We start from the raw sequence: 115,343 nt of genomic DNA, 5'->3' as shown, positions 1-115,343 counted from the left end.
TAATTATCAGATAGCGTCATTGCAAGGGTTGTCGGCAGTTCAGCAAGCGATGGCTAAAGCCCAAAAACCATTTTCAGGTGTGTCGGTAAATGCGTTAGCAAAAGTAGTAAACGATGTTGATTTATCAAAGCCTTTGGCTGACTTTCCAGCGGTGCTTGAAGAGCTAAAAGGCGTGTATTTAGATCATGCTGTGTATTTTCATCATCCGCGTTATATGGCCCATTTAAACTGTCCTGTAACCTACCCTGCTGTTGTGGCCGAACATATTATTGCTGCTATTAATACCTCGGTAGATACGTGGGATCAAAGCGCAGGTGCGACGTTAATTGAGCAAAAGCTGATTGATTGGACATGTCAAAAAGCAGCATTGCCAAGCACTGCCGATGGAGTATTTACTAGTGGCGGCACACAATCAAACTTAATGGCAATGTTAGTTGCTCGTGAAGTGGCTGTTAGCCGCTATGCGCCAGAACATCAGGTAAAACTTCAGGGCTTACCAGCTGTTGCCTCGCGCTTTAAAATTTACTGCTCTGAGGTGGCGCACTTTAGTATTCAAAAAGCAGCAGCGTTACTGGGCTTAGGTTACAACGCCGTGGTGCCGGTGGCTATAAACAGCAAAATGCAAATGGATATGCAGGCACTTAAAACCGCCATAGCAACAAGCAAAGCGCAAGGTGATTTACCCATTGCAGTGGTTATTACCGCAGGCACAACCGATTTTGGCTCAATCGATCCAATCCATAATATTGCCATGCTGGCTAAAGAAGAGCAGCTATGGTGCCACGTAGATGGCGCTTATGGTGGCGGTTTGTTGGTGAGTGAGCACCATCGCAATGCGCTTAATGGCATTGAGTTGGTTGATTCAATAACGATTGATTATCACAAATCATTTATGCAACCGGTTAGTTGTAGTGCCTTTTTATTAAGCGACAAACGCCATTTTAGCCACATTACTTTATATGCCGATTATTTAAACCCATTAGCAGAGGCCGGTAATGGCACGCCTAATTTGGTAGATAAAAGTCTGCAAACCACTCGCCGTTTTGATGCCTTAAAATTATGGCTAACACTGCGCACCACTGGAGAAGCACCACTTGGCCGCGCGTTCGATAAAGTTATTGGTCTTGCGCGCCAAACTCATATTGTACTTAACGATCACCCCGACTTTGAAGTAGTTAACTACCCCGAGCTTAGTGCCTTAGTATTTAGATTTGCCCCTGATGATTTAAAACATGACCTTGATTTACTCGACTCTTTAAACCTGCATGTACGACAAACGTTTTTAAAAACTGGTGAAGCCATGATTGCCCGTACAAAAATAAATGGTCGTCATTATCTTAAATTTACATTGCTTAATGCGCAGTGCCAATTATCTGATGTACGCGCTGTTATTGAGCAAATTAGCCACATTGCATGGCAAACTTATAGGGAAATTGCATAATGGATAATCAACCTTACGATTTTATAGCTATTGGCCTTGGCCCATTTAACTTATCTTTAGCGTGTTTAAGTGAACCGCTCGAAGATGTAAAAAGCCTGTTTTTGGAACAGCGCAGTGAGTTTGATTGGCACCCTGGAATGATGCTTGAGGGCGTTACATTACAAACTCCGTTTATGTCGGATTTAGTAACCATGGCAGATCCAACCAGCCAATATAGCTTTTTAAATTATGCCAAATTGAATAATCGGTTATACCCGTTTTATATTCGCGAAAGCTTTTTTTTATTGCGCCGTGAATACAACTTATATTGCCAATGGGTTTGCTCGCAGCTTTCAAATGTTAACTTTGAACAAACAGTCACTCAAGTTGAATTTTGCCCGCAAAGTGAGTGTTATACCGTTAGCTGTAACACCCCTAATGGCATGCAACATTATGTGACTCGCCATATTGTTTTGGGCACAGGGCCTGCACCGTATATTCCTGATTGCGCTGTGCAAAGTAACTCAAATAACGTAATGCACAGTAGCGATTTTTGTCATCGGCTTGATGAATTAAAAGCGGCTAAACGAGTTACCGTGGTAGGGGCTGGGCAAAGTGCAGCAGAAATTTACCACACCTTATTGCAGCAAGCAGTACCGCAAGGTTTGCAGTTAGATTGGATAGCACGCTCACCGCGCTATTTCCCGCTTGAGTATACTAAGCTCACCCTTGAAATGACCTCTCCTGAGTATGTTGATTACTTTTATAATTTAAAAACTGAGCAGCGAGATTGGCTCAATCAAAACCAAAAAAATCTATTTAAGGGCATTAACGGCGATTTAATTAACGACATTTTCGACACCCTCTACGCGCAAAGCCTTGATGGGCCAATTTCTACTACATTTAAAACTAACAGCAGGCTAACAGGCACTCAAAAAGTAGGTAAGCGTTTACTGACTGAGTTTTATCATCAGGAGCTTGAGCAGCCCTTTTCAATAGAAACCGACTTTTTAATTTGTGCCACGGGCTTTAAATATCAGCGCCCTGCTTTTTTAAATAATATTGCCCACCAATTACCCCAAGATGAGCAAGGTCGTTATTTAGTGAGTCGTGAATATGCGGTAGATAGCGAACAAAAACGTATTTTTGTACAAAATGCCGAGCAGCATACTCATGGTTTTGTAACTCCAGATTTAGGTATGGCTTGCTACCGTAATAGTATTATTTTACGTGAAATTTTAGGTTATTCGCCTTATCAGGTTGAGCAAAAAATTGCTTTTCAAAACTTTGATTTAAGTGATGTAACCCTATCAGCACAACAGCAGAGTAGCGCCGCATGAGTCTTCGTTTAGCGCTAATTTTGCTGACGGTTATTTCGGTGGTATGCGATACCTTGTTGCTACCGTTTTATCCGCAATTTTTTGCTAGTGAATTTGCTATTAGTAACGCCACGTTAATCGGCCTCTTTGTGGCTAACTGTTGTATTACTGTAATGCTGGCTTTACCACTATGGGCTAAGGTCGCTAAAAAATACAATGAGTTGGCTTTGTGGTTAGTAACCCAAGTAGTAGCCGCTGGTTTTGGTCTGCTTTGCTACTTTGCGACCAATGTGTGGGAGTTTTGGATTTACTACCAACTTATGTTGGTGCTAAAGGCAAGCTACCTACTTATATACCCATTTGCACTGCGATTAGAGCAACAAACTAAGCATTTATCTATTATTGGTTTGTTTTCTGTATTGATGCATTTTGGTGCGATTGGTGGTGCTTTAATTGGTGGTTACTTCTTTAGTTTAGCAGAGCCACGCTATGCGTTATTACTCAGTAGTGCCGGTGACCTAGTTCAGGTTTTATTATGCGCCTACTTAATGTATTCATTAAAAACAGGTATTTATCAGCAAGCAATAGCGACTGAAAAACCGCGAGAACGTATTCCCTATTTTATTTGGCAATTTTGCTTTTTAAGTGTGGTGGTTTATTTTAGCGCGTTTTTAATTCGCCCCTTCTTTACTACTCATTGGCAAGCATTAAACGCACAAAGCAGCACCTTGCAAAGCGCTGTTGTATACGCCATTCCTGCCTTTGCCGCGCTTGTTATGCTGGTTTTTAACCATTTCAGGCAGCATTTACCACTGCCAACATTAAGCCGCACTAGCACTTTGTTATGTGCACTTATTTTAGGGGCGCTTGGGCTTTATTTACAAGCGCAGGAGTCGGTTGGGTTAGTGATTTTATCACGTGTTTTATATGGTTTTGCGCTATTTCAAGTGATGGTACTGCTAGAAGTAATGCTATTTGCCAAAAGTGAGCCTGCACATTACGGCAGCGACTTTGCCAAAGTGCACATTGCTCAAAACATCGGGGTTATTTTAGCGTCGTTACTAGTGGGTATGAGCGTAGAGCATCTTTCAACAACGGTTGTGTTTTACTTTGCTGCTATTGGCTTTGCAAGCCTTGCCTTTATTTTGCTTTGGCGGGTTAAGGCTGTTGCTCGAACTGCGCGTTCAGCGTCTTAGTTTTTAAGATTTATTGGAGTTTTTATGTATTTTTCATCTTTTGTAACCACCCTACAGCATACCGGTAAAGTGACGATGCGGTTATTACAACAAACAGATATGCCAACTGTTTGCGATTGGCTTAAGCAACCGTATGCGCACTTTTGGGGGATGCAGCAGCAAACCGAGCAACAAATAACTAAAGCGTATCAAGATATTTTTGTTACGCCTCATCATCAGGCATACGTGATCGAGCAAAATAATAACCTATTGGCTTTAGTTGAGCTTTATAGCCCTGAGCACGAAAGCTTAATGAAAGCGGCGTACGAGGTTGAACCTAATGATGTGGGTATGCATATTTTATTAGCGCCTAACACGGCACCTAAGCGCCATTTTAGTTTTGAAATGATGCAGTGCGTGCTGCAAAGTATTTTTGCTCAAAACAGTGCCGCCCGTGTTGTGGTTGAGCCCGACATTGCTAATAGTAAAATTCATACGTTAAATAAGCGTTTGGGATTTGTGCACACCCAGCAAATTCAACTAGGCGAAAAAGCCGCTTATTTAGGCTTTTGTGACAAAGCAGCCTTTGATAGGCACAGCCAGTTATTTACTGATTCGTTAGCGCCTTTGCAAACTGACTACGTGATACAGCCACATTGGCAATGGGCAAACCGGCATTTACAAGCTAAAGCACTCACCGAGCTAGTGCACGAGCGTTTATTGGCTGCAGAGACAACAAAGCAAGGCTTTAAAGTAAACGTTGAAGGCGGTTATTTTATTTTTAATGGCCGTGCTATGGCACTGAATCATATAGATATAGACGAGCCAAGCCTATGCTTTTACAACCTTAACGAAGAGCTGCAGCCGCTAGATGTGTTGCACTTTTTTAGTATGCAAGGGCCTGCGCTAGGTTTAACGGGTAAGCGCCTTGCCACCTACCTTGAAGAGCTAAATGCTACTTTAGCCAGTGCGTGCTTTAAACGTGAAAATAACACTTTAACAGCGGCGCAGTTAGCTAATTTAGGGCTGCAAAAAATAGAAGCCGCAATGAGCGAAGGTCACCCTGCCTTTGTTGCTAATAATGGCCGCATTGGTTTTAGTAAAGCTGACTTTTTACGTTATGCGCCAGAAGTAGGCAAACCGTTTAAAGTACTGTGGTTAGCAGCGCATAAAACGGTATGCGACTTTGCCCATAGTGAATACTTTGCCGATTACCCAAGCCATATAAGTGATGAACTAGATTTAACCACCCGAGATACGTTCAACAAAGCGCTAAAAGCTCAAAACCTAAACCCCGATGATTACTTACTCATTCCTGCTCACCCTTGGCAGTACCAACACAAATTGAGTGTGGTATTTGCAAATGAGTTGGCAAATCAGCGATTAGTGTATTTAGGTGAAGGTGACGATTTATATCAAGCGCAACAATCAATTCGGACCTTATATAATTGCTCGCACCCGCATAAGCCGTATTTAAAAGTGGCGTTGTCGATTTTAAATATGGGATTTATGCGTGGCCTATCGCGTGCTTACATGGCGGTGACTCCTGCCATTAACGATTGGGTATTTGCTAAGGTTAGCCAAGATCAACAACTCGCAGGCGCTAATTTTACAGCGCTTAGAGAATACGCCACCTTAGGTTATGCCCATCATACGTTTGAGCAAAGCGCGCTAGGTGATACACCCTATCGTAAAATGTTTGCCTGCTTATGGCGAGAAAACCCAAACCATAATTTAAATAGCGATGAACAACTGACCACTATGGCAGCATTATTACACTTAGATAACAATGGCCAAAGTTTAGTGGGCGAATGGATAGCACAAAGTGGTTTGAGCACGCAGCAGTGGTTACATGCGTACTTTAATGCTTATTTAATTCCGCTAGTACATTGTTTTTACGCGCATAAATTAGTGTTTATGCCTCACGGCGAAAACCTCATTTTAAAGCTTAAAAACTCGGTGCCTGTGGGCGCATATATGAAAGACATCGGTGAAGAGGTTGCCTTACTTAATAGCACTGAAGTATTGCCTGCAGGGGTTGAACGTATTCATGTTTCTATGCCTAAAGAGCTTGAGCTGTTAAGTATATTTACCGATGTATTTGACTGCTTCTTTAGATACTTAGTAGCAATTTTAGTGCGAGAAGAGCGTATTACAGAGCATGACTTTTGGCAGTGTGTTACGCAAAGTGTTAAAGCGTATCAACATGCTAACCCTGCTTTAAATGAGCGATTTAAAGAGTATGACTTTTTTAGTGATGAGTTTGCACACTCTTGTTTAAACCGCTTACAGTTAGGTAATAATGAGCAAATGGTTGATTTAACGGATCCGGCAGGTAGTTTGCAGTTTGCTGGTAACTTAAACAACCCCGTATCGGCAAAGCTGTATGGCTAAACCGATTACCCTTGCGCAGTTTTTATATTGCCAACAACCCGTGCAACGAACTTTTAAACCGAGCTTATTATTAGTGCGCGCTTTAACAGTTCGTTGTAAGGCGCAGTACCCTACTGCGCCTAAGCAATTTATTAGTCGGCATTTGTATTTACAGCTTTGCTGGCAAGCTATTTACGCTTATTGCTATTGGTTTGCTTGCAAGCAAAGTACGGCTGATCCCATTAACATGCCGTTAGCGGTAAATGGCGCTTATTGTCGTGGGTTTAACCTGAATAATGGCGTGTTAGTAAGTAAAACTGAGCAAACCAAAGCGTTTACTCATTTTATAAGCCAAGTTGGTGAATGGGTAAATACCGACTATGCACTTGGTAAAAAAGAACAAGCTCGGTTATTACTCGATTCATTAAGTAGCGCCATTGAGCGAGCTCATAGCTTAGACCTTGCTACTACTTTACATATCAACAATTGCCATCGTCAGCTGCACACCCTTATTTGTGAACACTTTAATCTTGATACGCCATTTACTGAAAAACCCCAGCGTTTAACCTGTTGCCGCTATTATTTAGCCGGTTATAGCAAATGCCAAACCTGCCCTAAAAAGGATATTAAAACCAATGAACCAACGTCTTAAAACGATTGATCTTGCGCGTGGTGCGAGCGTTTTTATTATGATTATTGTGCATACCTTATGGATGTATGCCTCCACGACGCTTCAAAGTGAAAGCGCATTTGGTACGGTTGTGCATATACTTGGCAAAGGCACCGCCTCGTTTTTGGTGGCAATGGGGCTATCTATGGCGCTTTCGCGCAGGCAAACACCTTTGCTATTAATTAAGCGTGGCATACAGCTTTTACTGCTTGCCTATTTAATGAATGTGGCCAAGTTTTGGCTACCTATTGAAGTATTTAATACCATGCCTGAGGCATTTATAAATGCTTATGGCTGGCAAAGTCCGCTCAGTGCTGGGCAGTTACAATTTATGGTGTTAACAGGTGATATTTTACAACTGGCTGGAATTAGCTTATTGCTGTTTGGGGCACTTAATATTGCCCGTTGGAAAACAACATGGATTGCGGTTTTAGCCATTGCAATTGCAGTTATGAGCCAGTTTGTAAGGGGGCAGCAATTTACGCTTTCACCTTATATCAGTGATTTGTTTTTTGCTAATAACTATCAGGTGTATTTTCCGGTATTTCCTTGGATAAGTGCGATATTAACGGGATATGTACTTGGTCGTTTATACCTTAGTAACCAACAAAATGCCGATTACTTATATAAAGTATGTGCACAACTTGGTGCTGCTTTACTGGTTATTGGCGGCATATGGTTAGCCATTGATTTTAAAGGACAGTTTGGCAACTTTTTCCATTTAAATGGCGGCGGTATTAGCTATTTAATTGGCTTAAATTTATGTGCACTAGCGGCTATACAGTTTATTTTTGCTGATAAATATAATGGCCCTATTACACGTGCTCTTTTATATGCCAGTAAACATGTAACCGCGCTCTATGTTATTCAATGGGTACTTATTTGCTGGTTTATGGGGGCGCTTGGTTATCATACCCTCAGCCTTTGGCCGACACTATGTATGATGGTACTGATGACTTTACTGACTTTTGCTGTGCACAAGGTTTATTTAAAAAGCAAACAAAGCCTCACAGACATTACGCAAAAAGCTAAACGTACAGCTTAAGCTGTAAAGGGGCTTTACGGGCGCTGATTAAGGTGCCCTAGCCTGCTTTTATTGCGTCAATAACGCAATGCATACGCTTTGCTAACGGCCTATTTCGGTGATGGCACACATAAATATTTTCGCTAATTGGTTTGGTTAAATGATGCGTTTTAATAAGCGCAGGTTTATTAAAAGCACTTACTGCGTGTGCGGGTAAAACCGTAAAACCCAGCCCTAAACTTACCGGCTCCAGTATTAAACTTATTTGGTTAGAAAACCCCGTTTGCTTAATTTGATCAACATGTTCAAATTCACTGTAGTTTTCGCTAAGTAAAAGCTGCGCATGATGTTTTGCATCGGGGTGGCCAATAAAGCCAAGCTCACATAAAACCTCCCACGTTGGGTTTTCTATATGTGCGGGCGTTACTAATAATAGGGATTCTTTACCAATTTTGTGGCTGGTAACTTCACTAAGGGTAGGCGCTTGAGTTAAAAAGCCAATATCGGCACTATGATTGGCCACCGCTTGTTCAACATTGGTATTTGGAGCAAAGCGGTAATCTATAATTAGCTTCTTGTGCTCTACTTGCAGTGCTAATAGTTGATTGTAAAACTTTAGCCCGCAACTGCCTGGCGACTGTATTTTTACTAAACCGCTGTAAGGTGAATCATCTTTTAATTGCTGCTCTAAAAACTGCCATTCTTTTAATAATAAGCTGCCTTGCTGATACAAGTTTTGCCCATGTACGGTAAGCGTAAATTGTTTACCGTGGCGCTCAAGCAAGGCGCAATCTACTTGCTGCTCTAACTTTTTTATATGTTGGCTTACGCCTGACTGGGTCATATAAAGGCGCTCGGCGGTTTGGGTAAAATGGTTTACCTCAACTAAAGTACAAAACGTGTTTAACCATGTAGGATTTATCATTACAAAATATACTCAAAATGATGATTAATGATAATTTTACTTAATGTTGGTCAATTCGTAAACTAACTCCATCAACTAAACATAGTTAAGTAGGAGTATTTATTATGAGTCATACATATCCACGTAGTTTTTCGCACATTGGTATTTCAGTACCGGATGTTGAAAAAGCCGTAGAGTTTTACACTAAGGTGATGGGCTGGTACACCATAATGGAGCCTACCGTGATCACTGAAGATAACAGCCCAATTGGCGAAATGTGTACCGATGTATTTGGTCCAAATTGGGAAAAATTCAAAATAGCGCATCTTTCAACAGGCGACCGTATTGGTGTCGAAATTTTCGAATTTAAAGACCAAGAAAACCCTAAAGACAACTTTGAATACTGGAAAACCGGTATCTTCCACTTCTGTGTACAAGACCCAGATGTAGAAGGGTTAGCGGATCGTATTGTTGCTGCAGGTGGTAAAAAGCGTATGCCAGAGCCACGTTACTACTACCCTGGCGAAAAGCCGTACCGCATGATCTACATGGAAGACCCGTTTGGTAACATCCTTGAGATTTACAGCCACAGTTACGAGCTTATATACAGCGCTGGTGCTTATTAAAAGCATTTAGCTTAAAGTATTTAGTAAAAACAAAGGCCGCAGTATTTATTACTGCGGCTTTTTGTGCCTAAAAAGAATACATTGCCTAGGTGAATTAGTGCTGATAACGTGATAAAACAAAACTACTTATAACTCCATGTTTTAAATTAAGGACAATAATGAACATTTCATTGGAAGATGTCACCTCTGCTAATTACGAAGAGGTATGCGATTTAGACGTTACCAAAGCGCAACAAGATTACGTAGCGAGTAATATGTGGTCGTTAGTTGAGTCTCATTATAATGTTGGGCATACCTGTAAAGCTATTTACCAAAATAATAAGCCTGTAGGCTTTTTTATGTGGGTGCAAGAAACCCCTACAAAAGTTTCTATTTGGCGTTTTATGGTAGATGAACATCATCAAAATAAAGGTATTGGCCGCCAAGCACTATTCATGGCAATTGCAGAGATTAAAACGACCTCTAAGCTTGAACAAATCGAGATTTGTTATAACCCGCAAAACCCTGTAGCTAAGGATTTTTATTCTAGTTTTGGGTTTGAAGAAGTTGGCCTAGATGAAGACGAAGAAGATATGTTAGCCATTATTAATATAAAAAGTTAACCCAATTTTGTTTAGCGCGTTGCTTATTGCCATAAAAATTAGTGCTTAGTAAGGTGTGGAGGATGTTGCAGTGCTAATTTTTTTAGCTGTGTAATGCATGAAAGCACTAAGTCATGATATTCATCATCGCTATACAATATCTCGTTTAGCAGATTAATAGATTGTATGAGTGCATTGTGCGCAGCACTTTGTTCGTCTAAAAAGTGAAGTGTGGAATAAAGGCGCTCTGTAAGTGAGGTAATTTGTATGATTTGCTGTTTATTCGCACAGTTATACATTTGAGCTAATAAGGACGCACTTTCAAGTGCACACCCCAAATACGGCAATGCTTGTGCAAATTTGTATCGTTTAAACAGCGCTTCGCCACTTAGCTGCGCATTTTGAATATCTATAATTGCTTGCTCTGGTTGACATAAAACATGTTGTTTGTGTCGAGCACATAAAAAAGGTAATGCCATGTTACGTTCCATATCTGTTTATTTTTTAAGACTGTAAAACAGAAACTCCAAAACATCAAATGATAATTGTTTTTATTTGTATTTGTAGGTTTAAAGCAGTTTGTTGTGTATACTAACTTCATTGTTTTGATTCTTATTTTTATAAAAACCGATATGAAAAACCCATTTTTAGCACTTGTTTTACTCAGTGGATTATCAGGCTGCAGTATAAACACAGTATCAGTATCTCAAAGTTCATCCTTGTATAATTACGGGCTTTATAATGCAAATGGCCAGCGAGTTAATTCAATATTGTCAGAATCCACGCTTTTGAATGCCGATGTTGTTTTAGTCGGTGAATGGCATACACACCCCGGTGTGCACTTATTTCAGGCTGAGCTGTTTCAGCAATTAAGCACGCAAAATAAGCCTATTGCTCTATCGCTTGAGCAATTTAGTCGCGCTGATCAGCAAACACTAAACCTATACCTTGAGAGTAAAATTGGCGAACAATACTTAATTGATAACACTAAGGCTTGGCCTAATTATAAGAGCGATTATCGTGCGTTAGTGGAATTGGCGAAGATACAAAATAGCGATGTAATAGCTGCAAATGCGCCTAAACACATTGTTACCTGTATTGGTCGCCAAGGTATTAATTATATTAATAAACTCGACCCACAACAGCGTAGTTTTATTGCAAAAGAGATAGATACTTCTCCAAGCCTTTATAAAGAACGCTTTATGCAATCCATGCATCATGGAACGGCGAGTAAAAACGAAAAACTTTACGCCGCGCAAGTTACTTGGGACGAAACCATGGCTGAGTCTATCGTTAACTATATTAGTCAAAATAAGGGCAAGCAGGTTATACATTTAGCCGGTGATTTTCATGTGAGAAATGGTGAAGGCATAGCGCGGGTAATTAAGCGAATTGCCCCAGAGCTTAATGTTGTATGGGTTTCGCCAGTATCAAAAGTACAATCTGAGCAAAGTGGTTATCAATTAGAAGTTAACGCTTTGCCTGCTCGCTATGTGCAAAAAGCACATCAACAAGCTGCATTTAAAGCTTTAGCCAAACGAGGGGAGAAAACACAGTGCCAATAATAGGTTGGTACTGTGTTTGTGTAATACACTTTTTAATATTTACTTAAGCGTAAATGTGCCTTTCATCATGGCGTAATGGCCAGGAAAAGAGCAAAAGAAAGTGTAATCGGTTCCGGCGGTTAAGCCGCTGGTTTTAAAAGTAACTTCGGTTGTTTTACCGCCGCCAATAATGTCTGTAGCACCAATCACGCGACTATCATTAGGCTTTATGTAGTGGTTGCTAAGCCCTGCAGCGTTGCCATCTGTGATGATACCTTGCATGTTTTGCTCAGTAGATAGCACCCAGTTATGGCCCATTACATTAGCAGGTAATTTACCGGTGTGACTAAGTTGAACGGTCACTTGCTTACAGCTTTTAGGGGCGCTTAGTGTTTTAGTTGAAAACTGCATCATATCGTTTGCATCTATATTTAGTGTGCATTCGTCTGCATATGCTGTATTGGCACTCAGTAGCAGTGTAGTGCTTAGTAAGGCTATTAATTTTTTCATACTGTCTCCGCTAGTTGATTTGAGCTGTTTCGAGCTTGGTTTGTTAAGGCTACAAGTGCTTTTCGCACGGCTAATGGGCTATCGCACTCGTTCGCAAAATTAATAAAGTAATTACGCTTGTGGCTTTGTATATAAAAGCCTGTGGGTAGTAGGCCGCTCATTATTGGAGTGTTATCGGCTACGTTATAGTGCTGCATTAATATCAGCGACATAGCATCTTGATGATCTTCATTCATATGAGTGATCATGCTTTGCTGCTGGCTTTCATCCCACTTTTTAGGCTGAGCTTGCCACTCGTTTTGCTCAAGCCAAAATATTTTTCCAAAACCGCCAATATAACGCACCCGTACTACATCTAATTGCCAAAGCTGAAAATCATGCGCATTGCGATAGCTTGCAGCCTCAGGGTACAAAGCTATATATTTATCAAGTAGCACTTCGCTTTGCTCTTTTGCCACAATAGAGCCATCACCTACGAGTGTTACTCGCCCATGTTCGTTTTGATCGCCATAATCGGCGGCATCAAAAATAGTCAGACTCATGCGTGAGTCCTGTTTTAAATTTTTGGTATGCTGAGCTATGTCACTAATAAAAAAGTAGATGCGACCTTGTTCGTCACACATATAAGGTGTAACAGAGCCAAACGGATAGCCGCGTAAATTATTTGAAATGGTCGACATTACGCCGGCATGGGTTTTAAAAACGAGCGTACGTGCGTCGTTTAATGCTTGCTCTCTCATGAAAACTCCTGACGTTGAGAAAAAACCATGGGCGCATCGTTATAAGGATGAGGGTTAACGTGCAATTTCATGGCGTACATTTGTTGTAAGTTTTGTGCTGTTAAAACGGTATTTATAGACCCGCTTTGCAGCACTTTTTGGTTGTGTAATAAAATAGCGTTGGTTGCATAAAGGCTTGCTAAATTAAGATCGTGTATAGCAATAATGGCGCTGTTTCCTTGCTCTACAAAGGTTCTAACACAGCTAAGTAAAGTATGTTGATGACGCATATCTAGCGCTGATGTTGGCTCATCGAGCAACATTAATTTAGGCTCAGTTTGCGCAGTAAAAGCATCTAACTGGGCTAATGTGCGTGCCATATGAACACGTTGTTGTTCACCGCCCGAAAGCGCACTCATTCGACGTGTTAGGTAATGGGTTAAATCCATAATTGAGGCATATTTTTGAACTTTATTGGCTTGTGTTTTAAGAGACTCTGTATAGGGATAGCGACCCATAGCAATGAGTTCAAATACACTAAAATCAAAGCCAACATGGTTACTTTGCATCATTACAGCGCGCTTGCTAGCTAATTGCTCTTTAGAAAATGAATGCAAAGGTTTGGTATTAAATAGTATATCTCCCTCAAAGGGATGCATGCCTGCCAAAGTATGCAGTAAGGTCGATTTACCTGCGCCATTTTCGCCTATCAGTGCGACAAGTTGTCCTGCTTGGATATTGCCGCTAATACCCTCTAAAACACGATGGGTGTTAAAGCCTATATTGAGGTTGTTAAACGTGATCATGACCAATCTCGCTTATTTTTAATGATCAAATATATAAATAGTGGAGCGCCAAGTAACGCCGTTATAATGCCAATTGGCAGCTCCGCAGGCATAACAACCAAGCGTGCCAACCAATCTGAAAGTAGCAACACAATCACACCTAAAAGCATACAAAGTGGCAGCATATTCCGTAAATGTGGCCCAACCATGAGGCGTGCGATATGAGGGACAACTAAACCAACAAAGCCAATTAAACCTGTTAGCGCAACTACCGCACCTACGCCCAATGCCACTAATATAATGACGTATAATTTAAGCTTGCTGGTATCTACCCCTAAGTATTGAGCTTGTGATTCACCAATAAGAAGTAAATTCATTGGCTCTTTTAATCGCCATAGCCCGATAAGGCTCAGTAAAAGCAAAGGACTCGCTTGTTTTATATTATCCCAACTCGCACCGCCTAATGAGCCCATGGTCCAATAGTTAATTAACCGCAGTGCGCTGTCATCAGCATAAAAACTTAATAACCCAATAACAGCAAATGCCAATGCATTAATAGCGACACCGACTAATATAAGCGTATTTATATTAATTTGTTTTTGTTGTTTTGAGACTAAATATACCAGCGACGTTACTGATAGTGCGCCCAAAAATGAGGCATAAGGTAAGTAGTGTTGGGCGTTAAAATTAAATTGTGCACTAAGGGCGATAAAAGCAACCGCGACCATTGCAGCGCCTGCGCTTATACCAATAATAGAGGGATCAGCAAGCGGGTTACGACACAGCGCTTGGGTTGCAGCTCCTGTTTGTGCAAGTACTAAACCCACCATCACTGCAAGGACAAAACGAGGCAGGCGTATTTGTGTAACCACATTGATTTGTAGCGCATCAAATTGACTAAAATGTTCAGGAGCTAGCCATGCAATAGCTAAACGCCAATCCCATCCTGCGGCTCCATAGCCTATGCTAAGTAATGTTAAAGCAAAAATACAGCCATAACTTAATAGCATCCACTTATGCGGATTACTCAGTGTTATGGCGTTAAAACGATTCAAAGTTAACGTGCTCATAAGCGTGTTTTATACTCATGCAATGCTTGAATCGCAGTTGCAATACGCGGCGACATGCCCAGTGAAAGTAAGCTGTCCATGACCAGTAACTGACACTCTTGCGCTGCTTTTAATAAACGAAGTGTAGGCTGTTTACAAAAGGCTTGTTTCCCACCAAGGCTTTGCACAACATGCGCTGGCGCCACTAAAAAATCGGGCTGACTTACTGCCAGTACTTCACTGTTAATTGCTTTAAAGCCTGTATGCGTAGCAGCTATATTGGTAATGCCTGCATAGTTAAACAGTAAGTTGGGCACCGTTTCTTGTCCTGCTGCGACGAGCCCACGCTCATTAGCTGAAAGTAAAAACAAAGCGTTGTGGGTCTGTGTTTTTGCTTTAGTAGGTAACGATTTTTTTATTTTAGTAATTAGGTTTTGAGCTTTTAGGTTTGCATCTAAATCACTACCAAGGTGCTTAATTAGCTCAAGTAGTTCATTTACAGATGTCGGCTTTTTATAGTGAATAACCTTCACTCCGGTCGCTTCTATTTGCTTGAGCGCCTGCTCTCTTCCTGCACCTTCAAGTGCAAGTAACGTAGTTGGGCGCATTGAAAGCACTCCCTCAGCGGCTAGGTCTCGATAGTAACCTACCTGTGGCAACTGTGTTGCTTGTTGCGGATACATACTTGATTGGTCAACCGCGACTAAACTATTTTGTTTTTCTAGTGCGTAGATTATTTCAGTTAATGTGCCGCCAGCACTGATCACACGCTCTTTCGCGAGTGCTGATTGAGTGGCTAAAGCCAGAAAAAAAATTAGGTACTTCATAACAAACTCCGATTTTATTTTTTAGTATTATAACCACTTTAATCTAAATGAAAATGATTATCATAATCAATTGATCTTATTTTGGGTTAGTTGTACCATTTAAAAGTAAATAATAACTATTATCATTTGGAGTGGAGATGAATCCCTTTTCTTTTAAATTTACAGCATTAGCCTCTTTGTTAATTAGCTCTGGTAGCACACTGGCCGAAAATGTTATTGACGATCATATTGTGGTTAGTGGCTCTCGTTTTGAACAAAAGCTTGAAGATGTGACTGGCTCAGTAACGGTTATTACCGAACAAGATATTGAGCGTCAGCTCGCTGTAGATTTACAAACTATGTTTAAATACGATCCAAGTATCTCAAGTACTGGCAGTGGCGCAGGCGCGCAAACATTAACTGTACGAGGTGTTGGTGGCAACAGAGTTGTTTTTATTAAAGATGGAAGACGCACAAACGATGGCTACGCTGGCGGCGGCGGTTATTTAGTGGGTCGAAACTACTTTGATGTTGCGGGTGTTAAACAAGTTGAAGTTGCAAAAGGGGCGGCATCATCGCTATACGGTTCTGATGCACTAGGGGGAATTGTAGTAATAACAACTAAAGACCCGAGTGATTATTTAGTGGATCAACAAAGCTTAGTAAAAGTAGCGTTAGGTTATCAAGGCCAAAGCAATCAGGTTGCTGCTGATATTACAGCAGCAAAAGATTTAGGTGACTTTGCTATTAGCGCTGTTTATAGCCATCGCGATAGTGAAGAAGTACAAAACTACGTTGAAGATTTACCAGGTTACGATTCCCGCTCTGATGCTTTACTGCTTAAAGTTGAGCAAAAACTTGATGAAAAGCGGACCCTTAAATATACCTTAGATTACTTTAATCAAACAACAGAGCAAGTAATCACTCCATCCATTCAAGAAACCGAAGACGAAGACACAAATATCTCATTTGCACTCGATTATGATTCAGATATGGCAACAGCTATATTTGATAAATGGTATGGGCAACTATCTTATAGTCGATACGAGCAACAAAGTGACCAAATAAGCGCAGCTAGAAATTACATCGATTATAATGACTACGGGTTTGAGCAAGATATTTTAGGCTTAAAAGCGGTATTTAGTAAGGAAGTTAAAGGAGAAAATACCGAGCATGAATTTGTCTATGGAGTAGATATTGATTTATATGATACTACTCGACCACGCTTAAAAACCCGTGTATTAAATGATGGTACTGTTGATTTTACGAATGAAAAACAAAAAGCATTTCCCGGCGCCGATACTTCTTTAGTTGGTGTATATATGCAAGACAGTATTAAATTTAACGAGACTGATTGGTCGTTAGTTGCGGGTATTCGTTACGATCATTATGCACTTGAAGCCAAAAAAGATGCGTTATACGCTGACGCCGAGCTTGATGATATTACCGAGTCTGCGTTTTCACCAAAGCTGGGTGTGATTTATCAGGTAGACGATAATTTATCTTGGTATGGGCAATATGTTCGAGGCTTTAAAATACCGCCACACGACCAAGCCTATCAAAGCCATGGTGTTGAGCCATTTTATCAAATATTACCAAACGCAGATTTAGACCCTGAAAGCAGTGACTCATTCGAGATCGGATTAAGATACGCAAGTAGCGATATTAGTGTAAATCTAAGTACTTTTTATGCTGCCTATGATGACTTTATCGAAACAACAATCGCGGGTGTTGAGCCAACTTATATTTCTAATGTAAATAAAACATTTTACCAATACCAAAATATTAGCGAAACCCAGATCAGCGGTGTAGAAGCTGGTATTGCTATGTATGTCACCGACGATATTTTATTAGAAGCCAATGTTGCTTACGTAGATGGTGAAAACAAAGACTCTGATCAGCCACTTACTAGTATTAGCCCGTTAAATGGTTCTATATTAGTAAGCACTGAGTTTGGCAATGTTAATTGGACCGCTGCTTGGCGTTTAGCCAAGTCACAGTCTGATGTAGTACTTGATACTAATGGTAATAAAACAACACAAGGTAACGGTTATGGTGTTGTTGATTTATATGCAAATTATCAGTGGCAAGCATGGCAAATGAATGTAGGTTTACTTAACCTACTCGATAAAGAGTACGTACCGTTTGAACTCATTGCCGGTCAATCCAAAGGTACTGATTTTAGCCAATATAGCCAACCAGGACGTAATGTTTCGGCTCGGATAAGCTATCAGTTTTAATTAAAAACAAAAGCCGTATATAAATTATACGGCTTTTTTAATTGCCTTCATATCAATTGAAGAATAACTGTAAAGGGGGTTAACAGCTGCTATGTATTATACAAAACAATAAAAAAAGCGCCTTAACCACTACATTAAGACGCTTTGGATGAAAAGCTAAATAACCAAAGTCGGGTTGAAATAGCTAATCGGGACTATGAAATTGTTAGAATTGATATGCCAATGACATCTTAAATTGAGTAGGCGCACCGGGGTAAACCCATAATGCGTTGTAGCTACTTTGAGCATATTCTTCATCAAAAATATTGTTAACACTGATATTTAACTTGGTGCGCTCGGTTAAGTTTACCTGCCCAAAAATACCAACTAGTTGATAGCTCGGTAAGTTAAATGTTAAATCGGCGGCATCGCCTAATCGCTCACTGGTGTACTGATAACTGGCACCTAGTTCTAGCTCTTTGCCAAGAACGGCCATTTGATGGCTAAGCGTTAGATTTAAGTTATTTTTAGGCACATTGACTAATGGGCTGCCTTTTTTGATTGGCACGCCCCAATCAGCATTTATTATGTCGTTTGCCGTACTGGCATCTATATAAGCGTAAGATAAATTAAACTTTGTATCATCAGTAATATAAGTACTTAAATCGAGTTCAGCACCTTTACTATTTGCTTTACCAATAGGCGCTGAAAAACCAACGTTTACAGGATCGGCTACTAACATATTACTTTTAGTGGCATCAAATAATGCTAGGGTTCCCGTTATGCCTTGGTAGCTAAATTTAGCGCCTACTTCAAATGAGTCACTGTATTCAAAGCCAAATGGGTCGCCATTTGCATCTGTACCACTTAATGGTAAAAAGCCTTCGGAGTAGCTGCTGTATAAGGTTACAGCGTTGTTTAGTTCATATACTAAGCCTACTCGTGGACTTACCTGGCTTTGTGAACTGCTTGAAAGCACACCACTTTTGGTTTCTAAAATGTCTTGATCTACGCTATCGAATCTAAGGCCAACTAATAGCTTAATTTTATCAGTCAGATCCATTTGATCTTGAACGTATATACCATAAGCATCTTGTTGTTCGTTGTTTTCGTAGAGCAAACCTACCTCAGGACGAGCAACGTTATAATTCGGTTGATAAATATCAACTGTGTAAGTGCCATTACCGCCGCGATAACGATAAAGTCCAGTTCGTAAGTCGTATTTGTATGCGTCTGCTCCTATTAATAAGTGATGGGTAATGCCTGCGGTATCAAAATGCCCACTTAGCTCAAATTTAAGGCTAGTATCATCAACTTCATAATCGCGGTAGCGCTGTTGGCGGGTAAGTGTGCGGCCATCATCGAATAATGATTGGCGCGAGGGTGCAAGTTCAGCATCAGACGAAAACCCAGTTAGTGTAGAGCTGCGGTAGTTTGCGCCTACAACGAGTGACCATTCATTGTTTATATCGTGATTTAAAGTTACTTGGTGACCGCGAGAATATACTTGCGTGTCACCATCGTTTGGATTGCCTAAATAGCGTGAGCTAGGAACAGTATTAAAATTATCATTAAGTACAACAACACCACGGTCAAATAGCTGGGCTAAATCAACGTATTCAAATTCATAAGTGATACTGGTTGAAGCGTTTATTTGATGATAAATAGATGGCGTAACCACCTTTTTATGGGTGTACACCTCATCGCGGTAGCTATCGCTATCTTGCCATGCGCCATTTATTCTAAATGCTGTGTTATCGTTAATGCCGTTTGTATAGTCACCTTCAACGCGATTAAAGTTATCACTACCTAAGCTAAGTTTTAGCTCACCCTGTTGCTCAAATTGAGGTTTTTTGGTTACGATATTTACTGTACCGCCGGGTTCTGAGCGCCCGTATAGTGCAGAACCTGGACCTTTTAATACTTCAATGTACTCAATGTTTGATACATCACGAGGGCCGCTGAATCCGCGTCCACCGCTAAAACCATTAATTAAGTAACCCGATGGCATGTTTTCGTTACCCGATAATCCACGAATCGAAAAGCTATCCCATAATGCGCCACTGTTATTTTTACGTGAAATACTGGCAGAAAAATCCAGCGCATCTTGTAATTGAGTTATTCCTTTTTGATCAAGTACCGCGTTATCGAGGGTTTCGATTGATTGTGGCATTTGCTTTTGAGGAATATCGCCTCGGTAAGCTTGTTTATATGTAACCGCAATTTTCTCTATTGGTTGGCTTTGGGCAATGCTTTGTGCGCTTGCACTTAAGCAGGCTAAGTAAATTAATGAGTACTTCATAAAATGCTTTTTGGTAACGTTATATTATAACCAAAACTATAGCATGTGTTACTTTATAACAAAATGTTTTTTTGCGCTCTATGTGTGCGTCTAATTTTTACACTAGCGGCTATACAGCTATCACGTTAAGATGGATGAAAATAACACAATAAGAATAATATAATGTTAACAAAAACAAATGCATTAATTTACTTTTTAGCCTTTAGCAGTGGCTTTAGTATTATGGGAATAGAGCTGTTAGGTGGGCGCATTTTAGCGCCTTACTTTGGCAGTAGCGTACATATCTGGGGCAGTATTATTACGGTATTTATGCTTAGCTTATCATTCGGGTATTTACTGGGAGGGAAGCTGTCTATTCGTCATCCTTCGTTGACCAAATATGGGTTAATCTTTTTAGTTGCCAGTATTATGGTGGTGCCCATTGCTTTGTTTGCTGAGCCAATTATGGCATTTATTTTTTCGCATATTGAAGACAGTCGCTATGGCTCGTTACTCGCCTCAACCGCGTTATTTTTTATACCCACCATTATTTTAGGCATGATCTCGCCCTACTCCGTACGTTTGCTGGTTACCAATAGTGAGCGCAGCGGCCAAGTGGCTGGCGGCCTTTATTTTGTAAGTACCTTAGGCAGTGCGCTGGGCACCATTATTACCTCTTTTTATATGGTACTGGCGTTTGATGTTAACACCATTATTTTAGGTTTTGCTGGTGTGTTGGGCACGCTTGGGCTAATTGCTATTAGCTTTGATAAACTTAAAGTGCGAGAGGCCGTTTATGCACAAGCTTAAATTATTGTTTATTAGTATAATGGCGCTGCTATTTTCAGCTCACAGTATGAGTAATGTTGTGCATAAAGAGCGCTCTTTATACCGAAATCTACTCGTTGAAGAAACTGGCGATTTACGCTGTTTAAAGTTTGATGAAAAAACTCGACAAAGCAGCCAAAGTTGCATGTACATTAGCGACCCTAAAAAACTGGTATTTAATTATACTAAGCTGGCTTTTTCTAGTTTATTACTGATTGATAACCCTAAAAATGTGCTCATTATTGGTTTAGGTGGCGGTACGCTTTCTAATATGATTCATGAGCTATACCCAAAGGCACGCATTGAAAATGTTGAAATAGATCCTTCGGTAATTAAAGTGGCGCGCGATTATTTTAACTTTATAGAAACCGATAACGTAACTGCTAAAGTACAAGATGGGCGTATTTTTATTAAACGTGCGGCGCTTAAAAGCCAGCAATTTGATTGGATTATTTTAGATGCGTTTAATGGCGATTACATTCCTGAGCACCTACTCACAAAAGAGTTTTTTGAAGAAATAAAAAGCGTATTAGCCGAAGGCGGAATTGTTGCTGCTAACACGTTTTCATCAAGTAAACTTTATGAACATGAGTCGGCAACTTATCATGCGGTATTTGGCGATTTTATTAATGTAACAGCCAATAATAATAGTAATCGTATTATTTTAGCCGGTTATAGCAATATCCCTACAGAGCAACAAATAGCGCAGCGGGTGACGCAGCTAGCTCCGTTACTTGCCCCTTATGACGTAGATATAAAGGCAATTAGCCAGCGTATGTTTTTCACCAAAGATGGTAAAGATTGGCCAAGTGATACTAAGGTGCTGACTGATCAATACTCTCCAGCTAATTTACTTAACTTTTAGCGGCTGATATCACATGGTCACTTATATCCGGTGACCCTAGGGTATTATTAAACAGATAATATTTTAAGGAAACGGCAATGCACATTCACTTTATTATTCATGAACATTTTGAAGCGCCAGGCGCTTATGAAGCTTGGGCTAAAATGAATGGCCATACGTTGTCTTATACCCGTATTTATTTAGCTGAACCCTTACCAAAACACACCGATAATATAGACTTTTTAATCGTAATGGGTGGGCCACAATCGCCCGCTACATCGTTTGCAGAATGCCCTTATTTTGATAGTAAAAAAGAACAAGCCTTTATTGCCAGCGCGATCACGGCAAACAAAGTGGTGTTAGGCGTTTGTTTGGGGTCGCAATTAATTGGTGAAGCGTTAGGCGCGACTTATCAACCTAGTCCAGAAAAGGAAATTGGTAAGTTTGCTATTACCCTCACCGATGCAGGCTTGAATCATCCGTTATTTAGCCATTTTGGCAGTGAGCTTAATGTGGGGCATTGGCATAACGATATGCCCGGGCTGACTGCTACGGCCAGTATTATTGCCTATAGCGAAGGTTGTCCAAGGCAAATAGTCGCTTATAGCGATTTAGTATTTGGTTTTCAATGCCACATGGAATTGACCACCGAGGTGGTTACCCTCCTCATTGCCAACGATGATTTAACCAATGCCCATAATTACCGCTTTGTTGAACAGCCCGAAAAGCTCTTAAGTCACGATTATGATGAGATGAACAATAAGCTTTATACTTTCTTAGATAAGCTTGCCGTACACTATTTATCTAAATAATACTTATTTACGTGAAGTTAAAATGCCAATTATTTACTTAGCCTGCTAACTAATGCTAAAATTTGCTGATATTCACAAGTAAGAGTTCCTATGAGTAGCAATATTCCTTTTCATGAAACACTCGATTTAACTTTATGCGGCAATATGGGTCGAGTGCACCGCTTATGTCGAGAAGCGGTAACATTAGCGGTTGAGCCGCTAGGTTTAACTCAGTCGCGCTGGACGGCGATGATTCACTTACATCATTTACCTTTAGGGGCTACGCAGCAAGCGCTGGCGACTAGCTTAGGTATTGAAATGCCCTCATTAACGCGCACCATTAAGCAATTAGAGCTGCAAAATCTAGTTATTCGACAAGTTGATGAACACGATAAACGCAGTAAAAAATTGTACTTTACCGATGAGGGTATAAAGTTATTAGAACACTTAAAAGAGTTAACAAGCGATATTAAACAGCGTTTATATGCAGGTTTAAGCACGGAGCAGCTTGATGGTATGGCGCATAGTTTAGTGCAAATGGAAGAAAACGCGCGGCGTTGTATTGTAAGCTTATCTGGAGATAAATAAGTATGACACCCGATCAAAAATTTGCTCGCTACGTTAAAGTATCGCTCGTTGGTTTTATTGTTGTATTTTTCTATTATATTGTTGCCGATGTATGGCTACCGGTTACGCCACAAGCACGGGTTTACCATCCGGTTGTGCAAATATCGCCGCAAATAAACGGCCGTGTTACCGATGTATTGGTTAGTAATAACCAAACGGTTAAAGCGGGTGATGTATTATTTGAAATAGACAAAAATACTTACCAACTAGCACTTGAGCAAGCGCAGCTCGCGCTTGATGATGCCAAACTGCAAAATAAACGACTTGATACCAACGTAAAAGCGCTGGAGGCACAAATAAGTGCAGCTAACGCTAAATTGCATGAGCAGCAGCTATTAAAAAAGCGTGGCGAAACACTCTACAAACAAAACTCTATTTCGGAGCAAGAGCTTGAAAGCATTCGTGCAAATTTTGCAGCAAGCGAATCTAATTTAGCTGCCTTTGAAGCACAGTTGGCAGAAGCTGTTTTAGCGCGTGGCGATTCAGGGCAAGATAACTTAGCACTGCGCCATGCAGCAAACCAGTTAGCACAAGCTGAGCTTAATTTATCTTATACGCAAGTGCGTGCTTTAAGTGATGGCGTTGTAGCTAATTTACAGTTACTTGAGGGCTCCTATGCGGTTGCGGGTAAGCCATTACTCGCGGTTGTAGCAAAAAAAGCAGATTTGGTAGCCGATTTTCGTGAAAAGTCACTATTAAACATGCAGCCAGGCAGTTTAGCAAAAGTGGTATTTGATAGCCGACCTGGTGAAGTATTCGACGCAAAAATTGAAATATTTGAGGCCGGTGTCAGTGACGGACAACTTAGTGCGAATGGATTGCTTAGCACCACCGAAACCAGCAATCGCTGGGTTCGGGATGCGCAGCGTCAGCGTATTCACTTAGTGCTGCCAAATAACAATCAGCTTATAAATAATATGCCCAGTGGTGCGCGTGCCACTGTGCAGTTACTTCCACAATCGGCTATAGGTCAATGGTTGGGATCAGTACAGATCCGCTTTATTAGTTGGTTACATTACATTTATTAGTGGGGCGAGTAATGACACAACATGTTAGCCAAGCGCCACAACTCGATTCAAATGGTTTACGCCAAGCGCTACGGATTGCTGGCGGCTGCACTATTGGTTTTACTTTGTGCAAGTTAATGAATTGGCCCAATGGAATATTTTTTACAGTTTACCCTATGTTATTACTCGGTTTAGTGCCAAGTATTAACAAAGGCGTGATCCGTCAATTTGTTGCCAGTGCTGCCTACAGTGCGTTTATAGTGCTTATTTTACAGGGCTTACTTTCACACTTGCCGGTGTTAATGACGCTCATTATTTTTGCTAGTTTTTGCGTGTTATTTTACTTAATGAGCTCTGGTGGTGCGTTTTTATTTGGTGCGTTAGGTGCGGTGAGTTTATCGATTCAGTTACATTTTGCCAGTCATGTTGATCAAGCTAGTAGCATTTACCCGCTTATTTTAAGTAATGGTGTGGCTATTTTTATTACTATTATTATTGCGCTCTTGATGCATGGCTTGTTTCCTGACGTGACAGCGCGACCCATGCGCGCTGTATCGCACAAGGATAAAGAAAGTATTCGTCACGAGGTGTTGTTATGTGCCACGGTTGCGACTTTGTCGTTTGTGGTTTTTCAGGTGCTTGATTTGCAAGATTCAATTTCGGCGCAAGCGGCATCTATTTTAATTTTATTTTCGCTGTGTTTTAAAGCGGCGGGCACCGCAAGTTGGCAACGTATTATTGGTACACTGATAGGTTGTAATGCTGCTTTAGTTGCGCAATTGTTTTTGTATAACCATACCGACGTTTTACTTTTTCCGGTGGCTATATTATGGATTTTATCTTTTATATTCAGTCGTTTTCATATTTTAGGTGGTGGTCCACCGGGGGTTGGGTTTGGGGTATTGACCACTTTTGGGATTTTATTTGGTCAGTCGTTAGGCCCTGGGCAAGATTTAATATACAGCGCCATGTATCGATTTAGCTCGGTGGCTGTTGCAGTAACAGTAAGCTTAAGCGCAGTGTATGTAGTGCATCGAATCCTAAACCGATTTAGCGTCACCCGCCATCATACTTATGATTAAATTAAAGGCTGCATTCGCAGTCTTTTTTATGTGCTTAACCAGAGTCAGGTTACTTAAGTTACAGCTTAATATTACCGCGGAGAGCTTTGGTTTGGCCGTGTTTGGTTTTTTTATCCATACGTTTACGCTGTGAGTTACGGCTAGGTTTGGTAGCACGACGTGCCTTATTAACCTTTGTGGCGCTTAAAATTAGATCTTTTAGCCGTTTAAGCGCATCTTCCCTGTTGAGCTCTTGAGTGCGGTGGCTCTGGGCTTTAATTATCAATACCCCTTCTTTGGTGATCCTTGAATCTTTTAAAGCAAGTAATCGTTCTTTATAAAATTCGGGCAATTTAGAGCGGTTTATATCAAAGCGTAAGTGTATAGCACTGGCTACCTTATTAACATTTTGTCCGCCAGCGCCTTGCGAGCGAATAGCGCTTAGCTCTACTTCCCATTCATCAATGGTTACGCTGTTTGAAATAGTTAACATAGTGCCCCGCTCTTTTTGCAAAAAAATGTATTATAACATCAGTACATTGACTTGTGGTGATTCAACTAATTAGATAGGCGGCCATTGCTATTTTCAATCTAATAATTGCTAAATAAACACATAAAAAAGAATTTACTCTACACTTACTATATTGTTTTTTAATTCGCTTTAATTATATGAAACAAATATCTATTTTAATGTCTTTGGTATGTATGCTCGCTATTTCGTATGCTGTTTATGCCAAATCATCTCAAACGTTTAGTGCTGGTGTAATTGCACAAGAACAAGTTTATCCAATTAAAGTGTTACCTTTGGGTAATTTTCAACGCTGTTTTGTTGTTGCTGCGCAAAAAGAAGATGCGCTGTATTCTGCGTGTTATATTAAAAAGAGCGCGCAATCGATTTGGGTTGCCGAATCCGCGGGAGCGCGTTGTGAAATAAAATGTGAGTCGCATTTAAACAGTGATGGCAAAACACAGGTGCAGTACTTTACTACTGATTTATAGCAAAAATGCTGTGCCAAGGTTTCTTTATCGCGGTGGTGAGCCCTTCTATTTGTTTAACCACTTGCTTATCACACGCTGTTTGCTTTGCATTATGCGGCCCTGACAGCATCAAATAATGGGCTTCACCTTTTATTGCTTGCTTTGCTACGAACAGTGATGGATTTTCCCTTAGCAGTTTTTTATTAACTGATTTTTCAGAGGTATATGCACCATACTGGCAAAAGTAAGTCTCAGTTTTTTGGGTTTGCATATCGCCCCACTCCCCTATTTTTCGCCACTGTGGTGAGGCATATCGCCTTACATCAACCATAAAGCTGCCATGAAGCGCCGGTATTGAATAAACATCATTAATGGTTTGCTGTGCTTTAGCTGCATTATTATATGGGCCTGCAACGAGGTAATAGCTATCACGGTTTTCATGTTTATATAACTGCAAAGCATAGGCTGCTTTATCAATTTTATTCGCCACAATAAGTGCCGATTGAAACTTTTTGAATACGCCTAATTGCACAAAATAAGGCGTGTTTTGGTTTGCTTTAGCTGCTGTTGTTGGTTGCTTATTTAAGGTATTAGCGTTATTTGTGTATACAATGATGTCTTGCAGTATTATGGTATCGCCGCTTTTTTCAGTGATGATCTGCTCGGGAAGGTTTTTTATGGTTATGTTTTCTGATAGCTGCTCATTTTTTTCTATTTCAAGAATATAACTTCCTTGAGAAACATTAGAAAAATAATAATAACCATCATATTCAGTGACCGTTGAATAATGTTTTTCGCCGCCCTTTTCTTTAAGTACAACCGTCAGTCCTGCGATAGGTTTACTCTTTTCATTGCTCGATAGATAAATAGTCCCCTCAACCTCGTTGTAGACCACTAAAGGAATATTTACTTTGGTTTGTCCGCCTCTATGAGCTAATGTTTTAATTTTCCCTAAAGAGGGCTGCAAGTAAGGATTAGACAACGAGCGTAAATTAACATCTAAAACCTGGCCACCGTAACTGCTTGGCAGCAAGACCTTTCCGTCATTATTGGTGTATTTATCTCGCCATAGATAGTTGCCAGTAAAATTAACGTCTTGAATTGGCTCATCGCCTTGGTCAAAGATTTCATTTTCATTCCAGTCTATGAACGAACTAACTTCTATTTGCCCGGAATTTAATGAGCGAGGAGTGTCAAAGTTAAAGTCTGCTTCTAAATGATCAAAACTAAATGTGCCATTTAAACCTAAAGATAAGCGCCAATCTCCTTGATTATCAACTTGCCCTGATACTTGTATATTAAATATCTCATGGCGGTATGTATACTGATGACTTAAAAGCGTATTTGCTGCAGAGTTAGACTGATAAGTCAGCTGTGTTTGATTGAAGGTGCTTTGTGTTTGTGGCCAACGTAAACTACTTCTCAAACGAGTAAGTTCTGCGCCATTATTAGTCTGCCAATCTAAGGTGTTGGTCCATTTCCAAGAGGCAATATCCATTGAAGAATAAAGCCGGTTTATTAGGTTATTCGTATCGTCATCATAAAATAGTTGGCTTGACCATGTTCCTCCGATATAACTTTTATTGATACCTAATGAGAGTCGGTTTTTAGTGTTGGTATTTTCACGTACTTCATTGCTCCATCTCATATTCCAGTTAAGGGAGTTAAAGAAATCAGTCCGACCATTTAGGCTCAATAACAGCCTATTTTTGAGTGAGTTCTCTTGTGCTACAAATAAAGCGCTAGAAAAGTCATTAAGGGCACTGTATTCAACATTAACACTGATGTCGTTAAAAAGTGTATCAGAAAGTAGGCCTCTAAAGCCGGCAAAATAAGCATAGCCAGCATCGAGTTGTTTTGTGGCTAGAAAACGGTAACTGCCGTGATCTGTAAGTGTATTTAGCCCCGATGATAGGTAGCTGCTGTTATCTTGGTCAGTTTGCAAATGAGTAACTTGAGCGTCATAAGTGATAAATTCACTAATGCCATATGATAGATTGCTTTTAAAGGAATTGCTCATCGCTGTTGAAGCGTTATTAGATTGATTAAAAACGCTTTTATCTGCTTCTAAAAACTCTACTTGATAGCTTATTTTTCCGGGCGATAGAGCGTCTTGTCCTATTGTATATTTTTGAGTGCGTGTAACTTGCTCGCCTTGTGAGCCAAAAAGTTTAATTTCAAAAATATTGTTGCCGTAAAACGTTTCAACATCGGTAAATCGAACCAAATTTTCGTCGTTAGCTTGAGTAGTGGCAATAAATTGACCATTTCGATACAGCTCCGCTTGCCAGCCCGGTAATGCGGGTTCTTCAATGGTAATGGTTGAAAAGTTTTGTGCCGAATGTGGGTTAGCATTTGAAATATAAAATCCCCGACCTTGATTTGAGCTAGTAATAAGCTGATCTGATTGAGATTGAATATCTCCCAATTGGTAGTGAATGCGTGCCAGTGAGTGATCTTGTTCACTTAAATTAAAGTCTTTAGTTACTTTTAAAAAGGTATTAGCGGTGTTTTCGTTTTTGTTGAATCGTAGTTCAGCTCGATGATGAAATAAGTCAAAGTAGCTATTAAGCCTGAGCAGCCCCTTATAACGATTATTAGACGATTTATAGCTTGCTGATAATGAATATTCAGATACCGGATAGGTCAGCGTTTGGTATTGGTCGTCTATAAAGTGGTCGTATTGCAGTGCTTTGGACTTAATTTGTTTTGTAATACCACTCGTTACTTGGTTGTTATTATAAGTAAGCAAGCTACTAGAAAATGAAACCTGCATCAGTGAGTAATCAAAGCGCGAGTCGGTATTTAAAAGTGTATTTATGACGGATAAATCAACATAGTGGTCGTAGTCATCGACAGCCCACAATGAAACATTTTCTGAGGGGGCTAAAGTTGAGGAAAGCTCAGCATTGAGAACCAGCTCACTTGCGTCAACTTTAGCAGCCAGTGTATTTTGTGACACATTTAAGCTAATTCCCATAGTCGATTTCAGGGCGCTTATGGGCAATAGCAATTTATTTGATTTTGAATAGTAAGCTTCTAAATCAGAGACAACTGAGCGCCCATTTACCCTGACATTTATAATCACAAAAGACTCCTCATCAATAGGCCATTGATAAAGAGTCGGTAACTGCTTTGCGATGATTGCTTTGGGTGCAATTAACAGTAATGTACAAAGTAACAAGCGAGCCGTTATACCGTAGTATAAGGCATTAATGTGTAGCATTTTTATTTGATATTAATGGGAATCGCTAACTCTATTTTACCGCCATAAAGTTCGTTTTCTTTGTAGTTGAGTGTCAAAGGCCCAGTTACTGGGGCTTGTAAAGTGATGTATACCTTGCGACGAGATAGAGGGGTATAAACGGCCACATTGGCTATTTCACCAACCATTACATTATTCTCATCAACTAATTCAAAGTTTCCATACACAGAGCGATTCCCTGTGAGTGTTTGCCAAAATGTTAGAGTCGGGCGCCCATTTTGAGTAATTAATTGCGGGTTTATTAATTCTGAGTCAGCCTCTAATTGGCCATGACGAACAATAACAGGCACGCTGTAAGCAACTTTAGGCCTAATACTTATTCCATCAGCGTCAAGGTTTTGTGATTCAGAGGCTATGATTTTAAGCACCGCTCTGTATTCGCCAACAGCAAGCTCGGCTTTTTTGCGAACGGTCATTCTGATAGCTTGCATCCCTTTGGGTGCAATAGTACCGCGACGTGGTGAAAACCTTAGCATGTTTTTGGCAGAGCGCCCTTCAACTTGTTGTGGGGTAACATCTATAAGCGCTCCTTCTTCGGTCATATCTTTATGGGTAACAACAAGTTTAAAATCGAGATTTTTATTAGAGGTATTGCGGATAAGTAGTGAATTATTTTTAGTACGCCCATCAAAGTATAAACGGTATTCAGACAACGCAAGGTTGGCATTACAAATTTCAGGTAGTAAAAGAGTTAGGCAAAGGGTAGCCCAACAAAAAAGTTTAAGAATCATGGGACAACTCAACAACATGATAATAAAAAGTGGAGCGCGATGCTCCACACATTTTATTTTTAATGCGCAATTACGCAAAAAAAAATAAACTGAGGCTAACTTAGTAAGTTAGCCTCAGCTTTCATAGTCTTATTGGAAAGACACATCTACAGTATAATCTACAGTGTAAGCAGCGCCCGCTGTCAGTGTAGAATCAACCGTCATATCACCATATACACTAACAGTAATATCTGTTGCACTTGCATCAGTAGTGAAAGCAGACGCAACATTGTCAGCAGTTGTTACACTGGTTGTGCCATCTGTAGCCGTTGTTACTGGAGCAAAAGTTAAGTTAGTGCCTGTGCTTCCAGATACAGTAATATTCATTGCTGAATTTGGCGCTAAACCAGATACAGTAATTCCACCTAATTGAATGTTTGCATCTGACGCATCACAGTCACCCGATACAACGCCTGCATTATTCATCGTACAGGTTGAGCTTGTAGATAAACGAATTTTACCAAAGTGAAGTGCGCTATCCTCTGCAAAAGTAGGCTCAGTCCAACCATTTACACTTGCTTGAAATGTTTGGTTAGATGCAAGTAAAGAAGTTGATGAGATTGCTAGTAAAGCGGAAGCTGCAAAGATTTTTTTATTCATAGTTTTTCCATTTTTAAAAATTATTATTTTTTTACTTCCATGCAAGTTAGTTTAGAGGAGAACCCCAATCCATTGTTTCGGATTTAAACACAGTTGTTATCAAAAAGGAATTTTTTGTTAACGCTGTTGCTGTTTTTAGGGTGTTTATGATACAAAATCATTAATTTTAATCAGGAAAATGCAACGAGAAAAATAACACCGATACTAATTTTATTTTAACGCTTGTGGGACTTAGTTTTAGGTTTGGCCAGAGTGGTTCAACTGATGCTGAGCCTATAATGATGTTTATCAATCATTATTTATTTTCCTAGAACTATTATGTAAGGCAGTACTAACGCTTTTTGCCTTAAGCTCTATGCTTAAACGGTAAAAAATCTGCTGCAAGAAGTATGTGAAATGCTCATTAATTGAGCATAAATTACTCATTGTATTTCATCGTCGTATGCATGATTAAAGTCATTACAATTTAAACTCATATATTTAAGATCAGATTTTTACTAACTTACCGCTTTAAAAGTATAAAACTTAATTTTTTACGCACGTTTTTTCAGCGTTTTGCTTCATTTTTAGCTCTCTCAGTTAATCAGTTAGTAAAAAATCGGTTTATATAGGCGATATTTTATACCTTGTTAGTAAAATACTGATCCTAGATTATCTGAAGGATACTTAATGTTTAAAAGGTCTTTGATTATTAACTACTTGTATCAAAACTTCTGTTTGGGCTGTGTAAAAACTCATTAAAAAAAGTGCTTTTAGCTAAATTTTAATTTCATATACTGACGGATGTTTACTGCGGCTATATATATTTCGTCGGTAACAACAACACATCTAGGAAGGCCTTTCCTTATACGTGTTGTTTTATTACTGGTTGTTAATCTTAATGTAGATCAGTATTTAACTAACTCAATTTAATGCTTATCACTGCATTCAAATACAAATAAGAATTACTATCTTTTGTGTTTGTTGGCGTTATAATATCGCCATCTTTTTTAGCTATGTTTAAAAGGAATTTGCAGTATATGCAGGCCTCTAACCGTCTTTTAGACTTTCCCAAACCCGCTTTTTCTATGTTATGGCAATTTATGCAGCGCTTTAACTATGAATTAGCGGTTTTATCGCGTTTTTTTGTCGCCATTGTGGGCGGGTATTTTTTTACTGCCGTCAGTGTGTCGCTGTTAAGTGTTATGGTGCCGGTCTCTAAAGTTGACGCGGTTCTTTTAAGTGTGTCTGCGAGTATTTTAATTTATGCACTGGTGTTTATTTATAGTTTTTATCTTCAGTCGTTAAAAACAGTTTGGATCAGTATTTTACTAAGTATTGCAGTGCAATTTTTTATATTGTCGTTAATGAAGGGATGGTTATGAAAGGGAGTTTTTTTCGCTCAATGACCTGGTTACATACATGGGTAGGTTTACTCGTGTGTTGGTTACTGTATTTAATATTTTTTGCAGGCACCATCAGCTTTTTTAGAGATGAAGTTAGTTTATGGAATCAGCCAAGTATTCATAATATTGAGCAGCAGACAGACCGTATTGGCGCGCAAAAGCGACAAATAATAAGCGGCGTTGATTATTTAAATACCCAAGCACCTAATGCCCCTAATTGGCGTATAACACTCCCAGAAGAGCGTGTACCCTATTTAACGTATGGTTATGCTAAGCCAAAAGAGCCAGGGCAGCGCAGAGCCTCTTTTGAAAACACCCGTATAGATCCAAATACCATGCAGCCTCTAGCACCCTTTGTAGATACCCGAGGGGGAAATTTCTTTTATCGCCTGCATTTTGATTTACATTATATTGATGTAAAAACAGCGCGTTGGATTGTCTGTTTTGCTAGTTTATTTATGCTTATTGCGTTGATATCAGGGATAGTAATTCACAAACGCATTTTTAAAGATATGTTTGTTTTTAGAGCTAATAAAGGCAGTCGTAGCTGGTTAGATGTACATAATTTAAGTTCTGTATTTGCCTTACCGTTTCATTTAATGATTACCTATACCGGCATTATTACTCTGATATTTATGATATTTCCCTACCCCGCGCAAACCGTTTATGAAAATGGAATACGTGGTTTTTTCAATGATGTTTCGCCAAGTAGTCCTGTAACAGAATCATTGCAAGGTACTGCACCTTTAGTGCCTATCAATACTGTTTTAGATCAGGTTTATACTAAGTGGCCAGAGGCTGATATAACTCGGGTAATTATTAATAACCCGAATAAAGCCGCTGCAACTATTATGGTTTTGGTGAGCCCTGGTAAAACATTAAGGGATCAATCACCCCGTTTAATTTTTAGCGGAGCGAGTGGTGAACTTGTTGCTCAAACTGATGATGAACTCACTGGCAGTAAGGCGCTATATGAATCATTAAACTCAATGCATACTGGGCGTTTAGCAGAACCATTATTACGTGTTTTATATTTTTTAGGCGGCATTGCCGGCTGCATAATGATAGCGACAGGCTGCATAATGTGGGCTAAGCGCTTACGCGAAAGAATGAAAAAAAATACTCAGCCATCTTGGGGGCTAAAGCTCGTTGAAGGGTTAAATCTAGGAACATTGATGGGACTACCCTTGGCTACATCGGCTTTCTTTTTGGCTAATCGTTTACTCAGTAAACAGGTTGCTGAGCGCTCGGATAAAGAAATACTCGCTTTCTTTTTAACTTGGCTATGTGTGTTCATCATTGCCTTTGTAAAGCGTGACAAGTTGCAGTGGTGTGTGATGGCTGCCATAAACAGTATTGCTTGCTTTAGTGTGCCACTTGTTAATGCGATAACAACAGAGGGTAATATATTCAGTTACTTGCGTAACGAGCAGTGGGCATTATTTATGTTTGACAGTCTTTTTCTAGCAATTGGTTTGCTGTTTTTGTTACAAACCGAAAAATTACGTACTGCTCTGCAAGCTAAAAAACCAACTCCAATAAATACTCAGGAGCAAAAAGTATGATTGCCTTGCTTCCTTTTAGTTTATGTTTGCTGGCTTTTAACTGCTTTGCGCTGGCTAAGTTTAATCATTTTAAGGATGTTTTTAATAAGCGCCCTACTCAACAGCAGCGTTTGGTTTTATTGAGTGTTGCTTGGATCAGTATTTTACTAAGTTTACTGTTATGTGTTAACGAATTAAAAGGTTATGGTGGTTTGCAATTTTGTGGCTATATGACGTTAAGTGCTTTAATTGTAATGATTTTTTATAGCTTTTTGGTGAGGTTAACTAAACTTTTTAACTTACTCATATTAGTAATATTGGCCATGAGTACGTTATTTTTTGGTTTAAATGGGCTTTAGTTAGTAAAAACCTGATCCCAAAAAATAGGCTAAATTGCGGAAAAAAATGGCAAGCCATCAGGCTTGCCAATTAAAAAAGGGGGATTGTCATTATGTCTTCACCTGCCTGTCTATTTGCAGATGCGGCTAATATAGCCTTGCTTTATTTAACTTACCTTACAGTAAGGTGATCGTTTTATTACAGCTAAGGTTATTTGTCATACTCTCATGTAAACCCCCTTTACAGCGGTTTTTGATTTACCCAAATAATTTCGTCAGTTGCAAACCCAAGCGCCTTTACTTGGCTTAAAAAGTGCTGCTTAAGCTCTTTGCTTACTGTTGGTGTGCGTGATAAAAACCATAAGTAATCTTTGCTATAACTGGTAATAAAGGCATATTGATAATCAGGTTGGTCGAGCTCAAAAATAATATAGGCACCATAAAACGGCCCAAAAAATGACACTTTAAAATGCCCTGTATCGGTGTTTTCTACAAATTTAGCTAAGCCTTCGGCTTCGTCCCACTGCTGATCTTTGCTAATAAATCCTTTGTTTAATACCTTTACCGTTCCATCATCGTTAATTGAGTAGGTGGCTGTTACTTGTTCCATCCCTTGTTCAAAAGAGTGGTCTAATCGTGCTATCTCATACCACTTGCCTTGGTACTTTTCTAAATCAAAGTTTTTAACAGGGGTTATTCCTTCCGGTGCGCTGGTACAGGCACTGAGTAAAAACATAGCAGTAATAAATAATGCGGTTTTAAAAGCGAGTTTCATGTTGTTTCCTTTTCTTTAGAAATTGCTATAGGATCGCTCTAATACTAAAGCAATTTAAAGAACTTAGCATGAAAATTTGGGTTGATGCTGACGCTTGTCCGGTGGTAATAAAAGAAATTTTATTTAGAGCTGCAGAGCGTACGCATACAGAAACAATACTGGTTGCAAATCATGCCATGCGCATTCCACCATCAAAATTTATTAGCCGACTGCAAGTGTCATCAGGCTTTGATGTGGCTGATGATGAAATAGTTAAACGAGTTGAAAAGGGTGATTTAGTGATCACTGGAGATATTCCGCTAGCTAGCGAAGTGATTGATAACGGCGGCCAAGCGCTTAATCCGCGCGGTGAGCTTTACACCACTGAAAACATTCGCTCCTTACTAAATGTACGCGACTTTATGGATACTATGCGCTCAAGCGGCGTAGAAATGAGTGGTGGGCCGCCTCCGTTAAGCCAAAGTGACAGACAAAACTTTGCTAACAACCTTGACCGTATTTTAGCGCAAAATAAGAGTAGTTAAGGTGAGCAGCCAGTTAATAGGGTTAGGTGATGACTCATTTAGAGTTGCTGTGTATGTCGCAAAAGCGCCCCCTATGCCCTACTTTGAAACACTAGAGCAGCTAGAGCCTGTGGTTAGTGGGCAAATAAACAGTATAAATCAGCACTGTGGCAATGGCTGGCGAAAAGTCTTTAATGTGTACGCTAAAGTGTTATTTGCGCTGCCAAGCGAGTATTACTCATTTGCTAAACAAGCAGTGAGCTGGCAAGCATATCGAGATGAGCTGTTGTTACAGCAGCATAGCGGGACTGCATTACTCTTTAGTGCGCCTGTGCTCACTGAGCATAAAAACCAGTTGCACATTATTGCTGGGCGAACTCACGCTAAAAACTTAATACAACAAGGTAAATTAAACGCCCAATTTGATTGGCTTGATGATGAGTTTGCTATAGATAAAAGCCAGAATATTATTGTGTGCCCCTATTTTGATTATAGGCAGCTGAGTAATATTAAAATTGCCCGTTTGAGTGAATTAGTGGCTCAGCTAAGATAAGCCACTTTCTTTTTTGCTACTGTTACACGACGTGAGTTAGTTTTTGTGCGCTATCAACTAGCATTAGTGAGCCCAAAATAAACAGTACACATGCCGATGCACGCCCAAACTTAAGCGACAATGCGGGATTGTTACTAAGGATTTTTCTGGCACTTATCCCTATTAACCAATACACCAACGCACAGCCTACTAAATGAATTACACTCAGTACCAGCAATTGTTCAGTGATAGAAAACGATAAAGTTGGCAACACAAACTGTGGTAACAAGGCTAAAAATAACAGCATTACTTTAGGGTTTAAACCACTAATGATAAAGCCCTTTCTCATCCACTTTATAGGCGTGTCTGAGGTGTGTTGTTGGCCATCGTTATAGGCTGCAGGCATGGGAGGAAATCGGTATAGTGATACGGCAATCCAAATTATGTATAAAGCGCCGAACAAGGTTAACAGCTTTATAAAAATAGCATGCGATGCTAATAGCGCACCTAACCCTACCACCACAATTAAACTGGCCATTAAATGCCCAAGTATTAACCCTGACACCGCAGGAACAATTTTATCGCCTGCTATTCCTGCGCTAATTGTATAAGCCCAATCTGCACCAGGGGTGAGAACAAACAAAATTGATACCAGCCAAAAAGAAAAAATAATATTAATATCCATAGCGCTATAACCTAAAATAAGTGAGTAACTATTTTATTTCTTTCTGATGAGTAAAAGTTACTGTATTTTACTAATATAAGCGTTCATTTTAGGAAATAATTAACTATGGATACCATGGATAGGAAAATTCTTGCTGAATTACAAGTCGATGGCAGACTTACCCTCTCTGAATTGGCTGATCGTGTTGGGCTAAGCGTGTCGCCCTGTCACCGCCGTGTTAAAGAGCTTGAGAAAAGCAAAGCAATTGTGGGTTACCGCACCGAAATATCACCTGAGAAAGTGGGTTTAAACTTTTCTGCGTTAGTATTTATTACTATTAAAGAGGGCGATAAAGTGTCGTTAAGCAAATTAGAGCAAGCAGTGGATGCTATTCCTCAGATCACCAATGCTCAGCGGCTATTCGGTACACCTGATTACCTGTTACATGTCGTTACTAAAGATTTAGCCGCGTTTCAGCAACTCTACGATGACAAGCTATCAGCCCTACCAGGTGTACAACGTTTAACCTCAACCATTGTAATGAAAGATATTGTAAGAGCGCGTAATTTGCACTTTTAACAGGTTACGTTTTAACACGAAGTTTAAAAAGTTAAGCCGAGGACGCTGTAAAGCCTATTATGAGAGGCTTTACAGTTGTATATAAAAATAAAGTATAAATAAAGCTTGTTATAAACTGTATTGCTGTTATTCTGCTTGCCATCGGGTTGATAGAAAGCCCAGTTTATTTGTAAGTACCACGTTGTTATTAGTAATAATCCTTCGCGATATCCTCAAGTTAAATGTTTGTTTTCTTCCTGTTAAACGCCTATTTTAAGGCAATTTTTTATTTATTTTTTTAGGATATTATTATGTCTAATACAACTACTGGTACTGTAAAATTTTTCAACGAAGCTAAAGGTTTTGGTTTTATTGAGCAAGAGTCTGGCCCAGACGTTTTCGCACATTTCAGTGCAATTTCAGGCGACGGTTTCAAAACTTTAGCTGAAGGCCAAAAAGTACAGTTTAGCGTAACTCAAGGTCAAAAAGGCCCGCAAGCTGAAAACATCGTTTGCATCTAATTTAAAGGGAGTGGGCTTTATAGCGCACTCACCACGCTAAACTAACGTTAAGCGATAAAGCTAATATCAATACGATATTAGCTTTTTTTTTGCAAAAAATTTATACCACGTACCCACTAAAACCAAGTGCTTTAAAGTACAGTTTTGGAATGCCAAAGCCACATTCATTAAGTAACTCACTAAAACGCATCCGATCAAGCGGGTAAAACTCACGCTCTAAGTTATGTGCCATTTGCGTTTTTCCTGCTTCACTAAGGCCAAGCTCTTTGCATGTATTAAGTTGTGCCTCTCGTTCAAACGTGGTTTCTGGGCGCATTAAATCAGCAATAAATACTGGTGCAGATTTTTTAAGATTATTTTTAATCCCCTTTAATAACTGCTTCTTATCGCCGTTATCTTCAACAAAATGCATCACCAATAAACATAATACCGCGTCGGCTTTAACTTTTAATTTATCTACTGGTTGGCACTCAATGCTGATACGTGCATCAATACCTTGCTCTATAAAGCGTTGCTTAGCAATGGCTAACATGTCGGCCGAGGTATCTTGAGCGGTAAACTGCCATGTAGAATTAATATTCGCCAGCGCTGCGATTTCTTTACCTGTGCCTGCGCCTACCACTAAAATATGGGCGTTATCAGTTAACGTAGCGCTTAGCTGTGCGTTGGTTAGTTGATGTAATAGCTCGTAACCTGGGACTAAACGGGTAATACGGTTATCATACTCTTGTGCTTCTTCGCCTGTAAAAGTGGGCATACTATTTCCTTAAATTACGTTTATGGTGGAGTATCCACCCGGTTTTTTAGCGACATGAATTTGCGTTGCAACGCGTTCGCTCATTTCACTTACATGTGAAATCACACCGACCTTTCTACCTTGCGCTTGCAGTGAATCTAGCGCGTCCATTGCAATACTAAGTGTTTCACTATCTAGTGTACCAAAGCCTTCGTCAACAAATAACGAGTTAATTTGCACTTTGTTTGAAGATAAAGAGGCCAGCCCTAATGCAAGTGCCAACGATACTAAAAACGATTCTCCCCCAGAGAGTGTGTTTACAGAACGTTGTTCATCGGCCATATCGCGGTCAATAATCGCTATATCAAGTGAATCAGCTATTGCTGTGAGTTCGTAACGCTTATTCAGCGTTTTTAAATGGCTATTAGCATAATGTAGCAATATTTTTAGTGTTTGTGTTTGCGCTAAATTACGCATTGTTTTGCCGGTTGCATCACCGAGCACTTTATTAAGTAAATGCCATTGTTCTACTTGTTGTTTAAGTTTGCTTAGCTCAGCCTGCTTGCCCTCAAGAGCTTTAGCATTTTGGTTGTGCTGCTCGATGGCAGTATTAATCGTAAGTAAGTTATTTTGTAATTGTGTTTGCTGCACAGTTAATTGAGTTTGTTGCTCAATTAACTGTGCTTCGCTGTTTGCTGGCTTATTATTTTGCTGATGCTGCTCATTGGTATTTTGCTGTTGTTTTAGCGCGGCACGAGCATCAACTAATGCTTGAGATAACTGCTCGCTATGCTTTAGCTGCTCTTTAATATCGTCATTACTTATAGCCAGTAGCACCTCGATTTGCTGATGGCTAATATCAGCATAAAGCGCGCTAAATTCTTCAAACCAAGCACTATAGCGTGTTTCAAGTGTGGCTAGCTCTTGGCTGTTATCGGCGAAGCGCTGCTCAAGGTTTTTAAGCGTAATAGCGTGCTCATCGCGCTGTTTTACGGCGCTATCGTGTGCCTGTTGACTCTGATTTAATTCACTCTGGCACTGCTCTACTTGCCTATTCAGCTGAACCTGATAATCATCAGCGCTAATCGTTTGGTTATCGATTAACGCTAAGCGCTGTTGCTGAGTATTGTTGTGTTGTTGCTGTGCTTTAGTTAAATCGTCGTTGAGCGTGCTAATTTGCTGCTCAGCTTTAGTAATAAGGGGAGTTAGTTGCTGCAGCTGTAAATTAGCGCTGTCTAATTGCTTTTGAGTTTGCTCAAGTTGTAGTTGCTGATGTTGATACTGCTCTACTTGCTCACCTAGCTCGCTTAGCGTTAACGCGCCGGTTTGCAATGTTTGCCAAAATTGACTGTTTTCAAAATGAGAATTCAGCTCACTTATAAGTGCTTCGCGTTGGCTGAGCAATTCCTGGTGCTTATTATTAAGCATGGTGAGCTGATTGTTCAGTTCAACATGCTGGGTATTTAATTGTTGCTGAGCAGTCTGTTCTTTTTTAGCCGTGTTTTGCAGTTGGTTAACCGTTTCTTGCAACTGGTTTTGTTGTTTTTGTGCTGAAAAGTACTGCGCTTTTTGCTCGCTTAATTGTTTATGGGTGTCATCAAGCTGCTCAACGCTCAAGTCATTAAGATCTGTTTTAGCCGCTTGCATGGTGTTTTTAATGTCCAACATTTTGGCTTGGGCATCAGCAATCGCTTGGCTTTGCTGCTTATGCTCAGCGACTAAAACAGCATGTTGCGTTTGATGTTGATGTAGCTGAGTTTGTGCATCTAAGTGCTGCTGCTTAGCGCCAGTATAAGTATTTTCAAAGTCGGTTATTAAGTTATTAAAAGGTTGGCTTTGATTGTTTGCAAACGGATGCTCAGTGGCTCCACAAACCGCACATGCCTCATTAGGCAGTAGTTGTGCGCGTAAATGTTCAACATGTTCACTCGCACGCAGCCGTGCTTGATTAAGCGATTGCTCGGCGTGTTTAAGTGCTTGCTCTTTACTGCTTAATTGCTCACGCAGTGTGATGTTAGTTTGTTCACTCTGAGTTAGCTTTTCTGCTGTAGTACTTTGTTGCTGCACTGTGTGCTTTAGTTCTTGATTAAATTGCTTATAACGCGCTCGCTGATCTTTTAAATAATCAATGCTTTTAAGCTGATTATCGCACTGCTCAATATTAAATTGCTCTTGCTGCTGGGTGAGTTTATTTAGGTTTTGTTTTTCAGTGCTTAGCACTTGCTCTGCATGTTCAAGCTGTTTATTTTGCTCATTAAGCTTGGTAGCGAGTGTGCTTAGCTGCAAAGTAGTTGCTTGCTTTTGTTGCTCGAGTATTTTTAATTGCGTTGTAGTATTAAAAAACTGCTTAAAGCTGTGATTAAAATAGTTCCAATCAGTGGCCAATGGCTTTAGTTGATTGTTTTCCTGTAACCATTGCTGATGCTGAGCACTTTGTGTTGTTGCCTGTTCTACGCTGAGTTTATTTTGTTGTAACTGCTGTTGTAATTCGCTTAATTGCTGCTGCTCTTTGGCTTTTTGTTGTGTCAGGCTTGTTATACTTTGCGTAAAAATAGCTAATTGACTGTCGAGCTCACGTGCCTTTGTAATCAGTGGCTCAGCCGTTTGTTTTTGTTGTTTTGCTGTTGCTAAGTCGCTTTGTTGTTTTTTAACCTTACTTGCTTGTTCATTAATAAGCGCGGCATGATCCAGCGCGTTTAATTCCTTTATTTGCGAATTTAACTGGCTGTTTTGCACCGTTAAGCTTTTAAAGCGCTGGCGATTGTCTTTAATTTCAAGCGCACTTTGTGCTTGTTTTGCTTGCTCACTTTGTGCTTTAACCGCATTTAGTGCATCACTTGCTTGTTGCTCGTTTTGTTGAGCCGCTATTAATGCTTGCTCTAAACTGTGTGCTTGTTTATACCAATTAACACCCTGCTCTGTGCTGGCCAACGTTGTTTTTATGTGTTCAGTTTGTTTTTTAAGTTCATCAAGAGTTTGTTTTTTCTCACTTAGCTCTTCATCAGACAATAACGCATAACTGGCTAAGCTGGCTGTTAGTAATTCAAATTTATCTTTAACTGCTTTATTACGCTCAAATATACGTTGGCCAATTCGACTAAATTTATCGGTGCCAGTAAGGCACTCTAAAAGTTGTGCGCGCTCATCGCCGGTGGCTTTTAAAAAGGCGGCAAACTCATGTTGTGCTAGTAGCACTGCACGGGAGAATTGCTCAAAAGTGAGGCCTATTTTATTTTCAATGGCTTTGATGGTGTTGCTTTTTTCGGCAATTAAGGTTTCATCAGGTAAGCTATGCAAAGTATGCTCGGCTACTTTTAGTTTGCCGGTTACTTTTTTATGCGTGCGTTGAATACTGTAGCGTGCTCTATAAAGTTGCTGATTTTGCCCGCTAAAGTCCACTTCCGCATAGCCTTCCCATTTCCCACGGCGCAATAAATTGCGGGCATCGTTAAGCTTTATGTTGTCGCCGTTAAAATCAATTAGGTTACCTTTGTCGCCTTTCAAACGAGCAGTTTTCGTATAAAGCGCTAAACAAATGGCATCAAGTACGGTACTTTTTCCCGCGCCGGTGTCACCTGTAATGGCAAATAAACCTGCGTCTTTGAGTGGGGATGCTAAAAAGTCGATTTCGGCATCAGCAATGGAGGCTAAGTTATGAATACGCACGGCGGTTATTTTCATAGTAGCTGCTCCTGTTCAAGTTCATCAATAACGTTGGTTAATAGTGCTTTTAATTCACTGGGAACAGTTTCGCCAGCCATATCTTTGTCGTTATTAAAGGCTTGTTCGAGCAAATTAATTGGGTTGAGCATTTCCACAAAGCTTAAATCCTCAAATACCGTTTCTGAAGAATTATTCACTTGCTGATCGCGTACCCGTTCTATACCACAAAAGTTAACCTGCTTGCCTTTTAGTGCTTGTTCAATTTGTTCACGAAAAGTGGTGTCAATATCACTGGATTTTAGCTTTACTCGTAAATATGGCGCTATTTCGTATTGTTGTGTATCGAGTGCTTTTATTTGCTCGCATAGCTTGGCTAAAGGGACGCACTCCCCCTCGGGTAATACAATTACTTCAGCGAGCCTAGGAATGTAAAGGGGGTTTACAGTGGTGCTTAGCGGTTGGTCTTTTTGTACGTTAAACTCAACCACGTTGACTTGATGGGTATATTTCCTTTCTGAAAACGACATTGGAATAGGTGTACCGCTGTAGCGAATGTACTCATTTTTAGCCACTAACTGTGCTTTGTGTAAATGCCCTAGCGCTACGTAATTGGCATGCTTACCAAATACTGACGCTGAAATGGCCTCTTCACCGCCAATGACTAAGTTACGCTCAGAATCACCAGAAATATTTCCACCTTTGGCATGTAAGTGACCCATAACAATTAAAGGTGTACTTTCATTGGTAAGTGTTAATGCATGTTCAAATGCTAGTTGGTAAGCTTTAGCAACGCCTTGTGCGTAACTTGGGCCATCCTCGCTCTGGCTAAGCGTACTTATATCGCTGGTTCGTAAAAACGGCATAGCGATTACTACAGCGTGTTTGTCGTTATTATTAATTGTTATTACCACGTCATTTGGATTGGCGGGATCAAACCGGCCTACAACATGGGTATCAAACTGGGCTAATAAGGGCTGAGCAGCCAAAATACGATTAGCAGAGTCATGATTGCCGGCAATTATGACCACATGTAATTGTGGGCACTGTGCTTTGGCATTTTTTATAAATTGATAGAGTTGGTTTTCGGCGCTAGCACTGGGGGTGGCAGTATGATAAATATCGCCCGCAACAAGCAATAAATCGATTTGTTGGCTAACGAGGGTGGTTAATAACCAAGAGAAAAAAGCATGATGTTCATGACGGCGATCATGTTCATAAAATTGCTGACCTAAGTGCCAGTCTGAAGTGTGAAGAACTTTCATTTTGCGCTCTTAAAAAACCATAAGAGCGCCAATATACCCAAGGCAATTAAAGATGCAAGTATCGCTTTAGGTTAAAGTATACCAAGCAATAAAAATAACCGGCAAAGCAGCAAGCGCAATTGTTAAAGGCCACTTTAATGCTTTTGCTTTTTTTGCCTGTAATACTGCTAGTGCGTTTGTTTCATTACAAGCAGCCACTTTATCAATATACAGGTAGCCTGAGTTAATATACTGCTTACAATTTTGCACGTCTGCTGGTATTGCAATTAGTTTTTGCTGCTTTTTTAGGACATAAAAATCCATAAACTCACCACACTTAATACGACTAGTTAGAACAAAAAATATTTGAGAGAAACACTAAAAAAGTACCCTCAAATTAAAAAAGTGGGCGATTCTAATTACAAACCATAGTAAAGATCAACCTAAAACTGCGTTTTTTAGTATTTTTAATGAAAATAGCTGTGTTTTTTCATTTTATCTCTACTTTTAGTGATACTCAGCCTATTTTGTAAACCCCCTTTACAGCTTAGTTTTTTATGTAAATTGCTAAACAATTTAGTTAAATGTTGTTGTGTAAAACCGTGTTTTTTATATTTACATAAAGGTGTGGAATATCACCCTATAAAAGTAGGGTTTTATCGCTATTTTATTGAAGCTTAGCTGTAAATTTGTCACAGTAGCGTCACTAAAATCGATCAGGATTAACAATGAAGAAAAATTTATTTACATTGAGTGCATTTGTATTGCCTTTGGCAATGGCGAGCTCTGTGATGGCCTCATCTGTTGAACAGACTAAAGGCAGTTATGTTGATAAGTTTCGTCAACTAGACGAAGCTTTGCCTACCCCTAATGTTTACCGCAGTGCCGCAGGTGCACCTGCAGAAAATTACTGGCAACAACGGGTTGATTACGATATTGATGTAAAGCTTGATGAGCAAAAGCGTCGTTTAACGGGGAGTCAAACAATTGAATATAAAAATAACTCACCGCATACGCTCAAATATTTATGGCTTCAACTTGACCAAAACATTTTTAAAAATGACTCGATAGCAGAAACCACGCAAACTTTTAAAAGTACCCTACAAAACGAGCCTGATGCTAAGCCTGCTAAATTAAGTTTAGGTGATTTACGTCGTCAGCAGTTTATGAACGACAATGAGCTAGGTTACACCATTAGCAATGTTAAAGATGAAGATGGTAAAGCGCTGCGTGTAACGGTTGTTGATACTCTAATGCGTATAGATTTAAACACGCCACTAAAGCCCGGTAAAGATGTTGAGTTTAGTATGGACTTCGCGTTTAACCTCGTTGAAGAAGATGCGGTAGGTGCACGTGCAGGTTATGAGCACTTTGAAGAAGACGGTAACGATATTTTCTTAGTGGCACAGTGGTTCCCTCGTTTAGCTGCGTATACTGATTACGAAGCATGGACCAACAAGCCATTTTTAGGCAGTGGTGAATTCACCTTAGAATTTGGCGATTACGACGTTGAAATTACGGTTCCTGCAGATCATATTGTATCGGCAACCGGTAAGCTTGATAACCCAAGCTCTGTTTTAACTAGTACTCAGCGCAAGCGTTTAAAAAAAGCTGAAACAGCAAAACGTCCTGTATTTGTAGTTACTGAAGAAGAAGCGCTCGAAAACGAAAAAGCCGGTACAGACAAAACAAAAACGTGGCACTTTAAAGCTGAAAATGTTCGTGATTTTGCATGGGCGTCGTCACGTAAATTTATGTGGGATGCTAAAGGTTACCAACAAGGGGGGAATGAGCAACCATTGGTTATGGCGATGTCGTTTTTCCCTAAAGAAGGTGGCGATTTATGGAAGAAATATTCAACGGAATCTGTGGTGCATACCATGGAAGTGTATTCAAAATATTCATTTGATTACCCATACCCAACTGCACAGTCAGTTAATGGCCCAGTAGGGGGTATGGAATACCCAATGATCACCTTTAATGGTCCACGTACAGATTTACAAGACGATGGCACACGTACTTATTCTCAAGCAGAAAAGCGCTTTTTAATCGGGGTTGTTATCCACGAAGTGGGGCATATTTATTTCCCTATGATTGTAAACTCAGATGAGCGTCAGTGGACCTGGATGGATGAAGGTTTAAATAGCTTTTTAGATGGTGTTGCTGGACGTGAATGGGATCCGACCATTCCATGGGGTGTTGAGCCACGTGATATTGTGGCGTACATGAAGTCTGAAACTCAAGTGCCTATTATGACGCAATCAGACAGTGTGCTTCGTTTAGGGCCTAATGCCTATACTAAACCAGCTGCTGCATTAAATATTTTACGTGAAGTTATTCTTGGTCGTGAATTATTTGATTTTGCGTTTAAAGAGTATGCTCAGCGCTGGAAATATAAGCGCCCTACTCCGGCTGATTTTTTCCGTACTATGGAAGAAGCGTCAGGTGTTGATTTAGATTGGTTCTGGCGTGGTTGGTTTTACACTACAGACCATGTTGATATCTCGCTTGATAAAGTATATCAATTACGGTTAGACACCAAAAACCCTGATATCGACTTTAAGCGTTTACGTGATATTGAAGCGAATAAGCCAAGTTCATTATTTGTTGAGCGTAATCGCGCTGAAGGTAAAAAAACCTGGGTTGAGAAAAACCCAGATGTAACCGATTTTTATGACGAAAACGATCGCTTTACGGTTACCAATAAAGAACGTAATTCGTACAACAAATTTTTAAAAGGTTTAAAACCGTGGGAGCGTAAAACACTCGATCGCGCACTAGAAGAAGACAAAAACTACTATGTTATGGAGTTTTCAAATTTAGGCGGCCTAGTGATGCCGATTCTTTTAGAGCTAACTTATGAAGATGGCACTAAAGAAGAGCGTTACATTCCCGCAGAAATTTGGCGTCGTAACCACAAAAATGTACAAAAGCTGATTATTACCGACAAAAACAAACCGCTGACATCAGTAACGGTCGATCCAGGCTGGGAAACGGCGGATGTGAATGTAGAAAATAATCACTACCCTCGTCGTATTATTCCTTCACGTATTGAAGTGTACAAACGTGAAAAGAGTAAGGCAAAAGTAAGCCGCGATATCATGCAAGATATTAAAACTGAGCTGAAAAAAGACGAGCCAAAAGACGAAAAAAATAACGACGAGGATCAATAATAATGCGCTTTTTGCTTATTATTGTTTGCTTTTTAATTGCTGCGCCGAGTATGGCGCATCAATTAAAATCATCTGTTACAACGATGTTATTTAATCAGCGCACGCACAATATTGAATTGATGCATCGTTTTTACTTACATGACACAGAGCATGCTGTTGGCAGTTTATTTAAAGGCAAGGTGGATATTATTGATAACAAGCGTGACCAAAAACGCTTTGCTAAATATGTTGAGTCTCATGTTGCTTTGCAAACCTTAGAGGGTGAACCACTTACGCTTAATTATGTAGGTGCACAAGTGGATGGTAAGTTCTTTTGGGTATACCAAGAAGCGACGATCCCCGATGAGATTGAAGGCATTAGAATGAGTAATGGCGCACTGCGCGATTTATGGCCTGCGCAAGTCAATATGGTAAATGTTGAGGGGCGAGGAAAAGTAAAAACGTTAAACTTTAGTCAAGACGATACATGGCTTGAAGCACGATTTGAAACTAACTAACCCACTGCGCACCTTTTCTTAGGTGCGCATTTTTATACTGTTAGGTTAGCTGATCGCGTTAACTTACTTCATCGTAAAACCAACATAACAGAATCATACAAACCGAACTAATGTGTATCAAATGAGCTATACTGAGAGCGTAATGGATTAAGTTTTTTGTAATTGTCAATTGATATACATTTTTAATGTAAAGCAAATCCGCAAACTAGTTAGCACAAGGAATGAAATGAAAACGCAAATTGAGGCAATCAAAGGTGTTATTTTTGATTTAGACGGAACCTTAGTATCATCAGAATTAAACTTTTCATTAATTAAAGCCCAAGTAGGTTGCCCAGCAGATCAAGACCTACTCGAGTATATAGAACAATTACCCTCGCCCTACATGCGTGAAGAAGCAATGAATATAGTGCATCAGCATGAGCTACTTGACGCACAAAACGCGAGTTTTTTACCTGGTGTTGTTGAAGCTGTCAATGCTCTGCAAGCAAAGAATATCCCCATGGCTATTGTGACGCGTAATTTTGATAAAGCGGCTTCATTGAAACTTCAGCATAATCCGTTGCCAATCGAAACGGTACTCACCCGAACCGACGCTCCTGCTAAACCCGATCCAAGTGCCTTACTAACGATTGCAAGCCAATGGGCAATGCCAGTTGATAATGTTATTTACGTTGGTGATTATTTATATGACATACAAGCGGCCCATAATGCAAAAATGCGAGCCTGTTTATATGCCCCCGATTTAACCCCCGCGTATGCTGAGCAAGCCGACTTTGTTATTCATGGGTTTGATGAATTAGTGTCGTTAGTTGAAAGTTACGCTGAAAAGATTGGGGTCTGTTGACCTTTAAAGGTTGAATTTGCAGCGGTCTGTTTGGTATTTAGGCAAGGCAGAGCCTATGTGGTGTGGTTACTCCCCATAAATAGGCGATAACGCAGCAGCAATGCCAAACAGGCGCTGCCCTTCGGGTTCTGCCTAGGGGCGATTTACTCTTTGTTGCCTACATGGATGTAGGTAAGGGGCGTGAGCAGGACGCGGAAGCTTTGCTCGGTTTTGACTTAGTCCATTAGGTTACAAACCTTGCGCCGCGATTAAATAGCCCCTAGTTTGAACAAATAGCAATCCGCAAAGGTTAACAGACCCTAATTATGTTAAATTGCGCTTTATTTGATTTCGCTAATAGCATAACGGGTATTATTTAAATTAATACTCAACTGCTTTTGCACAGCATAGCATGTTGAACCACTAGCCCAATACGCTTTGAATTGGTAAAATATCAAAAACAGAACGTATTCAATAGAGGCACAAGATGGGCAGAGCATTTGAAGTCCGCAAAAGTTCGATGGCTAAAACAGCCAACGCGAAAACTAAAGTAAATTCGAAGTACGGTAAAGAAATTTACGTTGCAGCCAAAAGTGGTGAACCCGACCCCGATGTAAATCAAACATTGCGCCGCTTAATTGAAAAAGCCAAAAAAGACCAAGTTCCCGCGCACGTAATCGAAAAAGCAATAGAAAAAGCAGCCGGTGGGGCAGGGGAAGATTACTCAACTGCACGGTACGAAGGCTACGGCCCAGGTAATTGTATGGTGATTGTTGATTGTTTAACTGACAACCCTAATCGTACAATTAAAGATGTGCGCTTACCGTTTACTAAAACAGATTCGAAAATAGGCACACCTGGTTGTGTTGCTCATATGTTTGATCACCTAGCTGTTTTAGGGTTTGCAGGCGACGACGATGAAGTCGTGTTAGAAGCGCTGATGATGGCTGACGTTGATGTGACTGATGTAGAAGCCGAAGATGGCAAGGTGTCGGTGTTTGCACCGCATACTGAGTACTTTAAAGCTAAAACGGCATTAGAAGAAGCATTTGAAGGCATTAACTTTGAAGTTGATGAAATTACCTTCGTTCCACAAGTACATGTTGAAATTACAGATGAAGAAGTGATTGCCAACTTTGATAAATTTATCAATATGCTTGAAGATTGCGATGACGTACAAAATGTTTATCACAACGCGACCATTAAAAACTAATTCGTAGTTTTAACTAGGCGAATTTTAGCTATTTTGCCGCTTAATAAAACAAAAAGCGCGTTTTGTGTAGGCAAAACGCGCTTTTTAGTGTTAAATAAATGTCAGCTATTCAGCTTGGTTATGGTGCTGTGCTTTATATTTTAAGCGGTAGCTATGCAGTAGTGGCTCAGTGTAACCGCTAGGTTGGCTAACACCTTCAAATACTAGTGCCGAAGCCGCTTGGTAGGCAATGCTGTTAGCTAATGTTTGCTCATTAGTAGCCATGGGGGTGTAAAGGCTGTCATGTTCATTTTGGCCATCAACAACCTTAGCCATTTTTGCCATCACTTTTTGTACTTGCTCTTTACTGCACACGCCATGATGCAGCCAGTTGGCGATATGCTGGCTTGAAATACGTAAGGTCGCTCTATCTTCCATTAAGCCAATATGGTTAATGTCAGGCACTTTAGAACAGCCTATTCCTTGGTCAATCCAACGTACAACGTAACCTAAAATACCTTGCGCGTTATTTTCAAGCTCACTTTGAATATCTTCTTTTGACAGCGTTTCTGGGTTTGCCATTAGCGGGGGTGTTAATAAGCTTTCTAGGCTTGCTATTTGGCGCGTGGCAATGCTTTGCTGCAGGCTAAATACATCCACATCATGGTAATGCATTGCGTGTAATGTGGCGGCGGTAGGGGAGGGCACCCAAGCCGTATTAGCACCTGATTGAGGATGCGCTATTTTTTGCTCCATCATCATCGCCATTTTATCGGGCATTGCCCACATACCTTTACCAATTTGCGCTTTATGGCTTAAGCCACAAGCTAGGCCAATATCAACGTTACGATCTTCATAAGCGCTGATCCAAGGCTGTGCTTTAATAGCCGCTTTAGGCAGTACCACACCCGCTTGCATAGAGGTGTGTATTTCATCACCGGTGCGGTCTAAAAAGCCGGTGTTAATAAATACAACACGCTCTTTAGCAGCATGAATACAGGCTTTTAAGTTAGCAGATGTACGACGCTCCTCGTCCATAATACCCATTTTCAGGGTGTTTTTAGGCAAGCTCAGCGCCTCTTCAACCATGCCAAATAAAGTGTTAGCAAATGCTACTTCATCAGGGCCATGCATTTTTGGCTTTACAATATTAATACTTTGCGCGGTTGAGTTTTGAATGGCATTTTTAGTGTTTAAATCGTGCAGTGCGGCTGTTGCGGTGAACATGGCATCCATGATGCCTTCAAACACATCATTACCACTTACATCGGTAATAGCAGGGTTTGTCATTAAATGCCCAACGTTACGCACAAACATCATACTGCGCCCTTTTAGGGTCAGTTTTTGGCCATCAAGGCCTGTATATTGGCGATCGGCTTGTAACGTACGGTCGACCATTTTGTCGCCTTTTCTAAACGTTTCAACCAAGTTGCTCTGCATTAGGCCCAACCAGTTTTTGTACACTTGCACTTTATCTTCGGCATCAACTGCGGCAACTGAGTCTTCACAGTCCATAATGGTGGTCAGCGCCGCTTCAAGTACCACATCTTTTAGCCCTGCTTTATCAGCTTGGCCAATAGGGTGGTGATGATCTATTTGCAGCTCAACATGTAATCCATTGTTTTTAAGTAAAATAACACTTGGATTTTGTGCCTCACCTTGATAGCCAACGAGTTGTTCAGGGTTTTTAAGTGTAGTGTGTGAGCTGTCGCGTAATGTAATAGCAAGTGCGCCATCCACAATTGAATAGTTAGTGCTTTCGATGTGCGAGCCATTTTCAAGCGGTAGCGCTTTATCTAAAAACTGTCTGGCGTAAGCCATTACTTTAAAGCCGCGCACTGGGTTGTATTGAGTCCCTTTCTCTGCACCATCTTCTTCACTGAGTACGTCTGTGCCGTATAGTGCATCGTAAAGTGAACCCCAACGTGCATTAGCAGCATTTAAAGCAAAACGGGCATTACTAACCGGTACCACTAACTGTGGCCCTGCAGTCAATGCTATTTCTGGCTCTACATTCTGAGTTTCAATATTAAAGTTTTCAGGTTCATCAACTAAATAACCAATGTCTTTTAAAAACACTTGGTACTGGGCTTGATCACCGTTTTTATTAGCAACATGGTAGTCATCAATCTGCTTTTGTAATTGTTCACGTTTAGCAAGTAGCGACTTGTTCAGCGGAGTAAGTGTTTGCACTATATGAGCAAAGCTTTTCCAAAACTGGTGTTCGTCTAGATGGGTACCAGGTAATAGTTGTATTTTAACAAATTCAGCTAGTTGCTTATCAACGCTGAGTCCAGAGTGGGTGAGAGTGTGGCTCATAATTAAAATCCTTAAACGGTCCGACAGAGTGCACTTTTTATGTGCGTACACTTACCATATCGCAAAAAAGTCGCTTTGAGTGCTTTTTGGCCATTCACTATATGTATAGCCGTAATAACAACTATAAATTTACTAAATCTAAAAAATAAGCCTAATGTTTAATTAAGCGCTACAGAGCTAACGCAATGTAGTCACTCTCTCAACAATAAATATTAATACCCGTTCGAAGGACTTTATTATGACAACATATCAAGGCGAAACAGATACACTAGCAACACTATGCCAATCACAAGGCAGTGCATGGAAAACTATTAATCCTGAATACGCAACTCGCATGCGTTTACAAAATCGTTTTCGCTCTGGTGTTGATATTGCACAATTTACTGCTGACATTATGCGTGAAGACATGGCTGCATACGACAAAGACACAAGCCAGTACACACAGTCTTTAGGTTGTTGGCATGGTTTTACTGCGCAACAAATGATGATGGCTATTAAGCGTCACCAAAAAACAACTAAACGCAGTTACGTATACCTAAGTGGTTGGATGGTTGCAGCGCTTCGCTCTGAGTTTGGCCCACTTCCAGACCAAAGTATGCACGAGAAAACATCAGTACCTGCACTTATCGAAGAAATCTACACCTTTTTAAAGCAAGCTGATGCACGTGAACTTGACCATTTATTTAACGAGCTAGACGATGCAAAAGCAAACGGCGGCGACGTTCAAGCAGTGCTTAATAAAATTGATAACTTTGAAACGCATGTTGTGCCAATCATTGCTGATATTGACGCAGGTTTTGGTAACGAAGAAGCGACTTACCTACTTGCTAAAAAGATGATTGAAGCCGGTGCTTGTGCTATCCAAATCGAAAACCAAGTATCAGATGCCAAGCAATGTGGTCACCAAGCTGGTAAAGTTACCGTTCCTCATGAAGACTTTTTAGCTAAAATTAACGCAGTACGTTACGCGTTCTTAGAGCTAGGTATTGATAACGGTATTATCGTTGCGCGTACCGATTCTCTAGGAGCAAGCCTAACGCAAAAAGTACCGGTTTCACAAAAACCAGGTGACTTGGCAAGCCAATACAATGCATTTTTAGAAACAACACCGGTAAACAGCGTTGAAGATTTAAATGAAGGCGAAACGGCAATGAAGCTTAATGGCCAACTTTGTAAGCCTACACGCCTAGATAACGGTTTATACCAGTTCCGCGAAGGCACTGAGAAAGACCGCGTAGTACTAGATTGTGTAACTAGCTTACAGTCAGGCGCTGATTTACTGTGGATTGAAACAGAAAAACCACACGTAAAACAAATTGCAGAGCTGGTAAATCGCGTTAAAGAACAAGTTCCAGATGCTAAATTAGTATACAACAACTCACCGTCGTTCAACTGGACGCTTAAGTTCCGTGAGCAAGTATACCAAGAGTGGCAAGAAGCAGGTCGTGACCTTAGCGCTTACCCAAGTATTGATGACAACAAAGCGCTTATGGCTCCAGAAATGGATGCAACAGAGCTTGCAGCAGCCGCTGACTTATTAGTACAAAACTTCCAACGCGATGGCGCACGTGAAGCAGGTATTTTCCATCATCTAATCACATTGCCAACGTACCATACAGCGGCACTAAGCACAGATATTCTATCTGAAGGTTACTTCGGTGACTTAGGTATGCTGGCTTATGTACGTGACGTACAACGTCAAGAAATCCGTCGTGAGCAAGCGTCAGTTAAGCACCAAGACCTTGCAGGCTCTAACATTGGCGATACGCACAAAGAGTACTTCTCTGGTGAGAATGCACTTAAAGCCGGTGGTGAAGCTAACACCATGAACCAATTCTAATTCTACTAGATATTGTTACTTAAGGGCCGCAAGGCCCTTTTTTTATGCCTGCATAAAAGCAAAATTTAATAGATCAGTATTTTACTAGCTAGTCATTCAGGGATGCAATGCAGGTTAAAAGTGTAAATAAATTTAAAGGATGTTTATGCTCGGCTGTGAGGGCTTTATGTTGATTTCGCTTTAACACGGGTAAGCACAATAAATTACCCGCTTTTTACCACATATAGATCAGAGTTTAACTAGGGTCTGTTGACCTTTCAAGGTTAAATTTGCAGCAGTCTGTTTGGTAGTTAGGCAAGGCAGAGCCTATGTGGTGTGGTTATTCCCCATAAATAGGCGATAACGCAGCATCAATGCCAAACAGGCGTTGCCCAAAGGGTTCTGCCTAGGGGCGATTTACTCTTTGTTGCCTACATGGATGTAGGTAAGGGGCGTGAGCAGGACGCGGAAGCTTTGCTCGGTTTTTACTTAGCCCACTAGGTTACAAACCTCGCGCCGCGATTAAACCGCCCCTAGTTTGAACGAATTTTAATCCGCAAAGGTCAACAGACCCTAAGCTACTAAAAGCAGATCACGATTTAACTAGCTAGTTCAAAAAGCAGATCAGGTTTTAACTAACCAGGTTAAAACAGCCATTATCTTCATTATAAAGGGTCGATTTGCCTTTCTAATCCTTAATTTGGTCACTTAAACGCTTAATTTAAAGATTTTTAACCGGGGTTTGAAAGGTAATAAACCGATTTTTTACTAACTGTTGCTGCTTATAAAACATTTTTTTACTAACTGAGGGCTTATAAACAGTGACTCAAACCGAATTTTTACTAACTCAGAGGAGCTGAGTTAGTATAAACCGAATTTTTACCAACTCAATTTGAAGCTAAGTCCGATATTTAGCTTAAGTATGTAAGGGATTACTCACATTATTGCTGTAAAGGGGGTTTACACTTGTGAGGCTGTGAGCTGTGAGCTGTGAGCTGTGAGCTTCGAGCAACGAGCTTATATAGCTCGTCACTCATAACTCTACGTTTTACTTCGAATGCTTATCAAACCACCATTGAATGTAAGCCACTTTGGTCATTAAATTTGATGGACGGGCAGTTATACCATGTGAAGCGTTTGGAATGCGGACCATCGCGGTATCAACCCCTTGTAATTTTAAGGCTTGATAAAACTGCTCTGTTTCTGAAATTGGCGTACGGTAGTCTGCTTCACCAGTCAGTAACATGGTTGGGGTTTTAACATTGCCAACATAACTGATTGGTGAGCGCTTCATGTAATGCTCAATATGGTCCCAAGGTTTGCCCGGAAACCAATAATCGGCAAAAAATGGATAGAAGTCGGCAGTTAGTACAAAGCTGATCCAATTAATCACAGGCTTAGCAACAACAGCTGCAGCAAAGCGATCTGTATGGCCTACAATCCATGCGGTTAATACACCACCGCCGGAGCCACCGGTAACGAACAGCTTAGACTCATCAATAAAACCTTTATCAATTAGCGCGTCAACACCTGTCATTAAATCATCGTAATCATTGCTTGGATAATTATGGTGAATGGTTTGTGCAAACTCTTTACCGTACGAGTCACTGCCTCGCGGGTTCATGTATAAAACGACATTTCCTTTAGCGGCAAATAGTTGTACTTCGGCACTAAAGTGAGGGCCATAGTTAGCAACAGGGCCACCGTGAATTTCAAGCACCAGTGGGTATTTTTTTGATTTATCAAAACCCGGCGGGTAAGCAACCCAGCCTTGTATTGGCAACTCATCATGGCTTGATTTTAACCATAACTCTTCAACCTTGGCGAGCTGTTTAGTTTGTAGTGCATCTGAGTTTAAATCGGTTAAACGCTTTACTGTACCTCTCTTTATTGTAGCTACATCAGCAGGGCGCTGGGTATCAGCCAGTGTAAACGCAATGTCACCATTTTCACTAATATCAAAATCACCACCAGAATAAGGGCGGCCAAACGCTACGCTACCTATTTGTTCGGTAATCACCTTACGTTTACCACTTCGAGGTTGATAAGCGAGTGCGGTTTGGCCTTCATCGGCATAGCTAAAATAGAGGCCTTTTGAATTTGCGCTCCATTGTATTTGGCCAACGCTGCGATCGAAATCGCTAGTCAGACTTTGGGTATCACCGGTTTTTAAATCACGAATATAAAGCTGAGTATTTTCATAGTTAGTGCGCTTGTCATCGTAGCCAGTATAAGCAAGGTACTGACCGTTAGGTGAGACCTGAGGTTGTTGATCTGGTCCATTACGGTCGGTCAGTGCGATGATCTCTAACGTGTTTAAATTAAGCTGGTACACTTCACTATTGGTTGGCTTGAGTGCATTTTCAGCGTGTCTATTGGCTGAGAAATAAAGTAATTCGCCGTTTTTACTAAAGCTTACACCGCCATTATAATCAAAGTTATCGTTAGTGAGTTGTTGTGCATTGCCGCCATTCGCATTAAGAGTAAATAGCTGATTAAATCCTTTTTGACTATAGCCTCTGCCATCTGCACGGTAGTAAACATCGTCAATAAATTTAGCAGGGTCTGCCCAGCTAGCGCCTTTAGGTTTACCTGGTAAACTGACAGGTGGTGAGCTTATTTCAGGAACAAACATACTAAACACCAGTTGTTTAGAATTAGGTGACCAGGTGATTGAGCGAGGTGCATTAGTAAGATTACTAATTTTTGCCACAGCACCCGTTTTAAGCCACTTCATGTATATTTGATTACTGCCATCTCTGTTAGAGATAAACGCAAGGCGCTGTCCATCGGGTGACAACACAGGCGAGTAGTCCATAAATACACCTGATGTTAAGGGCTGTAGTTGTTCAGTGTTGTAATCAACAGACCAAATATTACCGACTTTGCGATCGGTTTTAATATCCATGCGGTTACGAACGAAATATACTGTTTTACCGTCGTCAGTAATATCTATTTGGTTGGCATATTCTAAGTTGAATATATCTTGAAGTTGCAATGTATCGGTATTGGCAACGGCCAAGTGGCTGCTACCTAGTATAAGGCTCATAGCTAAAAGCGTTTTCATTGTTTATCCCTGTTTTAAATCACTAATCTATTTATAGGGTAGTGGAGGGATAATTTATAGTCAGATGCGACGAAGCTCGCATTTAAAACTACCAATGAATGCAGGTGGTAAAAGAAAGCAAAAGCTGTAAAGGGGGTTTACAGCTTAATCTGTGTACGGCTTTAGTTATTGGTTGAACAAAGCGCTTTTATCTCTTCAATAATTGCAATGCCTTGGGGATTATCGCCATGCACACAAATGCTGTCAGCAACCAGTTTCAACGATTTTCCAGATTGAGTAGTCACACTGTTACTGGCTAAAAGCTGCTTAACCTGAGCTAATAATGCGTCTTTGTTATGCACACTGCCGGCTATATTTCGTGATACTAAGTGCCCTTGGTCAGTGTACTGCCTGTCTGCGAACGCTTCTAATATCAGTGTGAGCCCAAGGTGGCGAGCCATTGTTTGATGTAGCTTGGCATCGGCTGTGGCGAGTATCATTAACTTTAAGTTTGCAGGGTAACTGGCAACTGCACCCATAACAGTGGTGAGTAGTTGCTGGTTTGTCATCATGTCGTTATATAACGCACCATGGGGTTTTACATAGCTAAGGGTTAACCCTTGTACTTTTGCCATGCCATCAAGGGCGGCTATTTGATAGTGCAAACATTGAGTGAGCTCAGCCACGCTCATGCTCATTGAACGCCTACCAAATCCTTGTTTATCGGGGTAGCTTGGGTGAGCGCCAATCATAACATTATGTTGTTTAGCCAGCTTCAGGGTATGCGCGATTACACTCGAATCACCTGCATGAAAGCCACAAGCAATATTTGCCATATCAATATGGGGCATAACATCGTTATCAAGGCCCATTTGCCATGCGCCAAAGCTCTCGCTTAAATCACAATTAAGTTTCATATTAATGGCTCTTCGATTGTTTAATTGTTACCGGTAATTGGCCTTTGGCTGGAGCTTGGCCTAATAATACTTTCGCCAGTGCAGTAAAGGCAGGCCCAGACACCAGCTCGTTTTTATCCACATCAATATTATAAGCATAGGAAGCAAGCACTGCATCAGCATAGAGAGCAAATTGCGCAATGTCATACGGTGCACGTAAACTAATAAATACCGTGGGAGTGTGTTGTTTAGCCATTTTTAGTAATGACTCAAGCGCTTTAGGTTGCTCTGCGTTATTTAAGGCAAAGTTTGGGTTATCGGCTAAGTCATCCATACCGCCAATTTCCACTGCACTTTGGTTCGGCGTTGCATTGCCAGCAATAACAATACTTGCTTGGTTTATGTTGCGCTGCGCTTCACCTGGATCAAAGCCCTGTAAGCTGCTGCAACTAAAACTGAGTGGTTGTGAACTTAACGCACTAATTGCTTGTTGCATTGCCATGCACTTGCGGGTGTCAGGCATAATAATATGAATATGCTTATCAGCGCTAAGTTTAAGCGGCAAGGTATTATTGTTATTTCTTATTTGGGTAATTGCCGCTAATGCCAGAGATGCTTCTAATTCACGATGTGCTTTATTACCAATAATGTGTTTGGCATTTGCCAATGCATTAATGGGGTTAGGTAAAGCGTTTAATTTAAATTGATGTTTAAGTGAGGTAATTCGCTGCGTCGAATGGGCAATTTCGTCTGCGTCTAGTTGCTCTGTTTTAACAGCACTGACTAAAGAGTCAATGAGCGCATCGAGTTTATTTATATCCTCAGGCGTTCTAATTTCTATTGGCATTAGCGCAATATCAACTCCAGCTGCAAAAGTGTTTACAACTGCTTGTGTAGGGCTGAAAAAATGGCTAATACCAGCCATATCCAGTGCATCGGTTACCACTACGCCTTGATAGTTCAGTTCATCGCGAAGGATATCGGTCATGATTTTACGCGACATGGTCGCGGGTTTAATCATTTGCTTACCGTCTACATTGGTTAATGTACTGCTATCAAGCTCAGGGTATTGAATATGCGCGGTCATTATCATCCCAGGACTATGCTGCTCAATAATCTGTTTAAACGGCGCTAAATCTTGAGCGTAAATGACTTCTTTTGAATGCATCACTTTAGGTAAGCCTGTATGGCTATCTACATTGGTATCGCCATGTCCTGGAAAGTGTTTTATAGCGCTAATTATACCGTTTTTTTCAAACTCAATAACTTGTGCTGCACCCATTGCCGCAACTTCATCAGGGCTTTCACTAAAAGAGCGTACATTAATAACTGGATTGTCAGGGTTCATATTTACATCAACCGTTGGCGCATAATTTACATTAATGCCAAGCACTGAGAGTTCAGTGGCCAGTATATTTGCCGTTTGGGTTGCGAAATACGTACCGTGCTCAGGGTAAGTTGCGCCAATTGACATATTACCGGTAAATGAGGTGGCCACATCGCGAGGTAAACGAGCTACGCGTCCGCCTTCTTGGTCAATAGAAATAAACAGTGGTAGGCCTGACTTAGATTTAGATGCAGCTTGTTGTAGCTGCTGATTAAGGTTAATAATTTGTTCTATGTTTTGGGTGTTTTCAGAAAATAAAATCACCCCGCCAATATCATAACGGCTAATTGCTTTTGCTAATTCATCGGGCAATTCAGTTAATGGCGTTCTGCAGCGTTGGCTACTGCCTTGCTGACAAAAATAGCGTAAATCGAGCATAAGCTTTTGCCCTAGTTGCTGCTTAAGTGACAGCGCAGAATCGGCAAAAGAAGATTTTATTGGCATGAAACATCCGATTAAAAAAAGAGAAGACGATAACAAGTACTTATTTAGCAACACACACCTCAAGGCTAAATAAAAATAAAGTGCATGCAGCTTAACTATTATTGAGCTTAACTGCAAAACCCAGCAAATATAAATCGTATGATTTAATTATCCTTAAAATAACAAAAATTAGGTCACTTAGTTCTATTTATGTATTATATTAATGATGTATGCAGTGCATAGCAGTCGTTTTTATTTGCTTAGGATGATATTAAGTTGCGTTTTCGATTACCATTTACTTTTAAACTTAGGCAATTAATTCTTTTGTTAGCTATGCCCGCTGCAGCTGCTATTTTGTTTAGTGGTTTATATATTAGTTATCAAGTCCAAAAAGAACGGGTAATAGAAGATACCCTGCAAAGTAATCATGTATTTGCCAGTAAGTTAGCCTCAGCAACTGAGCACTTTTTAACAGCAGCAATGCAGCAACTTGAGTTTTCAGCCAGTATTATTGCTGAAGATATTACCAACACTGAGTTACTCCAAGCTGAAACCGACCGGCTTTTAAATCAGACGCATAGCTTTAATTCGGTGGCAATTAACATGCAAGGTGTTGTTAAAGCAGCCTCACCTGTGTCTTTAAATATTATTAATAAAACGGTTAATTCAGTCCATTCTAAACAGGCTCTTAAATCGCAGCAGCCGCAGGTTAGTCTGCCTTATATTTCGCTGGCTAATAATTTAATTATTGTTGTCTCCTATCCTCTGTTTGATCTGGCAGGGAATTATTATGGTTATATTGGCGGTAGCTTCTATTTAGAGCAGCAGAGTATTTTAAATGCTTTGTTAAAACAACATAGTTACGATGGCGGGGCGTACTTTTATGTGGTCGCTGATAATAAAACCTTACTTTATCACCCTGATTCTAAGCGCATTGGCAAGCAAGTATTTAATAACCCAGTTATAGAGCGAGTTTTGCAAGGTGAAGATGGATTCACTCGAGTTATAAATAGCCAAGGAGTGGCTATGCTGGCCGGGTTTTCCCACGTAGGACTTGCTAATTGGGGGATTGTTGCCCAGCGAAGTGAAGCGGCAACCCTTGCTACGCTTGATACTTTTCAAGGGCAGGTGCTTAAGCGAATGTTGCCCATAGTAATCATTACTTTTTTATTAATTGCTATGCTAGCTCACTATATTGCTAAGCCATTAAGACTGTTAGCCGATAGCGCTAATTTATCGACCGATAAGAAAAACGTAGATCATCTTAAAAGTATTAAGTCTTGGTACTTCGAAAGTAACCAGCTTAAACACGCGATGTTAGAAGGGATTCATGTTTTGCAATCGCAAATGGGACAATTACGTCAAGATGCACTTACCGATCCGCTAACCGGCGCGCATAACCGGCGGGGTTTAAACATATTGCTTGAAAATTTGATGGATAAGCAGATCCCGTTTGCAGTGCTTGAAATTGATATCGACTTCTTTAAACAGGTTAATGATACATTTGGCCATGATACGGGTGATGAAGTACTAAAAACCCTTACTCGTATTATACAATCGTTATCGCGCAAGCATGATATTGTGTCACGCACTGGTGGAGAAGAGTTTTTACTGGTATTACCTAACGAAAATAATGATAGTGCGTTTGTTATCGCTGAGCGTTTACGTAACCAAGTAGCCACCACATCAATGGCAAAAGTAGGCTATATAAATGTATCTATTGGTATCGCTACTTGGCCACAGCATAGCGATGATATCGATCAAGTATATAAATGCGCTGACAAAGCGCTCTATCACGCGAAGGAAACGGGCCGTAATAAAACCGTGATAGCCAATTTTTAAAAAAATTAACTTACCTTAAGTTTTATTTAAGTTTCGCCTATTAAATTCTACCTATAGATTTAATACAGGCGATGCTTTTATGCAACTAGCTCAACAACAGTCATCATCAACACTTTTTCAGTCGTTCACACAGTTTGTGAGCGCCAGAGAATGTGATGAACACCGTCAGCGCCTTGAAGATACAGTAAAACAAGGCTTTTTAGCTGCGTATAATGCCAGCCTAACTTCATTTATGCCATTACTCTGTCAGTATAAAACTCAGCAAGGGCATTGCACTTTAGGGCTTAGAAACGCCACTTCTCCTTTATTTATTGAACAATATTTAGCAGCGCCCATTGAGCAGTTTTTACCAATGGGCACACAGCGCAGTAAAGTGTTTGAGTTAGGTAATCTCTATTCAACACACAGAAAAGCCACGTTATCGCATTTTATTATTGTTAATGAAGCTTTAAGAGCTATTGGTGCTACTAATTTGGTTTTTTGTGCCACCAAACATGTACGCGCTTTATTGCGTTTATTAGGGGTAACGTGTAATGAAATTGCATTGGCTAACAGCAGTGTTGTTGAGCAACCAAAAAGCTGGGGAAGTTACTACGCGAACCAGCCTACCGTATGCATTGTTAATTTAGAGCAAGCACATCTACAAGTACTTAATACGCCAATGCTACTTGATATTAAACAACAAAATACACATGGCATTACGGCATTAATCAATGCGCTGGAGGCGGTATGAGCATGTTAAATAGCTTGAATGACTTAGCTACTCAGTCAGTGGTTGTCGCGCATTTTGCGAATCAAACACAGCAGTTAACAGGTACTGAAGTGCTTCAAGAAATTAATAAAGTAGCGGAAATTTTTGCAAACTCAGATGCTAACGCAATTGCATTTCAACTTGATAATACTCCCGCTTGGTTGGTGCTCGATGCTGCGACAAATGTTGCTAATAAAGTAGCAATACCAATTGCCCATTTTTTTAGTCAACAACAAACGCAATATGTACTGGCACAGTGTGGCGCACAGCTGTTTATAAGTGATATGCCAAGGCTTTCTTTGGGGGCCCATACATTGTCTATTACTTTGTTTGAACATTACACCTTGTATATTTATCAGCTCAAGCTTAATGAACCGATTAATTACTTTGAGGGCACTCAAAAAATCACATTTACTTCCGGTTCTACTGGCGAGCCAAAAGGGGTGTGCTTATCAACACAAAGCCAGATGCAGGTGGCTCAGTCATTATGTGAGCAAATAAATATAAGTAAACCAACTCACTTATGTTTACTGCCACTACCTGTATTGCTTGAAAATATTGCAGGTATTTATGCGCCTTTGTTAAGTGGCGGTTGTGTACATTTAATGCCATTAAACGAATTAGGTTTTGTTGGCTCAGGGTTAAAAAACCCTAACAAACTCATTAGCGCAATCGATAGTGTAAAACCTAACACCCTTATTTTAGTGCCTGAGTTATTAACGTGTTTAATTGCGTTTGCAAAACAAGGTTGGCAGCCGCCAAAGTCATTACAGTTTATTGCAGTTGGCGGAGCGCTCGTGAGTGATACTTTAATTGCCACCGCCAGAGATCTTAATTTACCTGTTTATCAGGGGTATGGATTATCAGAGGCGGCATCCGTTGTAAGTTTAAATACGCCCAAAAATGATGATTTAAAGAGTGCTGGTGAAGTGCTAGGGCACGTTGAAACGAAAGTTGAAAATGGTGAGTTATTTATTAAAGGAGCGTTATTTTTAGGGTATTTAAATCAAGCGCCGCATAACCCAAATACCTGGTACGCCACTGGCGACTTAGTATCTAAGCGTAATAATAAGCTGTACATAAAAGGGCGAGTAAAAAATCTGATCATCACCAGTATGGGGCGTAATGTTAGCGCCGAATGGCCTGAATCATTAATTTTAAGCCAAAGTGCGATACAGCAAGCGGTGGTGTTTGGTGAAAGCCAGCCATTTTTAAGCGCGCTTATTTATGCGGCTCCCAAGTTTAGTGATGAGCAATTAAAAGCACATTTAAAAACAGTAAACCAGCAACTTCCTGACTACGCACAGATTAAAAAGTGGCATCGTTTGGCCCAACCTTTAAGCGAGCAGCAAGGATTATTAACCGCTAATAATCGCCCTAAACGAGCGGCAATTAGCCAGCACTACAGCCCTATTTTTGAACAATTTTACCGACTTGGAGAAGTGATCCATGAGTGATTTTTTTAATACATTAAAAGCACAAACTCAAAACGAGCGTGAGTACTTATTAGCTGCGCCAATTATACAGCGTGTATTTAACGGACAAGCATCACTTGAAGAGTATGCCTCGTTTTTAGCGCAGGCTTATCATCATGTAAAACACACCGTTCCTTTAATGATGTCACTTGGCGCACGTTTGTCTGACGAGCAAGAATGGTTACGAGAAGCTGTAGCTGAATATATTGAAGAAGAAATTGGTCATCAAGAGTGGGTGCTAAACGATATTGCAGCCTGTGGGTTTGATAAAGAAAGTGTGCGCTATAGTCAGCCACAATTCGCCACTGAAATGATGGTGTCGTATGCCTACGATAGTATTGCACGTAAAAATCCGCTTAGCTTTTTTGGCATGGTGCACGTATTAGAGGGGACCTCAATTGCGCTTGCTGATGGAGCCGCATCAAACATAGCAAATGCAGTAGGACTTCCTAAAAAAGCGTTTAGCTATTTAACCTCTCACGGCGCGCTTGATATAGAGCATGTTAAGTTTTTTGAAAACTTAATGAATCAAATTACAGACGAGGCGGATCAGCAGGCTATCTTACATGGCGCAAAATGTTTTTACCGTTTGTACGGCGATATCTTTCGCGCTTTAGACGACGAGCCGTTTTTTAAAGCATCAGCACAAGAGCAACACGCATGAATACCGGCTTATGTGTATTAACTGGTGCGACAGGTGGAATTGGTCAAGCCATTGCCAAAACACTACACGGCCAAGGTTGGCAACTACTCTTGGTGGGGCGAAATAGTGATGCCCTCAATACGCTAAGTAGTCAATGTCCCGGTAGTATAGTTTTTGTGGGGGACTTAACGATTGCCGAAAACATGTTGGCACTCGCCATTAAAGCCAAAAAATTAGGGGGCGCTAAGTTACTCATAAACAATGCAGGCATTAATGTAATGCAAAGCTTAAGTGCATCGAGTAGTGAGCAAATTGATAATCTACTGAGCACTAACTTAGCCGTCCCTATGAAATTATGTCAGCTGTTTTTAGCGCAATTGCATGCGAATAAAGGCTCCATAGTTAATGTTGGGTCGTCATTTGGCAGCATAGGTTACCCGTATCAAACACTTTACTGTGCTAGTAAGTTCGGTTTACGTGGTTTTAGCGAAGCGCTATCACGAGAGCTTTCAGACACACCCGTTAAAGTTAGTTATTTAGCACCAAGAGCAACCGATACAGATATTAATGATGCACAAATACGAGCAATGAATAAGGCGCTTGGTAATCAAATGGACTCCCCGCAGTTGGTAGCTGATGAGTTAGTTGCGTTATTAAACTCAAATAAAACCAGACGATTTATTGGTTTTCCTGAGAAACTTTTTGCACGTATCAATGGCGTTTTTCCACGTATTGTGGATAACGCAATTGCTAAACAGCTCCCTAAAATAAAACAGTTTTTAGGTTAATAGAGGATTTATTATGAAAAAATTTACTTTAGTAGCTTATTTAAGCATTGTTAGTGTGTTTTCATCGCCGGTATTTGCAGACGAACAAAGCGATTTACTCGCTATTCAACAGCAGTGGGCGGTCGCTAATTATGAGCTTAAAGATGATGCACAAATCAAAGCCTTTACTCAACTAAGTGAGCAAAGTGCTCAATTTATTGAAAGCTACCCTGATTCAGCAAATAGCTATACGTGGAACGGCATTGTACTGGCCAGTTTTGCTGGCGCAAAGGGTGGGTTAGGGGCGCTGGGCTATGCTAAAGATGCAAAAGCGTCATTAGAGCAAGCCCTTAAAATAGACGACAGTGCTTTAGGTGGCTCAGCGTATGCCAGCCTAGCAACCTTATACAGTAAAGTACCGGGGTGGCCTATTGGTTTTGGTGATGATGACACCGCCGACAAGTTTTTTAAGCAAGCGCTCGCTTTTAACAAAAAAGGCATTGATACTAACTACTTGTATGGTGAGTTTTTATATGACGAACGTGAATATGAGCAAGCTAAAGCCCATTTGTTAGTTGCGCAAGCAGCAGGTATTCGTGATACTCGTGCTAAAGCTGATAAATATCGTCAACAAGCAATTAGCTCTTTATTAGCTAAAGTAGATAAAAAACTAAAGAGATAACAAAATAAACAATGCATTTATTATTAGTTGAAGATGATCATCTTGTGGCGCAAGGGCTTTGCCGCTCATTGCGCCAAGAAGGCTACAGTGTAGAGCATAGCGCAACGGTTAAGCATGCATTGCAATGCTTAGGCAGTGGTGAAATAGAGTTGGTTATACTTGACCTAGGTTTACCCGATGGTGATGGTTCACAAATTCTAAAGCACATAAAAGCGCAAAAAAAAGTGATTCCGGTGGTTATACTAACTGCACGAAGTAGCATAGATGACAAGGTGCAAGGGCTTGATATGGGCGCTGATGATTATTTAGCTAAGCCATTTGAACCAGCCGAATTATTTGCTCGTTTGCGCGTAGCGAGCCGACGAGTAAATCAAACTCAGTCAAGTTTATTACACTGTGGTGAAGTGACCATGGACACGTCAGCGCATAGTGTCACACTCAGCAATGAGCTGCTTTCTCTGCCACGAAAAGAATACATGCTGCTAAAGGCACTATTGGAAAACCAAGGTCGCGTGCAATCTAAACAGCAGTTAGAAAACAAACTGTACCAATGGGGTGAAGAGGTTGGCTCTAACACCATTGAAGTGCATATTCATCACCTACGAAAAAAATTCCCCAGCGATTTTATTAAAACTCTCCGTGGTATTGGTTATGTCGTGGGAAAGAGATAGTTCACGTGATTAAAACGCCCCTAGATTGCACAAACTTGAATTTACAAAGGTAACCATACTTTATGTCAATTCGTAAGCGTTTAACTCTTATTTTACTATCAATGATGGTGTTAACGTGCTTTTTAGCTTTAGTCAAAGGCTACCAAAAAAGTATGAGCCATGGTGAGCAACTACTTGATAGTGAGCTAAAAGTAGTCGCTGGAGTGTTGATGCAACAGCCTTTATCTATAAACGCCATGGCGCCAAAAATGCAAGAAAGCGCCCAATTACTGTATCAAATTTGGCAAGCTGGTGAGCTCCTTAGTGGCTCTGACGAATTAAATCTTGATTTGAGCCAGTATCAAGCGGGTTTTCAAACGCTTAATATTGCAGGGCAGCGAATGCGGGTATTCGTTTTTGTCACTTCTTTACGCACCGTGGTTGTTGCCGAGCCGATTGCTAAGCGGTTTGAACTAGCCGAGGCGGTGATTTTATCAGCCATGTTGCCTATGCTTTGGGCGGTTCCTTTGCTTGCGCTATTTATTAGCTTTTTTGTTAAATATGCACTGGCACCATTAACCCGTTTATCAAAACAGTTAGCTCTGCGCCAAGCAAATGATTTCACTGCGATCAATTGGCAGGTGACTGATGAAGAGATAAAACCGGTGATCAGCCGCTTAAACGATTTATTTAAACGCGTAGAAACCGCCTATTTACGAGAGCGTTTTTTTGCCTCTGATGCGGCACATGAATTACGTACTCCCCTGAGCAGTTTAAAAATTAATGTGCATAATTTGGCTGCTCAACAAGGCGATAACCAAGAATTACAAGCCATGACTCAAGGTATTAATCGACTGTCCAATATAGTAGAGCAAATGCTAATACTAGGGCGTACTCAGCCAGAGCAGTGGCAAAAACAGTTTAAGGAGCAGTCATTATTAGCGATCACGCAAGAAGGTGTTAGCCAGTTGTATGAAAAAATAGAGGCTAAAAACCACACTATTAGTCTTGAGGGAGATGACTTTATCATTAACGGTGATGAATTTACCTTAGTGACGTTGATTTCAAACCTACTTAGCAATGCCATAAAGTACGCACCAGCCAATGGACAAATAAAAATAACGCTAAAGCAGATGCACAAGCAGCGTATTTGGCAAATAGAAGACAGTGGCCCAGGTATGACGGACGATCAAAAACAACTGATATTTAACCGTTTTTATCGTGTTGGCGGTGACCAACACCCTTCGGGTGAACAAGGTGCGGGTTTAGGCATGGCAATAGTGCAGCATATTATTGCTATTTATCGCGCTGAAATTCACTTAACGGATAGTGATTTGGGTGGCTTAAAAGTACAGGTAGTTTTTGCAGGAGCTAAATGTGATTAAACGACTTATTAGGCCTTACTTATATTGTTGTGTATTTTTATCATTTAACGCCGCCAGTAAAGACTACCTTATTGTACTTAAAGATCATTTGTTTTACCCCGCAGAAATCGTCGTACCGGCCAATAAAAAGGTACGCTTGTTAATCGAAAATCAAGATAGTACGCCTGAAGAGTTCGACAGTTTCGATCTCAATCGAGAGAAAGTACTTTACCCTAAGCGCAAAAGCGTTATTTATATCGGGCCGTTAATCCCTGGGCGTTATGAATTTTTTGGCGAGTTCTCGCCCAATACGGCGCGTGGTGCTGTCATAGTGACTGAAAAGGAGCGCTCTAATGCTAATTACTAGCCTAGTGATGAGTCTAAACCAGTTACTGCCGGTGGCCATTTTACTTATTTTACTCCAAGTTGTAGCCAAGCAAAGTTTAATGAAATTGCTGGGAGGGCTTATTTTAGGGATCGGGCTTTCATTTTTGTTTGTAAAAAGTGCGCCGTTAATGAGCCCCTTGTTTGACTATCAGGGTTTAGAATATGCCCAAATTGGTTTGTGTATTTTAATTTTTATTAGTGCACTGTACTACGCCATTAAACAGGCAACAGCTGCTTTTATGATTGCGATTATCAGCGTAATGACACTTTATTTAAGTCACTACATTATTTACCTGATTGGCTTTTGGCAAAACAACGAAGCGGCACAAAGTTTATTTATTGGCACTTTTTTAGGTTTGGGAATATGCAGCAGCTTTAGCGTGTTGTTGTATTTTTTATTGAGTGCAATCAAACAGCGCTTTGGACTTACCCCTTTATTGGTATTGTTAGCATTAAATAGTGCGGCAAAACTAGTTGTGGCGCTTGATTTGGCGAGCCAAATTGATTTGATAGCAACAACGGTAACCGTATGGGATTTACGTGCCATTTTAACCGAAAACTCAGAGTTTGGGAGAGTATTGCGAGCTCTGATTGGTTATGAGGCTACGCCTAATTTAACCAGTGTTTTAAGCTATGCGTTGAGCAGCGTGTTATTTTTATCTGTTTGTTATTTTATTCCTAAATCAATCACTAAGGAAAAATCATGAAAGCAATAAACCTATTTGCAGCCACTGTATTAATTGGTTTTTGTTTATTAATACCTAAGCTGGCTTATGCTGATGGCATAGTAGTAGATAAAGTTTATCATCCGTATGTGTTGCCGTTTGAGCGCGAGCTAGAATGGCGGCTTGTGTCGCATCAAACTGATAGTGGTAATATTTTAGCGCAGCGCGTTGGCTTAGGCGGCGCAATAAACGACACCATGGCATTGGAAGGCTACATCGTGGGTGAGCGCGATGATAACGGTGACTTTGGCTTGCAAGCGTATGAGTTAGAGCTTAGATGGCAGTTAATAGAGCAGGGCAGGCTATGGGCTGATTGGGGCGCGTTATTTGAATTTGAAAAACAGCATGACGCCGACGCATACGAAGCAACCTCTGGTTTTGTAATTGAAAAAGAGTTTGGTCGTGCAAGCCTCACCATGAATGCTTTTTTAGTATACGAATGGGGGCAAGATATAGAAAACGAATGGGAAAGCGAGTTTAGAGCGCAGTATCGCTACCGATACTTGTCTGCTTTTCAGCCCGCGGTTGAGGTGTATCTTGGTGAAGACTTTGTGGGTATTGGCCCTGGTTTTATAGGCTTGCATCGCTTTGATGGACAAAAACAATTAAAGTGGGAAGCCGGTTTTATTACTGAAATCAGCCAGTCAGAGAAGAATCATAGCTTTAGAATGGCGTTAGAATTTGAATTTTAAGCTGCTTAAACAAGTGCTTAACATTTAAAGTGAGTTACGAAGGTTATTTTATTAATTAAATCACATAAAGGGTTGACTTACCCCTGTAACTCTATATAGTAGGCCGCAGCTAGAAAGAAAGCATGATAATTTATAAATCTCCATTTCGTTGTTGTATAAGTAATACTTGTAGTACCGTCCTGAAGTTTTTAAGTACCATCTCATTTTTTGCTACACCGCCCATTAGGGCACAATTTAATTTTTTATATCAGGAATAATACTATGTCTAACATCGTATCAGGTACAGTTAAGTGGTTCAACGAGTCTAAAGGTTTTGGTTTCATCGAGCAAGAAAACGGTCCAGACGTTTTCGCACATTTCTCAGCAATCAAAAGCGAAGGTTTCAAAACTTTAGCTGAAGGCCAACGTGTAGAGTTCACTCTTTCACAAGGTCAAAAAGGTCCTCAAGCTGATAACATCACAGCTCTATAATTTTACTTTTTAAGTAAAATGAAAAAAAGCGCTTAAGGCGCTTTTTTTGTGCCCAAAATTTAAGAACATCCCACCACCGCTTTAATATTCCCGTCATTTTATTGCTATTTACGTCATCTGCTATTTTAACATTACAAACAGCGTTATAAATTAATAGTCTCTACGAGTTTTCTAGGTTAAAGTTATTACTTAAACCACAGGGGGTGTGTATCTATAAATTTATATTATTAGCTTTTGTGCTGTTATTTAGCCAAAAAATTCAGGCTGCTGAGCCTAAGCTGGTTATTTATACCGAAAGTTTTCCTCCGTATAACTTTCAAAGTAGTGCTGGCCAATTGGCGGGTATTAATCATGACATAGTAAAAGATGCCTGTGTCCGTGCCGCACTAAAGTGCGAGTTTATTATGCTACCCTGGAAGCGCGCTTACCACTTAGTGCAAAATAACCCACAGTCAGCCATTATTTCTTTGGCAAAAACGCAAGAGCGAGAACCTCTTTTTCAATGGGTTGGACCCTTGGTGTCAAATCAAACCTATTTTTATAAATTAAAAATCAGCGAACATATTGTGATGGACGATATCACCCAAGCTAAAAACTATTCGTTAGGTATAGTGCGTGGCGATATTTATGAAATGCTGGTGCGCCGACTTGGGTTTGTAGCTGATAAAAACTTATTGCTATTTAGCGACACTGACTCGTTTATGCGACTGTTTTTTAAAAACCGCATCGATTTAATTATTGGATCTGACTTTACCATTGACCATCAAACTGAACCATTTGGATACTCTAGAGATGATTTAGTGAAGCTCGAACAAATTCATGTAGATGAACTTAAAGGCAACTATATTGGTTTTAATACAGCTGCTTCACCTGTGATCGTAGAACGTTTTAATCAAGCTCTAAAGCAACTTAAAGCAGAGTCTGGCTATGAACCTTACATTAACCGTTATGTAAAAAATTAAAGCTTAGATCGGCCAAGCGCGGAAAAGCTCAAAAAGTTCCCGCTTAATAATGCCTATATTACCTCTTCACAGCCATTCATCCTTGTTAACTTCGCACTCTCAAGCGCCTTTTATAAAGGGCTGACAATTAAATGCTTCTGCAGTTACACAGTTGTTCATATTTTTTAGTAATACCAATTCGCTTAATTAAGTGGTCTATTTTGAGGCTGGAAAAACGAGTTGATAGCTAGGCAAAAAATTCGCTATTTAGTTGTTCTAAATGAGAATTTTTTAACACAGGTAGCGACACGTTTAGCCCCGCAAAATGATTAAGTATTATTGCGGATTGGTATAAGTGCAATGATGGCTAAGGAGTGCGTGGATGAAGGTTAAGCAAAGCATAATTTTGGGGGGCGAGTTGTTGAGGATTTAGAAAGTAGAGGTGCTAAAACGATAAAAGGGCCTTGCGGCCCTTGGTGAAGTATCGTTCAAGTCAGATAGTGCTTTAACCCCTTAAAGCGCTATCCTATTGTTTTGCAACAGATGGATCATCTCTTTAAGTTTCTAAGCTAGCGAGAGGAAAAACCCAGCAATTGCTGCGCTCATAAGGTTAGCCATAGATCCTGCTAACACTGCTCTGAGCCCTAAGCGTGCGATATCCTTTCGCCGACTAGGCGCCATACCGCCTAATCCACCTAGTAAAATGGCTATCGATGATAAGTTAGCAAATCCACACAATGCAAAAGTAACAATTGCTTGCGTGTGAGCACTTAACGTATCGCGATAATTTATAAAGTCTAAGTAAGCAACAAACTCGTTTACTACTATCTTTTGACCAATAAAGCTGCCGGCTATAATTGCTTCATCCCACGGTACACCGAGTAACCATGCAACAGGAGCAAATAAATAGCCTAATATTTCTTGAAGCGTCAATGTTGGGTAATCGAACCACCCACCAACGCCGCCTAATAAACCGTTTAGTAGAGCAATTAACGCCACGAAGGCAAGTAGCATTGCACCTACGTTAAGTGCTAGATGCATGCCGTTAGCTGCGCCTGATGCTGCTGCATCAATTACATTAACTGGTTTATCATCATCACTTAAATCTAAATCTGCTAAGTTATCTTTAGGAGTTTCTGTTTCTGGCACAATCATTTTTGCCATTAAAAAACCACCTGGCGCCGCCATAAAGCTTGCCGCAATAAGATACTTAAGGTCTACACCAATAATTACGTAACCGGCCATTACAGAGCCTGCTACAGTGGCTAAACCACCTACCATTACTGCAAACAATTCAGACTTAGTCATTGTTGCTATAAATGGCTTAACTATTAGCGGTGCTTCAGTTTGGCCCACAAAAATATTGGCCGTTGCTGAAAGCGATTCTGTACGCGAGGTTTTCAAAAGCTTTTGTAAACCACCGCCTAAAATTCTAATTATCCAATCCATAATGCCTAAGTGATATAAAACAGCTACAAGCGCTGAGAAAAACACAATAACCGGCAATACTTGAATTGCGAATATAAAACCAAGCGTATCTTGCGACGCTAGCGGACCAAATAAAAACCCAATACCGTCATTTGCATAACCAATAACCGATGAAACAGCTGCTGACATGCTTGTTAATACATTTTTGCCTGCTTCAAAAAACAGAACAAAACCGCCAATAACGACTTGCATAGCAAACGCTATACCAACGGTTCTTAAACTAATTGCTTTGCGGTTAGTTGAAGCCGCAAAGGCAATGCCTAGTAGCACCATCATGCCTACTAAGCTCATAAATGTTGTCATACAAACGTTTCCCGTTGTTATTCTTGTAAAATGTATTTTATTTTACTTTTTATAATATCAATCGCAACGCGATTCATACCGCCTCGAGTCACAACTAAATCAGCGTTATGCTTTGAAGGCTCAATAAATTGATAAAACATCGGTCTAACAGTTGCTTGATATTGCTCAACAACAGATTGTAATGTTCTGCCTCTTTGTTCCATGTCGCGCTGCATTCGGCGCATTAAACAAATATCTAGCGGTGTATCTATAAACACCTTAATATCAAATTCTTTATTAAGTGCTTTATCGCTCAGTAATAAAATACCTTCTACAATGAGTATTTTAGCCGAAGCCACACGGCGTGTTTTATCGCTGCGTGTATGTTGGGCATAATCATAAGTTGGTACTTCAACTGAGTGGCCATTACGAAGTTGTGTTAAATGCTCAAGCATTAATTCGTGTTCAAATGCATCAGGATGGTCGTAATTCGTTTGCGTACGATGTGCCATCGGCAAATGCGATTGATCCTTGTAATAAGCATCTTCTTCAATAATGGCGATAGCGCCTGGTTCAAGCTCATTCACCAATTCATTGTATATTGTTTGGCTAAATAGAGATTTGCCGGACGCCGATGCGCCTGCAATAGCTATAATAGTTCGTGTCACTAAAGTTCTCACCCACACAGAAGGATATATTGTTGGTAGATCACAATAGCAAAAAAGACACGATTAATCTCTTTTGCTTCGCTTAAGAGTGCAAATTTATAATGTTTAGGTTTTATGAAACAGGACTTATGTCCTGTACGGAAAAATCGAAGAGCGGATAAAGTAACCACCTAGAACAGATGTGAGGTCACAATGGCAAGAGCAATTATCTTAATGGCGGATAGTTTAGGAATTGGCGCAGCACCCGATGCAGATAAATTCGGTGATGTAGGTGCTAATACATTCGCACATTTACTCAAGGCATATTATGACGAAACTGGCAGCAAGCTTTCGCTTCCTAACCTTTCAAAATTAGGGTTAGTAGATGCATGTGAAGCCGCTGGTAAAGAACCCTGTTTAATTGCTGATCGCAATGAGCCACAAGGCGCATGGGGTTATGCAAAAGAGCTTTCAAGCGGAAAAGATACGCCATCGGGACATTGGGAAATGGCTGGCGTGCCGGTGTTATTTGATTGGGGATATTTCCCAAAAACACAACCGAGTTTCCCACAAGAATTTGTAGACGAGTTTATTGCTCGTACAGGTATTCCGGGCATTTTAGGCAATTGCCATGCATCGGGAACCACCATTTTAGAGCAGCTAGGTGAAGAGCACGTAAAAACAGGTAAACCAATCTGTTACACCTCAGCTGACAGTGTGTTTCAAATAGCCGCGCATGAAGAATCATTCGGCCTAGAGAAGCTTTATCAAGTATGCGAAATCGCACGGGCGCTGCTTGATGAAATGAATATAGGACGAGTGATTGCGCGGCCATTTTTGGGTTCAAATAGTCAAGACTTTGCCAGAACCGGTAATCGTCGTGATTATTCAGTATTACCGCCTTCGCCAACATTGCTTGATGTACTTGCAAAAGACGGTGGCGAAGTCATTAGTATTGGTAAAATTTCAGATATTTATGCGCACCAAGGCATTACCCAAAAGCATAAAGCACCAGGGTTAATGAACTTGCTAGAAAAAACCAGTGAAGTGATGGCAACTGCGCAGGATCACAGTTTAATTTTTACCAATTTAGTTGATTTTGATGAAAAGTTTGGCCATCGCAGAAATCCTGTTGGCTATGCTAAAGCGCTAAAAGAGTTTGATGATTACTTACCAACTATTTTAGAGCAATTAAAGCCAGATGATTTATTAATGATCACCGCCGATCATGGCTGTGACCCTACCTTTCCAGGGTCAGAGCACACTCGTGAGTATGTGCCAGTTATTGCTTATCAGCCAGGAATGAACAACACGCCACTGGGTGAGCGCAATAGCTTTGCTGATATCGGTCAAACACTTGCGCAATGGTTTAACCTAAAAGCGTTAGAGTATGGTGATGGCTTTGTCGATAAGCTAAATACAGTTAAGTAATTTAAAAATACGCTACTATATTTTTAAAGTAATAGGGCTTTTAGCCAAACAAAAGGAAAACAATCAATGAGTACTCCGCATATCAGTGCAAACGTAGGTGATTTTGCCGAAACAGTATTAATGCCAGGCGATCCGCTACGCGCACAATATATTGCTGAAAACTTTTTAGATGATGCAGTGCAAGTAACCGGCGTACGTAACATGTACGGCTTTACTGGAACTTACAAAGGTAAGCCAGTGAGCATTATGGGTTCTGGCATGGGCATTCCTTCAATGTCAATTTATGCTCGTGAGCTTATTGTTAGTTTTGGCGTTAAAAATATTATCCGTATTGGTACCTGTGGTGGTATTGGCAGCGATATTAAAATTCGCGATGTAATCTTTGCACAAGGTGCAAGCACAGATTCTAACGTGAACCGTGCCCGCGTTCGTGGTACTGACTTTGCAGCGATTGCTAACTTTGATTTACTTTTAAACGGCGTTAATGCGGCTAAAGATTTAGGCATTGATGCAAAAGTAGGTAACGTATTTACTACCGATACTTTCTATCAAGCAGACGACACTTTCTACAAAGACCTAGACAAACTAGGTGTACTTGCTGTTGATATGGAAACAGCTGGCCTATACGGCGTAGCAGCAGAATATGGCGCAAAAGCAATGGCATTATTTACCGTAAGCGATCACGTGATCACCGGCGAAGCAACACCTGCAGATGAGCGTCAAACCACGTTCAACGAAATGGTTAAAATTGCCCTAGAGTCAATTTAATTAACTAAATAACCTGAACTTTGGTTAAGAGATTTACTATCCAGAGTTCAGGTTAAATATAACAGTTCCTTGGTAACGTATTCACTAAGTTTTGGAGACACGCCCAAAGTGAAGTGAGACTAAACCCCCAAAGCCGCATTTTATGCGGCTTTTTTTATGCCTGAGATTTTGATGCGAGCTTCGAGCTACGGGCTACGAGCTTTATGTTCCTAGGTTTTAGCACTAGCTCGCAGCTCGTCACTCGAAGCCCGTTGTTTTCTCATTTACTCTCATTCACTTCTCTGTGTTTAAACAAGAAATTAGACTTTAGATGTCAGATTAAAATGCGCGAGGTAAACTTCCGCCTACTGATATGGTTACCTTCTAAATTTACTTTAGGCGGGGCTTTATGCCGTGCAAGGTCATTAATTAAAAAATATTTACCACCGAGAACACTGAGTTTACAGAGAAATGCTTAAAAAATACCAATCCACCTCTGTGTAGCGCAAAGCGCCTCGGAACCCTCTGTGGTGAAAAATTGTTTTTAGCAGTAAGTGCCTTTCGTAGTAGCGATTTTATATCGCGTCAGGTCTAGGATATTAAACACAAATGCGCGAGGTAAACTCCCGCCTACTGATATGGTTAACTTCTAAATTTACTGTAGGCGGAGCTTTATGCCGCGCAAGGTCATTGTTCACAAAGAGGGCAAAGAGACGCTGCGCTGAAAGAGTAGATTAAAGATCTCAGGTTTTAGCACTAGCTCGTTGCTCGATACTCGAAACCCGTAGCCCGAAGCCCGTTGTGTTCCCATTTATTTCCCTGTCAGAATTTATAACTTAATGCTAATGTTTAAGTTATAAAGCTTGCCTTTAAAATGAACAATTTTAAAGTTTTAGCTGATAGCTAAAACACGTCTTAAACTCTGGAGTAACTATGTCTAATTGGATTGATGCGACAGTAAAGTCAGTCAAATGGTGGAATGAATCGTTATTTAGCATAACCGTTCACGCTGATGTAGAGCCGTTTAAAGCAGGACAATTTACAAAGCTTTCTATTATGGACGGTGATAAACGTATAGCTCGCGCCTACTCTTATGTTAACGCCCCTCAAAGTCCTGATTTAGAGTTTTACCTCATTAACGTGGTTGATGGTTTACTATCCTCTCATTTAGCCACTCTCAAACCAGGTGACACCGTATTAATAGAGCGCCGAGCAACTGGTTTTTTTACTCTAGATGAAGTGCCAGCAAGTGAGCAATTGTGGATGCTGAGTACAGGCACAGCAATTGGGCCATTTTTATCAATGCTACAGCAGAGCGAAGTATGGCAAAAATATCAACACATAAATTTAGTGCATGGGGTACGGAAAAATAGCGATTTAAGCTATCAGGAGCTTATTGGCAAACTAAAAAGATTATACACTAGTCAACTCAACTATATTCCGGTTGTTAGCCGTGAGGCGCCTTTACAGGGCTTAGCTGGTAGAATTACCACAGTAATTGAAAACAACGCTTTATATGAGCACGTTGGATTATGCGCCACACCAAATAACGCGCAATTTATGTTGTGTGGTAATCCGCAAATGGTTAAAGACACCACAGAATTATTATTGGCTCAAAACTATAAGCGTAATCGCCGAAAAGAGCCGGGGCATATCACTGTTGAGCAGTATTGGTAGTGAGTTATAACGTTATAATAACTATCTCAGAGGCCTAAAATTTGCTATGTTGCGCTTTAATTGCATTTAGTCTTTGTACTTAGGAAATCCATGAAATCTTTATTTATTATTTGTGCCTGTTTATTGGCCGCTTTCACGTTAAATAGTCATGCTATAGAGCAATCAACACAGCTGGACGAGACTAAACAAACACAGCAAAAAAACGCACCGCAGCAACAAGATGCGCTTGATACATTAAGCCAAGAGGCTAATACACCAAAAAAGCCGGTTGTTGAGAAAGTAAAAGCAGATGACTCTCAAGTACTGGGCAGTGAATCAACAAAGCCCGCACAGCAGCCTAATAGTAAAGCTGATAAAGCACAGGCTGTTGCGCAAGCTGAGCAAGCAGTAACACAAGCAAAAGAAGCACTCACAGCAAGGCAACAAGCCAAAGCAAAACAGTCTCGCGAGTCACTGGCTGTTGTTGAGCAATTAGTAAACGCTTACAACGCGCGTAACATTGAAGAATTTATTCGCATGTATGATGAAGATGTTGAGTTTTATATTTTCCCGAATGAGCTATTATTTAAAGGCAAAGAAAAACTAATAGCGCGTTATGGCATTATGTTTAAAAAACTTAAGTGTCTGCGCTCATCACCAATTAAGCGTATTGTGCATGGTGACATTGTAATAGACCATGAGCTATCAGAAACCTGTTCAACGGATGCGAACGTTATAGATAAACGTTCAGAGCTTATTTCAAGTTATCAGATCAAAGATGGTAAAGTGGTTAGAGTTTTATTTTTTAGGTAATTATTAATTATGCAGCTAAGTGACGAGAAAAAAATTCGCGTAATGTATCGAGTAGAGCCAGGCTGTTTAGGCCCTGATGGCGTAGACCACATTGAAGACTTTTGTCGCTTTGCGAACAAGCACATTAAATCGCCTTATTATGCGCAGTTATTATTTTTACCCCGATACGACAAGCAAAAAGATGAGCGCCAATATAGCGTTAAAAACCGCAATTTATCTCAGGTGCAGGCTAAAGCGTACTTAAATCATTTTGAAATTGACATAGAAGACTTTGAAGAGCAGCTCGACGAGCTGCTCTCTAAATCAATAGATTTATACTTTAAACGCTAGGCTTCATTTGAAACAATAGCATTAAAGCTTTCGTTATCATGTAGGCTGGCAAAAGCACTTTCGTGAAGTAGCTCGTTTCGCAAGTTAGGCGAGTACTCAAGCGACATTTTTATATCAGCTAGAGCATCTGCATGCTCATGGGTTAAAGCATACGCACAGGCTCTTTGCCAATAGGCGTAACCATAATCACTGTCTATATCAATAGCTTGATTACAAAGCTCAATAGCTTGCTCAGTCTCATTTAGCTCTAATAATGCATCCGCTTTGTAGGCAATGGCTTCTACATCTTCTGGTTTACGTTTTAAAATCTCATCGAATATTTCAATTTTATTAGCAATATCACTTTCTAGGTTGGCTCGCATCCATAACGAATGAACTTCGTTGGTGATCGATATACGTTCTTGGTTACTGAGTATTTCTTCAGAGCGAACTCGCAGTTTTTCTTCTAAAATTTTCAAGCGGTCTTCGTACTCGTCAGTAATAACACTAACTCGAGTGTTTACTATATCTTCTACTTTATTTTTTACATCACGTAATGAATTCCAGCCCACCAATACTAAAATAGAAGCGGTGGCGGTGATAATAAAAAATACATTGTTAATCGTGTCGGTTGTGTAAGTTAGCGCCCGATCGGCGGTGTCTAACTGAGCATGAGTGACCTGTTTGGTTAAGTCTTCACGCAGTTTTTGTTGATCTTGGCGTACCGACTTCAATTCGTCGAGAATATAACGCTCAAGTAATGGCTTGTACATCGGTTCTTTTAGCTGTGCTAATTCACGTTGCTGTTGCTCATCCAAGGTTGCAGTGTTTTTATCAGCAGCTTGCACTGCAGATGAAGCACCTATAAAAACAATAAATAGTAAAAAATAAAAACGCATTGATATGCCTAGTTAAAAAATTAATTAATCGCTTCGCTAACTTTAACATGCGCACATCATTGGTACTAGGGTGAGTATAGGGAAGCTGGTATTAACTTGGGTGGCAGTAATTATAGGCAAAAAAAACCAGCCCAAGGTGGGCTGGAAAAAACTACATCAACATCTCAGGGAACAATAGGAGATAGGGCCTAGTGTATGTGTCACTACCTGAATTTTTACTTAACTAAATTCAAATAGTTAAAAATAGGGAAGAAATAAAGGTGCATAAATAATTTATACACCTTTTATAACTATAATTTCATGGCGAAGGGGGGTATTCCACTGTGCACTTAAGATAACCTAAGTCACTTTCAAACCCTTCAGCATACATTACGTGGCTATTTTTAATAACGATCATCTAATTTATAAAAAGTTTTAATATTCATTTGCTGGCAGCATCATCATATTTATAAATGATTGTAATCGTTTTAAAGCATCGCCTTGCTCTAGCGTATCAAAGCAGCTACACGTATATTGAATAAGTAGAGACCATACACGTCATTCATTTAATGGCAATAAAATAACAGCGCTCCCAACTGGTGAATACCAAAAGCAGTAAGCATGGGCGTTTTTATTTATACTTAAAAAGGAGCTCAATATGGATAATCCTAAAGCGGGTAAATGCCCGGTTATGCATGGCAGTAATACCACAACTGAAAACACCAATACAGATTGGTGGCCAAACTCACTGAATTTAGACATTCTTCATCAGCACGATAGTAAAACCAGCCCTTACGATAACGACTTTAATTACGCCGACGCTTTTAATTCATTGGATTTAGAGGCGCTTAAAACCGACCTAAAAAATTTAATGACTCAAAGCCAACCGTGGTGGCCAGCCGATTGGGGGCACTATGGTGGCCTGATGATCCGTATGGCGTGGCATGCTGCGGGCTCGTATCGTTTAGCGGATGGCCGAGGCGGTGGCGGTACGGGTAATCAACGTTTTGCTCCACTTAACTCATGGCCTGATAATGCTAACCTCGACAAAGCTCGCCGTTTGCTGTGGCCAATTAAAAAGAAATACGGCAATAAGCTTTCATGGGCTGATCTGATGATTTTAGCCGGTAATATGGCGTATGAATCAATGGGACTTAAAACCTTTGGCTTTGCTGGCGGACGAGAAGATATTTGGCACCCAGAAAAAGACGTTTACTGGGGCGCAGAAAAAGAATGGCTTGCGCCTAGTGATGAGCGTTATACCCAGGTTGATAAACCCGATACCATGGAAAACCCATTAGCAGCAGTACAAATGGGCTTAATTTATGTAAACCCAGAAGGGGTTAATGGCAAGCCCGATCCGCTTAAAACCGCAGATCAAGTACGCGAAACCTTTGCCCGCATGGCCATGAACGACGAAGAAACCGCAGCACTTACCGTTGGTGGCCACACTGTTGGTAAAACTCACGGTAATGGTAAAGAAGAAAACTTAGGCCCAGAGCCAGAAGCTGCCGACGTACATGAGCAAGGCCTTGGTTGGAATAACCATAAAACCCGTGGCATTGGCCGCGATACCATGACCTCAGGTATTGAGGGCGCATGGACAACCTACCCAACTAAATGGGATAACGGCTATTGTAAATTGTTACTCAATTACGAATGGGAGCTAACAAAAAGCCCTGCCGGTGCTCATCAGTGGGAGCCGGTTAATATTAAAGAAGAAGATAAACCCGTTGATGTGGAAGACTCATCAATTCGTTTAAACCCAATAATGACCGATGCCGACATGGCAATGAAGCTCGACCCCGCATATCGTAAAATTATTGAGCGTTTTAATGACGATTTTGAGTACTTTACTGACGTATTTGCTCGCGCATGGTTTAAGTTAACCCACCGTGATTTAGGGCCAAAATCGCGCTATTTAGGTGCCGATGTACCAAGCGAAGATTTAATCTGGCAAGACCCAATTCCAACGGTTGATTACACCTTAAGCGACGCTGAAATAACCGACTTAAAAGCGAAGCTACTCAATTGTGGATTAAGTGAAACCGACTTAATTAATACCGCATGGGACAGCGCACGTACTTATAGAGGCTCCGATCACCGTGGTGGTGCTAATGGCGCCCGTATTCGCCTAGCTCCGCAAAATAACTGGCAAGGTAACGAGCCTGCGCGTTTAGCCAAGGTACTTAGCGCACTTGAAACACTGCAATCGAGTTTAATTAAGCCTGTTAGTATGGCTGATTTAATCGTACTTGGCGGCACCGCTGCAGTAGAGCAAGCTGCTAAAAAGGCCGGAGTTGATGTAACCATACCATTTACCCCAGGGCGTGGCGATGCAACTGATGATATGACCGACGCAGAGTCATTTGAGCCATTAGAGCCAATTCATGATGGCTTTAGAAACTGGTTGAAAAAAGACTACGCTGTATCCGCCGAGGAGCTATTACTGGAGCGCAGCCAATTAATGGGCTTAACCGCGCCAGAAATGAGCGTGTTACTAGCTGGTATGCGCGTACTGGGCACTAACTATGGCAATAGTGAGCATGGCGTATTTACCGACAACGTAGGCGTACTGAGTAACGACTTCTTTGTTAATTTAACCGACATGAACAACCGCTGGGAACCTGCAAGTAAAGGCGAGTACAACATAGTTGACCGTGCAAGCGGTAAAACTAAATACACGGCTACGCGGGTTGATTTAGTGTTTGGTTCAAACTCAATCCTACGTGCATTAGCAGAGTTTTATGCTCAAGACGATAACAAAACCCGTTTTGTACACGACTTTATAAATGCATGGGTAAAAGTAATGAACGCCGATAGGTTTGATATTAAATAAACCTTTTTAATATTTAAAAAGGAGCAGTAATGCTCCTTTTTTTTATTATTTGAAAGTTACGAGCTGCGGGCAACGGGCAACGGGCAACGGGCTGCGAGGCGCGAGGCGCGAGCTAGTGCTAAAATCTGAAACCTTTATCCTTTAACCTACTCTTTCAGCGCAGCGCCTCATAGCCCTCTTTGTGCATAATTCACTAAAAGCTATTTGAACACAGAGAAGCGAATGAGAGTAAATGAGAAGACAACGGGCAACGGGCTGCGAGACGCGGGCAAAATGCAGCGCCTCATAACCTTCAGTGGTAAATAAATCACTTAAAAGTTATTTGCACAAAGAGCAAAGAATGAGTGCAAATGAGCAAAAAAACACAGCCTTTCTTTGCTTTTTATAAATAAATTACTAATTGCGTTATAATTAATACTAAGCATAATTTTGGCGAACCCCGAACCCCGAACCCCGAACCCGACGAACCCCAGAACTGAACCCCGAACCCCAGACGAACCCCGAACCCTGAACCCCGAACCCTGAACCCTGAACCCCTGAGAACCTGAACCCCGAACCCCAGACCCCGAACCCTGAACCCCGAACCCCGAACCCCGAACCCCGAACTGAACCCCGACGACCCCGAACCCCGAACTGAACCCCGAACGAACCCCGAACCCCGAACCTGAACCCCGAACCCCGAACCCCGAACCCCGAACCCCGAACCCCGAACCCCGAACCCCGAACCCCGAACCCCGAACCCCGAACCCCGAACCCCGAACCCCGAAATACAGACACAAAAAAACGGCGCTTAAACAAGCACCGCTTTTAAAATGGTTTAGGCTATTTCTTTAACCTAGCTCTTAAGCTACTTTGTTTTCTTCGCAGCTTGCCAGGTATTCGTCAAACGTACCTTGAAAGTCAATCACTTGCTTGTCTTTAATATCAACAATACGCGTTGCTAGTGACGATACAAACTCACGGTCGTGGCTTACAAAAATAAGCGTGCCTTTAAAATCTTTTAGCGCATTGTTAAGCGCTTCAATGGCTTCCATATCCATGTGGTTTGTTGGTTCATCCATTATTAGTACGTTAACGTCTTGCATCATTAACTTACCGAATAACAGACGGTTTTTCTCACCACCTGAACAGTTACGCGCTTTTTTATTTGAATCGTCTGCGGTAAATAATAAACGCCCTAACATGCCACGAACCATTAAATCGTTGTGTTTAGCAGTGCGCCACTGCGACATCCAATCAAATAAAGTTAAGTCGTTATCAAAGTCTTTGCTGCTGTCTTGTGGGCAGTAACCAAAGGTCGCGTTTTCTGACCATTTAACTTCACCGTGTAAACTTTCAAGCTCGTTAACTAAACAACGTAAAAAGGTGGTTTTACCCACACCGTTTTCGCCGATAACCGCAAGCTTTGCACCCGCTTCAAGCAATAAGTCGCCGCCGGTAAATAACGTTTCACCGTCAAACCCATGGCCAAGTTTGGTTAGCTCAAGCGCTTGGCGATACATTTTTTTGCCTTCGTCAAAGCTCAGTGACGGGCTCATACGGCTTGATGCTTTAACTTCATCAAGCTTAATTTTGTCCATTTTTTTAGCGCGCGAGCTGGCTTGTTTTGCTTTAGAGGCATTAGCACCAAAACGGTTAACAAAGTCTTGCAGCTCGTCTATTTCAGCGCTTTTTTTCGCGTTTTCAGCTAATAACTGTTCGCGTTGCAAGCCCGAGGCTTCAAGGTACTTTTCGTAATTACCTGGGTAAATACGCAGCTCGCCGTAATCAATATCGGCCATGTGCGTACATACCGAGTTTAAAAAGTGACGGTCATGGGAAATAATAATCATGGTACATTTACGTTGGTTAAGCTCATTCGCAAGCCACGTAATAGTATGAATGTCCAAGTTATTGGTTGGCTCATCTAGTAGCAAAATGTCAGGATTAGCAAATAGTGCCTGTGCTAACAGCACACGCAATTTCCAACCAGGGGCTACGTTCGCCATTAAACCATAATGAAATTCTTTATCGATACCTGCATCAAGTAGTATTTCTTCTGCGCGGCTTTCTGCGGTGTAACCGTCCATTTCAGCAAAGATGCTTTCAAGCTCGGCCACTTTCATGCCGTCTTCTTCGCTCATTTCAGGCAACGAGTAGATACGGTCGCGCTCTTGTTTTACTTTCCAAAGCTCAACGTCGCCCATAATTACCGCGTCAACTACGCTGTATTGTTCAAACGCAAACTGATCTTGGCTTAGGTTACCTAATTTTAGCCCTGGCGTAATAGACACATTACCTGCACTAGGCGTAAGCGCACCGCTTAAAATTTTCATAAATGTCGACTTGCCGCAGCCGTTAGCGCCAATTAAACCGTAACGGTTACCGTTACCAAATTTAGCTGAAATGTTTTCAAACAACGGCTCTGCGCCAAACTGCATCGTAATATTTGCGGTGGAGATCAAAAAAAGTAATCCTAGAAAATTAATGGCAGGGTTAAGCTGCAGCAAGGTGCCGCATAAATAAACAAGCGATAGAGTAAATAATAGGCCGCGAATTATACAGATCCACGCCCAAAGATGAAAGGTAAAAGAATAAAGCTTAAAAGCTATAACCGCTGATAAATAGCGTGTATGTTGCTTTTATTTTGCTTAATTAACTCATTTATAGTTTGTAACTCGACTTGGTTAATGGTTTTTTTACTCAACATTAAATGAATCGAACTCTTATTAATGGCCGCCATATTAGGAACAGGCTTAACGCTTGGATGTTGGTTTATAAAATATTGTGCAGCTACTTCGTCTTCTATTGCATAATCAACCCTGTTTTTACTAAGCATAGCAAAGCGTTTGTCGGCTGTGGGCATCATAATAACGTGAGCAGGATGATTTTGTTTAAACTGCGCAAATGCTGCGCCATAATAACTACCGCGACCAATAGCGAGCGTTAAATCTCTATAAAAAATATCGCTTAGGTTATTTATATCAGGAGAGTCGCTATATTTATAAAGGCGCATTATTTCATCGCGATAAGTATCGCTAAAATAGGCATAACTTTGTCTATCAGGGGTTATGCTGGCTGCAAAAACAATATCAATACGGCCTTCTTTTAACTCTTCAAAAGCACGAGCAGAAGTAGGCAGCAACATAAACTTTAAACAAAAAGGTGAGCTGTTAAAAATCGTATTTACCACATCAATCTCAACGCCGGTTAAATTGTTATTAACTGCCACCACATAAGGCGGCCAGTTGCGTTCATTAGTACCCACTTTAAGTGTTTTGGCACAGGCAAATACCTTAAAACTACCAATTATTAGTAATACAACAAAAGCGAGTCTTAGCATTTTATTACTCTAAAGAATGACTACAACTAAGTATACACTAGCTGGCAGATTTATCCCGCTTGTAATAAATAAAGAGCGCGCAGTGCAGGTAGCCCAGTAAAAACAAATGCGGGGACTTAAGGGGTCGACACTAACTTAACGCTTGATAGCTTATAACGGCTTGAATAAGCGTTTATTCAAGCCGTTAGATTGCAGGGTAAATAACAATCATGTTTCATATAACTTTAATATTTTCAAAGATGTAGAGTTAATAGGTAAAAGTGTAAACAATATGAGTTTAGTGCAGTTAAACAATGCTTTTTTGTAATGAAAACATACTACTTAGGGCGTAATATTGCTCTTATCTCTGTATTTATTAATTATGATCCTGTAGATTAGTTATAAATGAATGCCAGATTAATAAATAAACCAAGGAGCGGTGAGTTTAGTGCCTACTACAACACTCAATTACTATAATCAACATGCACAAACTTTTAGCGACTCAACGCTCAATGTTGATATGTCGGCGCTTTACGCTGAGTTTTTACCGCTTATCCCTAAACATGGCCATATTTTAGATGCTGGCTGTGGCAGTGCCCGCGACGCCATGTATTTTAAACAGCAAGGTTTTACTGTTAGCGCGTTTGATGCAAGCGAAAATATTGCAAAGTTAGCCAGTAATTATTTACAACAAACTGTAGAGGTTAAAAACTTTCAGCAGCTTAGTTGTACAAATATGTACGACGGCGTTTGGTGTTGCGCCAGTTTATTGCATGTGCCAAAAGTAGAGTTACCGCAGGTGTTTTTAAAGCTGCAAAATGCCCTAAAACCAAACGGTGTTTTGTATGTGTCGTTTAAATACGGCACGCAAGAGCGCGTGAATAACGGCCGCGAATTTACCGATTTAAATGAAGATGGCCTAACCGCGCTAATTACCCAGCACACCGAGCTTAAAATACTAAAACAATGGCAAACGGTTGACCAACGCCCAGAGCGCGAAAGCGAAGTATGGCTAAATGCCCTAATTAAAGCAGTGCCGGTTTTATGATTGGCGCAATGCAGCAACAACTCGACTTTATTGCCTATATTCAGCGCATGCTGGTTGAGGGAGAGTTCACCGCAACGTATAAATATGCACTATTACATGCTATTGCTGATATCTGCGTAGAACAGCAAAATGAAGATCAGAGTGCGCCAATGGAAATAAAAATCGACACGTTAGTCGATAAATTTATTCAACTTTATTGGAACCACTCAATGCCTTACGCTGCGCACTCTACCGATATTATTACTAATACTGAAGATATGCTGTTAAAGCAAAATAGCCAAGGACAGGCAAAGTTCATCACCGAAATTTACAAACTACAAAATGCAGGTGTGAAAAGTTACAACGCATTCAAAAACTACCAACAATATAACCAAGTAATTAGTTCTCTTAGGCGAACATTTATCGATGGCCCTCTTTGGCGCTTACAGTTACTTTCGGGTAAAGAAGAATGTTTTTTATATCCCCATATACTTTTAGGTAAAGGCAGAGAGCCCAAGCGAATTGTTTTAAATGCTGGTATAGCTCAGTGTTTTAGGCGTTTTTACGATTTGGTTGTGCATCTTAGTGTTACTGAATGGATAGAAAAAGTACAAACTATAAAAGCGAATCAAACACTATTAGGATCGCAAAGCCAGCTACAAGAGTTCTTGTTTGGCAGTAACAGAACTGCGTTAAAAGTGGTAACTCCACTATTGATAGATATTCAAAACGGGCTTTGCTTTTACTGCCAAAAGCCAATGAATCTAAAAAACGAAAAAGAAACTAAAAAAACGCCAGAGATCGATCACTTTATTCCTTTTAAGCGCTATCCAAACGACTTAGCACATAACTTTGTTGCTGCGCATGCTGATTGTAATAACAATAAGCGAGACCACCTCGCAGCTTTTGCTCACCGCGACCGCTGGCTAGAACAAAATCTTGATATTCATAAGGCCGAAATAACTAATAAACTGCAACCTTACTTTTATTGCGATGCTGATAAATCGCTTGCAGTAAGCAATTGGGCGTATCAGGTAGCCGAATCAAGCAGTGCTAAATTATGGCTTGGCAAAAACAGTTTCGAACAAGCAAAACCAACTGCTGAGTTGTTTACGTTTCCAAACGCATCACAACCTGAGTTAAATCAAACTGCTAAGCCCGAAGTTAGCTTAAAATCAATAGATAATGCATTAAAGCTGCCGTATTTCCCCAATATAAAAATAGCCTGTGGGCATTTTAAAACAGGGGATGAAAGCGACATGGAATTGATGGACGCGCCATTTGGCGCGGGGAAGCTCGACCCGCAAGTACATTTTTTAGCACACGCATCGGGTAACTCAATGAATGGCGGTAAACATCCAATACTTGATGGTGATTTATTGCTACTTGAGCTTATAACGTCCGATAGAGCCGGATCGCTACGCGGCCAAATAGTGGCAATAGAGCGAGATGATATAGGCGGGGAAGGGCAGTATTTACTGCGCAAAGTTAATAAATTACCTAATGGGCAATATGAGCTAATTGCTCAAAACCCCGATTACGAAGTAATGATTGCTGATGAAAGCATGCGAACCTTCGCGCGGTTTAAACAAGTGGTTGCAGAGTAGTTTGTAGTCGCGCTTTAGCTTGTAGGCGCAGAGCTTGCTCGCGCGAAAAGCGAAGCTTTTAAATTTTTAGGTCCTGCCGTAGGCGGGAGTTTACCTCGCGCTTTTAAATTGTAGGTCGTACTTTAGAGCGTCAATGTGATTGATAATATTAGGAATTGTGAAGGGATTTAATAACCTCTATTCGAGGTTTTATCGCGTTGGCGATGGCAACCAAAGGGCGGCTGCCGCCGACCGCCCTTTGGAATCCCACGGCGCCCCGAGGATCACACTGTGTCCTCAAATTAAAAATTGATGTGAACGTAATCGCCGTGTATTCGCCGTCCATGGCGAAGTCACGGCTTAACTTGCATCCATGCAAGTGATTACTCATCAATTGATAACTTTCGGGTGTGATCACGGGGAGTTGGAGTGAGTTGGTAGATTGGTGAACATGATTATATATGAGAGTTGTCTACATGCTATACATAGTTCATTTGAATAAATGATTGATGCAATATTTACTACAGAAATTTTCTTTTAATATAAATAATGAGAATGAAAATGACAAAAGAATCTTTACTTAAAGAAATTAAATCTCTAAAAAGTGATTTTGAAGAAAACAGAAAAAAAGCCAAACCTAATCATCTTATAGCGCGAAGGCTTGGAAGCTTTTCCTTATTTCTTTTTATAGCAAGTACCTTAATCGCTATAAACCTTAAATTAACAGGTATTAACTTAAACTTAAAATTCGACCCTTTTAATTACTTATGGCTATTATTAATGCCTTTGATTCTCGTGCTTTACTACTATTTTTTTATACACTTGATGAAAAGTGAGGGCGAAAAAAAACTATTGTTTGGTTTAAGGCTCTTTAATTTCTTTATTTTTGTCTTTTATGTTTTTGCTCTGGTTGTGTTTAAAACGGCTGATATCATTTTATTACTTTCTGGTGGTTTTTTGCTAAGTTATTTTATTTGTTACTTATCAAATAAACAGTATGGATATACTCGCAGCTGGTCTAGAAGTGAAAAGTATTACTTTTTACTTCAATCTCTTGAATGGGAAGTTAGCCAAGTAGATGAAGAAAAAAAATATCTAAAAGATATTAAGCTAGACGAATTGACTTCTAAATTTACTAAAATTATAGAGTTGCAGCTAAATGAACGTCAACGCGACATCATTGGTGATTACTTATCTGCTAATGAATTATTACTTAATTGGACAAAAAAATAAAAAGGGAAATTATGATTGATTCAATAAGAAAAAGAGAAAAAATGCCAATAGTATTAGATTTAAACAAAGTAGATTTTGAAAGAAATATTCAAGAAGGTGAAATATGGCAACAGGATGCAGTATTTGAATTTAATCAGCGATTAGCAAAAACAATAAAACAAGCAAAAAAGCATAAGGATAATGAAGGTAATAACCCTACAATTATTCATGATGCAATATTCATTGGTGGTGCAAGAGGAACAGGAAAAACAGTTTTTTTACAAAATATAAAAGGCTTTTGGAAAAAGTATAAAGATGAAAATGATTTGGATGTGAAAGCACATTTTTGCGACTCTATTGATCCAACCCTTTTAGTAGATCATGATAATTTTGCTAATGTCATAATTGCACATTTATATAATGAAGTGGAAACGTATTTAGAATCAAAACAATGTAATACTGTTAATCAGGATTCATTTTATCAATCCTTAAGAATCGTATCAAAATCACTAGGAAAACAGGAAAATTTAGAAGATGGTTTGAGTGGTTTGGATCGCGTAATCAAATACCGTAGTGGAATACAGTTAGTTAAACATTTTGATAGTTATATTAATGAATGCAGAAAAATATTAGACGTTGATGCAATTGTTCTACCTATAGATGATATTGATATGGCATTAGCCCGTGCATATGATGTTTTAGATATTGTGCGCCGATTATTAGGTTGTCCTAAAATAATTCCTATAATTACAGGTGATCTAGAGTTATATGAACCAATAATAGAAAATCGATTCACAAAAGACGAAGGTGACAAATCAAACGAAATAATTGGAAGTCAAAAAGCTGAACAGTTAACGCAAGAGTATCTAAAAAAAGTAATACCCCACCATAATCGAATCAGCTTAGAACCAATAGATAGACTTTTACCTGGTATGATTATTTATGATTTTGGCGATACAGAAAAGCGTGAACCATTAAGTTATAAAGACTATATGACTAAATTTATTTCTTGCTTATTTGGTCCATTGAATAGTGAAGAAAAAAGCTGTGATTGGCCAAAGCCTGATTCAGCTCGTGAAGTTACCCAATTAGTTCGAGATTTTTCTCCTAGTGAACTAACAAAAGAAAACCGCGCTGAATTATGGCAACGCTATATTGTGTGGGCAAGATTAAAGCAAAATAGTGTAGCTTATTCAAATGCAGTTACAGCACTGCAAATAGAAAACTCCAAGGTAAAAGAAGCTAATGATTATATAACTTTAAATAAATTACATTCATTTAATCCAATATTACAAATGAACGACTTGACACCTAAATGGCAAGGCAAGCTATTTTTTGGAGAACAAGTTTCAGATAAATTGAATGCAGATAATGAACTTGTAAAAAGAATGAGTCAGCATTTTGAAGAGTTCAAAAATAAAAAGGTATATAGGAGCATGCCTATAATTGAACATTTTTACGGAAAGTTTAAATTAACCAGTGAATCAATAACTGACGAAAATATACAAGAAACGACTTCTAAAGGTAAAGAGCAAGATTCGCGAAATGATAAACGTATGCTCCTAGATATTTTTACATATAACAACTACTACGATTTAACTTTAAAAACACAAAGGCAAATATTTTTTAGTCGAGCTTATGAACTATTGGCTATTTCATTACTTAATTTCGATTTCAAACTCGAAGTTGAGAATAAAGATTACTTAGATAAAAGATTACATCATTGGGAATCAATTTTAAAAGACTTATTTAGTAGAACGCCATTTTATACAGTTCCCGCTTTATTTCCGACTAAAGCATTTAATATTGGTCCAGAAGAAGAGCTGACTGATGAAGAGGAAATTAAATTAGTATCAAATATTACAATCAGAGAACTTTCATCTGATATAGCTACATGGGAGGTCAAATACTTATCTAATTTAAAATATTATAAAAATGATTCTTTGATGCCTATTATATATTCGGTTTTTAATAAGTCATTTACCCAGTTACGTTTATTGAAAGATAGAATTCAAAAAAGCGCCTCAAATGATTATAAAAATGAAACCCTGACTGATTTAGCTTTAAGGTTCAAGTACATCGTAATTAATGCATTTGCGACCTTTATGAAGCCAAGCCCTGTTGTATTACAAAATGTAGCTTTCACAAGTAATTTAAATTTAATCCGAAATTTTGGAGAGCACCGTCGTTACTCACCACCTTTAAGAGATAACGTAGGGTATTTTTTCAACTTTACAGATTCCAAAGATAATAAACCATTCAGTGAAATAAAAGATGATTTAGGAGGTGATATTGAACACAAAGCCCTTCTACTACAAGCTATTGCAAATCATCCTATCTTCCAATTACTGGAGAATGAAGAACTTAAAAATGGTGCTTTTCAATTATTAATTAAAAAAAATAATCGTAGTAATGATATAACCGAATCAGACTTGGAAGAAACAAAAATATCAGAGTTAAATATCAAGCCAATTCCATTAGAGGATTTCAAATTCTTACAAGAAAAGTTACTAAAGAAACAAAACCTAGATAGTAGTGATCATAGCTTGATGTTTGGGGTAAGCGAAGAGGATATAGCTGCTTGGGATGAAAATTCTAAAGAGAAGAATAAGCAACTTGTGATCGCTAGGGCTAAACTAATATGTACACTACTCAAAATCAAATATAATGGAAGAATTGAAAAGGTAAAATTCTACATTGACAATTTGAAGAGTATATAAAAATGCTATTACTCGATCTTGAATGGTTGGCACCCGTCACGCGGCTTCGTTCAGATAGATGGCTTGAATTTTATGTACAATGCGGAGATGGCAAGCTCACTTTAAATAGAGAGAGAGCTGCTAATGAAGCTGCTGATTTAGCGTTATTTGATCACCAATTTTACTTAGAAAACATGCACCGACGTGATGATAATAAAGCTATAAATAATATCTGGGGGAGTGGCTATCAGGCAAGCTCAGTATTAAAGCAATTACAGGCAATGCAACAAAAGTTACTCGTTTGGCAAGGTTCAAACTTTACTGTTAATGAAAACAATTTAAAGCATTGGTCTGCTATTTTATCAAAAATAGATCCTGTTTGGCTTATAGCAATAGGTTACAGCGATAAACTAAAACAAAATTTACTACACGTAGATAACGTAAGTGAATTAATAGACGAACAATGCTTTTCTGCATTCCCTAAAGGGTTTAGTCAAAAGAAATATGCAGATAATCATGTACATTTAGGCGGGAACGGTAATTATACTCCAGCTCTAGCTGAAGTATCTTTATTTTTAAAAAGCAAACCTAAATCATTTTATGACAACAGCACATCGACTCCGAAACTACCCGAGTTTACCAAATATTCAAGTGGTGAGCGTAATATTAACGAGTTACCAGTTCTTATAAAGTTGTTGTTCAACGATTTAATAGCAGCACTGAGTAAGGGTAACAGCAAATGTAATAAAGTAGATTGGCAACGTCCTCAGTTTTGGACAATTCCTGATGAAAGTATTGGAGATCTACTAACTACAGACTCTAAAAATAATAACGTAACTAAGCTACTTAATGCTGCCATTAATTGTAATAGACAAGACTCAAATAAGATGTGGTTATTAATAGCTATAGCGTTAGTGCATCATGGGGATGTTGGCGCAAGCTGCGACCTTTGGTTATATAAACTGAGTGCTTACATAACGGGAAATAATATTTTACGCTCTATGATGATTAGTTCTGGTGTGGGTCTAACAAGTTTTATTGAGCACTTCTCTTTTAAACCGAGACAGAGCCATGGTCAAGTCATAGCATATGGTAAACATAGTTATGAAAGTGACTCAGATAAAAATACGTTGCGTGAATTTAAAATATCAGAGCAAACAGTTACAGCAAGGCAGTTAACTAAGTTTGGTTTTGATTTTATAGAAAAGAATCAGTTTAAAAATAAGCAATTTACCTTTCATTTTAGTCGTTCGTTTAAACAAAACTATCATGCCAAAGAAAACCTTCAAATATATGATAAGCGTTATACAACAAAGCGATTAGAACTATTAAAATCGTTACGTAGGCTGCAAAAAGTCTTTACATCTTCAACATTACAAAAATATGAGTATGAAAAGCTAGGTAATTCGAAAGTGCAAAGTTTAAATTTATGCGCGCTGATTCGAGGAATTGATGTTTCAGGTAATGAAAATCATTTTCCAATTGAGGTTTTTGCCCCCTCGATACGAGTGTTAAGAAAGAACGCTTATCGACCAGATAATAAACATTTTGTCCCTCAAAGAAAACTGCATTTAAGTATTCATGCCGGAGAAGATTTCAGCCATTTATTGACTGGTTTAAGAACCATTGATGAAACAATAGAGTTTTGTGATTACGAATCTAGTGACAGAGTAGGCCATGCTCTAGCATTAGGAATTGACGTTAAAAAGTGGGCTTCTCGCCAGCAGCGTTCATACGTCCCTTTGAGTTCACATTTAGATAATTTAGTGTGGGCATATAATCATGCTATTGAGGTTACGAAAAAAGCCCCACGGTTTAATGTAATGTTAGCTGTTTTTGAGAGGAAAATATCAAAGTGGAGTCATAAATTATTTGATGAGGATAGATCTAAATATACCTTGTTTGAAGCTTGGCGTTTAAGACGAAATTGCCCAGAATATTTTGATACAGAGCTAAATAATAGTAGTGAAGAGGCTGCGGCTTGGTTACCTGATTTTAAATCGAAAAGAATTAATATGAATTCAGAGGCTATTAAGTATTGGAAAGAATATACTGATAATGGAATTAAAAAAATAAATGCGGCTGAAAAAATTGTTAGTGTTTATTTTGGAGGCGACCATGCTCCCTTTATAAATGATAAGTATAGTGAGGTTGTCGATGACTTTGAACTTGATTTTTATGAAGCTCTTCAAGATTATTTGATCGAGAAATATAGCAAAAAAGGTGTCGTTATTGAGGCTTGTCCAACATCTAACATTTATATTGGTCGGTTTAAGTGCTATTCAGAGCACCCTGTCTATCGATGGTATCCTGTAGATAGTAGTTTACTTAATACAGGCGAAAAATTTAATCGTTTTGGTATTCGCACCGGACCTATTACTGTTTGTGTGAACACTGATGATGCTGGGCTTATGCCTTCTACAATTGAAAATGAGCATCGTATTTTAAAAGAGATAGCTATAAGTCATTTTAATATCGGTAATGAAATGGCCGAATGTTGGATTGAAAGGTTACGCAAAATTGGTATAGATATTTTTAAATCAAACCATATTGACTGTAGGGATTAGATTCTTGAACTATTTAACTTAATTTAGAACATTAAAAGTTAATATATGGAACTAATAAAAAACAAAATAACAGTAGCATAATCACCCAACCGCTAATTTCCCAGCCCCATGCCACATTTCACTTGGCATGGGGCTGGTTAACTCCCACGTTATATTCATAGGCTGGCTGCCGTTGTGGCTTTGGTATTTAACCTTGCCATAGTTTACAAACCCCATGGTTCGGCCGTTTTCGTCTTTGCCTTGTTCGCGCACAAATAACAGGATGGTTTTGCCCGTTTGTTGGTGTTGTAAGTAACTAAGGCCGCGGCCGTTTTCTGGGCGGGCGCTGTTTTGCGTTTGCCAATGAAACAGGGTGGGGCTGATTGCGAAGTCGTGATACAGCGTGGTGGGTGAGTAGGTTTTTTCGCACTTGTTGAGCGTGACGAAAAGCAGCTCTAAGTTCTGGCTTTTAAATTCTAAAACACCTTCACGGGCGGTCGATTTTTTATCAAACGAGTGCGCCCCAAATGCGGCGAGTATTTGTTGGCGTGTGTAGCGGCTGTGTAATTTTATTGCGTGGTTTGGTAAGCACGTTAAATCGCTTTCTTGCTGGTGAATGCGGTTTATTAAAAGCGCGATCACTTGGGCAAGTTCTTGTTGTAGCTTTTTGTGTTTAAGTGCTTGTAAGCTCTGTTCGAGGGTTTTAAACCCTAAACTTGTGCCTGTGGCATCCCAAAAATTGTAATGCGCCATAAGCGCGTACTGTTGGTTTTGCGACGTTGGCGTAAAACTAAAGTCGTTATTACATAAATCACGTAAAAAGCATAAGTAGCTGAGCGAGTTGCAGCCGAGTAATTGGGTGTTGATTGCGCGATAATACGCGGCGTAAATATCGGCTTGCTCGGCAGGTATTTCATCGCCTTTTAGCCAGTGCCAGCCACCGAGCTTTTTATCTTTTGGTTTGTAAATATCTTCAAGCGTGACTTGTGGGTTTATGCGTAAAAAATTACTTAGCGTTAGCGTGTCATTGGTATGTTGCGAATAGCTATTTATCAGCTGCTGTAAACGGCGTTTAGTGTTTATGGCTTGCTGAATGTTTTTTAGAATTGTTTGTTGTGTACGTTTTTGCAGCTCAATACGGCAACCCAGCGGTAAATGTGGGAAGTTGTTTTCGATCTCGGTTTTAATTGGTTGATTACTTTTACCAATTAATGCGCGGAACTTACTGGCAAAGTCGTATTCTGGTCGGGCGTTGCCTACAAAGTCGAGTACGGTACAGCATTGCTTTTGGCTGTTGTCGGGCAGGCGCAGGCCACGGCCTAATTGTTGTAAAAACAGCGTTAGGCTTTCCGTTGGGCGTAAAAATAACAGAGTATCGACCTCTGGAATATCGACCCCTTCGTTAAAAATATCAACTACACACAGTATTTGTATTTCACCTTGTCGCAGTGCTTGTTGTTTGGCTGCGCGCTCATTTGTGTTTCTGCTGGTCAGCACATCGGTGCTTATGCCTGCTAAGTTAAACTTAGATGCCATAAACTCTGCGTGTTTTTGACTTACGCAAAATGCCAACGCTTTAATGTTGTGAACATTAGTCACTATATCAGTAAGGCTGGATATAATTTTGTTAGCGCGGCTGTTCTCGCCTGTATAAAGGTTACTTAATTCGCTTATATCGTAACGGCCACCACGCCATGTTATTTGGCTTAGGTCGGTGTCATCATCTAATCCAAAGTATTGAAATGGGCATAAGTGGCGTTGGTTTATTGCCTCTGGCAAGCGAATTTCAGCGGCTATTACCCCACAAAAATCATCGAGTATATTGGCGCCGTCTTGGCGCTCTGGTGTTGCGGTTAAGCCAAGTAATATTGTGGGCGTAAAGTGATTTAATATAGCGCGATAGCTTGCAGCGCTTACGTGGTGTACTTCGTCTATAACTATGTAATCGTAGTAATCGCTGGTTAAATTGAGCGATTCAATTTGGCTGTTCAGCGTTTGGATTGATGCAAATAATTGGTTGTAACGCTGTGGCTTGTAGTTACCCACCCACAGCTCACCAAAGTCGTTATTTTTAAACACGCCGCGGTAAGCGCTTTGCGCTTGTTTGAGTATTTCTTCGCGGTGGGCTACAAACAAAAAGTGTGCGTTTGGGTTTTTATCGTAAATGGTTTTAAAGTCGAACGCCGATATTATTGTTTTACCTGTGCCGGTTGCGGCAACCACTAAATTTTTAAAGCGATTATGCACGCTACGTTCAACGCTTAGTTTTTCTAAAATAGCGAGTTGATGGTTTTTTGGTGTTATATCAAAATAAAACTGGCTGCTTGCTTGGCCAACACCGCGTTGCTCATTAAGTGAATTTATGAGCTTTTCTTTACATTCAGCTTTGCCAGTAAATAATTCAAAATCTGGCGATTGCCAATAGGTTTCAAAGGTACTTTTGGTTTTAGCTATGATGTGCGGGATTTCTTGCGCGGTAATTTTTAAGTTCCACTCAAGGCCGCTGGTAAGCGCTGAATGCGATAAATTAGACGAACCAATATAACCGGTATGAAAACCCGTATTACGCATAAACAAATATGACTTTGCATGCAAGCGCTCTTGCTGATTGTTGTAACTAAGTTTTACCTCAGTGTTTGGCAAGTTTGCTAAAAACTCCACCGCTTTAGCATCCGTTGCACCCATGTACGAGGTGGTAATTACTTTGAGTTTATTGCCGCTTTTGGTAAACGCTTCAAGCTCATTTTTAAATATGCGCAGCCCCGTCCATTTTATAAATGAAACAAGCCAGTAAATAGTGTCGGACGATTTAATCTCGCGTTTTAGCTCGGTTTCGAGTGAGATCCCAGCATTTGCACCGCTAAATAATTCGCTTTGTGTAAGCCCCGTTAGCGGAAAAATATCGTGAGAGTAATCTTTAAGATTTGCAGCAATGGGATTTTGGGTATTAAACAGTGCAGTAAGAATACGGCCTTGGCTGTCGATAAGGTTTTCGTTGATTAGTTCATCATCGCGGATATGATCTTTAAGCCACAGCACAAGGCTGTTTGCGAGGTTTATTTGCTCGTGCAAACGCTCGCTTGAATTAGGGATTGCATCAATCGCATGTTCAACAAGTTTACCTAAAAAGCGCGAAAGCCACGTAGCCGCTTCAGCCGATTCTAGTTGGCGTTCGCCCACATAAAATTGGTCACGATTTAAATTTTGCTCAATTACTTGCGTAATTAACTGCTCGTAAATACCAATCTGTTGCATTAAATCGCTCCCTGTTTGCGAGCATTCAGTTTACTAAAAAATGCAATGTAAACAAGCATTAACTCATTATTAAATTAAAGACTGCTGCCAAGAAAATTTCCCCGTGACCACACCCGAAATTGAATTAATGATGAGTAATAGCAGCGCATGGATGCGCGTTAAGCGATGCTTACACACGGACGTGTTTCATCGCGTTTGCGTTCATATTATTAATTTAAATTGAGGAAATAGTGTGATCCTCGGGGCGCCGAGAAATTCCAAAGAGAAGTCGGCGATTACTTCTCTTTGGTTGCCGTCGCCAACGCGACATTTACTCGTTAATAAGATAATTAAGAAAGTCTTCTTTTGAAGAAAATACTTTAAATACTTTTGCTATACGATTTTCAGTTTGTGTTAATAACCAATCATATGCTTCTTTTTTATAGCCTTTTCCATCGAAAACAATAACCACAGTTTTCTCTGGTGCATTACTTAATGACTCATAAAAGAATGGGAATTTTTGGTCGACAGAGCCGCTTTGTACTTGTCTATGAGCTTCTATTCTTAATAAGCCTTTAGTTTTATGATGTATCAAAAAAGTACTGTGGCGTGTACTGCCGTACATATCTTGATAGGCTGCACGCTTAATATATTTCTGCTGTTGAGGTTGAGAGTCTGTACATTCAGTAAAGCCAATAGAGGTTAGATCTTCTTCTAGTTCAGTACAAAACTTACGGTTTGATTCTTGTGGCGAGCCTGTGTGTTCATACTTATTTGGTATTTCATCAAATAATGGTAATTGACCATCCATGTAACTTTCTCCTTTATAGTTGAACAATTAACATACTAAAAAAAGGGTAAAAGTCAAAGCAACACCAGCGTTTATATTTTGCTTTATAGAAAATGTTTGAGGAGCAGTGGAGATCCAAGGAGAGAGCAACGCTTTAACGTAGTAAATAACGCCCCTCGGTTGCCGTCGCCAACGCGACTTCTACTTAAATTTGCAATTAAAAATTCCCGCCACAAACTGCTCCAACAATTGCGCTCAGGCATGATTTAACAATTCGCTTAAACTATCTGTTTCTATTTTAGATTCAATCCTCTATATTCACCCTAGGCGCTCAACGGAACACAGCACTCAATTTAGGGATAAATAATGATTAAATGGATTTTATTGATACTACTTTGTCTATTTACTTCTTTCCCGCAAGCGTACGAGCAATACTCGCAAGAACATTGCGATAGTATTGTAAAAGAACGTGAAACAATACGTTCACGGTTGCGTCAAGGCTATAGGGTGAAAGAAGGTGAGCGGTTAAAAGCACGGTTCAAATCTTTATTTGAAGAACTTGCAAAGCATTGTGATAAACCCAAACAAACCAATCGAACACATCAACGCTCTTCGGCTTACAGCTCAAGTAATAATGCATTATTGCGCACGCAGATGCCTAATATGAAATTGCATAGCGACAGCTATAGCGATCCTGAAAAGCTGGCTGCGTGGTCTGAATTTTATACTTTACCAAAGCGCTGCCGTTCAAAAGGCATGCAATCATCCGATTTCGTATGGTGCAGTGAATATCGTGGTGAACAAAAACGCTTATTTGAAGCCCAATGGAAAAAGCGACGATAAAGATGTTGAGCACAAAATGGCGCGTGCTATTTGTATTTATTGTGCTGTTAATTGTAGCGGCACTTATTGCTAACCACCTAACTGGGCGGGTAATCAACTACCATGATCCTATTGGCAGTGTACGGGCTATTTACGAAGATATAAAAGCCGAAATCGAAATAGTTGAAGAAGCAGATCAAACCCTAATTGAACCCTCTGCAGGCTCGTTTACCACTAAAAAAGTAATACAAAACCATTTACCACAAGCCGATACAACGCGTTGTACCGATGTTTCATTAGGTGAAGTTAAATATAAGCGTAATGGCAATATTTACACTTGGACTGATAGCCATGGTGTGCCCCATTTTAGTGATACTAAGCCAGACTTTGCGGTTGAAACACTTGATACTGACATTGTTGAGCCGCTTGATTACTTTGAATTAACGCTACAGGCCGCTAATTTACCGCCGTCGTTTACAGAAAAATTACGGATAAAACTAAATACTGTATTTAAAGTGTATGGCCAAATTATAGGGGCAGATGGATTAAAAAAGGTAAGGTTAAACCTGACCATATTCGCAACGCGAAGTCGTTACGAACAAGCGATTAAACAGCGCGGAGCAGATCCAAGTAATACAGATGGTATATATTTTCATGCTACTAACTCTGCGTTTATATATTATCGAAACGAGCAAAACGCAATGCGCACAGCAATACACGAAGCGGTGCATGCTATAAACAAAGCAATACTAGGCACAACTCCTCGTTGGCTTAATGAAGGGCTGGCTGAATATTTTGAATATACCAACAACAGCATGCAATTAGTCAGCATTGACCCTCACCTAAGTTGGATAAGTAACAAACACATAGCGCAAAGTGTTTTTACTATTAATTGGTTGATAGGTTTAGATAACAAATGGCAAACAGCGGATGACACTAAACTTTATGCGAGCAGTTGGGCGGCGATATATTTTTTAATGGGCTCGAGCAAAGGCAAGCAGTTTTTAAAAAGCGTTATGTTAGCCGAGCAAAATTCACCTTGCAGTAAACTCACTGCTGAAACACTGGAAAGTATGCTGTATCAGCACTTTCCGCAGCTGTCTAAAGACTATAAAACATGGTTAAACAAACCATTTATGAAACATCGTTTTTAAAAAGATATTAAAAGTTGCGCTTTTCACGTCAGCAAACTGTACGCCCACGGTAAAATTTAAAGGACACTACTAAACAACTTTCCCGTGATCACACCCGAAATTGAATTAATGATGAGTAATAGCAGCATGGCGGAATTTTGTTCCCGACAAATTCCAAGTACCTAAATCCTTTTAGGCAATGCGATAAAAGCTCAGCTTAAGGGATGAATTATTAGCAGTAGAACTTAATTGCAAACTGATTGCCCTTTGGTTGCCGGGTAAAGCAGTGAATATACCTAGTATTGTAGAGTACATATTATATATGTTTATGTCTTTCCTATAAGTTATTGTGTTTTATGTGTATGTTGGCATAATTAGCAAAAAAATTTACAAGGAAAGTAGGTGCAATCAACTACTACAAATACAGAATATACTGCTAGCCCTTCTGCTCTTAACGAGCAAAAAAATAACGCTGTACATACCGATGAAAGCAAATACCAATTTGTTCCACTCACTAAGAATGAATCGTCATTTTTAAATAAAAAAAGAAAAAGCTGGAAGTTTGCAAATCCGAAAGATTTATATACTTTTAGGGACCAACCCGTTGGTATTTTTAATCATTTATTGCACATTGTTATTTTTTTAGTTTGTTTATTTTTGCTTATTTCTATTTATTATTTACCTTTTGATCAAGAGTTTATTAATGGGGTGGGTAGCTACAACACGATAACGCCATTTGAACGATTTTCGAGAACTTTATTAGTTGGCTTAATTTTATTCAATTTAAATTCGTTAAGGGTTAATTTAAAGGCATACCCTATTAAACGCTATTGGTTTGCTATGGCAGCTAATTCGTTACTTAAAGTTGTTATTTTAAATATTTACTACTTACTTTTGATATTTTTGAGTATGGCTTTTGTTGGTGCCTCTAAAGGGGTGGATTTATTTAGTGCGCTCGAAATGCTTGAAGATAGCACTAATTATGAACAGTTTTTAATTTTTGATACGTTTATATCGTTTGGCATTATTTGGCATGCCTTTAAGTTTTGTAGAAAGGAGGTTAAGCAGTGAAATATATTATTGTTTTAGCTCTTATCCTAATTTTATATCCTCAGCCTAGTTATGCCAAAAGTGAGTTGCCTTATGGGTGCGATGAGTATTCCAAAGTAGAAGAAAAGAGTTTTGTTTTATTTAATAAAAAACAATTTATAAAGCTTGGAGAATGCGCAGGAGAGGCGTTGGTGAAAGCTAAAAAAATCTATAATATCGCAGCTGCATGCTCAGAGGTGGTTGAAGATAAAAATAGTTTATTAGGTATATTTAGCTTATCGAAGGTTGAAGCAATTAAAATGGGCGTTTGTTTAGGCGCTATTAAGGCAGTTTATAACCGTTACGATAGAGAACTTGTTTTAGTAAATAGTCGTTACCGTAGTACAAAGCGTTATTATAGTTGTAAAAAAGGCATGGCCGCTGTGAATGAACTCGTTGCAAGCGCAAAAGATGAATATTACAAGCGTTCTGAACTAAGAGACATATTGTGCGATAGAGTGTACTAGTATGGCTGAGACAGTTGACACTGAAATTGAACTTATTCCTCAAATTGCAAAGTTATACATCAAACAAAAAGTTTCTGATACGTTACCGAAAGAGCTTCATGATGCGTTAAATAATATATTTACAAAAGGGCATAAAGAATCAACCGATAAGCATGTTTCAAATAGCCGCATGCTTGAATATAGAAAGGCGATTATTGCTTCAAGCTTACCTAATTATGGTAAGCGTGTTGAGCATAGAGTGATTCGTGGTCGACGAGCCTCTATATATAATGCTTTGTGCCTATACACATTAGTTGGCACGGCAGGCACAAAAAAAATATTTCAAGAATACTATGTTAGCAAATCATCAGTTAATAAGCGTGAATTTAAACTGTTAGACCGATTCGCTAAAAAAGAGCTCAGTGCAGAAATGTTGTTTTTTGGGGTATCTCGATCTTCATTTGATAACATTAAAAATAAATTGATTGATAATAACTTTAATTTATTCACTGAACAGCTGCCGTCTCCTTTTCAAAGCTCAAAAACGGGTATTACTGATTTATCTCCTCTGAATGTTCTTTATGATAGGGATGTTAATTGGCATAGTTTCATAGAAAATTATATAAAAGCGGATAAAAAACTTAAGTCTAAAGAGTGCATAGAGGCTAAGAGCATCCTTCAAAATGTAACTGATAAACGTCTACTTCAGCTTCCATTAGTTAAAGAATTAAGTGATAGCATCGATGCTCAAATCAATGAGAATAAAGATGCATGGGAGTATTTACATAATATTTTAAATTAAGTGTTTGTAGTGCTCCGCACAAGTTCATTATTGAACTCAGTTAACCAACTGGAGTTTAATAATGAAATCAATGAATCGTTTACTTAAAACCCTCCCAAAATGTCAATCTGCTCGTTACGTAGCAGAGGCTAAAGATATATATAGTCATCTTTTACAAAGTCATAATTATAGAGATATTGGCGGCCGAAAACTCACTATTGACCCAAGCCTGATACGTTTTAAATTAGGTGATTACCGTTTGATTTTCGTATTCAAAAATGGAACTTTTCAACCTGTGGCATTTATTGCTCGCAAAAATCTTGAATCCTATTTAAAGCGAAGGTGAATAATGTTGTTCACATAATAATTAAATTTAGGAGGCTGTAATGGCTAAAAAAATAAGCCCTGCTGATAATGAAGCAAACCAAAAAAATGCGAATAAAGGTAACGAGGGTGTGAATCAGCAATATGCCAAAGTGCATGGGAATCGCGGTAAGCAATTGAATAAAAATGGAGGTAATAATTAATGGAACAATTAGTAGAAATTAAACCATCGCCTACTTTTCAGTTAAGTAAAAATATATACGAGCAATTACATTCTGCTGTTTGTGTACTGAACTTTGAAAAACTGAAATGGAAATTGACGCAATCAGCTGAAGCAACTTGGAATGATGAGCTGTGTGATTTTGCTGAACTTGAATACCGCAAATTCTTATCACTTAAAAAGTGGTATCCCAAATTATCACTCGTTCCGAGCAAGTTAGTTGATAAGTTTTGGCACGAGCATATTTTAGATACACAAAGTTACACAAATGATTGTGACGTTTTATTCGGTTTTTACTTACATCACTATCCGTATTTTGGAATCTATGGTGATAAAGATCAATCCAAATTACAAAGCTCATTTGATGCAACGGTAGCAGTATATGAGAAGCATTTTGGTGCTTTTCCTACTGCTGAGCTTTATCCAATGGAGTCAGTACAAATGGCACGTTGCGAAGATCATGCATGTCATGTTCCTTCAACTTGTGCATGCCGTGTCCCTGGTGCTTGTAAGTAACTAACTGTAAGAGCTGCTTACTAGGCAGCTCTTTGCCCTTATTTAAGGATTAAAAATGAGTTTAATATTTGCTGTTTTAGTTGATGGAGAAAATGCGTCTTATAACACTTATTCAGCGGTGCTCGACGAAGTTGAAAAATATGGCACGGTGGCAATTAAGTGGGTCTATGCAGATTGGACATCTGTACAACACAGTAACTGGCAGAACATACTACATAAAACAGCCTCTAGTCCCAAACAACAATTTCATTATGGTAAAGATGCTGCTGACTATGCACTGGTGATGGATGCAATTGAGCTTATAAATAATAACCAACGAATTAATGGAGTCTGTATTGTATCAAGTGACGGTGGCTTTTACAGCTTAGCACAGCGGATAAGAGAGAAAGGATTACACATAATGGCTATAGGTAATGAAAGCACGCCAGGGCGGCTTATTAAAGCTTGCCATAATTTTGTATTTTCAAAAAACTTAATAGACAGAGATGACTCAGAAGCTTTTAAAGACTTAAATACATTATTGATTACGGCTTATAAACGTTGTGTACAAAAGAATGAACCTGTTTATTTAGGTGACTTAGGTAGTGCGCTTAAAATGCTCGATTCATCGTTTGATTTTAGAAGTTACAGTGTTGCTAGCTTAAAGGCGCTTATCAAAGAGAAGCCAAATCTTTTTGAAATTGCAGAAGAAAGCCACGACCGCTGCTTTATTAAACTCGCTAAAGAACAGACCCCTAATGCTAAAGGCGGTATGTTTGGTGAGATCCGTATGTTCGATAAAAATCGAGGGTTTGGATTTATCGCCTCAGACTATGGCGATTTTCATTTCAGTGTAAGTAAGTTATCAGGCGGGATTGACCAATATAAAGTGGGCTCGCAAGTTACTTTTTATTGCTCACAAGCAGGTAATAGTGAAAGATTAAACACTAATAAGTGCAAAAGTGTTGAGCAAGTAAATCTTTATTTTTAAAAGCGGTGCATTTCGCGTCAGCAAGTTGTGCGTCTGCATTGATAAAGGCCGCGGATGTGTTCGTTGCCAGTCGCTTGTTGCTCGAAACCGAAATTGGCGTTTAAAATAATCACAGCTAAAACTGGTTTCTACGATTTCAACTTACCAATTAATACAATGAGGCAATTAAGCATGCTATTTGCCTCATTTTTTGAGGCGAATAATGGCGTGAAAGTAACGTAATTTAAAAGCGGTGTTTTTCGCGTCAACAAGCTTAACGGCTATGGTGGTAAAGGCAGCGGGCTTCGAGTGACGAGCAGCGAGCTTGTGCTAAAACCTAGCTCGTAGCCTGAAACCCGCGTTCCAAACAATAAAGCCCCGCCAGGTCAGTCAGCCAGGGCGTTATTTGTGGGCTGATAAGCGCCATTATCTAACGCATCAAAGTAGGCTTGATAAAGACCGTTTTGCTTAAATTTAAGTAATTGCTGATTAAAAATTTCAAGCCGCTGTTTACTGTATTTGTTATTTTTAGGGAACATCATAAAGCTTTGGTTTATGAGTAAAGCTTTGGGATGATGGTTAATAGAGCTAAATAAGTTAGGTAACTTACTGGCCAAGATGTAATAGCCGACGCTTTTTTCTTCGGCAAAGGCGTCAATTCTGCCCATAGCTAAGCGTTTAAAGTTTTGCTCTGTGGTACTTACTCGCGACATATCAAATAGACCCGCTTGTAGTGCTTTATCAAACTCTTCGCCATAGCTGTAAGCAAGCCCACCACCGAGTAATAAGCCTTTTAAATCGTTTAGGTTTTGCCAATCAAAAGGGCGTTTTTTGTGATAAAAAAATACAAAACGCTCGTTTAATACAGGTTCACTGTAAAAATAATCCTCAGTGCGTTGTTGTTCAAACATCCATACGGCGGTGGCTGCGTATTTATCATTAATGGTGTCGTGGTAAGCACGCGGCCAAGGTAAAAAGGTAAAGTTAACCTTAATATTGGCTTGTGCAAATAAGTCGGTGATCAAATGGGCAATTACACCTTGGTGAGGTAATGATTCACTCATAAAAGGGGGCCATTCGCCGGTACTTATATTTAAAGTAGTGGTGTGTGTGGATTGCTCGTCTTTAGGTTGAATTGCTTCAATTGCGTTACTGTAATCACTCACCAAAGCCATCAGAAAAAAAGATGCGGTAAAAATAAGGTATCTTAATTTAGCTGATAACATCACGTGCATATGTATAGTTTACTCCTTCTGAGCCATTAGGTTGAGAGTGGCGCTGTTTAAAAAGTAGGCTATTGTAGTGAGTGAAACTGAATGCACGCTTAAACTATACCAATCCGCAATAATACTTAATCATTTTACGGGGCTAAATATGTCGCTACCTGCGTTAAAAAATTCTTTTTTATAACAACTAAATAGAAAACTTTTGCCTAGCTATCAACGCGTTTTTCCAGCCTCAAAATAGACCACTTAATTAAGCGAATTGGTACTAGATTTAAAGCCACCTTTTAATAAGTACAGCGTACTCTATTATTCTTTTGTTTGCATGTTTTTTGCACGTTCTTCAGCTTCAATTAGTGCTTGTGATTTAGGGGCGCGTTGTTTTTCTTCTATTTTCGGTTTTTGCGGAGAATTTGGATCCCAACTTTCATCAAGCGATAAGTTAGCAAATGGGTTGCTGCTTTGTGGCGGGATATTAGGCTTAGTGGGTTCAACTGGCGATACTTTTACTTGTTCTGGTTTTATCGCACTTTTTTTAGTGGGTAAGGGGGCGTTGGGATCGAAGGTGCGTATTTCAGGCTCTTTAAAGTCGTGCTCGGTAGATGGCATTAACGGTGAGCGCAGTTGTTTAGGCGAATGTAAGTCTGCCTTTGGCTGTTGAGGCGAAATGGGCTCAGCTGCAATAGGTGCTTCTTTTTTAGTCGCTGGTACAGGCTCGCTAGGCTGATTAACCGGCTTGCGCTGTTTTTTGATTGGTTTGGCTTCAGGGTCAAAGTCTCTTACTTGTGGCTCTGCATGCTCGGTGGCATTTTTTATCCGTTCTAAAGTGGCTTTAGCGGCGGCTTCAAACTCTGCGGTATTCGGTACTTGCTTTACTTTAACGGTGCTTACTTCGCTTGCGTCTAACTCGACACTTTCGGTTGTTGTTTTTGGCTCGTTTTTGCTGGTATCAAGAGTCTTAGATTCATCAATAGCAGTACTACTTTGCTTGTCATCGCACTTAGTAGGAGGAGCAGCTAGTGGCATACTGGTTTCAGCAGACGTGTTATTTTGCTTAACATTGCGCAGGCGCATCAATACAACAACTCCAACTATTACCACCAAGAGTAGCGCCACACTGGGTAATACTAGCGACAACATGTTTGATTCTTTAGGGATTGATGAGGCAACGCCTTTAACTTGCTCAGTGGCATTTACAGTAACCGGCATGGCCGTTTGTAAAGGCTCTACCGTGGTTTTTGTGACAGCTGAAGTTGTGTTGCTTTGGGGGGTTGTATCAATGCTAAATTGATCATTTTTTAGAGCATCAGTTTGTTCTGCTATTGTTTTATTGGTTTGCGGCTCATTAGGCTCGGTAGTTGCTGCTGGTTCAGTTGTGTTCTGAGTGCGCTCTGTACTTTGATTGGGCGCTGTTGCTAGTTGCTGTATAAGCGGTGACTTAGCTTGCTCTTGCCCAATGGGGGTTACAACTGATGAAACAGGCTCATTTACTTGCTGTTTAGTAATTTTAGGTTTGGGTTGTTCAATAATAGGTTGCGCTTTAGGCTTTGCCGTTGATTGAGTACGTGTAGCCGGATTGCTGCAGTTTTTTTTGTAGTCGCGAGCAGCGTTACGGTACTTTCGGCTGGTTTTGTCATTGCTGTATTGCTGCATTTCTTGTTTTATAAGAATGCACATCGCTTCGTTGTAAGCGCCACTGCTAGCACTATAAAACAAAGCAAAACAAAAAAATAAGCAACTCAGTAACGGTTTCATAAAACTCAAAAGCGGTTAAGCATCAATGCCCTAATTTTAAGCGCAAAGTAAAAAATTATCTAGGGCTTAGCAATTTCACGATCTGAGCATGGCTTAGTCAATTACCATTAAGCTGCGGTACTCGTCGTAAGCAAATTGGTCGGTCATGCCGCTTATGTAATCTTGGATGAGTCTACATCTGTAATAAAACTCATAAGCCGCAAAGTGGTCGGGCTCTTCTTGCATGGCATTTATGGCGTGCTGATAGCTACTTAAATGTTTTTTAGAGAGCTTTTTAACTAATCGTGACTCTATTAATAAACGGTTGTCGCCATGTAGTGCGCGTTTAAAGTCGTCGCTAGTTAATTGTAGTAATGGCTTATAGCATTCTAGTAGGCCGTTAATAATACGATAGCCTTGTAGTTCGAGCTTTTCGACCTCTTTATGAGAAAATACATGCTCAAGTGCCACTTGTTTAAGGGCTTGGGTTGCAGCATGTAAGTAACTGCGATCTTCTAATAATGCATGATTAAAATCACCATGATAAATTGGCTCTATATTTTCAATAAAGCGTTTTGCGGCATGATTCACTAATGGATGCAGTAACGATACGCGTAAATAAATAAAAAATTCACTATTAAAATTAAAGGGCTGTGCTTGCGCGCGTTCAATAGCGTAATTAATTGCATCATCTACAAAGCTTTGGTGCTGGGTGTCGTTTAAGGCTAAGTTAATTAGCGCTTTTTGATACTGCTTTTTTAATTGCTCGCACAAATGCTGAGTGCTTATTATGTCTTTTTCTACCGCATCTTCTATGTCAGCCAAGCAATAAGAAATATCGTCTGCGGCTTCCATTATGTAACTGGCAGGGTGGCGGCAATGCGGCTCCATTTTTAGCTCTGTTTGTAGTGCTTCTATAAAGCTTTTTTCGCTGTAGTAGTAGCCTACTTTTTTCATAATGTAGTTTTTATTTTGTGGAATATCCTGCTTCGCTAAGCTGGCAGGGCGGGTATACTTTAAAATTGCTGCACTTTGGCTGTAGGTTAAATTTAGGCTGAGCAATGAGTGAATAATACGTATGCCTTGGGCGTTGCCTTCAAAACTGCAAATATCTTGCGCTAAATGTTTAAAAATAATGCCTATACTGCTATTAGCTGTTTGGCAACGCTCAGGCGTAATACTTGCCAAGTTAGCATTAAACCAATTATTAATGGCGGCCTCGCCAAAGTGACCAAACGGCGGGTTACCAATATCGTGCATTAGGCAGGCCATTTCTACTAGGGTTTCTAGCGGGCGTTCTAAGCCGGATAAACCATATTCTTTTTGCTGTTGGTAATTTAGATTGGCAAAAACACGCTGCACGATAAATCGACCAACTTGTTGTACTTCTAATGAGTGAGTAAGACGTGAGCGCACTGCTGCGTTGCGCTCAAGCGGAAATACTTGGGTTTTTTGTTGCAGGCGACGAATGGCTGCGCTGTTAATAATGCGGCCACGATCGCTCTCAAGCGCCATTTGTAAATTGGCCGTCGTGCGCTGCATACGCGCTGGGGTGATTTTGCTGCTGAAGTCGATCATGGCAATCCTTTTATTTTGCACGTTGGGCTCTTATTAAGTGCACAGTTATATTTTTTAGTGAGCCATCTTTAATCTATCAGCATGTATCATAAAGTAACAACTTGCTTTAGTATTATTTTTTATAAAATTAACATACATCTATAGGTGTTTAAAATGAAGTTGTGGATCACAAAGGCAGTCTATTTTTGCCTTTTATTAGGGATGAGTAATGCGTTTGCAGCCAAAGAGCAAACGGTTGTTATGATCTCAATTGACGGCTTGCGTTGGGATTATATTGAAAAGCACGGTGCACCCAATTTAAAAGCAATGGCTGAGCAAGGGGTTAGAGCACAAAAAATGCAGCCAGTTTACCCTACTAAAACGTTCCCAAATCATATTTCGGTGATTACTGGTTTACTACCCGTTAACCACGGTATTGTTGACAATAAATTTTGTGACAAAGCGCGCAATAATCAATGCTACAGCATGGGTAAAGGCCAAAAAGACAGTACTTGGGTACGTGGTACTCCATTATGGAATTTAGTAAAAATGCATGGGCTTAAATCGGCGGTGTATTTTTGGCCTGAGTTGGATGCGCGCTTTAATGGTATGACGCCAGACTACTATTTTCATTATTCCAAACAAGGTAACTACCAAGACAGAATTGACCAAATTGTACAGTGGTTAAGTTTGCCTAAGGCGCAGCGCCCACGTTTTGTAGCCAGTTACTTTTCGCTGGTTGATAGCATAGGGCATGAGTTTGGCCCAGATGCAGTACAAACACGTGACGCCGTTCATAAGTTAGATGCATTAATGGGGCAATTACGTACTCGCTTGAGCAAATTATCTCAGGATATTAATTTAGTCATTGTTTCTGATCATGGCATGGCAAAGGTTGATCCTGAGCAAAGCATTATTGTCAGCAGTTTACCTAAAGATGATAATTTTATTATTGTGAATACCGGACCTCGTTTACTTATTTATACTAAAAGCGATGCTAAAAATGCGGATATTGATGCATATAAAGCACGTTTACAAAAAGCGGCTAAGGGGCGTTATAGTGTTTTAAGTAGTGAGCAGCTTGAAGGCTACCATTATAATAGCGGGAGTAGAGTGGGCGATATTGTGGTGCAAACCAATGCGCCTGCGGTATTTAGTAACGGTACTAAGGCGCCTTATTTAGGTACACATGGCTATGCTTATAGTGATGATATGGCTGCCTCCTTTATAGCAGCAGGTCCTGCGTTTAAAAAAGGTGTAAGTATTGAGCTGGTGAATAATTTAGATATTTATCCTGTGCTTGCCAAAGTAATGGGGTTAACGCTAATGAGTGAAGTAGATAGCGATGGCAAAACTTTACTTCCTGCAATAAAAGCAGGTAATGATTAATCATCAAAAAAGAGCGCCGAGGCGCTCCGCAAGGGAAACTTAATTGGTGTAAATGGGTAATAATTTACCCATTTATTTAATGCTGATTCTTAGAATAAGCTCATTATTTACAATTGAGATTATTTAAAGTTGGCAATACTGGTTTTGGTATCAGTGACGGTACGAATAGCATATGCTTGGTTAGTCACACCAAATGGAATACCGTTTACGCTCCAATTTGGGTTTGAGAAATAATCGTACTGAGTCGCACTACCAAACACATGTGGGTAAGCCATAATACTGGCAAATTCATTTTGTACGCCGTGGCCCATGCCATCAACGTATACACCGCCACTAGTTGCGCCTTGTTTACGAGAGTGTGTCAGGCCTTGATTATGACCTAGTTCATGTACGAATGTTGTAGCACCACAATCAACAGCTGTAATTGAGTACATACGATCGCTCATTGAGCTGTATAAATTGCCATTTGTGCCTTGACCAACCCAAGCAATACCACATGAAATTAAACCGCTACCCGCACTTTGGCCTGTACCTAGTACGGCTACCATGTCTGCTTTCCAATCATTACGTAAACCATTTACATAGCTGCTATTTGTCACGGCGTCTAGCCAATCTTCCGAAGGGGTTATTGCGTGGCTACCTAAGTTTTGAGAGCCCACTAAACGCAGTGTAATATCAACGCCATTTTGGCTATATACTTGATTACTAAAAGCAATAAGCTGGTTAATCTTAGTATTAATATTGCTGGTAGCGGCAGCTGATTGGTCGGTATATAAAATACCGATATCAATTGTTTCTGCTGATACTGTGCTTGCTGCACATAATGCTGTTGCAATAGCGGCTGTTGATATTATTTTTTTCATAGTCGTATTTCCTTTTTTTGTAATTGCAGTTTTACTGCTGTGTCGTCTTTGTTTAGATTAAAAATTAAATAGAGGGTGACTTTTCATCACTGGGTGCAAACGGATCTCCACCATCAGTATTTTTTGACGAGGGTTCACTTACTTGGTGTTCTATATGTGATTTGTATAAGTCACGCTTTGCTGCAATCCAGCCATATTGTCCTTTGCTTTCAAAAACATAGTTACCACTTGGGGCTGTAAATTGACCATATACTGCATCCTTGCCAACGGTTAATATGGTGGTGTGCATTGCTCCATTAGCACCAATCACTTGGCCAACAATACTTTTATCGCCGTTACTTGCACTGGTAACGTTAGTTATTTCAGCGCTGTAGGTTTCTGCGGTTTGCGGTATAGCGAGATCAAAATTATCCCCTGCTTTAAGGGCTTTAAGTGCTGCTAAATTAAATTCTATATAGGCTTCATTTTGTAAATCGGTAGGCAGTACTTTTGCCGCTTTAAGTATTTCTTTGGCCTTAGTTGAAGGCTTATTTATTGCATCAAACGAGTCTTCAGTGTCGGCTAGTTTTTCTTTTAAGGGTTTGACTGTAACAGGGTCTTTACTCATATCAATTGGCAATGGCTTACGTGTTTGTTTTACAAACTCAGAATCAACAGGGACGATGTCTACGGCAATAGGGGCTACTGCCTCCTTATCGATTTTTTTCTGATTCTCAAGCAGCGTATAAATGGCAAATACAGACAAAGGAATAGCGATAATTAAAACAATGTAACGTTTCATCTGTTTCTCTTTTAGGGTAATTAGTGAAATAATTGTTAAGTTTTATATTAAAAATAGGATGAGATCAAATTTAAATTGTAACCATAAAGTGTTAATGGGGTTTTTTATAACTCATTGTAAGTATTTACTTTGCCTTTTTTTGGTATGTGTTTTTAGCTTAAAAATTACGGCTTTTTACAGCAATAATGCGCTCTGCGGCTTGTTTTTAGGTACGCGTTTATTTTTTTAATGGCAATGATTTTGATAGGCAAAAATTGATCAATAAAAAAATTTATTAACGTGATGTTTTTTCATATTCATTATTCAAAATTGCAATGTAAAAATAGGCAAAGTATGTTGTAACGTTAAAGCATGAAATGAGGGAATTATGGCAGGGACTGATCAATTACTTAGTCGCACTATGGCGGGACTTGTTGCCGTTATTATTGGTTTTTCAAGTTCGATAGCATTGATTTACCAAGTGGTGATCACTTTAGGTGGCACACCTGACCTAGTGGCAAGCTGGATATTAATGCTGGGCTTGGTAATGGGCAGTACCTCTATTGTGTTGTCGTTTTATTATAAAGTGCCGATTTTAATTGCATGGTCGACCACAGGGGCTGCACTACTGATTTCAAGTGCTCAAGGCTATAGCTTACATGAAGCCGTGGGCGCATTTATGCTCTCAGCCTTTTTGGTGCTGGTGTCGGGAGTAACCGGGTGGTTTGAAAAAATTATGAACCGTATTCCTAGTGAACTGGCTTGTGCCATGTTAGCGGGAGTATTAGTGACATTTGGCATTGATGTGTTTAACTTTATGAACGATATGCCATTAGTTATTGGTTTAATGGTGGTGGTGTACTTTATTGGTAAGCGCTTTTTTGCCCGTTTTGCGATGCTAAGTGTGTTGCTAGCGGGTATATTTTTAGCCTGGTATGTGGGTAATATCGATACCAGTACCGTGCATTGGCAAGCCAGTAGTTTTGCATATATAGCGCCAAGCTTTAGTTTGCAGGCATTTGTAAGTATAAGCATTCCTTTATACATAGTAACTATGACCTCACAAAACTTACCCGGTTTCGCTATTTTGAAAGCACATAATTATAAAGCGCCTATATCATCGTCATTAACTGTGACCGGGTTAATAAATTGTATGACGGCTCCCTTTGGCACTTATTCCATAAATTTAGCAGCCATAACAGCGGCTATTTGTATGAGCGAAGAGGCTGATAAAGACCCTGATAAACGTTATTGGGCAAGTATTGCTGGTGGCGTGTTTTATATAATTATGGCGCTATGTGCGGCTATGTTAGTGGCAATTGTGGCAAGCTTGCCACAAGCATTGGTGTTAGCGTTGGCGGGTATTGCTTTGTTTGGCACTATTGCCAATAGTTTACAGCAGTCTTTGCATAGTGCTGAATATACTGAAGCGGCTATCATTACTTTTTTAGTCACTGCCTCAGATTTAACTTTATGGTCGGTAGGCTCTGCCTGCTGGGGAATAATAGCCGGGGCAATCACATTAATAGTGACACGTAAGCGCTAAATTAGGTATTAAGTACGGGTATCGGGTGTCGAGCAACGGGTTTAGCACTGTGTGCGCGAGGTAAACTCCCACCTACCGTCAACCACCGCGCTTGGCTAGTGTCTGCCTGAAACCTGAAACCTGAAACCTGAAACCTGAAACCTGAAACCTCGAACCTTTGCTTTAAAGCATTGGCTTTAATACATCGAACATGGCGTCTATATGATCGTCACGATCGTTTAGAGCTGCAATGTATCGGTATTTCTCGCCGCCAGCTTCTTCAAAAATTTCGCGGTTTTCACCTTCTAATTCTTCAAGTGTTTCTAGGCAGTCGGCGCTAAATGCAGGGCTTATAATTGCGATATCTTTAATTCCTTCGCCAGGTAAGCTCTCAAGAGTTGCATCTGTATATGGTTTTAACCATTCAGCTTTACCAAAGCGACTTTGAAAAGTAGTGATCACTTTATCTTTGTCTAGCCCTAGTTTTTCAACCACTAATCGTGTTGTTTGTTGACATAGGCAATGATAAGGGTCGCCATTATCTAAAAACTGTTTAGGCATACCGTGGTATGAAAACACCATTTTTTGTGGCATTCCATGTTTTTCTAAATCTTCACTAATACTATTAGCGAGTGACTCAAGGTACGCTGTATTTTTGTGATACCCGTTTACAAAGTGCAGCTCTGGTACCCAGCGCCATTTTTTTAATACATTGGCAACTGCGTCGAACGTAGAGCCTGTAGTTGGGCTTGAATACTGCGGATAAAGTGGCAGCACAATAATACGGGTTAAACCTTTGTCTCTAAGCTCTTCAAGGCCCGCTTCGATTGATGGGTTACCATAGCGCATCGCCATAACCACTTCGGTGTTGGTATAGCCATGCTGTTTTAATAAGGCATTTAATTTAAGGCTTTGCTGGCGCGTAATATGAGTTAGCGGCGAGCCATTTTCGGTCCATATACTCTTATATAACTTAGCTGAGCGTTTTGGACGAATGCGTAAGATAATGCCATGGAGAATTATCATCCACACAATGCGTGGAATTTCTACAATGCGTGGATCAGATAAAAACTCACGCAAGTAAACACGTAATGCGCTTGCTGTGGGGGCATCTGGGCTGCCTAAGTTGGTCAGTAATATTCCCGTTTTTTGGTTAAAACGCCCGTCGTGGGGATTATCGGTAACGGCAGAAAATCGCGACACGTTGTGCTCCTTCAAGCAAAGTTATTAATTTATTTAAGCCCATTGTAACGAATAAAAGAGCAATTTAGATCAATCATTTAGCCGTTTTAACCATAATTCTAAACGGAGTCGGCTTTTTGGCTTCAAGTTGTTGTAGCTTAACAATCGATTTTGAATTGAAAACATGCTCTTTGGGTAAAAGCATAATGCCTGTATGGCTGTGTAGTGAGTTTGCCAGTGTCATATTTTCTTCAAGCTCTTGAGCGCAAATTATTTTAATTGAGCCAATAGAACTATCAGAGGTAATTAATTTAGTATGGCTTGCTTCAAGTGCATCGACAATACGCGGGTGATATAAGCTACCACTATTGGCCTTAATATTACCGAGCGCCGCCTCATGGCGTTGTTTTGTTGTAAGTAATGGATCGCTTTGCTCATAATGCTCCCAGTAATCGCGAGCTACGCTGAGCACCATAGCACCAATTGGAATATCGTTTTTAGCAAGTCCTTTGGGGATACCTTGGCCGTTGTATCGCTCGAACTGGTGATAAATTGCATCAGAAACATCGCTCAAGTGAGTCGCTGGCATGAGCATTAATTGTGAAATACTCGGGTGGGTGTAAAACGTTTTGCGCTGTACTTCATTAAGTTCGTTAATAGGTTTGTTGTAAAGCTCAGGATCCATTGCAAGTAAACCAATTTGAGCTAAATATCCTGCAATAGGCGCAAGCGTGATACTTCTTTGCGATACATTAAGGTAACGCGCTATTTGCGTGCATGTGCCGGCAATGTTCTCTGCTCTTTTACCATCGAGATACGGATTTGCATTAATAAAATTATAAAGCAGTTCAACAGTCGATTGATGCTCTCTTTTTTCACTTTCATTAGCGACTTCTAGTTTTTTTAATACACTTCTAATTTGATTTGTTCGTTTATCGACCAGCTGCTCTAAATTAGTATTGAGCTCTTTTAGTTGCTGGTTCTGAGATTTTACATGCTGTTGTAAAATTTCATTTTGCTTTTTTAGTCTAAATTTTTCTACGCCTGACTGGATTACACTTACTAAGTGATCATTTTGCCAAGGTTTTTGCACATAAGCATGAATACCCCCTTCGTTAACCGCACTGATTGTTGACTCTAAATC

Annotated in this window: 100 protein-coding genes (2 of these 100 only partly in view); 64 read left to right on the top strand and 36 right to left on the bottom strand. The window is 40.0% G+C overall.

Going from position 1 to position 115,343, the window contains the following annotated elements; translation table 11 throughout:
- The 6 genes in view from FLM47_RS17010 to FLM47_RS16985 are tightly spaced (at most 24 nt apart) and all read left to right on the top strand, a layout consistent with a single transcriptional unit that may run on beyond the window.
- On the top strand, positions 1-1,441 hold the 3' portion of the coding sequence (locus FLM47_RS17010) for an aspartate aminotransferase family protein (protein WP_178957062.1). 98 nt of this gene lie to the left of the window's left edge; 1,441 of the gene's 1,539 nt are visible here — the last part of the coding sequence; its start codon lies beyond the left edge, outside the window; the stop codon is at positions 1,439-1,441.
- Positions 1,441-2,760: a lysine N(6)-hydroxylase/L-ornithine N(5)-oxygenase family protein gene (locus FLM47_RS17005; protein ID WP_178957061.1), complete on the top strand. Its 1,320-nt coding sequence runs from the start codon at positions 1,441-1,443 to the stop codon at positions 2,758-2,760. The genes FLM47_RS17010 and FLM47_RS17005 overlap by 1 nt, the downstream gene beginning before the upstream one ends.
- Positions 2,757-3,935 (top strand): MFS transporter, encoded by a 1,179-nt coding sequence (locus FLM47_RS17000; RefSeq protein WP_028834626.1) that lies wholly within the window; start codon positions 2,757-2,759, stop codon positions 3,933-3,935. The genes FLM47_RS17005 and FLM47_RS17000 overlap by 4 nt, the downstream gene beginning before the upstream one ends.
- A gap of 24 nt (positions 3,936-3,959) precedes the next feature.
- Positions 3,960-6,308 (top strand): GNAT family N-acetyltransferase, encoded by a 2,349-nt coding sequence (locus tag FLM47_RS16995; protein WP_178957060.1) that lies wholly within the window; start codon positions 3,960-3,962, stop codon positions 6,306-6,308.
- Positions 6,301-6,939 carry a hypothetical protein gene (locus FLM47_RS16990; protein WP_178957059.1) on the top strand — a complete coding sequence of 213 codons (639 nt, stop codon included), beginning with the start codon at positions 6,301-6,303 and terminating at the stop codon, positions 6,937-6,939. The genes FLM47_RS16995 and FLM47_RS16990 overlap by 8 nt, the downstream gene beginning before the upstream one ends.
- Positions 6,923-8,002, top strand: coding sequence for a heparan-alpha-glucosaminide N-acetyltransferase domain-containing protein (locus FLM47_RS16985; RefSeq protein ID WP_178957058.1), 1,080 nt, complete (start codon positions 6,923-6,925; stop codon positions 8,000-8,002). The genes FLM47_RS16990 and FLM47_RS16985 overlap by 17 nt, the downstream gene beginning before the upstream one ends.
- Positions 8,003-8,039: 37 nt before the next feature.
- Here FLM47_RS16985 and FLM47_RS16980 read toward each other — a convergent pair whose 3' ends face one another.
- On the bottom strand, positions 8,040-8,906 hold the full coding sequence (locus FLM47_RS16980; RefSeq protein ID WP_178957057.1) for a LysR family transcriptional regulator: 867 nt from the start codon (positions 8,904-8,906) through the stop codon (positions 8,040-8,042).
- Between the two features lie 104 nt (positions 8,907-9,010).
- On the opposite strand from FLM47_RS16980, the gene FLM47_RS16975 reads away from it, so the two are divergent.
- Both FLM47_RS16975 and FLM47_RS16970 read left to right on the top strand, forming a co-directional pair.
- Positions 9,011-9,511, top strand: coding sequence for a lactoylglutathione lyase family protein (locus tag FLM47_RS16975; RefSeq protein WP_008130525.1), 501 nt, complete (start codon positions 9,011-9,013; stop codon positions 9,509-9,511).
- Positions 9,512-9,669: 158 nt separating this feature from the next.
- Positions 9,670-10,113 carry an N-acetyltransferase gene (locus tag FLM47_RS16970; protein ID WP_178957056.1) on the top strand — a complete coding sequence of 148 codons (444 nt, stop codon included), beginning with the start codon at positions 9,670-9,672 and terminating at the stop codon, positions 10,111-10,113.
- 38 nt (positions 10,114-10,151) lie between these two features.
- On the opposite strand, the gene FLM47_RS16965 is transcribed toward FLM47_RS16970, so the two are convergent.
- Positions 10,152-10,571 carry a hypothetical protein gene (locus FLM47_RS16965; RefSeq protein ID WP_178957055.1) on the bottom strand — a complete coding sequence of 140 codons (420 nt, stop codon included), beginning with the start codon at positions 10,569-10,571 and terminating at the stop codon, positions 10,152-10,154.
- A 153-nt stretch (positions 10,572-10,724) separates the two neighbouring features.
- Here FLM47_RS16965 and FLM47_RS16960 point away from each other — a divergent pair, with 153 nt between their 5' ends.
- A complete protein-coding gene (locus tag FLM47_RS16960; RefSeq protein WP_178957054.1) occupies positions 10,725-11,657 on the top strand; it encodes a ChaN family lipoprotein in 933 nt (310 codons plus the stop codon).
- Between the two features lie 39 nt (positions 11,658-11,696).
- Here FLM47_RS16960 and azu read toward each other — a convergent pair whose 3' ends face one another.
- The 5 genes from azu to FLM47_RS16935 are packed head-to-tail and all read right to left on the bottom strand — an operon-like array spanning position 11,697 to position 15,526.
- Complete coding sequence (azu, locus tag FLM47_RS16955) at positions 11,697-12,146, bottom strand: azurin (protein ID WP_054201529.1); 450 nt, start codon at positions 12,144-12,146, stop codon at positions 11,697-11,699.
- Positions 12,143-12,886, bottom strand: a complete 744-nt coding sequence (locus FLM47_RS16950) for a HugZ family protein (RefSeq protein ID WP_090495265.1) — start codon at positions 12,884-12,886, stop codon at positions 12,143-12,145. Before FLM47_RS16950 ends, azu begins: the two co-directional genes overlap by 4 nt.
- The gene (locus FLM47_RS16945) at positions 12,883-13,671 is read right to left on the bottom strand and encodes a heme ABC transporter ATP-binding protein (protein ID WP_178957053.1); all 789 of its coding nucleotides are present in this window, start codon (positions 13,669-13,671) and stop codon (positions 12,883-12,885) included. The genes FLM47_RS16950 and FLM47_RS16945 overlap by 4 nt, the downstream gene beginning before the upstream one ends.
- Positions 13,668-14,720, bottom strand: coding sequence for an iron ABC transporter permease (locus tag FLM47_RS16940; protein ID WP_010388750.1), 1,053 nt, complete (start codon positions 14,718-14,720; stop codon positions 13,668-13,670). The genes FLM47_RS16945 and FLM47_RS16940 overlap by 4 nt, the downstream gene beginning before the upstream one ends.
- On the bottom strand, positions 14,717-15,526 hold the full coding sequence (locus tag FLM47_RS16935) for a hemin ABC transporter substrate-binding protein (protein ID WP_138595385.1): 810 nt from the start codon (positions 15,524-15,526) through the stop codon (positions 14,717-14,719). Before FLM47_RS16935 ends, FLM47_RS16940 begins: the two co-directional genes overlap by 4 nt.
- Before the next feature lie 137 nt (positions 15,527-15,663).
- Between FLM47_RS16935 and FLM47_RS16930 the strand changes: the two genes are divergently transcribed.
- Positions 15,664-17,745, top strand: a complete 2,082-nt coding sequence (locus FLM47_RS16930) for a TonB-dependent hemoglobin/transferrin/lactoferrin family receptor (RefSeq protein ID WP_178957052.1) — start codon at positions 15,664-15,666, stop codon at positions 17,743-17,745.
- 205 nt (positions 17,746-17,950) lie between these two features.
- Here the strand turns inward: FLM47_RS16930 and FLM47_RS16925 are convergent, their stop codons facing one another.
- On the bottom strand, positions 17,951-20,026 hold the full coding sequence (locus FLM47_RS16925) for a TonB-dependent siderophore receptor (protein WP_178957051.1): 2,076 nt from the start codon (positions 20,024-20,026) through the stop codon (positions 17,951-17,953).
- A gap of 162 nt (positions 20,027-20,188) precedes the next feature.
- Here FLM47_RS16925 and FLM47_RS16920 point away from each other — a divergent pair, with 162 nt between their 5' ends.
- The 6 genes from FLM47_RS16920 to FLM47_RS16895 all read left to right on the top strand — a co-directional run bounded on the left by FLM47_RS16920 (position 20,189) and on the right by FLM47_RS16895 (position 25,184).
- The gene (locus tag FLM47_RS16920) at positions 20,189-20,815 is read left to right on the top strand and encodes a fused MFS/spermidine synthase (RefSeq protein WP_010388742.1); all 627 of its coding nucleotides are present in this window, start codon (positions 20,189-20,191) and stop codon (positions 20,813-20,815) included.
- Entirely contained in the window at positions 20,802-21,698 is an 897-nt protein-coding gene (locus FLM47_RS16915) for a spermidine synthase (RefSeq protein ID WP_178957050.1), read from the top strand. Before FLM47_RS16920 ends, FLM47_RS16915 begins: the two co-directional genes overlap by 14 nt.
- Before the next feature lie 77 nt (positions 21,699-21,775).
- Positions 21,776-22,489, top strand: a complete 714-nt coding sequence (locus tag FLM47_RS16910) for a type 1 glutamine amidotransferase (protein WP_178957049.1) — start codon at positions 21,776-21,778, stop codon at positions 22,487-22,489.
- Positions 22,490-22,579: 90 nt separating this feature from the next.
- On the top strand, positions 22,580-23,056 hold the full coding sequence (locus tag FLM47_RS16905) for a MarR family winged helix-turn-helix transcriptional regulator (RefSeq protein WP_178957048.1): 477 nt from the start codon (positions 22,580-22,582) through the stop codon (positions 23,054-23,056).
- Between the two features lie 2 nt (positions 23,057-23,058).
- Positions 23,059-24,123 (top strand): HlyD family secretion protein, encoded by a 1,065-nt coding sequence (locus tag FLM47_RS16900; protein WP_178957047.1) that lies wholly within the window; start codon positions 23,059-23,061, stop codon positions 24,121-24,123.
- A gap of 11 nt (positions 24,124-24,134) precedes the next feature.
- Positions 24,135-25,184: a DUF2955 domain-containing protein gene (locus FLM47_RS16895; RefSeq protein ID WP_178957046.1), complete on the top strand. Its 1,050-nt coding sequence runs from the start codon at positions 24,135-24,137 to the stop codon at positions 25,182-25,184.
- Between the two features lie 58 nt (positions 25,185-25,242).
- Here FLM47_RS16895 and arfB read toward each other — a convergent pair whose 3' ends face one another.
- Positions 25,243-25,656 carry an alternative ribosome rescue aminoacyl-tRNA hydrolase ArfB gene (arfB, locus tag FLM47_RS16890; RefSeq protein ID WP_010388730.1) on the bottom strand — a complete coding sequence of 138 codons (414 nt, stop codon included), beginning with the start codon at positions 25,654-25,656 and terminating at the stop codon, positions 25,243-25,245.
- A 176-nt stretch (positions 25,657-25,832) separates the two neighbouring features.
- On the opposite strand from arfB, the gene FLM47_RS16885 reads away from it, so the two are divergent.
- The gene (locus FLM47_RS16885; RefSeq protein ID WP_041709269.1) at positions 25,833-26,162 is read left to right on the top strand and encodes a hypothetical protein; all 330 of its coding nucleotides are present in this window, start codon (positions 25,833-25,835) and stop codon (positions 26,160-26,162) included.
- Here FLM47_RS16885 and FLM47_RS16880 read toward each other — a convergent pair.
- The 3 genes from FLM47_RS16880 to FLM47_RS16870 all read right to left on the bottom strand — a co-directional run bounded on the left by FLM47_RS16880 (position 26,149) and on the right by FLM47_RS16870 (position 30,776).
- Positions 26,149-29,367 carry an SdrD B-like domain-containing protein gene (locus FLM47_RS16880; RefSeq protein ID WP_178957045.1) on the bottom strand — a complete coding sequence of 1,073 codons (3,219 nt, stop codon included), beginning with the start codon at positions 29,365-29,367 and terminating at the stop codon, positions 26,149-26,151. The two genes, FLM47_RS16885 and FLM47_RS16880, sit on opposite strands and share 14 nt — an antisense overlap.
- Before the next feature lie 2 nt (positions 29,368-29,369).
- A complete protein-coding gene (locus FLM47_RS16875) occupies positions 29,370-30,137 on the bottom strand; it encodes a hypothetical protein (RefSeq protein ID WP_256729747.1) in 768 nt (255 codons plus the stop codon).
- A gap of 129 nt (positions 30,138-30,266) precedes the next feature.
- Positions 30,267-30,776, bottom strand: a complete 510-nt coding sequence (locus FLM47_RS16870) for a hypothetical protein (protein WP_178957043.1) — start codon at positions 30,774-30,776, stop codon at positions 30,267-30,269.
- A 1,019-nt stretch (positions 30,777-31,795) separates the two neighbouring features.
- Between FLM47_RS16870 and FLM47_RS16865 the strand changes: the two genes are divergently transcribed.
- The 3 genes from FLM47_RS16865 to FLM47_RS16855 are packed head-to-tail and all read left to right on the top strand — an operon-like array spanning position 31,796 to position 34,064.
- On the top strand, positions 31,796-32,140 hold the full coding sequence (locus FLM47_RS16865; protein WP_178957042.1) for a hypothetical protein: 345 nt from the start codon (positions 31,796-31,798) through the stop codon (positions 32,138-32,140).
- Positions 32,137-33,726, top strand: coding sequence for a PepSY domain-containing protein (locus tag FLM47_RS16860; RefSeq protein WP_178957041.1), 1,590 nt, complete (start codon positions 32,137-32,139; stop codon positions 33,724-33,726). Before FLM47_RS16865 ends, FLM47_RS16860 begins: the two co-directional genes overlap by 4 nt.
- Positions 33,723-34,064, top strand: a complete 342-nt coding sequence (locus tag FLM47_RS16855; RefSeq protein WP_178957040.1) for a DUF3325 domain-containing protein — start codon at positions 33,723-33,725, stop codon at positions 34,062-34,064. Before FLM47_RS16860 ends, FLM47_RS16855 begins: the two co-directional genes overlap by 4 nt.
- A gap of 220 nt (positions 34,065-34,284) precedes the next feature.
- Here FLM47_RS16855 and FLM47_RS16850 read toward each other — a convergent pair whose 3' ends face one another.
- Entirely contained in the window at positions 34,285-34,818 is a 534-nt protein-coding gene (locus FLM47_RS16850) for a lipocalin family protein (RefSeq protein ID WP_138606440.1), read from the bottom strand.
- 68 nt (positions 34,819-34,886) lie between these two features.
- On the opposite strand from FLM47_RS16850, the gene FLM47_RS16845 reads away from it, so the two are divergent.
- Positions 34,887-35,342, top strand: a complete 456-nt coding sequence (locus FLM47_RS16845; protein WP_138606442.1) for a YaiI/YqxD family protein — start codon at positions 34,887-34,889, stop codon at positions 35,340-35,342.
- 1 nt (position 35,343) lies between these two features.
- Positions 35,344-35,874: a hypothetical protein gene (locus FLM47_RS16840; RefSeq protein WP_178957039.1), complete on the top strand. Its 531-nt coding sequence runs from the start codon at positions 35,344-35,346 to the stop codon at positions 35,872-35,874.
- 22 nt (positions 35,875-35,896) lie between these two features.
- On the opposite strand, the gene FLM47_RS16835 is transcribed toward FLM47_RS16840, so the two are convergent.
- A complete protein-coding gene (locus FLM47_RS16835; protein ID WP_178957038.1) occupies positions 35,897-36,538 on the bottom strand; it encodes a LysE family translocator in 642 nt (213 codons plus the stop codon).
- Between the two features lie 114 nt (positions 36,539-36,652).
- Here FLM47_RS16835 and FLM47_RS16830 point away from each other — a divergent pair, with 114 nt between their 5' ends.
- Both FLM47_RS16830 and FLM47_RS16825 read left to right on the top strand, forming a co-directional pair.
- Positions 36,653-37,096: an Lrp/AsnC family transcriptional regulator gene (locus FLM47_RS16830; protein ID WP_226916194.1), complete on the top strand. Its 444-nt coding sequence runs from the start codon at positions 36,653-36,655 to the stop codon at positions 37,094-37,096.
- A gap of 290 nt (positions 37,097-37,386) precedes the next feature.
- Positions 37,387-37,596 carry a cold-shock protein gene (locus FLM47_RS16825; RefSeq protein ID WP_008110773.1) on the top strand — a complete coding sequence of 70 codons (210 nt, stop codon included), beginning with the start codon at positions 37,387-37,389 and terminating at the stop codon, positions 37,594-37,596.
- Positions 37,597-37,696: 100 nt separating this feature from the next.
- Here FLM47_RS16825 and FLM47_RS16820 read toward each other — a convergent pair whose 3' ends face one another.
- From FLM47_RS16820 to FLM47_RS16805, 4 genes are all read right to left on the bottom strand, one after another.
- Positions 37,697-38,353: a class I SAM-dependent methyltransferase gene (locus FLM47_RS16820; RefSeq protein ID WP_178957037.1), complete on the bottom strand. Its 657-nt coding sequence runs from the start codon at positions 38,351-38,353 to the stop codon at positions 37,697-37,699.
- A gap of 9 nt (positions 38,354-38,362) precedes the next feature.
- Positions 38,363-42,013 carry an SbcC/MukB-like Walker B domain-containing protein gene (locus tag FLM47_RS16815; RefSeq protein ID WP_178957036.1) on the bottom strand — a complete coding sequence of 1,217 codons (3,651 nt, stop codon included), beginning with the start codon at positions 42,011-42,013 and terminating at the stop codon, positions 38,363-38,365.
- Positions 42,010-43,257, bottom strand: a complete 1,248-nt coding sequence (locus FLM47_RS16810; protein WP_178957035.1) for an exonuclease SbcCD subunit D C-terminal domain-containing protein — start codon at positions 43,255-43,257, stop codon at positions 42,010-42,012. The genes FLM47_RS16815 and FLM47_RS16810 overlap by 4 nt, the downstream gene beginning before the upstream one ends.
- A 66-nt stretch (positions 43,258-43,323) precedes the next feature.
- The gene (locus FLM47_RS16805; protein ID WP_010388711.1) at positions 43,324-43,560 is read right to left on the bottom strand and encodes a hypothetical protein; all 237 of its coding nucleotides are present in this window, start codon (positions 43,558-43,560) and stop codon (positions 43,324-43,326) included.
- Positions 43,561-43,964: 404 nt separating this feature from the next.
- On the opposite strand from FLM47_RS16805, the gene FLM47_RS16800 reads away from it, so the two are divergent.
- The 4 genes from FLM47_RS16800 to FLM47_RS16785 all read left to right on the top strand — a co-directional run bounded on the left by FLM47_RS16800 (position 43,965) and on the right by FLM47_RS16785 (position 48,942).
- Positions 43,965-46,409 carry a M1 family metallopeptidase gene (locus FLM47_RS16800; protein ID WP_178957034.1) on the top strand — a complete coding sequence of 815 codons (2,445 nt, stop codon included), beginning with the start codon at positions 43,965-43,967 and terminating at the stop codon, positions 46,407-46,409.
- Positions 46,410-46,411: 2 nt separating this feature from the next.
- Entirely contained in the window at positions 46,412-46,906 is a 495-nt protein-coding gene (locus FLM47_RS16795) for a DUF6702 family protein (RefSeq protein WP_138606453.1), read from the top strand.
- Between the two features lie 226 nt (positions 46,907-47,132).
- The gene (locus FLM47_RS16790) at positions 47,133-47,750 is read left to right on the top strand and encodes an HAD family hydrolase (RefSeq protein ID WP_138606455.1); all 618 of its coding nucleotides are present in this window, start codon (positions 47,133-47,135) and stop codon (positions 47,748-47,750) included.
- Positions 47,751-48,216: 466 nt separating this feature from the next.
- Entirely contained in the window at positions 48,217-48,942 is a 726-nt protein-coding gene (locus tag FLM47_RS16785) for a YebC/PmpR family DNA-binding transcriptional regulator (protein WP_010388706.1), read from the top strand.
- Between the two features lie 105 nt (positions 48,943-49,047).
- Here the strand turns inward: FLM47_RS16785 and FLM47_RS16780 are convergent, their stop codons facing one another.
- A complete protein-coding gene (locus FLM47_RS16780) occupies positions 49,048-51,240 on the bottom strand; it encodes a malate synthase G (protein WP_178957033.1) in 2,193 nt (730 codons plus the stop codon).
- Positions 51,241-51,478: 238 nt separating this feature from the next.
- Here FLM47_RS16780 and FLM47_RS16775 point away from each other — a divergent pair, with 238 nt between their 5' ends.
- Positions 51,479-53,080, top strand: a complete 1,602-nt coding sequence (locus FLM47_RS16775; protein WP_008110760.1) for an isocitrate lyase — start codon at positions 51,479-51,481, stop codon at positions 53,078-53,080.
- A 1,027-nt stretch (positions 53,081-54,107) separates the two neighbouring features.
- Here the strand turns inward: FLM47_RS16775 and FLM47_RS16770 are convergent.
- From FLM47_RS16770 to FLM47_RS16760, 3 genes are all read right to left on the bottom strand, one after another.
- Positions 54,108-56,126 (bottom strand): S9 family peptidase, encoded by a 2,019-nt coding sequence (locus tag FLM47_RS16770; RefSeq protein WP_178957032.1) that lies wholly within the window; start codon positions 56,124-56,126, stop codon positions 54,108-54,110.
- Between the two features lie 161 nt (positions 56,127-56,287).
- Positions 56,288-57,022, bottom strand: coding sequence for a 5-oxoprolinase subunit PxpA (locus FLM47_RS16765; RefSeq protein WP_178957031.1), 735 nt, complete (start codon positions 57,020-57,022; stop codon positions 56,288-56,290).
- A 1-nt stretch (position 57,023) separates the two neighbouring features.
- Positions 57,024-58,832: a glycoside hydrolase family 3 protein gene (locus FLM47_RS16760; protein WP_178957030.1), complete on the bottom strand. Its 1,809-nt coding sequence runs from the start codon at positions 58,830-58,832 to the stop codon at positions 57,024-57,026.
- 303 nt (positions 58,833-59,135) lie between these two features.
- Here FLM47_RS16760 and FLM47_RS16755 point away from each other — a divergent pair, with 303 nt between their 5' ends.
- The 13 genes from FLM47_RS16755 to FLM47_RS16695 all read left to right on the top strand — a co-directional run bounded on the left by FLM47_RS16755 (position 59,136) and on the right by FLM47_RS16695 (position 70,222).
- On the top strand, positions 59,136-60,653 hold the full coding sequence (locus FLM47_RS16755) for a sensor domain-containing diguanylate cyclase (protein ID WP_178957029.1): 1,518 nt from the start codon (positions 59,136-59,138) through the stop codon (positions 60,651-60,653).
- 79 nt (positions 60,654-60,732) lie between these two features.
- A complete protein-coding gene (locus FLM47_RS16750) occupies positions 60,733-61,386 on the top strand; it encodes a thermostable hemolysin (protein ID WP_016899999.1) in 654 nt (217 codons plus the stop codon).
- On the top strand, positions 61,383-62,861 hold the full coding sequence (locus FLM47_RS16745) for an AMP-binding protein (RefSeq protein WP_178957028.1): 1,479 nt from the start codon (positions 61,383-61,385) through the stop codon (positions 62,859-62,861). The genes FLM47_RS16750 and FLM47_RS16745 overlap by 4 nt, the downstream gene beginning before the upstream one ends.
- Positions 62,854-63,543, top strand: coding sequence for a TenA family transcriptional regulator (locus FLM47_RS16740; RefSeq protein ID WP_178957027.1), 690 nt, complete (start codon positions 62,854-62,856; stop codon positions 63,541-63,543). Before FLM47_RS16745 ends, FLM47_RS16740 begins: the two co-directional genes overlap by 8 nt.
- Positions 63,540-64,310 (top strand): SDR family oxidoreductase, encoded by a 771-nt coding sequence (locus FLM47_RS16735; protein WP_178957026.1) that lies wholly within the window; start codon positions 63,540-63,542, stop codon positions 64,308-64,310. Before FLM47_RS16740 ends, FLM47_RS16735 begins: the two co-directional genes overlap by 4 nt.
- A gap of 13 nt (positions 64,311-64,323) precedes the next feature.
- Positions 64,324-64,971, top strand: coding sequence for a hypothetical protein (locus tag FLM47_RS16730; RefSeq protein ID WP_055011599.1), 648 nt, complete (start codon positions 64,324-64,326; stop codon positions 64,969-64,971).
- Between the two features lie 11 nt (positions 64,972-64,982).
- Positions 64,983-65,642, top strand: a complete 660-nt coding sequence (locus FLM47_RS16725) for a response regulator transcription factor (protein ID WP_178957025.1) — start codon at positions 64,983-64,985, stop codon at positions 65,640-65,642.
- 62 nt (positions 65,643-65,704) lie between these two features.
- The gene (locus FLM47_RS16720; protein ID WP_178957024.1) at positions 65,705-67,006 is read left to right on the top strand and encodes an ATP-binding protein; all 1,302 of its coding nucleotides are present in this window, start codon (positions 65,705-65,707) and stop codon (positions 67,004-67,006) included.
- Positions 66,999-67,352 (top strand): cupredoxin domain-containing protein, encoded by a 354-nt coding sequence (locus FLM47_RS16715; RefSeq protein WP_178957023.1) that lies wholly within the window; start codon positions 66,999-67,001, stop codon positions 67,350-67,352. Before FLM47_RS16720 ends, FLM47_RS16715 begins: the two co-directional genes overlap by 8 nt.
- The gene (locus FLM47_RS16710) at positions 67,339-68,079 is read left to right on the top strand and encodes an iron transporter (RefSeq protein WP_178957022.1); all 741 of its coding nucleotides are present in this window, start codon (positions 67,339-67,341) and stop codon (positions 68,077-68,079) included. The genes FLM47_RS16715 and FLM47_RS16710 overlap by 14 nt, the downstream gene beginning before the upstream one ends.
- A complete protein-coding gene (locus FLM47_RS16705) occupies positions 68,076-68,789 on the top strand; it encodes a hypothetical protein (RefSeq protein WP_010388689.1) in 714 nt (237 codons plus the stop codon). The genes FLM47_RS16710 and FLM47_RS16705 overlap by 4 nt, the downstream gene beginning before the upstream one ends.
- A 261-nt stretch (positions 68,790-69,050) precedes the next feature.
- The gene (locus FLM47_RS16700; protein ID WP_008467029.1) at positions 69,051-69,260 is read left to right on the top strand and encodes a cold-shock protein; all 210 of its coding nucleotides are present in this window, start codon (positions 69,051-69,053) and stop codon (positions 69,258-69,260) included.
- Positions 69,261-69,496: 236 nt separating this feature from the next.
- A complete protein-coding gene (locus FLM47_RS16695) occupies positions 69,497-70,222 on the top strand; it encodes an ABC transporter substrate-binding protein (protein ID WP_256872146.1) in 726 nt (241 codons plus the stop codon).
- 543 nt (positions 70,223-70,765) lie between these two features.
- Here FLM47_RS16695 and FLM47_RS16690 read toward each other — a convergent pair.
- Both FLM47_RS16690 and udk read right to left on the bottom strand, forming a co-directional pair.
- Positions 70,766-71,992 (bottom strand): NupC/NupG family nucleoside CNT transporter, encoded by a 1,227-nt coding sequence (locus FLM47_RS16690; protein ID WP_138609254.1) that lies wholly within the window; start codon positions 71,990-71,992, stop codon positions 70,766-70,768.
- A 17-nt stretch (positions 71,993-72,009) separates the two neighbouring features.
- Positions 72,010-72,639 (bottom strand): uridine kinase, encoded by a 630-nt coding sequence (gene udk / locus FLM47_RS16685; protein ID WP_008110733.1) that lies wholly within the window; start codon positions 72,637-72,639, stop codon positions 72,010-72,012.
- A gap of 192 nt (positions 72,640-72,831) precedes the next feature.
- Between udk and FLM47_RS16680 the strand changes: the two genes are divergently transcribed.
- From FLM47_RS16680 to FLM47_RS16660, 5 genes are all read left to right on the top strand, one after another.
- On the top strand, positions 72,832-74,049 hold the full coding sequence (locus tag FLM47_RS16680) for a phosphopentomutase (protein WP_138609256.1): 1,218 nt from the start codon (positions 72,832-72,834) through the stop codon (positions 74,047-74,049).
- Between the two features lie 66 nt (positions 74,050-74,115).
- Positions 74,116-74,817 (top strand): purine-nucleoside phosphorylase, encoded by a 702-nt coding sequence (gene deoD / locus FLM47_RS16675; RefSeq protein ID WP_008110728.1) that lies wholly within the window; start codon positions 74,116-74,118, stop codon positions 74,815-74,817.
- 912 nt (positions 74,818-75,729) lie between these two features.
- Entirely contained in the window at positions 75,730-76,473 is a 744-nt protein-coding gene (locus FLM47_RS16670) for a ferredoxin--NADP reductase (protein ID WP_178957020.1), read from the top strand.
- A 90-nt stretch (positions 76,474-76,563) separates the two neighbouring features.
- The gene (locus FLM47_RS16665; RefSeq protein ID WP_178957019.1) at positions 76,564-77,265 is read left to right on the top strand and encodes a nuclear transport factor 2 family protein; all 702 of its coding nucleotides are present in this window, start codon (positions 76,564-76,566) and stop codon (positions 77,263-77,265) included.
- A gap of 9 nt (positions 77,266-77,274) precedes the next feature.
- Positions 77,275-77,595: a hypothetical protein gene (locus FLM47_RS16660; RefSeq protein WP_008112665.1), complete on the top strand. Its 321-nt coding sequence runs from the start codon at positions 77,275-77,277 to the stop codon at positions 77,593-77,595.
- On the opposite strand, the gene FLM47_RS16655 is transcribed toward FLM47_RS16660, so the two are convergent.
- Positions 77,592-78,473 (bottom strand): tetratricopeptide repeat protein, encoded by an 882-nt coding sequence (locus FLM47_RS16655; protein ID WP_138606994.1) that lies wholly within the window; start codon positions 78,471-78,473, stop codon positions 77,592-77,594. The two genes, FLM47_RS16660 and FLM47_RS16655, sit on opposite strands and share 4 nt — an antisense overlap.
- 637 nt (positions 78,474-79,110) lie before the next feature.
- Between FLM47_RS16655 and katG the strand changes: the two genes are divergently transcribed.
- Complete coding sequence (gene katG, locus FLM47_RS16650) at positions 79,111-81,291, top strand: catalase/peroxidase HPI (protein ID WP_178957018.1); 2,181 nt, start codon at positions 79,111-79,113, stop codon at positions 81,289-81,291.
- An 842-nt stretch (positions 81,292-82,133) separates the two neighbouring features.
- Here katG and FLM47_RS16645 read toward each other — a convergent pair.
- Both FLM47_RS16645 and FLM47_RS16640 read right to left on the bottom strand, forming a co-directional pair.
- Complete coding sequence (locus FLM47_RS16645; protein WP_076923146.1) at positions 82,134-83,735, bottom strand: ABC-F family ATPase; 1,602 nt, start codon at positions 83,733-83,735, stop codon at positions 82,134-82,136.
- Between the two features lie 143 nt (positions 83,736-83,878).
- Entirely contained in the window at positions 83,879-84,613 is a 735-nt protein-coding gene (locus FLM47_RS16640; protein ID WP_178957017.1) for an ABC transporter substrate-binding protein, read from the bottom strand.
- Between the two features lie 427 nt (positions 84,614-85,040).
- Between FLM47_RS16640 and FLM47_RS16635 the strand changes: the two genes are divergently transcribed.
- The 5 genes from FLM47_RS16635 (at position 85,041) to FLM47_RS16615 (ending at position 93,683) form a co-directional block, all read left to right on the top strand.
- Positions 85,041-85,640 carry a bifunctional 2-polyprenyl-6-hydroxyphenol methylase/3-demethylubiquinol 3-O-methyltransferase UbiG gene (locus tag FLM47_RS16635; RefSeq protein WP_075170353.1) on the top strand — a complete coding sequence of 200 codons (600 nt, stop codon included), beginning with the start codon at positions 85,041-85,043 and terminating at the stop codon, positions 85,638-85,640.
- Positions 85,637-87,226, top strand: coding sequence for a S24 family peptidase (locus tag FLM47_RS16630; protein WP_178957016.1), 1,590 nt, complete (start codon positions 85,637-85,639; stop codon positions 87,224-87,226). The genes FLM47_RS16635 and FLM47_RS16630 overlap by 4 nt, the downstream gene beginning before the upstream one ends.
- Before the next feature lie 540 nt (positions 87,227-87,766).
- Entirely contained in the window at positions 87,767-88,438 is a 672-nt protein-coding gene (locus tag FLM47_RS16625; RefSeq protein WP_178957015.1) for a hypothetical protein, read from the top strand.
- Positions 88,439-88,449: 11 nt separating this feature from the next.
- Entirely contained in the window at positions 88,450-91,137 is a 2,688-nt protein-coding gene (locus FLM47_RS16620) for a hypothetical protein (RefSeq protein ID WP_178957014.1), read from the top strand.
- Positions 91,138-91,139: 2 nt separating this feature from the next.
- Positions 91,140-93,683: a hypothetical protein gene (locus FLM47_RS16615; RefSeq protein WP_178957013.1), complete on the top strand. Its 2,544-nt coding sequence runs from the start codon at positions 91,140-91,142 to the stop codon at positions 93,681-93,683.
- Between the two features lie 81 nt (positions 93,684-93,764).
- Here the strand turns inward: FLM47_RS16615 and FLM47_RS16610 are convergent, their stop codons facing one another.
- Entirely contained in the window at positions 93,765-96,917 is a 3,153-nt protein-coding gene (locus tag FLM47_RS16610) for a DUF3427 domain-containing protein (protein WP_178957012.1), read from the bottom strand.
- Between the two features lie 310 nt (positions 96,918-97,227).
- Positions 97,228-97,707: a PD-(D/E)XK nuclease superfamily protein gene (locus tag FLM47_RS16605; RefSeq protein WP_178957011.1), complete on the bottom strand. Its 480-nt coding sequence runs from the start codon at positions 97,705-97,707 to the stop codon at positions 97,228-97,230.
- Between the two features lie 345 nt (positions 97,708-98,052).
- Between FLM47_RS16605 and FLM47_RS16600 the strand changes: the two genes are divergently transcribed.
- The 9 genes from FLM47_RS16600 to FLM47_RS16560 all read left to right on the top strand — a co-directional run bounded on the left by FLM47_RS16600 (position 98,053) and on the right by FLM47_RS16560 (position 103,987).
- Positions 98,053-98,529, top strand: coding sequence for a hypothetical protein (locus tag FLM47_RS16600; RefSeq protein ID WP_178957010.1), 477 nt, complete (start codon positions 98,053-98,055; stop codon positions 98,527-98,529).
- 2 nt (positions 98,530-98,531) lie between these two features.
- Positions 98,532-99,662 carry a DUF1570 domain-containing protein gene (locus FLM47_RS16595; protein WP_178957009.1) on the top strand — a complete coding sequence of 377 codons (1,131 nt, stop codon included), beginning with the start codon at positions 98,532-98,534 and terminating at the stop codon, positions 99,660-99,662.
- Between the two features lie 381 nt (positions 99,663-100,043).
- Positions 100,044-100,712, top strand: a complete 669-nt coding sequence (locus FLM47_RS16590) for a hypothetical protein (RefSeq protein ID WP_178957008.1) — start codon at positions 100,044-100,046, stop codon at positions 100,710-100,712.
- Positions 100,709-101,197, top strand: coding sequence for a hypothetical protein (locus tag FLM47_RS16585; protein WP_178957007.1), 489 nt, complete (start codon positions 100,709-100,711; stop codon positions 101,195-101,197). The genes FLM47_RS16590 and FLM47_RS16585 overlap by 4 nt, the downstream gene beginning before the upstream one ends.
- Before the next feature lies 1 nt (position 101,198).
- A complete protein-coding gene (locus FLM47_RS16580) occupies positions 101,199-101,978 on the top strand; it encodes a hypothetical protein (protein ID WP_178957006.1) in 780 nt (259 codons plus the stop codon).
- Between the two features lie 61 nt (positions 101,979-102,039).
- A complete protein-coding gene (locus tag FLM47_RS16575) occupies positions 102,040-102,303 on the top strand; it encodes a hypothetical protein (protein WP_178957005.1) in 264 nt (87 codons plus the stop codon).
- Between the two features lie 40 nt (positions 102,304-102,343).
- On the top strand, positions 102,344-102,484 hold the full coding sequence (locus FLM47_RS16570; protein ID WP_165489696.1) for a hypothetical protein: 141 nt from the start codon (positions 102,344-102,346) through the stop codon (positions 102,482-102,484).
- Complete coding sequence (locus tag FLM47_RS16565; protein WP_178957004.1) at positions 102,484-103,017, top strand: hypothetical protein; 534 nt, start codon at positions 102,484-102,486, stop codon at positions 103,015-103,017. Before FLM47_RS16570 ends, FLM47_RS16565 begins: the two co-directional genes overlap by 1 nt.
- Positions 103,018-103,072: 55 nt before the next feature.
- A complete protein-coding gene (locus FLM47_RS16560; protein ID WP_178957003.1) occupies positions 103,073-103,987 on the top strand; it encodes an NYN domain-containing protein in 915 nt (304 codons plus the stop codon).
- A gap of 365 nt (positions 103,988-104,352) precedes the next feature.
- Here the strand turns inward: FLM47_RS16560 and FLM47_RS16555 are convergent, their stop codons facing one another.
- From FLM47_RS16555 to dgt, 3 genes are all read right to left on the bottom strand, one after another.
- Positions 104,353-105,201: an ABC transporter substrate-binding protein gene (locus FLM47_RS16555; RefSeq protein WP_178957002.1), complete on the bottom strand. Its 849-nt coding sequence runs from the start codon at positions 105,199-105,201 to the stop codon at positions 104,353-104,355.
- A 297-nt stretch (positions 105,202-105,498) separates the two neighbouring features.
- Complete coding sequence (locus tag FLM47_RS16550) at positions 105,499-106,944, bottom strand: hypothetical protein (protein ID WP_178957001.1); 1,446 nt, start codon at positions 106,942-106,944, stop codon at positions 105,499-105,501.
- 93 nt (positions 106,945-107,037) lie between these two features.
- Entirely contained in the window at positions 107,038-108,501 is a 1,464-nt protein-coding gene (gene dgt, locus FLM47_RS16545) for a dGTPase (RefSeq protein WP_138605921.1), read from the bottom strand.
- A 153-nt stretch (positions 108,502-108,654) separates the two neighbouring features.
- Between dgt and FLM47_RS16540 the strand changes: the two genes are divergently transcribed.
- Positions 108,655-109,869, top strand: a complete 1,215-nt coding sequence (locus FLM47_RS16540) for an alkaline phosphatase family protein (protein ID WP_178957000.1) — start codon at positions 108,655-108,657, stop codon at positions 109,867-109,869.
- Between the two features lie 119 nt (positions 109,870-109,988).
- On the opposite strand, the gene FLM47_RS16535 is transcribed toward FLM47_RS16540, so the two are convergent.
- Positions 109,989-110,732, bottom strand: coding sequence for a zinc-dependent metalloprotease family protein (locus FLM47_RS16535; RefSeq protein ID WP_178956999.1), 744 nt, complete (start codon positions 110,730-110,732; stop codon positions 109,989-109,991).
- 64 nt (positions 110,733-110,796) lie between these two features.
- Positions 110,797-111,513 (bottom strand): hypothetical protein, encoded by a 717-nt coding sequence (locus FLM47_RS16530; RefSeq protein WP_178956998.1) that lies wholly within the window; start codon positions 111,511-111,513, stop codon positions 110,797-110,799.
- A 367-nt stretch (positions 111,514-111,880) separates the two neighbouring features.
- Here FLM47_RS16530 and FLM47_RS16525 point away from each other — a divergent pair, with 367 nt between their 5' ends.
- Positions 111,881-113,038 (top strand): benzoate/H(+) symporter BenE family transporter, encoded by a 1,158-nt coding sequence (locus tag FLM47_RS16525; RefSeq protein WP_178956997.1) that lies wholly within the window; start codon positions 111,881-111,883, stop codon positions 113,036-113,038.
- Positions 113,039-113,200: 162 nt separating this feature from the next.
- On the opposite strand, the gene hemH is transcribed toward FLM47_RS16525, so the two are convergent.
- Positions 113,201-114,220, bottom strand: coding sequence for a ferrochelatase (gene hemH, locus FLM47_RS16520; RefSeq protein WP_178956996.1), 1,020 nt, complete (start codon positions 114,218-114,220; stop codon positions 113,201-113,203).
- A 73-nt stretch (positions 114,221-114,293) separates the two neighbouring features.
- Positions 114,294-115,343, bottom strand: the 3' portion of a protein-coding gene (locus tag FLM47_RS16515; protein ID WP_138605720.1) for an HD domain-containing phosphohydrolase. Its footprint extends 288 nt past the window's final position; the window shows 1,050 of its 1,338 coding nt (coding positions 289-1,338); its start codon lies beyond the right edge, outside the window; the stop codon is at positions 114,294-114,296.

Source organism: Pseudoalteromonas sp. Scap06 (assembly GCF_013394165.1).
In the GTDB taxonomy this organism is placed as follows: Bacteria; Pseudomonadota; Gammaproteobacteria; order Enterobacterales; family Alteromonadaceae; genus Pseudoalteromonas.
Note: the sequence above shows the minus strand (reverse complement) of the source record. Positions and strands in the feature narration are given on the sequence as shown.

Bases quoted from the DNA above. Each gene is read 5' to 3' on its own strand.
- FLM47_RS17005 (WP_178957061.1), top strand. From the start codon at position 1,441: ATGGATAATCAACCTTACGATTTTATAGCTATTGGCCTTGGCCCATTT.
- FLM47_RS17000 (WP_028834626.1), top strand. From the start codon at position 2,757: ATGAGTCTTCGTTTAGCGCTAATTTTGCTGACGGTTATTTCGGTGGTA.
- FLM47_RS16995 (WP_178957060.1), top strand. From the start codon at position 3,960: ATGTATTTTTCATCTTTTGTAACCACCCTACAGCATACCGGTAAAGTG.
- FLM47_RS16990 (WP_178957059.1), top strand. From the start codon at position 6,301: ATGGCTAAACCGATTACCCTTGCGCAGTTTTTATATTGCCAACAACCC.
- FLM47_RS16985 (WP_178957058.1), top strand. From the start codon at position 6,923: ATGAACCAACGTCTTAAAACGATTGATCTTGCGCGTGGTGCGAGCGTT.
- FLM47_RS16980 (WP_178957057.1), bottom strand. From the start codon at position 8,906: ATGATAAATCCTACATGGTTAAACACGTTTTGTACTTTAGTTGAGGTA.
- FLM47_RS16975 (WP_008130525.1), top strand. From the start codon at position 9,011: ATGAGTCATACATATCCACGTAGTTTTTCGCACATTGGTATTTCAGTA.
- FLM47_RS16970 (WP_178957056.1), top strand. From the start codon at position 9,670: ATGAACATTTCATTGGAAGATGTCACCTCTGCTAATTACGAAGAGGTA.
- FLM47_RS16965 (WP_178957055.1), bottom strand. From the start codon at position 10,571: ATGGCATTACCTTTTTTATGTGCTCGACACAAACAACATGTTTTATGT.
- FLM47_RS16960 (WP_178957054.1), top strand. From the start codon at position 10,725: ATGAAAAACCCATTTTTAGCACTTGTTTTACTCAGTGGATTATCAGGC.
- azu (WP_054201529.1), bottom strand. From the start codon at position 12,146: ATGAAAAAATTAATAGCCTTACTAAGCACTACACTGCTACTGAGTGCC.
- FLM47_RS16950 (WP_090495265.1), bottom strand. From the start codon at position 12,886: ATGAGAGAGCAAGCATTAAACGACGCACGTACGCTCGTTTTTAAAACC.
- FLM47_RS16945 (WP_178957053.1), bottom strand. From the start codon at position 13,671: ATGATCACGTTTAACAACCTCAATATAGGCTTTAACACCCATCGTGTT.
- FLM47_RS16940 (WP_010388750.1), bottom strand. From the start codon at position 14,720: ATGAGCACGTTAACTTTGAATCGTTTTAACGCCATAACACTGAGTAAT.
- FLM47_RS16935 (WP_138595385.1), bottom strand. From the start codon at position 15,526: ATGAAGTACCTAATTTTTTTTCTGGCTTTAGCCACTCAATCAGCACTC.
- FLM47_RS16930 (WP_178957052.1), top strand. From the start codon at position 15,664: ATGAATCCCTTTTCTTTTAAATTTACAGCATTAGCCTCTTTGTTAATT.
- FLM47_RS16925 (WP_178957051.1), bottom strand. From the start codon at position 20,026: ATGAAGTACTCATTAATTTACTTAGCCTGCTTAAGTGCAAGCGCACAA.
- FLM47_RS16920 (WP_010388742.1), top strand. From the start codon at position 20,189: ATGTTAACAAAAACAAATGCATTAATTTACTTTTTAGCCTTTAGCAGT.
- FLM47_RS16915 (WP_178957050.1), top strand. From the start codon at position 20,802: ATGCACAAGCTTAAATTATTGTTTATTAGTATAATGGCGCTGCTATTT.
- FLM47_RS16910 (WP_178957049.1), top strand. From the start codon at position 21,776: ATGCACATTCACTTTATTATTCATGAACATTTTGAAGCGCCAGGCGCT.
- FLM47_RS16905 (WP_178957048.1), top strand. From the start codon at position 22,580: ATGAGTAGCAATATTCCTTTTCATGAAACACTCGATTTAACTTTATGC.
- FLM47_RS16900 (WP_178957047.1), top strand. From the start codon at position 23,059: ATGACACCCGATCAAAAATTTGCTCGCTACGTTAAAGTATCGCTCGTT.
- FLM47_RS16895 (WP_178957046.1), top strand. From the start codon at position 24,135: ATGACACAACATGTTAGCCAAGCGCCACAACTCGATTCAAATGGTTTA.
- arfB (WP_010388730.1), bottom strand. From the start codon at position 25,656: ATGTTAACTATTTCAAACAGCGTAACCATTGATGAATGGGAAGTAGAG.
- FLM47_RS16885 (WP_041709269.1), top strand. From the start codon at position 25,833: ATGAAACAAATATCTATTTTAATGTCTTTGGTATGTATGCTCGCTATT.
- FLM47_RS16880 (WP_178957045.1), bottom strand. From the start codon at position 29,367: ATGCTACACATTAATGCCTTATACTACGGTATAACGGCTCGCTTGTTA.
- FLM47_RS16875 (WP_256729747.1), bottom strand. From the start codon at position 30,137: ATGATTCTTAAACTTTTTTGTTGGGCTACCCTTTGCCTAACTCTTTTA.
- FLM47_RS16870 (WP_178957043.1), bottom strand. From the start codon at position 30,776: ATGAATAAAAAAATCTTTGCAGCTTCCGCTTTACTAGCAATCTCATCA.
- FLM47_RS16865 (WP_178957042.1), top strand. From the start codon at position 31,796: ATGCAGGCCTCTAACCGTCTTTTAGACTTTCCCAAACCCGCTTTTTCT.
- FLM47_RS16860 (WP_178957041.1), top strand. From the start codon at position 32,137: ATGAAAGGGAGTTTTTTTCGCTCAATGACCTGGTTACATACATGGGTA.
- FLM47_RS16855 (WP_178957040.1), top strand. From the start codon at position 33,723: ATGATTGCCTTGCTTCCTTTTAGTTTATGTTTGCTGGCTTTTAACTGC.
- FLM47_RS16850 (WP_138606440.1), bottom strand. From the start codon at position 34,818: ATGAAACTCGCTTTTAAAACCGCATTATTTATTACTGCTATGTTTTTA.
- FLM47_RS16845 (WP_138606442.1), top strand. From the start codon at position 34,887: ATGAAAATTTGGGTTGATGCTGACGCTTGTCCGGTGGTAATAAAAGAA.
- FLM47_RS16835 (WP_178957038.1), bottom strand. From the start codon at position 36,538: ATGGATATTAATATTATTTTTTCTTTTTGGCTGGTATCAATTTTGTTT.
- FLM47_RS16830 (WP_226916194.1), top strand. From the start codon at position 36,653: ATGGATAGGAAAATTCTTGCTGAATTACAAGTCGATGGCAGACTTACC.
- FLM47_RS16825 (WP_008110773.1), top strand. From the start codon at position 37,387: ATGTCTAATACAACTACTGGTACTGTAAAATTTTTCAACGAAGCTAAA.
- FLM47_RS16820 (WP_178957037.1), bottom strand. From the start codon at position 38,353: ATGCCCACTTTTACAGGCGAAGAAGCACAAGAGTATGATAACCGTATT.
- FLM47_RS16815 (WP_178957036.1), bottom strand. From the start codon at position 42,013: ATGAAAATAACCGCCGTGCGTATTCATAACTTAGCCTCCATTGCTGAT.
- FLM47_RS16810 (WP_178957035.1), bottom strand. From the start codon at position 43,257: ATGAAAGTTCTTCACACTTCAGACTGGCACTTAGGTCAGCAATTTTAT.
- FLM47_RS16805 (WP_010388711.1), bottom strand. From the start codon at position 43,560: ATGGATTTTTATGTCCTAAAAAAGCAGCAAAAACTAATTGCAATACCA.
- FLM47_RS16800 (WP_178957034.1), top strand. From the start codon at position 43,965: ATGAAGAAAAATTTATTTACATTGAGTGCATTTGTATTGCCTTTGGCA.
- FLM47_RS16795 (WP_138606453.1), top strand. From the start codon at position 46,412: ATGCGCTTTTTGCTTATTATTGTTTGCTTTTTAATTGCTGCGCCGAGT.
- FLM47_RS16790 (WP_138606455.1), top strand. From the start codon at position 47,133: ATGAAAACGCAAATTGAGGCAATCAAAGGTGTTATTTTTGATTTAGAC.
- FLM47_RS16785 (WP_010388706.1), top strand. From the start codon at position 48,217: ATGGGCAGAGCATTTGAAGTCCGCAAAAGTTCGATGGCTAAAACAGCC.
- FLM47_RS16780 (WP_178957033.1), bottom strand. From the start codon at position 51,240: ATGAGCCACACTCTCACCCACTCTGGACTCAGCGTTGATAAGCAACTA.
- FLM47_RS16775 (WP_008110760.1), top strand. From the start codon at position 51,479: ATGACAACATATCAAGGCGAAACAGATACACTAGCAACACTATGCCAA.
- FLM47_RS16770 (WP_178957032.1), bottom strand. From the start codon at position 56,126: ATGAAAACGCTTTTAGCTATGAGCCTTATACTAGGTAGCAGCCACTTG.
- FLM47_RS16765 (WP_178957031.1), bottom strand. From the start codon at position 57,022: ATGAAACTTAATTGTGATTTAAGCGAGAGCTTTGGCGCATGGCAAATG.
- FLM47_RS16760 (WP_178957030.1), bottom strand. From the start codon at position 58,832: ATGCCAATAAAATCTTCTTTTGCCGATTCTGCGCTGTCACTTAAGCAG.
- FLM47_RS16750 (WP_016899999.1), top strand. From the start codon at position 60,733: ATGCAACTAGCTCAACAACAGTCATCATCAACACTTTTTCAGTCGTTC.
- FLM47_RS16745 (WP_178957028.1), top strand. From the start codon at position 61,383: ATGAGCATGTTAAATAGCTTGAATGACTTAGCTACTCAGTCAGTGGTT.
- FLM47_RS16740 (WP_178957027.1), top strand. From the start codon at position 62,854: ATGAGTGATTTTTTTAATACATTAAAAGCACAAACTCAAAACGAGCGT.
- FLM47_RS16735 (WP_178957026.1), top strand. From the start codon at position 63,540: ATGAATACCGGCTTATGTGTATTAACTGGTGCGACAGGTGGAATTGGT.
- FLM47_RS16730 (WP_055011599.1), top strand. From the start codon at position 64,324: ATGAAAAAATTTACTTTAGTAGCTTATTTAAGCATTGTTAGTGTGTTT.
- FLM47_RS16725 (WP_178957025.1), top strand. From the start codon at position 64,983: ATGCATTTATTATTAGTTGAAGATGATCATCTTGTGGCGCAAGGGCTT.
- FLM47_RS16720 (WP_178957024.1), top strand. From the start codon at position 65,705: ATGTCAATTCGTAAGCGTTTAACTCTTATTTTACTATCAATGATGGTG.
- FLM47_RS16710 (WP_178957022.1), top strand. From the start codon at position 67,339: ATGCTAATTACTAGCCTAGTGATGAGTCTAAACCAGTTACTGCCGGTG.
- FLM47_RS16705 (WP_010388689.1), top strand. From the start codon at position 68,076: ATGAAAGCAATAAACCTATTTGCAGCCACTGTATTAATTGGTTTTTGT.
- FLM47_RS16700 (WP_008467029.1), top strand. From the start codon at position 69,051: ATGTCTAACATCGTATCAGGTACAGTTAAGTGGTTCAACGAGTCTAAA.
- FLM47_RS16690 (WP_138609254.1), bottom strand. From the start codon at position 71,992: ATGACAACATTTATGAGCTTAGTAGGCATGATGGTGCTACTAGGCATT.
- FLM47_RS16680 (WP_138609256.1), top strand. From the start codon at position 72,832: ATGGCAAGAGCAATTATCTTAATGGCGGATAGTTTAGGAATTGGCGCA.
- deoD (WP_008110728.1), top strand. From the start codon at position 74,116: ATGAGTACTCCGCATATCAGTGCAAACGTAGGTGATTTTGCCGAAACA.
- FLM47_RS16670 (WP_178957020.1), top strand. From the start codon at position 75,730: ATGTCTAATTGGATTGATGCGACAGTAAAGTCAGTCAAATGGTGGAAT.
- FLM47_RS16665 (WP_178957019.1), top strand. From the start codon at position 76,564: ATGAAATCTTTATTTATTATTTGTGCCTGTTTATTGGCCGCTTTCACG.
- FLM47_RS16660 (WP_008112665.1), top strand. From the start codon at position 77,275: ATGCAGCTAAGTGACGAGAAAAAAATTCGCGTAATGTATCGAGTAGAG.
- FLM47_RS16655 (WP_138606994.1), bottom strand. From the start codon at position 78,473: ATGCGTTTTTATTTTTTACTATTTATTGTTTTTATAGGTGCTTCATCT.
- katG (WP_178957018.1), top strand. From the start codon at position 79,111: ATGGATAATCCTAAAGCGGGTAAATGCCCGGTTATGCATGGCAGTAAT.
- FLM47_RS16640 (WP_178957017.1), bottom strand. From the start codon at position 84,613: ATGCTAAGACTCGCTTTTGTTGTATTACTAATAATTGGTAGTTTTAAG.
- FLM47_RS16630 (WP_178957016.1), top strand. From the start codon at position 85,637: ATGATTGGCGCAATGCAGCAACAACTCGACTTTATTGCCTATATTCAG.
- FLM47_RS16625 (WP_178957015.1), top strand. From the start codon at position 87,767: ATGACAAAAGAATCTTTACTTAAAGAAATTAAATCTCTAAAAAGTGAT.
- FLM47_RS16620 (WP_178957014.1), top strand. From the start codon at position 88,450: ATGATTGATTCAATAAGAAAAAGAGAAAAAATGCCAATAGTATTAGAT.
- FLM47_RS16615 (WP_178957013.1), top strand. From the start codon at position 91,140: ATGCTATTACTCGATCTTGAATGGTTGGCACCCGTCACGCGGCTTCGT.
- FLM47_RS16610 (WP_178957012.1), bottom strand. From the start codon at position 96,917: ATGCAACAGATTGGTATTTACGAGCAGTTAATTACGCAAGTAATTGAG.
- FLM47_RS16605 (WP_178957011.1), bottom strand. From the start codon at position 97,707: ATGGATGGTCAATTACCATTATTTGATGAAATACCAAATAAGTATGAA.
- FLM47_RS16600 (WP_178957010.1), top strand. From the start codon at position 98,053: ATGATTAAATGGATTTTATTGATACTACTTTGTCTATTTACTTCTTTC.
- FLM47_RS16595 (WP_178957009.1), top strand. From the start codon at position 98,532: ATGTTGAGCACAAAATGGCGCGTGCTATTTGTATTTATTGTGCTGTTA.
- FLM47_RS16580 (WP_178957006.1), top strand. From the start codon at position 101,199: ATGGCTGAGACAGTTGACACTGAAATTGAACTTATTCCTCAAATTGCA.
- FLM47_RS16575 (WP_178957005.1), top strand. From the start codon at position 102,040: ATGAAATCAATGAATCGTTTACTTAAAACCCTCCCAAAATGTCAATCT.
- FLM47_RS16570 (WP_165489696.1), top strand. From the start codon at position 102,344: ATGGCTAAAAAAATAAGCCCTGCTGATAATGAAGCAAACCAAAAAAAT.
- FLM47_RS16565 (WP_178957004.1), top strand. From the start codon at position 102,484: ATGGAACAATTAGTAGAAATTAAACCATCGCCTACTTTTCAGTTAAGT.
- FLM47_RS16560 (WP_178957003.1), top strand. From the start codon at position 103,073: ATGAGTTTAATATTTGCTGTTTTAGTTGATGGAGAAAATGCGTCTTAT.
- FLM47_RS16555 (WP_178957002.1), bottom strand. From the start codon at position 105,201: ATGCACGTGATGTTATCAGCTAAATTAAGATACCTTATTTTTACCGCA.
- FLM47_RS16550 (WP_178957001.1), bottom strand. From the start codon at position 106,944: ATGAAACCGTTACTGAGTTGCTTATTTTTTTGTTTTGCTTTGTTTTAT.
- dgt (WP_138605921.1), bottom strand. From the start codon at position 108,501: ATGATCGACTTCAGCAGCAAAATCACCCCAGCGCGTATGCAGCGCACG.
- FLM47_RS16540 (WP_178957000.1), top strand. From the start codon at position 108,655: ATGAAGTTGTGGATCACAAAGGCAGTCTATTTTTGCCTTTTATTAGGG.
- FLM47_RS16535 (WP_178956999.1), bottom strand. From the start codon at position 110,732: ATGAAAAAAATAATATCAACAGCCGCTATTGCAACAGCATTATGTGCA.
- FLM47_RS16530 (WP_178956998.1), bottom strand. From the start codon at position 111,513: ATGAAACGTTACATTGTTTTAATTATCGCTATTCCTTTGTCTGTATTT.
- FLM47_RS16525 (WP_178956997.1), top strand. From the start codon at position 111,881: ATGGCAGGGACTGATCAATTACTTAGTCGCACTATGGCGGGACTTGTT.